This window comes from Prevotella marseillensis (assembly GCF_900625065.1).
GTDB classification, from domain to species: Bacteria; Bacteroidota; Bacteroidia; order Bacteroidales; family Bacteroidaceae; genus Prevotella; species Prevotella rara.
Window position 1 is genome coordinate 1,242,672 of the sequence record NZ_UYXY01000001.1, and the last position, 115,343, is coordinate 1,358,014.

Genomic DNA, 115,343 nt, shown 5'->3' on the forward strand with positions numbered 1-115,343 from the left:
GCTGCTGGGGGCACAACCACCTCAGATGGAAAGGGTATGAAAGAACTTTCTATTGCCATAAATACTGTTACAACCCAATAGTTCAAATTCTCAAGTACCCATCTAAATAATTCTGCTGAATCCATTTAATTAAAATATTTTTTTGCAAAGTTATTGCTTTTATACATAAAAAACAAGAAAGACACTGATTAAGAGCAAAATTCGTAGTAAATTCCCACCATGACCGGTAAATCAAAATTCCTGTAGTTCTTTATATATTCTCTGTACAGGTAGTCCCATGACATTAAAATAACTGCCTTTAATAGAGGTAACCCCTATATATCCTATCCATTCTTGGATACCATAAGCACCGGCTTTATCTAAAGGTTTATAATGCTCAACATAATAGTTGATTTCTGAATCAGACAATGACTTAAATGCAACATCAGTTACAACGGAAAAATGCTTTTGCTTAACCAAAGACGTAAGACATACACCTGTAACCACGTGATGAACTTTTCCGCTCAACTCATGCAAAATACGTTTTGCGTCATCTAGGTTTTTAGGTTTACCCAAGACCTCATCACCTAATATTACAACTGTATCTGCTGTAATAATCAAATTATTTGGTTCTATTATGTTTTTATATGCTTCTGCCTTTTTTGTTGAAATATATTCAGCAATTTCCATGACTGGCATATCTTCAGGATACGATTCGTCAATACCTGGTATTACATGTATGTTAAAATCAAGATCTAGCCCGGCTAAGAGTTCCTTTCGTCTTGGACTATTACTACTTAATATTATATGATAATCCTTTTTCATAACATTATTCATAAATTACCATCCAAAGGCTACAGCACTATCAAGCCATTTACCCTGAGCCCTAAGAACCTGTTCAATTACATCACGGGCACAGCCATACCCTCCTCTATGATTGCTAATATACTTACTTATAGACTTGATGTCTGGACAAGCGTCTGCCGGACAGCATGGACAACCACAACGTGACATAACCTCATAATCAGGTATATCATCACCCATATATAAAATATCTTCATCTTTTAAGTCATATTTAGCCAAAAAATCATTATACACCTTTATTTTAACAGAACATCCCATAAAGATATCGGTTACTCCCAAACGTTCATAACGTATTTGTACACTTTGTGTGGTTCCTCCTGTAAGTATTACTATACGCAGACCTTGTTTTACTGCCAACTGAATAGCATATCCGTCTTTTATGTTCACTGTGCGCATAGGTTCACCTGATAAATGAAGGGGTATTGTTTCTGCGCTTAAGACTCCGTCCACGTCAAATATTATTGCACGTATCTTTTTTAAATCATAATTAATCATTTATTATCTCCTTTCTTCTGTGCCACATGATGTATGCTTATGCTCATGCATTCATATATTTGTTTGAAAATAGGATTATCTCGTAACATTTCAGACTGCATTCTGATGATATTCTGATCATATCTAACAGCAGGCCCAGTCTGTGCCTCATCCGGTTTCATATGATGAACCTTGTTTGCAGTTTCTTCAATTAAAGGCAGCATTACATCAAACGGTATATCATGTTTACCCAAAAGTTCTGAAGATATTTCATAGCAATGATTTACAAAATTACAAGCAAAAACGGCTGCCAGATGTAAATGCTTACGAGCCTCGGACGACAGGATATACACACGCTCAGATATGCTATCTGCTAAATGATGGGATGTTTCAAAAGCTAAATCATCAACACCTTCAACAAAGAAAGGTATGTCCTTAAAATCCAATAACTTAGTCTTTGAGAATGTCTGCATTGGATAAAGAACTCCATAATGTTGTGCCATACCCTTAAACACATCCAAAGGAACACTACCTGATGTATGTAAGAATATCTTATCATCGCGCCCGTTACACAACGAAGGTATTATATCGGCAATAGCACTATCTTTTACTGAAATTATATAAACGTCAGCATCCTTTGTTACGTCTTCAATATTTATCACTGGAGCCCCGCCTAAAGCAGTTGCCAGTGTTGAAGCAGACTCAAATGTACGACTATATACCTGTAATATGTCATTGCCGGCACTATGCAGAGCATTTCCTAAATTCGTTGCAAGATTACCGGCACCAATAAAGACAATTTTCATCATTAAAATTTATTTATATGTACATTCTCCCATTTTAGAGCCTCTTCATCTTGCAAGGCACGGTCTTCATTTTTATGGCCAAATCCCACAACGCATAAAACATTGTAATTTTCAGGAATATCTAAAATACCTCGGATTACAGTATCGGCAGATGTTCCGTCAGACAAGCCACGTCCGCGCATCTGTGCCCAACAAGAGCCTAATCCGAGTTCTTCAGCCTGAAGCTGCATTGCCAAAGCTGCAATAGCTCCATCTTCAATCCAGCAATCATTCTGTAATGGCTCACCTAATACGACTATTGCCAAAGACGATTTCGCAAGAAATTTTGCACCCATATCTTTCGCATCAGATAATTTCTCGATTGCCATCTTATCATCTACGACAATAAAGTGCCATGAACGTCGCCCCTTTGAAGTTGGTGACATCAAAGCTGCGCGTAATATCAGCTTAACATCTTCTGAGTCTATTTCTTCGTTGGTAAAATTCCTGTAACTACGTCGTTTCTGAACTAATTCTTTAAAACTATTCATCTATGTAAATGCATTTGATTTATTAAAGGTCTGCAAAGTTAGACATTTATAATTCAAATCAAGACATAACTTATTGATTTTTAGAAAAGATTTATTATTTTTGCGGTATGAATGAAATAAAAATCGTCATTATTTCAAAAAGTGAGAACTTGCCGCCAATGCAATGCAAAAAATTGTTTCACAGCGACGAAATGTTTAAAATCATAGAAAAGACCCCTGGTCAAAAACCATATATGGTCATTGCATATGATAAAGAAAATATCGTTGCACACATGCTTGTAATGTTAAGGCGCAGGGGCTCATTGTTTCCGCCATATCTCTTTACACAGGGAAGAGCGTATGGCGAAGGCGAATATTCTCCTGATTGCAATAATAAAGAAGAGATATTTGGCGAAATGCTGAAAAGCATCACAAGAGAATTACGCAAAGCTCTTTGCCTTTATATTGAATTCAGTGACCTCAGTACAAAAATGTTTGGATACAGCAAATTCAGAAATAATGGCTTTTTCCCTGTTCACTGGATGGAAATACACAATTCGCTGCATAGCATGAAACCAGAAAAACGACTCACATATAAAATGAGGAAATTACTTATTAATGCAAACAGAGCCGGATTAAAGACGAATATATCAACAACGGACAAAGAGCTAAACGATTTTTTCAAAATATTGAAAAATTATATTTCAATAAAGATCAGAAGATATATACCTGACATAAAATTATTTCGTGAAATGCTGAATAACGGATGCTGCAATCTGTTTACCACTACGCATAAGGGCACAATGGTTGGCGGGTGTATTTGTGTTTATTCAGAAAGTAATTGTTATATGTGGTATCTTGCAGCTAAAAAGAATTTCTTTACGAAACGAACGAATGCAATAACCGCTTGGACTGCAATAAGACATGCATATGCCGAAGGGTACAATCATATTTATTTCATGGACGTAGGACTGCCGTTCAAAAGAAATAATTTTAGAGAATTCATATTAAGTTTCGGAGGTAAACCTGTCGGTACATACAGATGGTTCAGATGTTCAATAAAATGGATTAACAAGCTTCTTTCTTGGTCATACAGAGAATAATCATACCTGCTGAAAACAATAATCGTGAACAATCCTCGTTATATACGAGATGAAAATAAAACAATTATATATAACATTATTGATGCTTTTATGCGTTATAAGCATAAAGGCGCAGACGTTCACCCTGCAGGGAAAGGTTACTGACAGCAACATGAGTCCTGTGGAATTGGCAACTGTTTCTGTAATTGAGCAGGGAAAAATGACAATGACTAATCTGAAAGGAGAATTCTCGATACAACTGCGCTCAGCTGACAGTGTTGTTGTCAGATTCTCCATGGTTGGCTATAAGACAAAAACGCGAGTATTAAGACGCCCAAGAGGAAAACAGACTCTTCTGATTCAGCTATATGACGATAATCAACTCGCCGGAATAACTGTCACAGAAAAAAAGAGGCAGACCGGAAGCACCCAACAGCTTGAGACCAAGGATATAAAGAATACTCCAAGCGTTACAGGTAATGCCGTTGAAGAGCTTATTCAATCACAAGCCGGTGTATCCACACATAGTGAGCTTTCTTCACAATATAACGTTCGAGGTGGAAGCTTTGATGAGAATAGTGTATATATTAACAATGTAGAAATTTACCGGCCTTTCCTGGTAAGAAGTGGTCAACAGGAAGGTTTGTCAATAATCAATCCAGACATGGTTGAATCAATTGGCTTCTCAACAGGTGGTTTCGAGGCTAGATATGGTGATAAGATGTCGTCTGTTCTTGATATAAAATACAAGAAGCCCAAGAAGTTTGAAGCTAACGTTGCAGCCAATCTTCTTGGCGCCAGTGCATTTGTTGGCTTTAGCACAAAGAAGTTTTCATGGAGCAACGGCATCAGATACAAGACAAACAAATATCTTCTTGGTTCACTTGATACAAAAGGAGAATATCAGCCTAACTTCCTAGATTATCAGACGTATCTTACTTATGAACCGACAAAAAATTGGTCGATAGAGGTTATCGGTGACATCTCAGAAAACCATTATAACTTTTATCCGGAAGACCGCGAAACAAAATTTGGCACAATGGAGAATGTCAAATCGTTCAAGGTGTTCTTCGATGGTCAGGAAAAAGACGTATTCCGCACATATTTCGGTTCATTGAGTATATCAAGAAAGTTTGGCGAGAAAACAAAGTTATCACTTATCGCATCTGCTTTTCATACTAATGAGCAAGAAAGATATGATATACAAGGCCAGTATTGGCTAACACAGACAGAAACGAGCGAAAACCTTGGCGTTGGTACATATATGGAGCATGCACGCAACTACCTTAAAGCGACTGTCAAAAGCATAAAGTTTGCTCTTGAACATAAAACAAAGAAGCATGACATCCAAGCCGGACTGACTTACAGAATAGAAAATATAACTGAAGACAGCAAGGAATATGAAATGCGTGATTCAAGCGGTTATAGCATCCCTCACACGGGTGAAGATCTTTATATGATTTATTCTCTAAAAGCGAAAAATACGCTTGATGCAAACAGACTGGAGACTTACATACAAGACACATGGCGTTTCAGCAGCAAAGGTGAACATACATTCTTTACGCTTAATTACGGAATAAGATTTAGTCATTGGAACTTTAATAAAGAAAGCATCATTAGTCCGCGAATATCTCTAGGTATAGTTCCGGCATTCAATCATGACGTAACAATGAGATTTGCCACGGGTATCTATTATCAGGCACCATTCTACAAGGAGCTCCGAGACACAACAACTATAAACGGAATAACATACGCCACTCTGAACAATAAGATAAAGAGCCAGCGCTCTATTCATTTTATTGCAGGCTTTGACTATCGCTTCAAGATGAAGGATCGTCCGTATAAGTTTACAGCAGAAGCTTACTATAAGGCCTTGTCGAATCTTGTTCCTTACACAGTAGACAACGTAAAGATTGTGTACGATGCCAGCCAGCAATGCAGTGGACATGCCATGGGACTTGATTTAAAACTTTACGGAGAATTTGTACCTGGTACAGACTCATGGGTAAGCCTTTCGCTAATGAACACCAGAATAAATATTAACGGAAAGAGTATACCTCTGCCAACAGACCAAAGATATTCGTTAAATCTATTCTTTACCGATTACTTCCCTGGAACAGACAGATGGCGGATGTCACTTAAATTGGCATTTGCCGATGGTCTTCCTTTCGGTGCACCTCACAGACAACTTGACGAGCAGCCTTTCCGTGCCCCAGCGTATAAGCGTGCAGATATCGGTATGAGTTACAGGCTTTTGAACAATGAGAAATGTGACCGCAAGTCTATTTTCAAGAATATATGGCTCGGTATTGACTGTCTTAATCTTTTGGGTATAAATAACGTCAATTCATATTATTGGATTACAGACGTAACCAATCAACAGTATGCCGTACCTAATTACCTTACCGGACGGCAGATAAACATCAAAGCGTCATTTGAATTTTAAAAACAAGGATGCATAAGAGCAATAAATAAAAACAGATTTGGCAATTCTAGGCTAAGTACAAATTGCAATTCGGAATCAGATATGATTAGCATGTTACATGCCTGATTTCATAAAAATATTTGTTCTTATGCATCCTTTCTTATATTTTATATTTTCCGGCATAAACACAAAATGTCTTTTAGTTCTCTTTTATTTTGCTTTTAGTCAAAATTGCATTAATTTTGCAATTATGATTAACTTGCGTGTCTTGTGAAACAAAAGCGTGCATTTAAAGTGTATGCTCACAGCACATCAACAATATTTCAAACTCATGACCGAGAACAAGAAACTGATATTGTCGCTTGGAAGCAATTACGATCAGGAGCGAAACATCATAGAAGCAATATCGCTGCTAAACAAGATGTTCGCCAAAAACGATATTGTTTTCAGCAGACAGATGTGGACCAATCCTGTAGACATAAAATCGGATAAATTTCTTAATTGCATGCTGTTCACCCATACTTCATGCGGACTTGATGAAGTGGAACGCAGCATAAAAGAAATTGAATGTATCTGTGGCAGGAAAAATGATGAGAAAGACAAGAATATTGTAAAGATTGACATTGACATCCTGCTATATGGAGATAAAAGACTGCACGACAAAGACTGGACACGCGGATACGTGAAGGAATTGATGAAAGAATGTCCTTTCTGAAAGTTGCAGACGAAAAAACTTAAATGATTGAATATAAACTTTTTACATAATATATTATGAAAAAATATAGCGTAAATATTTTAACGATATTGTCAATGCTCCTATTCTGTGCCACGAACGGATTTTGTCAGACATTTGACGAGTATTTTACAGATAAGACCCTGAGAATAGATTATATATTTTCAGGCAACGCAAAGCAACAGACTATAAGTCTAGACAAACTAAACACTATGCCACGATGGTATGGCAAAAGGCAAAGGTTGGCCCAGGTTCCCGTTGAAGGCAATGGTCAAATAACAGTCAGACCACATAATTCGGACAAAATCATATACAGAAACTCCTTCTCTACCCTGTTTCAAGAATGGCTGTCATATGATGAGGCAAAAACTACAAGCAAATCATTTGAGAATGTTTTCCTTGTACCAATGCCCAAGGACACCATCGATATTACAGTTGATTTATATAATAACAGACGTGAAAAAAGTGCTACGTTTACACACACAGTTGCTCCTTCCGACATACTTATAAGGCACATTGGTGAGCATGATATAACTCCATATAAAGTTATCCAACAGGCCGCAGACACAACCAAATGTATCCATATTGCATTTGTTGCCGAAGGATACACAAAAGATGAGATGAATGTTTTTCTCAACGATGTAAATATTGCCACTGAAGCACTCTTTGCCCATGAGCCTTTTAAGTCTAAACGTAAGTGTTTTAATATAGTAGCAGTAGAATCAGAATCAAAGGAAAGCGGAACAAGCGAACCTTCAAAGGGCATATGGAAGAATACGGCACTGCACTCTCATTTCGACACATTCTACAGTAACAGATATCTTACGACCTTAAATATTAAAGAACTCCATGATTGGCTTGCAGGCATCCCTTACGAGCATATCATAATATTGACAAATACAAACGAATATGGTGGCGGCGGTATTCTCAACTCTTATGTTCTGTCAATGACACATCACAAACAATTCAAACCGGTCGTTGTACATGAGTTTGGCCATAGTTTCGGAGGTCTTGGCGACGAGTATGCTTACGAGCAAGAACAGATACCGATGTATCCTCATGACGTAGAGCCATGGGAACCCAATATCACCACACTGAAAGACTTTCACGGCAAATGGGAGAACCTGATAAAGCCAGGAACCCCTACCCCAACTCCAGAAAGTACAGATCCACAAATAATACATAACAGGGTCGGACTATTTGAAGGGGCCGGTTATAGTCTCAAAGGTGTTTACCGAGGCGTGCAGGACTGCAGAATGCGCACAAACGAAAATCCTGAATTTTGCATCGTCTGCCGTAATGCCCTAACCAACTTGATTGACTTTTATACAAAATGAGATATTTACTGATTCTGATATTCTCATTACTAACATTGCAAAGTCATTATGCTGTCGGACAAAGCAACAAATCAGACTCAAAAATATTGGAACGTGCCTTAGACTATTTTGCAGGTGAAAAATATCATGAGGCGTTGTTGCTACTGAAAAAGCTTGATGAAAAGTATAATCTAAATCCTAGGTTCAAGGCATATTTGGGCGTCTGCTACTTTCATGAATTCGATTATGAAAAAGCATGCAGTTATCTTGATGAAACGATAAATCAGCTCGATGTATATTCGCCTGCAGAGAGAAGTGTCTATTATAATGTTGCCGCTGAAAGCCATTTCATGCTTAACGAGTATGAAAAAGCAATTCCTTTATACGAAAAGAAACTGCTGGTTTGCTGCAATGAAGAAAAGGGCGACATATACTACAGGCTTGGCTTCTGCTATATGTTTAACAGCAAATGGGAATGTGCAGCTGAATATTTCAAGTCCGCCATGAGCTATTACACCACTTTCAATGCAGGGCAGAAAACTACAAGAATGGCTCAGCTCGATAAGATGATTAAAGGATGTGAGGAATATGCAGGCAAGCTATAATTACAATTTAAAGATATTGCCGGATATGTTTGTGCATATCCTGCAATATCTTTTTATATCTTCATTATTTGCAAATAACGTTCTTTACAAGAATATCATTGTTCATTTGAAATTTATAAAATTTTTATACAGAATGTTGCAAGATAATGGGCTATATCAAGAAATAACAGACGGTATGGCAACATATATAAAGTATAAAATGTACTTAATGAATAAAAATACACATCAAATCCAATAAATTATCATTATTATTGCTAAAAATAAATTTTAATCATATCTTTGTAGAAATTAATAAGCGGACTCCATGATGAACATAGCAAAAAGTAAAATACTGCAATTGACGGAAAAATATGCAACGTCCTCACATATAAATTTTATAGTCAGAAGAATATTCTTCTTCTTTATAATTATCGGAACTATGGCAATGCTATTCTCTTTCACATCTATGCCACATAAAAGACTTGCAGATGAAAGAGAAGATTCTGTAGCACAGGATGAAGACTCCGTAGTGTCGGTAATCGCATGGTTTAATAAAAATGACACCATGACATATTGGATAAATGAGAGCACATGGGATATAAGAAAAGGTGACACAATAAAGACAGCCGGAATAAATACTAAAATTATGATAACCGTAACAGACTCCACCAAGAAGGGATATGATATGGAATATTCCTTTCTTGACTTTAAAACTGATTCTGTTAAAGATTCATGGAAACAAAATCTCCTAAATGAGGCACTTAATAAATATAAAGAAGCAATAAAAGGCACAACCATAAAATTCAGGACAGACATATATGGCAAAATTATCAAATATGATAACCTTAATGAGATAAAAAAGCAGTCAAAGCAGCTTTTCATGGAAACTATTAAAGAGATGTCTATCATTGATAGTTTGGCTGTTGCAGGTATTGATCTTAAAACTTTATTAAAAGATGTTGACGCGGATAGACTTGTACAAGGATATATAGATGAACTTGAGTTGATGTTTAAACATCACGGGACGACATATAACATCGTCAGTATAACAAATCATTCAGATGCCACTGAAGATGATTATGAAACAGACTCCTATGTGTCTGTTTCGGAAAACAATGAAACTTATGACTACAGAATCGTGGTCGACGTTAACAATTACATTCCGAAAGATGACATAAAGGCTATAATCGAAGGGGTGGCCAGTGCTTATTTGGATGAAGATAAATTTAATGAGGTTAAAGAGGATATGGATGAAAATTTTGATAAGCAGGTATCAGATGATTTACTATATAATACTTATCTTTCAATAGACTATTTCTATGACGGCTGGCCCAAAGAAATAATTAAGCAAGAGAAAAGAGTCATAGGTAAGATAGGAAAGCTTTCTCAAAAATATATCACGTGGGACTACCGTAATGTCAGACATTAATTTTAATACAGAAAACTAAATTTAAATTTTCTTTTTGATACATGAGACGACGTTTTTACTGTCATTATGTCATTCTCGTTTTGTCATAAATTCCTGCAAAATTAGAAAAACAAGAACCTTAAAATATGCTGATTAGGTAAAATATATTTACGTTATTAAATAAATGGCACACTTTTATAATGCAATTCAGCCACTTTTATGATTCAATTCAGTAGTTTTAATGGTGTACATAGGCAAGTTTTCATATTAAAATAAGGTCATTTTTGCATAATATCAGGCTCATTTTATTGCACATAAATTCATAAAATCATATAATCCTCTGTAAATCAAACGCTTGCTTATGCACACATAGAAAGACGATTTTTACAGAACAAATGATTTATATTTTCAAATATCTCAATCTGAGAGCTTTATAGGAAATCAGATGGAAAGCAACTGCACGTTATTATTGTCATTATGATATTTAAGGAAAAAGTGTGTTGCAAATATCATAATAGATCAAAGAAACGGGATGAGCATATTATCAATCCAATACGGACTATAAGCAAAAAAATACATGTACAGAAAATATTTATTATCGAGTATTGATGTTCAAACAAATTACAAAATAATGATATAGATACGAAATAAATAATGTACTTTTGCCATCAGCAAAATTTAAATATATAGACAGCATGGAAAAAGGAATAAATAATGAGCATAGTTGCGTGGATTGCGGCACACAAAACTGCAAATATAAAAATCGTACATATCCAGAATTCTGTCTTACAACAAATTTGGATGAAAGCGACAGGTTATGGGCATTGGAAAAATATGAGGAATCCAACAATAAAGCCATAATGATTGCAAGTGCCGAAGTAGAATATGAAGGGTATTGCAAATGGACAAGAGTGCAAGAAATTATGGAATTTGCACATAAAATAAATGCAAAACGTATCGGCATAGCCAACTGTATCGGTTTAATTAATGAAGCACGTATCTTTGCAAAGATATTGCGCGCAAATGGATTTGAGCCATTTGCTGTTATTTGTAAAGTTGCCGGGCAGTCTAAAACGTCGGTCGGAATACCTTCTGAATGTGAAAATATCGGTGCAGCTATGTGCAATCCTATATTACAAGCCCGCTTGCTCAATCAAGCCAACACAGATCTAAATGTTGTTATCGGATTATGCGTTGGTCACGACAGCCTATTTTATAAATACTCCAACGCTTATGTAACAACACTTGTAACTAAAGACCGTGTCACAGGAAACAATCCTGCAGCAGCATTATATACTGCAAATTCATACTACAACAAAAAATTCTTTAAAAAAGCTATTGAATAGACCGATATGAATAGTTTTCTATTCATGTCGGTCTATAAAAATTAGTTAGTATTTTCATACATCTATCCTAATTCAGAAACAAGAATTAGGTATATAAAAAATGAAATACTACAAATTATATGTTTGCAGCAGATTTCATCTTATTGTATTGACATAATTCATATCATTTTACTAATTCAAGCACTATTTATTATAATTCCGACAAAAAGGACAAAAATACGTAATAAAACATGCAATTATTTAATATTACTGCACATAATGATAGCAACGTGTATTTATTATTCTTGCAAAATAACATTCTTTTCAAAAATTATATACATAAGTGTTATAGCATGCAATTAAAATTAATTGTATAATAGGATGTAAACTTCCTTTTTGTCAAAATAATGAAATAATTTGAATTAGTTAAAATAACAGAGAAAAAGAGGACACAAACTGGCGGAAAACCTTAAGTGTTAATTTACATTATATTATTTTTTTTGACTAAAAATAAAAAAAATGTCTACAAATTCTTTTGATTTAAAATATTTTTGTCTAACTTTACACACATAAACTTGGCATCTTTGAACTGCAAGATGAGACTAAACGCAATAAACATATGGATGAATTACCTGAATTTGCAATCAACAAATTGACTGGCAACAGAGCTGGTCGCAATATTCAAAAAGTAAGTATTGGTAAGATAGCAAGTGATTACTTGCTTGGAGGTCTATATACACTAAAGTGAATTAGATATAATTAAACCTGCCTTGACTGTCTTAATTATAATAACACAGAAAAGACTATAGGACTATTTTTCCCCAATTAATATTAGGAATAAACACATTATTGAATATTTATATTTCATTAAGCCTTGTTAATAGGATACTTAAGAGTGTGAAACTAGCCTCAAAATAGTACCTTTTATTAATGTCTATGACTCGATATGCGTATCACTTCAATAAGAAACGATACACATATTATAAAGATAAAATAGAGTCATATATACAACGAAATTGTTATACTCAACATTATTATCAGACAATATATAGCCATATTGGGTAAATAATTATCCATACATGGTTTAATTTATTACATAACCTAAAAATAATAAGTGGTATGAGAAAACTTACATTTTTAATTTTCACATTTATTATCTTAACGGGAATAAATGTAGGTAAGGCGCAAACGGCATTACCTTATAGCATTAATTTTGCAGACAGCCAGGAAGGATGGACTGCAGTAGATGAAAGTTCCATTCCTGGGAACACATGGACTTATATGCCAAAATGGGCCTATATCCAAGGAAAATATTATGGCAGCATTGTCCTTAAGATGGATTATTCATCAGCCAGTAACGATTATTATATCTCACCAGATTTTTCTCTAGAGGCAGGAAAAACATATGCTGCTGAATTCAATATATGTAGTCAATCTGACGGAAACGCAAACACTGTATCGTTTGAATATGGGACGTCAAACAGTGATATGACTGCATTTTCAAAACTTTCGGATGTAACATTAAATGACAATTCGGAGTATCCTGCAGCACAAAAAGTTGAAATAAAAGTCAATGAAAACGGTAAATATTATTTTGCTTTTCATTGTACCAGCCAACAATTTAACGGGACTGTTCTTTTATTTGAATTTAAATTATATGAAGAAGGAGGAAGCGTTATTGATCCCCCCGATGAACCTATCGTCAGCATCCCATATCATGTAGATTTGACAACCGACTATGCTGATTGGACTGCAGTTGACAATAATAGAGATTCACATACATGGACGCCTGTTAATAATTTCGGTCCGATGTTGGAAATGCCCCTGACAGGCCAGAATGATGATGATTACTTTTCTCCTAAAATAAGCTTAAAAGGCGGTGTCACTTATAAGATTACAACCAATGTAGCTGTACAAGGCTATCCCAAAGGATATGATGTTGTAACACTTACCCAAGGAACAGATAAGACCAATATGACTCCATTAAAACAGTTGAATTTAATTAATAGTGGAGAAAATATTGAAGAAAACTATTTCACTCCGGGTGCAGACGGAGATTATTATTTTTCATTCTACAACACATCAAACAGTGGTGGAAACACTCTTCAACTTTATTCATTTGCAATTGAAGAATACGCAGGAACCATCACGCCTGAAACAGAAATCTATACTACAGATTTTACAGGAACAGATCCTCTTAAAGAATGGACTATTATAGACTCAAATAATGACAACGTAAAATGGGCCATTATAGATGGATACACGGGTCCATCATATGACGGGAATTTATCAATGTCAGCTGCTGATGACTGGCTGATTTCTCCTGCGTTAGATATGGTGGCAGGCAAAGACTATTTAATAAGATATACAATCTCTCAAGCCGGCGCTTTTGAAGCCGACGAACTTACTATAAAATATGGAACTGCACCAACCGCTAAAGGTCTGGATAAAGAACTTGCAAAAGAAACTATAAATCTAAATAGCGGTTCTGTAGAAAAGATAATTCGTTTTACTTGTACAGAGTCGGCTTCTACATACATCGGTTTTAATTTAACGACGCCAGTGCCTAATGGTATCGTGACAATAAATAAGATCTCAGTTGTTCAAACATCAAAAGCACAACCAATGAGTGTGGAAAATCTTGATGTATCTTCAAACTTTACTCAAAAAAACGTAACTTTTAAATGGAAGAATCCGTCATATGATGTAACTAATGCTCCAATTCTTTCACCCGTAGATATTAACATATATGAGAATGGTGTAAGAGTTGGTTCTGTCGAAAATTGTGAAGCAGGGTCAACTGGAACATATACATATAACCCAAAGAATTTCGGCGGTATTGTCACATATAAGGTAACTGCTTCTCTCAACGGAATAGAGTCATTACCAGTCGAATTTGAAATCAATCTTGATGATGTACAAGGTGAGGCTGCTGTTGTACGTGAATTTATGACAGCTAATGATTATACAGAATGGATTGTAGAGAATAAAGACGGTGGGAACACCTGGCAGCAGATAACATACGAAGATGGCGGAATGTCTGTAAAACGAGGAAACAAAGACATTCATGACGATTGGGCAATAACACCTGGAGTCACATTGGAACCAAACAAAAGATATATAATAAAGTTTTATGTATCAACAAGTATGAATTATGCAGGAAGTTTAGATGTGTGGTTGGGTAATAGCCAAACATCTGCCGGTATGACGTCAAAATTAATTTCACTTGAAGACATTTGTTACAATGGCTATGTAGACACAACAACTCCACAATTCAGTGTTGAAACTGAAGGTGTATATTATATTGGCTTCCATGACAGCAAGACCGCAAATAGTATGATTATAAAGGGCGTTGGTATTTATTATATTGACACAGACGAAAAAGAGGTCCCCGTAATGGAAATACCATACACTGAAACCTTTGATCAAAGTGCAACAACTCCCAATGGATGGAAGATAAGCCGCAGCAGCACGCAGTATGGTTTTTACGTATCTAATATTAGTTTAGTTTCAAAAACGTTTGGAACTAGAGCATATTCTGGAGCTAATGCATTATATGCAGCAGGTGGAGCACCTGAAGCAAGAGAAGAAATTATTTATACTCCAAAATTTACATTAGAATCAGGAAAAACCTATAATATAAGTTTCATGTTAAACATGACACAAAACAATTCGAAGAATACACTTTCTTTATATAAAGCAACAGAGCAAGATGAGTCTAACATAATTGGTGAATCACTTCTGCAGACTGACGAAACTACAAACAAAAGTTGGATAAAGCAAAACATTGAAATATCTGTAGATAACACCTCAGACTATTGCTTTGCAATAAAAATAAATACAAATGAAGCAAACGGAGGTGAAATTATTATTGATAATTTCAATGTTGATGAACAGATACAGATTGCCACTGTAAAGCCTGCTGCAATATTAAATGCAAAAGCATCTGCAATAAATTCAAACAAGAGTGTACTTTTTGAATGGACACATCCTTTAGTTGATGAAGAAGGCGAGAAAATACAAAATGGTTCTATCATAAATACAAAAATATATGATGGTGATGAATTTATCGCTGAACATTCTGTGAAAGTTACTGATAATACGAAACCACTTGATGTAACCTACGTTTATACATATAGTGACAACAGCAAATTTTCAGGACAGAAAATATACAAATTAATACCTTGTATTGATAAAGAAATAGGTCAACCAACATCATGTGTTTTAAAAATTAGCAGTTTCACTGATGGTTATCTCAAAGAACATACATATGTTGCAGACTTCGCAGAAGATAATAATAGATGGAAAACAATTGACGGTGACGAAGATGGCAACACCTGGAGCCACGACGAATCAGCAATAACTACTAATGGTAAAGACGAATGGCTTATATCACCAGAGGTAAAACTTGATCCTACGAAATCATATTATGTATTATGCGAATTCGAAACCGATCTAAATCAAAGCGTAAACATTAAATTTACTCGTGGTAATGGCCAAACTATTAATGATCAAATAGAAATTATAGACGAGTTCAACGATATAATAATGAACGATTATACACAAATGGAAGTCGGTACGACATTCCATCCTGAATCAGAAAGTAATTTCTTTGGCATCCACATTGAAAACATGAATGGAACAAATGTCAGAATTAAAAATCTGAAAATAATGCGTCTATTTACTTCAGACGAGCCTGAGCCTCTTCCATATTCTGAAGATTTTGAAAATCGTACAGATATTAATGAGACGACGCTATTTACGAATAAATGGGGATGCAGAACTTCATCTTCTGAACTATTCCATATAACAACTATGCCCGATAACACAATTACAGCACATTCAGGAGAATATGCTGCCGTTGCAAACGAATATACAATTGGCGGAAGAAATGAACTTCTTTATACTCCATATTTTACGCTTGAACATGGCAAGACATATGAAATTTCGTTCTATCTATATATGCCAGGAAACGGTGAGAATAAGACAACAGCAAATGTCATATTGGCATATACACAAGAGGAAAGCGGCATAGAACTTCCTGTGCTTCAAAATATCAGCGAACCGGTTAAGGAGTGGACAAAATTTACTATTAAATATGTTCCTGAATATGATATGGACTATTGTTTCTATTTTGAGTTTAATGCCGAATCTGCAAATTCAGGAATTATTGCGTTCGATGATTTCAAAATTGAGGAAGTCGAAGGAACTGACATTAAAGAGAACATAGAAAAATGCGAGATGCATTATATATCTTCAACATCAACACTATACGTTCCCGATAATATTAAATCTGTATCAGTGTTTAACGTACAAGGACAAAATGTTCTCAATACACAGTGTTTAAATAATACAATTTCGTTGGCTGAGCTATGTAGAGGCATTTACATCGTCAAGGCCATGACAAATGATGGAAATACACTTTCAATGAAATTAGTAAAGAAATAAATTAAACCTACAGCACAGTCTCATTTTGTGAGACTGTGCCAAACTTAATACAATAATTATGAAGAAGAACATACTAAAAAAAATTATATTGCTAACAGCAATGTTCTGTGGCTGTGTTAATGCAACGATGTCACAAGAATACGGCCAGCCTATATCAATGGAAGGTGTAGATATGTATGGATTTATTACATTTTCACCTATAAATGAAATTGACGATATGATCCCTGGCCTATATAAATTCGGTATAGAGAATAATTATCGTCCAGATGATAATAGCGTATTATTCAATCGCTATATATCAGGAGGTGGAGTATATCACAATGGAAAAATTTATTGCAATATTTATAGTGATGAGACAAATCTTCCAAAACAAAAACCTGTATGGACGATACTTGATGGAAATACTTATGATGTGTTATATGAAAAAGAACTAGAGGACAACTGCCAATGCACAACGACATCATTGGCCTATGATGTAACAAATGATAAAATATATGGCATTGTAGTAGACTTTACAACTTCTCATTTAGTTGAAATAGACCCAGAAACTGGAGATATGCAAAGAATAGGTAAAGACTTTGACAGCAAACTACGTTTTAAAACTCTAGTTTCAACCAATAACGGAATGCTGTATAGTGTGGTTATTGACACTGAGGATTATAACCAATATTTATACAAGATAAGAAAATCTGATGGTATGGCTGTAAGAGTTAAAGCGATTACGGGCAAGAATCTTATTGGTCCTGAAGACTATTTAGTAAACAACGGAACAGAACAGGCAATGTTCATAAATAGGGCTACCGGTAAGGTGTATTGGATATTCGAAAGTAGTAGCATGATACTTGATGGAGAATACACCCCTATCGTCGAGCTGAATCTTACAAACGCAGAAGGAACCATTGTTGCATATCTTACAAGAACATACCAGGTCAGCGGTGCATGGTTAAAAGAACCTAATGATGGTGCACCGGGAATTGTTTCAGACTTTAACTTTATCACTCCTAACGAAGGTTCTGTGGCTGGTTTCTTCCAATTTCAGATTCCATCTAACAGCTACCTAGGAACCCCTCTTACAGATGATAAATTGAGAGTTAGAATAACAGAAGGAAGCCAAACTCTTATTGACAGTACAGCGGCTCCAGGTTCTTTGTTCAAAAGTAAGGAAATTATTTTGCCTAATGACAACCATACGGTATCAATAACTATATCTAATGAATATGGAGAAGGTCCAACTATCAAACGTACATTCTATGTAGGCTATGATTTGCCTAAGGCGCCACAGAATATAAGACTTACATATGAAGGTCTTACAACTACACTGACATGGGAGGCTCCAACAGAAGGTATTAACGGAAATGCCATCGACAAAGATAATATCACATATAAAGTTATAAGATATCCAAATGAAATAACTGTAGCTGAAAATCTTAAGGAGTGTAAGTTTACAGAGACTCACCCTGAAGACATGACACGTTACGTATATACAGTGACATCAATGTATAATGGCAAAGAAGGAGATTGGGGATTCTCGAACAACCTAATCATTGGCACTCCACTGACTCCTCCATATGGAGGAATGTTTACAGATCCTGCAGACATGCTCAATTACTATACCCTACTTGATTCAAATGGTGACGGTTATTGTTGGGGGTATGACTCAAATACAAGAAGTGCAGTATATATTTTTAATCAAAACAAAGATGCAGACGATTGGATGATAGCTCCTCCTATCAATTATAAGAAAGGTGTAAGCTACATGTTAAAGTTTAAGGCTTATTCATCATTACCACAATATCCAGAATCAATGGAAGTTACCTTTGGTAAAGGGCGTACACCAGAAGAACAGAACTTACAATTAATTAATATACCGGAAGTTCCAGGAGCAACAGAAGAAAATCCTGTAACAGAATATTCGATTCCGATAACCGTAGAAGAAGATGGTATATATTATTATGGCTTCCATGTAACATCACCTAAATTCCATGAATTTTTGTATTTGTTTGATATAAGACTAGATATTGCAACTGATGTCAAGACTGTTAAAAGTAATGATTGCATAACAATCAGCACAAGCAAAAACAACATAGTCATACAAAATCCTCATATGGACAAGATTTCTCTATATACAAGTGACGGCATGCTTATTGATACTTTCACAGAAACTGCTTACAACCGTTCTCTTAAATCTGGCATATATATAGTGAGAGATGGTTGTTCTACTCATAAGATTATAATTCAATAAAATAGGAAAAACATATGAGAATAAAAACAATATTGTTATTTGCAGTACTAACTGCAACATCACTCTCAATATGGGGACAATGCAAATTGTCTCCATATACCCAACAATTTGTAGAGACTGTTAGGAAAGAAAATATATCTGATGTTCAACGTCTAAGAAGTGCTTATTATTTTAAGCAAGATGATAATAAAGAAAAAATTATAATATCAGCCTTTATTCATCTTTATGACGGATATGATTCAGATATCCTTAGAAAATTTGGAGTTAATATCAGAACTATATTAGGAAATATTCTTACGGCCGACATTCCATTGGAAAAACTCGACAATATTGTAGCTTTAGACGGAGTGAAATATATTGAAATGGGTTCCCCTATAAGAAAAAATCTCGACAAAGCTCGCGAAGAAACCCGAGTTACCGACATTCAAAAAGGGATGTCACTTCCTGAGGAATATAGAGGTAAAGACGTCGTGATAGGTGTGGTTGATAATGGCTTTGAATTTGGGCATCCTAATTTTTATTCACGGGATAAATCAGTGTTGCGAATAAAGAGAGTATGGGATCAAAATATCCAAGGAACCCCTCCGGAAGATTTCGGTTATGGTTGTGAATACACAACAACAGAAGATATTCTAACAAAGGTAACTGACACTAGTAATTCGACACATGGAACACATGTATTGGGCATTGCAGCAGGAGCAGATAATACAGATGACAAAAATGTATATGGTGTAGCCACAGATGCCGAAATAGTATTGGTGTCTCTTAATGGCAACGAACTTATAAACAGTGATAACACTGCGGTTCTTGATGGCGTGAAATATATTTTTGATTATGCAAAATCTGTAAATAAACCTTGTGTCGTAAATCTAAGTCTTGGCAGCCACCTTGGACCGCGCGATGGTTCATCCACCTTTGATTTACTTACGTCTGAGATGCTCGGTCCAGGACGTATCCTTGTTGGAGCTGCCGGAAATGATGGAGGCTCAAAATGTCACGTTAAAAAAACATTTAACGGAGAAAAGACTGATACTCTTGCAACATTTCTCGATTTTAAATACACATATCCACAATCAGGAACAGTAGAAATATGGTGCGACAAAGATATGGCGATTAAGTTTATCCCATTTGTATACAGAGCCAACAATAATACCATAAAGAAAGTTTATGAGCCTGCAATATTTAATATAACACAATGCGACAACCGTTCATACAACTTCACAATTGACAATGATTCTATTTCCGGAAATTTATCCGTTACCGGTGAAATAAATCCTATAAATGGTAAAACACATCTCATGTTGAATTTCAATTATTTGAATACGCCAAATTATTATCATGGCTTATATATTATATCATCAAATAAAGGTGATATAAATATGTGGACGGAAAATATATATTCACAATTCAGCAACTATGGCCTTAAAGGATTTGTAGACGGTAATGATGACATGACTGTTGGAGAAATTGGCGGTACAGGAAAAAGAATTTTGTCTGCTGGAGCATATGTGACATGTGATTATTGGTTGCAATTCGGAGTTCCACACTACATTGACGAGAAAGTTAATAGATTAGCATCGTTCTCTAGCCATGGACCTACTGCAGACGGAAGAATTAAACCTGATATTACAGCTCCTGGTACATTCATTAAATCATCCCTGTCAAACTATTATACAGGCGACAAAACAACATATTGTACAATAAACTGGAACGGTAATAAATATGAATATGGTTATATGCAAGGAACATCAATGGCTTCACCTTTCATTACAGGAGTAGTGGCAACATGGTTGCAGGCTTATCCTTATCTTACACCAGAAGATGCATTAAAAATAATGCAAAAAACTTCACGTCACGATTCATATACAGGTGAAGAGATTCCTACGAACAATTGGGGATATGGCAAGATTGACGCATATGAAGGTATTAAAGAATGTATACAACAAGCAAGCGAGATCAAGCCTACTGTCATAAACAATCCTCATATGATTATTTTTAATGGTAAACAGATAAAAGTTGTTCCAGGCTTTTATGATACAAACATCTGTATGCAATTATATAATCTTCAAGGAATATGCGTAGCAAAACATACAATTAGCGACATTAATGCCGGGGAAGAAATCGTATTCGATACAGATTGTATTCATAATGGTGTATATATATTTAAAATCTCTGGTGAAAAGACAAAATCAATAATTAGAAAAATAATAATTCAATAAATTATGATTAAAAATATTATTTTTGCAACAATAATTGCTATTACAGCACCTGTTTGCGCACAAGAAACAACGACAATCCCTACAATAGGGGAAATGGAAGGCGATTTTTTAGTATTAAATTCGCAAGAATATAACGGAGAAAAAAGTTTGGCAACAATAAAACCTTTTAATATTGTACCAACAGACAATAGTTCTATCTCGGTAAGCGGGTTTTATATGAATGGATGTATTGATTTTAATGCTGAATATAACGAAAACACAGGTTCTATTAGTATTCCATCAGGTATTCCTGTATTTGATATGGAAACATATATGGTATATTTATATCCTTGGGATTCTGAAGCCGGAGAAGAAATCTTAAGGCCTATTGAATATAAATATATTGGCAATAATACTTGGGAATGTAATACAGACCTCATGCTAGTTGCTGTACAAGGCGAAGAAAAACAGACGGTTACATTCTCTAATGGGTCACGTATAGTACGTTGTAATGGCCAATCAAACAACACTTCATATGTTGGTTCCACAGGCAATCAAGATGAATATATCGAGTCTAGACCCTCTTATGTAGCAATAAATGGAAATACCATTGATATTTATAACATATTGCAAGCAGATCAATATGGTTATGGTGTACATTTGAGTGGAACAATCAACAAAGATGTTAACGAAGTAATGTTTAGATATACACTAACAGGACATGCCAATGATGGTACGTATAGAATGCTCACAGGATGTGAGTATGACGTTGAGACAAACATGCCCACAGGAATGTCTTATCCTGAGACAAGCAATGTGGGTATGATACATGCAACCATTGATATGGAAAAAGGTGAAATAGCCTTCAATCCGATGGCAATATGGGCTGCAGAATACGACACCAGTACAGGTAATATTTCAGTTAATGAAAATTTACTCTATGAATTTGTTAAAACTGTAAATGTAAATTATGACATTAATAATTCTGATGTCTCGGCAATAGAAACGCCTAATATTGCAGATACAAATAAAAAGGTAAAACAAATAAACTATTATGCGATAGATGGAAGCAAACTTAAAACACCTCAATGCGGCAGCCTTGTTATAAAAATGACAATATATAATGACGAGTCAAGAAAAGCTGAGAAAGTTATTTTTAAAGGATACGAATAACATCTACAATTATATAATATAGCAAAGAAGCGGAATTTCTTATATACAGAAGTTCCGTTTCTTTGCTATATTATTGACAAAAACTATCCATAGTAAATCTCAAATAAATAATACATACTTATTTTTTATCTTATATATTACTATGTTTACCCAAATAACACATATATCAAATCAAATATATAAATTTACACTTTGATACATCAAATACGTATAATGATTTCACATTAACAGTCATGGAAAATACAATTTTCACGTTTCTAGCGACAATCAAGTTAATTGTGTCAAATTATCAATCTTGTTAAGGTGTAAAAAATGATTATGGCAAAAGATGTTTTATTACAAAAGTTTAATTTTCTATTATTTTTTCACCACATGCTTGTTAATAAACAATTAATTATTTATCTTTGTATAGGATTTAAAATTATCCTATTCAAGTTTAGAACCTAAAATCTGCATGAAAAAATAGTGACCTAAGCCACTACTACATACTTGCAGAAGAAACCTTAAAAAAGAAAGACAACAATTATATGGTATACATATCTCTACCGGAGAATAGCACAAGGCAGTTATCTTTTTATCTTGCCATGGAAGAATACGCAGCCAGAAACATCAATGAATATGATTGTTTCTTTCAATGGCAAGTTGAGCCATCTGTGATATTTGGGCGCAATCAATTGATTGAGAATGAAGTAAACATTGAATATTGTCGCAAGAATGGCATAAAGATGTATAGACGCAAAAGTGGCGGAGGGTGTGTATATGCAGACATGAGCAACATCATGTTTTCATACATAACAAGTGAAGAAAGTGTAGGCTTCACTTTCAACCGATACATTAACACCGTAATACATTTACTTAGAAAATTAGGCGTCGAAGCCACAACAAGCGGGCGTAATGACATTCTGATTGATGGTAAGAAGGTATCCGGAAATGCATTCTATCATATACCTGGACGAAATATAGTACATGGCACCATGCTCTATGATACAGACATGCAAAACATGGTAGGAAGTATTACTCCATCAGACGAAAAACTGATGAGCAAAGGAATAAAGAGCATAAGACAGAGGATAAATCTTCTAAAAGACTATATCAGCCTTAATATTGATGAATTTAAAGAATATGTGAAGAAGAACTTATGTGATAAGGAAATCGTACTAACGGAAGAAGATGTCGAAAAAATCAAAGAAATTGAAAAAGAATATCTTTCAACCGAGTTCATCTACGGCAACAACCCCAAATATACTGTTATTAAACGTAAAAGAATTGAACATGCAGGAGATTTTGAGTTGAGGATGGATATAAAAAATGGCATAATAAGAGATATTGAAATATTGGGTGATTTCCTAATCACAGGTGATATAAACGAAAGCATTAAAAACCGGCTTAAAAATGTGAAATTGGATAAGGAGTGTATTGAAAAAGCGTTGCCGGAACAGCTTGATGATGTCATAATGAACTTAAATAAAGACGAATTTATTAATATCATAATAAACTAAAAACATTTAAAAACCTTAGAAAATATGGAAAACAAAAAGACCTGTCTGCATGACAAGCATGTTGAGGCCGGAGCGCTAATGCAACCCTTCGGCGGTTTTGATATGCCAATTCAGTACACATCAATCATCAATGAACACAATGCGGTAAGACAGCATTGTGGAGTGTTTGATGTGTCACATATGGGCGAAATAACCGTTACAGGTAATGATGCAGAGAAATATGTAAGTCATATATTTACAAATGACATTAAAGACGCCACAGTAGGCAAAGTTTACTATGGCATGATGCTGTATGAAGATGGCGGTGTTGTAGATGACCTTTTAGTATATAAAATGGGAGAAAACAACTTCTTCCTTGTAATAAATGCAGCCAATATAGATAAAGATGCTAAATGGATTAACGATAATGCAAAAGGCTATGACGTTGAGATAACAAACCGTTCAGACTATTACGGCCAGTTGGCAGTGCAAGGTCCTGAGGCAGAAGATGTCATGAGAGAGGTTTTAGGTCAAGAATGTAGTGACCTTACATTCTATACAGCTAAAACTGTAATGATAGATGGTGTAGAAACAATTATAAGCCGTACTGGATATACTGGCGAAGACGGATTTGAGATCTATAGTAGCCATGAATATATTAGAAAAGCATGGGATGAATTAATGAAGAGCGGACGCTGTAAACCATGTGGTCTTGGCTGCCGTGATACTTTACGTTTTGAAGCAGGACTTCCTCTATATGGTAACGAACTAAGCGACAAGATAACACCTGTTATGGCTGGTCTGAGCATGTTCTGTAAACTCGACAAACCAGAATTTATTGGAAAAGAAGCTATTGCGAAACAAAAGGCAGAAGGAATTAAGCTAAAGGTAGCAGGTATAGAACTGCATGACAAAGCGGTACCACGTCATGGATATACAGTAACATGCAATGGCAAGGAAATAGGAAAGGTTACAACAGGCTACCAATCAATATCCACTCAGAAAAGTGTATGCATGGCCTTAATTGATGCAGAATGTGCAAAACTTGGCAATCAAGTTGAAGTGCAAATTCGCAAGAAATCTTATCCAGGAACTATTGTGAAAAAAGCATTCTATCAAAAACATTATAAGAAATAAAAATATAGCTCATTATACAGCAATATTTTATAAGATTAAAACATAAATAACAACTAAAAATAAAGATAATATTATGGCAAAAGTTATTGAAGGACTCTATTACTCTGAGTCACACGAATTTGTAAGAGTTGAAGGTGAATATGGTTATATCGGTATCACAGACTACGCTCAAAATGCACTTGGAAACGTAGTTTATGTTGATATGCCTGAAGTTGACGACGAAATCGAAGCAGGCGAAGACTTCGGTGCTGTTGAAAGCGTAAAAGCTGCAAGCGACCTTATATCTCCTGTAAGCGGAACTGTCGTTGAGATTAACGAAAACCTTGAAGATACACCAGAACTTGTTAACAAGGATGCATATGAAAACTGGATCATAAAGGTTGAACTGACAAATAAAGAAGAACTCAACGAACTTATGGACGCAGAAGCTTATAAGAATTTCTGTGAGAAATAAAAATTACGTCAATATTTTGGGGTTAATTGAAGCGTGCATGTCTTGTTTCGTACAAAAGGGTGAATAAAAATCTAAAATATCTGATTTTGATAGCCATAAATATATGTACAACCTAAAGATTAAAACTTCAATTAACTCCAAATACTTCTTTATATTTATCGTAAACATATACAAACTCTTACACCTTAAATCCTAATGGCTTACAAATATTTTCCTCATACAGAAGAAGACATTGAACAAATGCTCAATGTCATCGGAGCTAAATCGCTGAAAGAACTTTATGCCGAAGTACCTGAAGAGATTATCTTTAAGGACCAGTATGAATTACCTGAAGCCAAAAGCGAAGTAGAAATACGTCAATTATTCAGCAAGATTGGCGAGAAGAACAAGAAATACACATGTTTTGCCGGAGCAGGAGTATACGACCACTATACCCCAGCAATAATACCACAATTAATACAACGTTCTGAATTCCTGACAAGTTACACGCCATACCAGGCTGAGATTTCACAAGGAACGTTACATTATATCTTTGAATATCAAAGTATGATGACAGAACTGACAGGTATGGATGTTTCAAATGCATCAATGTATGATGGTACGACTGCTACTGCAGAAGCTGTAATGATGGCATTCGGAGCTGCAAGAAAAGCAGATACAGTGCTTGTATCTGAAACGATAGATCCAAAGACTCTTGCAGTTATTAATACATATGCTCATTTCCACAATATCAAAATAGAAATGGTAAAGCAGGAAGAGGGAGTTACAGATATGAAATCAATGTCTTCTCTGCTTGAAAAAGGAAATGTCGCAGGAGTGGTTGTACAACAGCCCAATCGTTACGGAATAATTGAAGATTATGATGGCCTGGCAGATAAATGCCATGAACATAAGGCCTTAATGATTATGAATAGCGTAGCAGCTGACTTAGCACTACTAAAGACCCCAGGAGAACTTGGAGCTGATATCGCTGTAGGTGAGGCCCAGTCTTTAGGTGTTCCAATGTCATTCGGAGGTCCATATATCGGATATTTATGCTGTACAGAAAAGCTTATGCGCAAAATGCCAGGACGTATTGTCGGAGAAACACGTGACAGCAGAGGACAACGCACTTTTGTACTTACATTACAAGCAAGAGAACAGCATATACGCCGCCAAAAGGCAACATCAAACATTTGTTCAAATCAAAGTTTGATGGCATTATTTGTTACAATATATATGTCAGTGATGGGCAAAGAAGGCCTTAAAGAGGCTGCAACTCTATCATATTCCGGAGCACACTATCTTTGTGATCAACTTAAAAATACGGGACACTTTAAACTCGCATACGACAAGCCTTTCTTTAATGAATTCTGCGTCAAATATGACGGGAACGTAGACGAGCTGCAGAAAAAACTAATGGACAATGGTATTCTGGGCGGTATAAAAGTAGCAGATGACACAATAATGTTTGCAGTAACAGAGAACCGCACTAAAGAAGAAATAGACAAATTAGTTGATCTATGCAAATAAACATGTAACCGTTATTTTAACAATCTGAAAAAGCACAATCATGAATAACAAATTATATGGCAAATTAATATTCGAGTTATCTCACCCCGGAAGAAAGGGCTACTCGATGCCAGAAAATAAATTCGGCAATTATACTCTGCCCGCAGAAATGAAAAGAAGCAAAGATGCCATGCTTCCTGAATGTGATGAACTTACAGTTGTACGTCATTATACAAATCTTAGCGGAAACAACTTTGGTGTTAACAACGGCTTCTATCCCTTAGGAAGCTGTACTATGAAATATAACCCTTCAATAAATGAAGAAATGGCTGCAGCAGATGCATTTACAGCTTTGCATCCACTACAACCAGAAAATACATGCCAAGGTGCATTGGAGGTTTATTATAACCTCCAAAAATCACTTGCTGCAATAACAGGCCTTGAAGAGTTTACATTGAATCCTTTTGCAGGTGCACACGGAGAGTTGACCGGTCTTATGATTATTCGTGCATGGCATGAGAGCCGAGGCGACCACAAACGTGTAAAAGTAATTATACCTGACTCTGCTCACGGAACAAATCCTGCTTCTGCTGCAGTATGTGGACTTGAGATTGTTGAGGTAAAAAGTACAGTAGAAGGAATTGTTGACGTAAACGATCTTCGCGGACTGCTTGACGATACAGTCGCTGCAATGATGATGACAAATCCTAATACATTAGGATTGTTTGAAAAAGAAATTCCGGAAATAGCTAAGCTAGTTCATGAATGCGGTGGACTAATGTATTATGATGGTGCAAACCTTAATCCAATGCTCGGTGTATGCCGTCCTGGTGACATGGGTTTCGATGTAATGCACATAAATCTTCATAAAACATTCTCAACGCCTCATGGAGGTGGCGGTCCCGGCTGTGGTCCTGTAGGCGTAAGAAAAGGGCTGGAACATCTACTCCCCTGCCCTAAAGTAGTCAAAGAAGGTGACACCTACAAAGTTCAGACTCAAGGTGAAGGTGATATTCATGTAGGAGCATACCTAGGAAACTTTGGTGTTGCGGTAAAGGCTTATTCATATATTCTGTCATTAGGAAAAGATAATATAAAGATGGCAGGTCCATTAGCAACACTTAATGCTAACTATATTAAAGAACGTCTAAAAGATGTATACGACCTACCGATTGCCTCTATTTGCAAACATGAATTTGTGTTCAACGGACTCAAAGACAAATCGACAGGTGTGACCACTATGGATGTTGCCAAGCGTTTGTTGGACTATGGATTCCATGCTCCGACTATTTACTTCCCTCTGCTATTCCATGAAGCAATGATGATTGAACCGACTGAAACGGAAAGCAAGGAAACTATAGATGAATTTATCAACATTATGCGTATAATAGCCCAAGAGGCAAAAGATAATCCTGAACTTGTTAAAACTGCACCTCACAACACCCCAATAGGACGTGTAGATGATGTGTTGGCAGCCAAACAACCTGTGTTGAGATATAAAGGATAATCTCTTTACAGATTATTTTGGCAGTAAGTCTTGTCGATTTCTGAAATACACGAAGCCGGCAAGACTTACTTTTATCCCATAAAAATGTTTTAAAGAAGAATATCTTTATACAATATAATTAAAGAAAATACTAATAAATGAAAACAGACCTTATTATAATTGGTAGTGGCCCCGGTGGATATAACACTGCATGCCATGCTGCAAAAAATGGCCTCAATACAATAATTTTTGAAGACAGACAAGCAGGTGGAACATGTCTTAACAGAGGATGTATACCAACAAAAACACTATGCCATGAAGCAGACATGATAGAAGCAGTTGTAACAATGACAGGTTCACGACCTGAAGTTGATTTCAACAAAGCCATGACTCGCAAAGAACAGGCAACCGCCCAACTCCGTGAAGGAGTTGAGGGGCTTATGAAATCTCCTGGCATAACATTTATAAAAGAACGTGCTTCATTTAAAGATTCTAAGACTATTATTGCAGGCGGTGAAGAATATACAGCTGATAACATTATAATTGCAACCGGTTCGGAATCAAAATTACCTCCAATCGAAGGCATTGATGAAGAAGGAGTTGTTACGTCAACAGAACTTCTTAATTTGGAAAAGCTTCCAAAACATTTATGCATAATTGGAGCAGGAGTAATAGGGATGGAGTTCGCTTCAGTGTTTAAAACGTTTGGAAGCGATGTTACTGTCATTGAGTTTCTAAAAGAATGTCTCCCCGCCATTGACTCTGATATAGCAAAACGTATGCGCAAAGTTATGGAGCGTCGCGGAGTTAACTTTAATATGCAGTCTGCTGTAAAAAGCATACATAAAAATAACAATAAGTTAATAGTATGCTTTGACAAGAAAAACAAACCTCAAGAAGTTGAAGCCGATATTGTGCTTGTTGCGACAGGCCGCAAACCAAACATCGAAGGACTTGGGCTTGAAAATACAGATATCAACTATGATAACAAGGGAATCAAAGTTGATGACAATATGCAAACCAACATAGATGGAATTTATGCTATTGGTGATGTTAACGGACGTGCAATGCTTGCACATGCAGCCACTGCTCAAGGCATGAGGGCAGTAAATCATATTTGCGGAAAGAAAGATGCTATACACATGGAAATTATGCCCGCAGCAGTGTTCACTAATCCTGAAGTTGCAGGAGTTGGTTTAACTTCTGACCAATGTGACTCAATGGGTATTGAATATAATACCCGTAAAGGATTCTATCGTTCTAATGGTAAAGCTCTGGCTATGGATGAAAGCGAAGGCATGGTAAAGTTGATAACAGATAAAGATAATAAGATTATCGGATGCCATGCATATGGGGCTCATGCTGCTGATTTGATTCAGGAAGCAACGGCTATTATGAATTTCAACGGAACAACAGAAAACTTAGTGGATATAATTCATACTCATCCAACGCTTGAAGAAATTCTTCATGATGCAGCATTATAGCTTCTGACTATAAGCAGATTACTACCAAACGCCAAAGAGGATGTCTTTCTTTTTAAGACACCCTCTTTGTTATAATGTATTTATCTTATCATGATTTTACTTTATACATGCTAATTGCAATGTTTGCATGACACATAATTATCACTATTTCACAAATAGTTTATCTGCAGATGAAGCCTGAGACGGTACACCAACACGTCCACCAATATGGCAACTTCGCATCTCAACGTTCAACGTATTGTCAAAACTTACAGCATTATCCACCTCTTGAATTTCAACATTGCTAAAAATAACATCTGATATCGGTTTCCGAGACGTACCCTGTAATACTAATCCAGCCTTTCTTACTTTACGGCAAAAAAGACTGTCAACATAAATATTCTTTACATCTGTATAATGAATATTATTAAGTCCTTCGCCAGCATACATACTTGTAACATAGAACAAGTCTTCTACTTCATCAAACCTACAATTCTTCACATATAGATTTTTGATAAATCCACCACGATCAGGATTGGTCTTAATATATATTCCACGTTTACAATAACCACCATATGTGCAATTCTCGACAAAAATATTTTGAACTCCTGAAGACATTTCGCTGCCAAGCACTACAGCATGCAAACCTTTAAAACGGCAATTACGTATAATAATGTTTTCAGAAGGCATAGTTGATGCCCATCCGTCATTATCTCGTCCACTTTTTATTGCAATATTGTCATCACCATTATTAAACTCAATATTCTCTATCAAAATATTTCGTGAACACTCAGGATCGATACCATCATTATTCACAAGCTTTGCATCGTAACGAAGGGAACGGCATATGACATTCTCACTCTTAAGTAAATGAATACACCAAAAAGGCGAATTAGTTATAAACACATCAGATAAGGTTATATTTTTACAATTGTAGAATTGTATAAGCTGTGGTCTTAACCAAAAACCGTTACCAAAACGACGCAATTCAATGGGAATCTCTTCATGATTCATTTTACGGCTGAGAGCCTGCCCTTCCTTCTGCTTTGACTTCCATGTTGCAAACGTTGAAGAGGCATTGCCATCTATTTTTCCTTTGCCAATTATTGATATATCATGAAGATTATATCCATAAATAAAGGGACTGTAATTATATAAGAATGTACCTTCCCAACTTGTTTTAACGAGAGGAAGATAATATTTAGGATTAGAATCAAATTTTATAATAGCCCCATCCATAAGTTCAAGACACACATTGCTCACAAAATGTATGGGTCCTTTAAGCAGGAACGTTCCAGACGGCACTATAATATGAGCCCCACCCTGCTTCGCTGCACTTTGCATTGCTTTGTCAAAAGCCGGCTTATCATTTTTAACCCCATCTCCAATGGCCCCAAAATCTGTGATACTAATTATATTGTCTGAAATTTTTGCTCCTGTAATAATGGATAACAACGAATCACGTTTGTTAATCCGCTCTGATTCTATACTACGAAAAGTGTCAGCAGATATTTTTTGAAAGCCCCAAAGCACAAATAAGAATGCATACAAAATTATCCTCATAATAAAAGCATATAGTAAAAAATAGATTAGTTCAAAAAATACGACAACCGGATAGCTTCTTTTATAGGCTATCCGGTTGTTATCTATTTGATATAATTATTTTCAGACATTAGCATACCTTCTCCAAACGTTTCATAATAGAGAAGATAAACACTGCAGATATTAAACAGAGTACAACAAGAATACCCCACAAGATCCACAATGGCAGACCGCCCCATAGCATACCGATAATAGAAACTAAATAGTTACCAATGGCAGTTGCTGCAAACCATCCACCCATCATAAGTCCCTTATACTTTGGAGGAGCAACCTTTGATACAAAAGAGATACCCATCGGAGAAAGGAACAACTCGGCAAATGTAAGAACAAGATATGTGCCGATTAGGAGGTTTGGAGTTACACGATAATCACCCGTAGTTGATGCAAGTGCATCTGGAACAGGAAGTCCAAATGAACCAAGAACCATGATCATGAAACCAACAGCAGCGATAAACATACCTATACCTATTTTACGCGGTGCAGAAGGTTCCTTGCCCTTATTAGCCAAATAGCTGAATACAGCCATAGAAACAGGAGTAAGTGCAACAACGAAGAACGGATTAAACTGCTGGAACTTCTGAGGGAGGATACTGATAGACTCATCCATTGCATTGTAATTAAAGTACAACACAATAAGTGAAACTATAGTAACAATTGTAGAAATGATTTTACCTTTTGATTCTTTTGACTGGAATATAGCAAATACTCCGTAAACAGCGATTGCAATGAGTACCAGATTCCATACGTCAAAGCCAATACGTGTAAGTCCTGTGGCCGTTGCAGCCGTATAGTCACGCGCAAAGAAGGTAAGTGTAAGACCATTCTGATGGAATGCCATCCAGAAGAAAATTACAACAGCAAACACTAAGCAAAGAGCTACGACACGTGACTTTGTCTCTGCAGGAGTAAGTTCTTGAACATGAACTGAAGATTCGCCGTTATTTTCTGCTTCCTGCTTAACATTCACATCTGCATGCTTAAATGTCTTACGGCCTAAAACATAAATAAGCATAGAAATAATCAATGATACACATGCTACAGCAAATCCCATGTGATATGACTGTGAAAGCACGTTGATGTAGTCGTTTGCAAAATTTGTAAGAGAAGAAGCGTCAGTTGCAACATTCTGAGAAGATGCCAAAGATATAAACTTCGTCAAAGCCTCTCCTGAAAGAGTACCATCAAGATACTGGTGTGCAAGGGCAGGAATATCACCATTATAAACATAATTATGGGTTTTCATATACCAGTCTGTGATCTTCTCAGCCGCTGTAGGTGCAAAAAGTGCACCAATATTAATTGCCATATAGAATATTGAGAAGGCTGTATCACGTTTTGCAGAATATTTTGGATCATCATAAAGATTACCAACCATTACCTGCAAATTGCCTTTAAAAAGACCGGTACCTAGGGCTATCAGGAATAAAGATCCTACCATGGCAGCAATTCCTACAGCATTATTGCCAGTAGGTATCGCCAGACATATATAGCCGATAAACATAACTACGATTCCGGATGTCACCATCTTACCGAAACCAAATTTATCAGCCAATATACCGCCTACAACCGGGAGGAAATAGACCAATGCCAAGAATCCGGCAAAGATATTGGATGTAACTGTGGCTGTGAAACCAAACTTAGCCTGCAAGAATAATGTGAAAATTGCAAGCATTGTGTAATAACCGAAGCGTTCGCCCGTATTTGCAAGCGCTAACGCATAAAGCCCTTTAGGCTGTCCTTCAAACATATAATATCTACTTTTTAAATTATTAATATTTATTTCATTTCATAGTATTTTTACAAACATACAAGACAATAAACACAGAAAGTATTTTTATCTTATATTTTCATTATGCAAATATACACAATCCACACTATAAATGAAAATTATTGGTAAATATTTTTATATGAAAAACTATTTCTTTCATAAAGGAATAGGATCATTATGCAAGTTTAATACATATATTTTAACACAAAACGGATTTTATGTATTCCATAATCTAAATATTCATACCTTATAAGTATCTTTATGTTTTCTCTATAATAAAGAAAATGTCTATATAAATTCTACCAAAAATCAATTGATAGAGAAAAGGAAACCTAACTTGGCCATCAAAAAAGACAGCAAAGTTAGGCAACTAAACAAAAGTCTTGCAGTTATAAATAACAACAAGACTTTTATTATTTATTCATGAACATAAATATCCCAACCAAGATAATTTTCTACGGCCTCACTCAATATATCTACTACATCAGTGCGAACCATTGCCACATGATGTTCAAAGCCGTTCTTGCAAATAAACTTCATAAGTTTCTGCAAATTGTTCACTTTGGTGACAGCTATACATCCATCCATACCATATGGATCATTTGTAAGCTCTCCCTTTCCGAGATAACTCTTTATACAGCCGAGCGTATCATCCGTAGAGATGCGGAAGTATGTAAAATCTCCTTCAGTGCATTTTCCATACACAGCACCGAATGTATTAACCTTACCCAAGGTTCTACCAAGAACGCCAAGCGGTCCAAGCTTAAGGTCGTTATTAACAAAACTCTTCGGGAAGTTTCCACAGTGAGTACATACACATTTATTACGGTCTTCAGCAAAGTTGTTATTCCAATCTAGCAATGCAGCCGGTTTACCTGAAGCAAGACTCAAAGCATACATAGACACCGCTCCGGCGATATCAGTTTCACAAGCACAAGGAATAAGCTTTTCGCCAAGCATACTCATTGTAACGCATGCTGCGCATCCATAGTTCTGCTCAAGAGAATCCCAACACTGAATTGCAGCTGCATCAACCTCATTAGCCTGTATCCATTCTTCTACTGCCAATCCGAACTTAGCCTGTAATGCCAACTTTTCCTGATAAGCCTCTGGTACCTTTGCATAATGGCTTATCTCCTCCATTTTTGCCTTCAAAGCAGATGCTTCATTATCTATTTTTCTTGCATTGAAAAGAATCTCACTGAGGTCTACAGGCACAACAGTTATACCACTTGCCTGGAGAAGTTTCTCACTTGCACGACATGTGTTAAATCCGAGTGGACGTGTACCAATCTGGCCTATACGTGCATGAGTAAGTTTACGTACAACACGGCAGATGGCAGCAAACTTGTTGATATCCTTCATCAGCAAGTCGCTGTGTATAGAATAGGTGTGGAATGTTGTATCTGTAAACGGTATTCCATACTGATACAGGTTGTTACAAACAGATATCTTTCCACAGAAGGCGTCACGGCGGCTATCAAGATCAACTTTGTCGTTTTGGTCGTCGCAAGCCTGCACCAGAACAGGTACATGCAACTCTGCGCGACTGATAGCATTGATTATTCCTACTTCAAAGCCAAAGTTAGGCAGAGACACAATTATTCCGTCGATGTCATCACGGTTAGCACGGAACAGCGCAGCACATTTTTTGCCGTCTTCAACCGTCTCCATAGAACCACCGGTAGGAGTGTCCTGCTCATCCAATATAACATAGCCGTATCCGGCTTTATCTAACTCTTCCAACAACGTCTTACGTACATCAACAGCCAACTCTGAGTTGAAATACGCACGGGTACCGATAATCAGTCCAAACGTTTCCTTTCCTGTTTTAGCTTGTTTCTTCATAGTGTTTTCGTCTTTATTATTTATGATTTATTTTCTATTAACAGTATGTATGGCCTCTGTCCAACCAGCATAAAGGCGTTCACGCTCGTCACATGACATGGCCGGGAATATACGATTGTCAGATGTGCGCAATGCAGCCACCTCATCCATATCCTTCCAAACCTTGCGTGCCAGACCATTCATAATCATAGCTCCCATTGCTGATGCCTCTTCTATATCAGAGCGATTGATGCATGCATCAAGCATGTCTGCCTGAAATTGCATCAAAAGTTGATTCTTGGTAGGTCCTCCGTCCACACGCAGCTCCTTTAAAGTTATTCCGGCTTGTTTTGTCATCAGGTCAATCAAATCTTTTATTTGATAAGCTATTGCCTCCAATGCAGCCCTACAGATATGTCCTTTCTCTGTAGCCAAAGTCATTCCACATATCATAGCCTTTGCCTGAGAGTTCCACCACGGAGCACCGAGACCTGCAAATGCCGGTACCATGTAAACTCCTCCGTTATCCGGAACTTCGAGAGCAAACTTCTCTATTTCCGCAGGGCTTTCTATAAGATGCAGGTTGTCAGTCATCCATTTGATTGTCGCACCAGTACAATGAATATTTCCTTCAAAAGCATAGAAAATCTTGCCTTTTGCAGCAAAGCCAACTGAAGTTACGAGACCTTCGGGAGCTGTCACAGCGTTTTCACCGATATTCACCATAACAGACGAACCTGTTCCATATGTTGCTTTACCCATACCAGCCTCAAAACACATCTGACCAGCCAAAGCACCATGTGAATCGCCAAGCATACCGGCAATAACAATAGGCTCATCAAAAACTCCCTCTACGGTTGTTTCACCGAATACAGAATCGCAAGGCATAGGCTTTGCCATCATATTGCGTGGTATTGTCAGCAAGTTGAGGAGTTCATCATCCCAGTCTAATGTATGGATATTAAACAACATTGTACGCGACGCATTGGTATAGTCTGTCACATGCTCCTTGCCACCTGTCAGTTTCCACACAAGCCATGTGTCAATCGTACCCATCAGAAGTTCTCCATTATCTGCAGCCTGACGTGCTCCCTGAACATTATCCAATATCCATTTGACACCACTAGCTGCAAAATATGGGTCAATGAGCAGTCCGCTACGCTCACGAATCAGGTCTGTATATCCACGCTCTCTCAATTCATTGCATATAGCTGCTCCACGCTGACACTGCCAAACCACGGCATTGTATACCGGCTTACCAGTAAAACGGTTCCAAACCACAGCCGTCTCACGCTGGTTTGTAATTGCCAAAGAATAAGATGCTTCGGCATCATCTACAGTCTTAACCACCTCACGTATGGCTTCGACCATATTATTATATATCTCCTCTGCATCATGCTCAACCCATCCCGGCTGAGGATAATATTGCTTATGGGCAACATTCTTACGACAGACCAACTGGCAATGCTCGTTAAAGAGCACTGCCTTTGTGGCTGACGTACTTTGATCAACGGTTATAATATATCTCATTTCAAAACCTTCTATAAGTTACTAAAGGCTTTTACTTCAAAAAGTCTTTAGCTGTAGCAAAAATGCCTTCAGCATCTAACTTATAATAATGGAATATCTCCAATGGCTTGCCATGAATAGCGTTTTCGTCAGGAATACCGAGTATACGCATAGGAACAGGGCAATTCTGACTCACTGTTTCTGCAACAATTGCTCCCAAGCCACCATACATGCTATGCTCTTCTACTGTCATTATTCGTCCTGTCTCGCGTGCAGCCTTAACTATAGCCTCAGTATCAGCTGGTTTAAGAGTATGCATGTCGATGACACGAGTGCTTATACCCTCCTCTGCAAGGCGCTTTCCGGCCTGAAGAGCATGCCAAACTGTTTCACCAGTAGCAATAATTGTCAGGTCCTTACCATCCTGAAGCTGTATAGATTTTCCAATCTGATAATCAAAATTATTATCTTCATAAACATCAGGAACAGCATTACGGCCAACGCGAACATAAACAGGATGAGGATAATCTACAAGCTGCTCAACAAGTTTACGTGTCTGTCGTGCATCGCAAGGAAGTACAACTTGCATGCCGGGGAATGTGCGCAGCACAGCAATATCATGCAAACTATGATGAGTGGCGCCCAAAGCTCCATATGCAACGCCACCACTTACGCCCAGAATCTTAACCGGTTGGCCTGAATAAGCCACGTCAACCTTTACCTGCTCAAGACTGCGTGCTACATAAAAGCATGCAGGACCACATACGAACACTTTTTTTCCGCATGAAGCCAAACCGGCAGAAATGCCTACAGCATCCTGCTCTGCAATACCGCACTCAACAAACTGCTCAGGCAATTCTTTTGCAAAATCTGTCAGAGTAACCGAGCCACGGGCATCGGTCGTTACGGCTACAATATTCTTATCTTTTTTACCAAGTTCAACCAGTGCATCGGTAAAACTCTTACGGCAAGCAACACTTTTTATTTCCATTGTTAACAATTCTTTTTAAGTTCTTCAATACGGTTAGTAATCTCAGCGATAGCTTTCTCATACTCCTCTGCCGTAGGCACGCCATGATGCCATTTCAGCACATTTTCCATGTATGAAACGTGGAAGCCCTTTGTTGTATGAAGCACAACCATGTGAGGCTTTCCGTTGTTATATTCTATCGATTCAAGGCAGTTAACAATAGCCTCAATATCGTTGCCGTCAACATCATATACATCCCATCCGAAAGCCTTCCAGCGCTCGTTAAGAGACTCAAGTTTCATCACATTCTCAGTTGTGTCACTTATCTGCAAGCCGTTTCGGTCTATCATTGCAACAAGATTATCCAACTTATAATTGCTTCCGGCCATGGCTGCCTCATATATTGAGCCTTCGCCCTGCTCGCCGTCGCCCATAAGTACAAATGTACGATAAGGCTTCTTATCCATTTTTGCGGCAATGGCACAACCTACACCAATTGAAAGACCGTGACCTAATGCACCGCTGTTAAATTCTATACCCGGGACTTCAACCGTAGGATGACCTGCCAACACAGACAGATAATCACCATAAGTGTCGACAAGTTCTTTTGTTATGAAACCTTTTGCCTCGAGCACACAATAAAGTGCTTCCACACAGTGACCCTTGCTCATAATGAAACGGTCGCGCCCTTCCATTTTCGGATTCTCAGGGTTTACGTTCATGACACGCATATACAATGCTGTCAATACATTCAAAGACGAGAGATCGCCGCCGATATGACCGGCTTTGGCTTTATATACGACCTCTAACAAACGTTTTCTGATTTCCTCGCATTTCAATGTCAACTCAGGAATGCTCATTAATTTGTCCATATTTATATTGGTATTATTAAAATATATCTACTTGTAAATGGTTTTCATAATGTAATTACAAATTTAAACATTATTTTTTATAAGCTATTGCAATGTAACAAAAAACAAAGCAGAATAACATAAAACAAGGATGTTTCAACCACCCTAAATATTCGACTGACTTTTCGTCAAATTGTACTATTACGGAACTGTTAAATTTATTCTATTTTCATTTAAAGCGCTCAGAATAGCCATGCTCAAAGCAAATACGACTAAAACATCAAAATTTTAGGCAAAACACCACTTATTCGTAATCATCTGAAAATCAATGTATTATATAATTCTGTATTTTGCATCAATGACAATACCGTCGTCATTAACGGCCTTTTACAAGATAAAAGGTCATCTTTTACATAATAAAAGAATGTATTTTGCTACAAAACTCAGCACATTTTAAGTAAGAAACAACTGATTTTTCAAAGTAAAATCAGTGAAAAAGGACGTAAAACTTAATAAAAGCCGCTTTACATTACGGCTTTTACTAAGAAAACACGGAACATTTTTTCTAGAACAGGAAAAAATAATGACAAAACTTTTTACTACTTACGCTATTAACAATTGTCCTATTTACGAACAACCGCATATGACCATTCAACATCATACGCCCTGAATAGGACAGCCTAATTTGCAACAAGATATCACAAGATGATGTTGAACAAGTAACCGGAGATAATTATAAATAACGTTATTGTCCCAAAGAAAATGCCGATGAGACGCCATGTCATAACTTTTTTAAGAAGTGTTGCTTCCGGCAAAGACAAGCCCACAACTGCCATCATAAAAGCAAGAGCCGTGCCCACAGGAATGCCTTTTGCCACAAACACCTCAATAACAGGCACTATTCCTGCTGCATTGGCATACATGGGAACTGCAAGCAGAACAGAAAGAGGAACAGCAAACCAATTTGTCTCTGACATATACTGTTCAAAAAAGCCTTCTGGTACATAACCATGCATGAAAGCCCCAATGCCAATACCTATTACCACATAAAGCAACACACCCTTAACTATACCTAACGATTCTTTTACAATTATCGGCAAACGCTGCATGAATGGAGTATTGTCTCGTTCCCATGCATTAGAACCGGCGATGGAATTAAGTTGAATTTGCCTAACCCAATCGCTCAGATAACGCTCCAATCTCATTTTTCCCAGAATGTAACCGCCAATCATTCCAAGTAAAATGCCGCTTATTACATATATGGCAGTTATCCTTATGCCGAATGTTCCGATAAACATTGCTACAGCCACCTCATTTACCAATGGTGAGGTTATAAGATATGCAAAAGTAACTCCCAATGGTATTCCGCCCTTTACGAAGCCTATAAATAATGGTATTGACGAACAGGAACAGAATGGCGTTATTGCACCAAACAGCGAAGCGAAAAAATACTGCAAGCCATATAACTTACGCGAAACCAGATATTCGCGTAGACGCTCTATTGGAAAATATGCATTAATAATGCCCATGATTATACTAATCAGAAGCAACAGAAGCAATATTTTAATCGTATCATAAAAAAAGAAATTAACTGACGATCCCAACGCCGTACCTGCATTAAGACCAAACACATCATACACAAGCCAATCTGCAAAACTTTGTATCATAATATCACATCTTTTATGTTTGTAAAAATACGAACAGAAAATATAAAAAAATACTATTCACACACGCAGCGGGGCAGTTCCGCTTTTTTTATTTCTGTCAGATAAAATCTGGCAAAGGCATTTTTAATCTCGTCGCGCACTCTCCTAAATTCCGTCATAATAAAATTTACGTCACCCGACAATCTTGAAGGATCATCAAAACCGATATGCAACCTCTTGCCCACCCTGCCTTTAAATGCCGGACATGTTGCATCGGCATCGGAACATACTGTTATGACGTAATCCCAATACTCATCAAGATATTCCATCACATTCACAGGAATATGACTACTTATGTCAACTCCGGCCTCTTTCATTACGGCCACAGTTTTCGAGTTTACCTGTTCAGCCGGCTTTGTTCCGGCTGAACGTACATAAAGACTATCGTCAAACGACTGCAAGAAACCATGCGCAATTTGACTCCGGCAACTGTTTCCGGTACACAATATCAAAATTTTCATATCAAATTATACATCATCAAGCCATAATATATTCCGACAAATATAAACACGACTGCAACTATACGGCTGAACCATTTCTGAAAGACTTGCATTTTATTGTAGAATTTTCCTATTCCGGACACACTATAGGCTAATACCCATGCCGCCAGCATGACCGGCAAGCCTGTAGCCAGGGCATAGACAACGGGCAGGAAATAGCCCTCACCTTCCATAGCAGCCATAGGAATAAGCATACCAAAATAAAACAGTCCGCTTGTAGGACAAAATGCCATAGCAAATAATATCCCAAGAAGGAGGCTGCCCCATGCTCCTTTCAGCCTTTCAGTCCTTTCCGAGGCACTGAAGCCAAATTTCGGCAAATGAAGTTTGTCGCTAAAAAGCATAAACAAGCCGATTAGAACCAATGCTGGAGCAAGAAGCAGCTCGCCCCACTCGCTAACACCTTTTTGTATAAAAAACATGTCGGCTCCACGCCTAAGCAACACTATAAGTATTGCGCCAAGGACGGAATACGCAATCATACGGCCGGCTGTGTATAACAAACCATTCAAGAATATGCGATTACGGCTGTCAAGATTTTTACTGATAAAACCTATTGCAGTAATATTGGTTGCAAGAGGGCAAGGACTTACAGCTGTAAGCAGCCCAAGCAAAAATGCTGTAACAACAGGTATCTCGCTGCTATCAAGCAAGCTTTGCAAGTATTCCATACGTAAATACTATTTCAACAACTGATTAATCTTTTTCTTAAGCTCGGTTTTAAATTGTGCCGTATTATTTCTGGCATACTTAAAACCCATACGTGTCAGGTCGTTCCTTTTTTCTTTTCCGTTATTCCATCCGTTTACATATAACGAAGACCAGCTGACACGATATTTATCGGCTATCTTTTCGCCTTGAGGTGTAGAAATATCAACCTCTTTGAAACGCACCTTTCCGCTCTTGACAAACTTGGCAAAATCGTTATACACAACTTCTTTGGTGTATTTTTCAATAGCTCTACATGTCGGACATCGCTGTTTGCCGTGAAAATAAATAACCTCAACATACTTGCCGGTTTGTGCAAAAACCCATCCTGTAGACAAGAACATGCACAATAATGAAAGCAACACGAATTTCTTCATAATTTCAATATTTTCATTTTGTCAAAATTGTGCGTATCTCATCTTTAGTTATACGTCCTTTGGCTACAACTTTTCCATCAACAACCAAAGCAGGAAGACTCATGACGTTATATTCCATTATTTTCATCAAATCCTCCTCTTTCACTAAATCGGCTTTTAAGCCTAACTCATTAACAACCTGCTCTACCGCAGAATAAAGTGCTCTACAATTTGCACATCCAGTACCTAAAACTTTAATTTCCATTTTACAATATTTATTAGTTAAACGTTATTCGCAAAACAACGAACATAAGACATAAAAAGAGAAGGTTGTCAGTCGCAACACCCTCCTGCTTTACATATGCATTGCCCAAAGAATTCTGAGAATAAGGCTTTAGCCAAATTCCAATTCTCATTATTAATACAATATTTCACTTTAGGAGCCTCTACCTCACCCTGTATCAGACCGGCATCTTTAAGTTCCTTTAGATGCTGAGAAACAGTAGCCTTCGCAATAGGAAGCTCTTCATTAATGTCACCAAAATAGCAAGTTTTTTGCTTTGCCAAGAAATTCATTATGGCAATACGTGCCGGATGGCCCAATGCTTTTGCAAATCTGGCAAGCCTTTCCTGCTTTATTGTATAATCCCTTTTTTCATCCATATAATCAAATGTTGTTCGCAAATATACGAACATATTTTTAAATCAACAAATATTATTATATTTTTTTAACCAAATGGCTTTAAAAAAAGAATAATGACGGAAAGCAGAACAAAGTCTATATTCCCCGCCATTATTCTTTTCTGGCACATTCAGAATAAAACTATCTAAATATGCACGAAAGTTTATATTCCTTATCTGTTCTTATTTTTAATATACCAAGTATGCGTAAACAGCAGATACATCAGCATGGCCATACACAATATTGTTAATGCCACAATGTACATAGCACTAATGTCATTATAGAAAAAATAATATCCCAAAAATATTCCTAAAGAAATACCAAATTCCCATGACAAGAAAAACGTGCTTTGCGACGTTCCACGCTGACAATGAAGGCTTAATTTCAGAAAGAACAAAAGAAAACGTGCTCCAATTATGCCAATTCCACATCCCAACAATGTTGGCGAAATTAAATTAATCGCATTCCTGTCACCCGAAAAATACATCAGGCACGCTGCCATCATCAGCAATATTCCGGTGACAACCTCACTCTTTAATTCTGCATTTACGAACACAAAACGCTGCGACAACATAGCAAGAATAAATCCCGCCATCAGCATGGCATAAAAAGTGGACGTATGTTCTGCGGATAGAAACAACCCTACGACAACGGCAACCAATGAAAGATTTAGAAACAGCCATTTGCCTTGAGGGAGAAAGAATCTATCTAATGAAACCTTACATATCACATCTTCAGGTGCTCTGAACGGAAACTTCACCGATAATATCAAAAACGTTGACAATAAGCACAATACAGCAGAAATTAAAGTAATAGTGCTAACACTCAACATTGGCGTGAGTAATATCGATATTAATGGTCCGACAGATAATGCCAATCTGGAAAACCAAGCAGAAGAATGATTTGCTTCTGTACGTTGGAAAGACTCGCATGTATCAATTATTAATGTACTGGACAATACCATCTGAGCTAAGCCAAAGGCGGCTCCCTGAATAAACCGAAGTACAGGAATCAGTATGTATCCCTCTATCTGAAATACATGCCCACGCTGTATGTAGTAAAGTGCGCAAAAACATATGACCAATACCCAAATCGATCTGATACATACAAGATTTCTGCGATACTTCTGCACAAGATAGGAACAAAAAAAGCCAAGAGAAAAAACTCCCAGGCCAAATATTCCTAATGATACAGCTACTACACCAGGCGAAAATCCGGCATCCTTTATCATCCATATTGGCAATAAGGGTATTTGGATATAAACGGCAACTGTCAATAACAAATTGGCTACCGCCATTAGCCAAAAATCCTTATGCCAAAGCTTTACATGTACTGGAGTATTTTGTGTGTACATTAATAAGATTCGTTTTCATTCGGGAAGGAGCAATCTTTCACGTCAGTGATGTATTGTCCTATTGCATCAGTCATGATGCTATTAAGATCTGCATATCTACGTAAGAAACGAGGATTAAATCCTTTTGTTTTACCTAACATGTCATCAACAACAAGAATCTGACCGTCAGTGCCATTTCCTGCACCAATACCAATTGTAGGTATATGAATTTCCTTTGAAACTTCTGTAGCTAAAACAGATGGAACCTTTTCAAGGACCAAGGCAAAACACCCTGCCTCAGAAAGCAACTTGGCATCTGAAAGCAATTTATTAGCCTCTGCATCATCTTTAGCACGTACAGCATAAGTGCCAAACTTGTTGATGCTCTGTGGTGTCAGACCGAGATGGCCCATTACAGGAATTCCGGCATCAAGTATACCTTTTATCGTGTCTATAATTTCAGCACCACCTTCAAGCTTTAAAGCATCGCATCCGCTTTCCTTCATTATGCGGATAGCATTCTTTATGCCTTCCTTGCGGTCAACCTGATAACTGCCGAACGGCATGTCGCATACAACTAAAGCACGACTAACTCCGCGTACAACAGATTTTGCATGATAAATCATCTGATCTATTGTTATAGGCAACGTAGTTCCGTTACCAGCCATAACATTTGAAGCTGAGTCACCAATCAATATTCCATCAATACCGGCTCCGTCTACAATGCTTGCTGTCGTAAAATCATAAGATGTCAGCATAGATATTTTTTCTCCACGCTGCTTCATCTCAATAAAACGATGGGTTGTTACCTTACGGGTGTCATTAACCAAATATCCTGTCATATTTATCTTTTATTTGATATGTTTTGAGTATTTACAATTAAACCCCTATCTTAAAATTGGCTGCAAAATTAATGCTTTTAAATTAAGTTACACAATATTTTGCATAAATTTTGATAATTAAGCCCTTTGAAATCAGATATGACATAATCGGAATATGGAGAAATCGACTCTTTTGTATTTGTTGTAGCCAATCCGACAACCATCATTTGTGCGGCCCTTCCCGATTTCAATCCGTTAAAACTATCTTCAAAAACAACACATTCATCATGTGACAGACCAAAGTGTTTTGCACCTTTTAAATAACAATCAGGATCTGGCTTGCTTCTCTCAAAATCCTCAGAAGTAAGTATAATATCAAATAATGATTTAAATTCTGGTCTTGACTCATACACTGAATTCATTTTCATTATATTAGAACTGGTAACTACCGCTGTCTTTATATTATTCTCCTTAAGATCCTTGATAAAATCAATAAATCCGTCTACATACTCGAACTTCATTGTATGCTCAAATTCATCGAGTCGCTTTACTATTTCAGACTGTTCTTTCTCCATTCCAGCAAAATACTTATCAAATATTTGCACAAGAGTTTGTCCTTTGATGGTATATTCCAATCCTGGTTTATCCGGATGATATAAACGGCACTGACTGCCCCAGAAAACAGTATACTGGTCCTCTGTATTAAAGACAACACCATCTAAATCAAAAAGTGCTGCACGAATCTGTTTACTTGCCATAACTAATATAATTTTACGGCTGCAAAATTAATCAATTTATAAAATAAAACAGAAATTATTTGTGGTTTTCCTTGGTTTGATTTAATTTTGCAATTAAATAGTGATAAAATGAGAAGATTAATAATTTCCTTATGCTTTGTTTTTTCCGTATTATCAATGATTTGTTCATGCGGAGGCACATCTAGTTCCAATAAGAGTGGAACGGACAGCATCATGTTTGACAGTATCAAAATGGATTCTACAGTATTTCTTACAGAAGATACGGCAGGTCCACGATGCCATATCAGTTTATGTCTCACTTATGCAAAAGGGAAAAACGCTGAATATATAAACGATTCTATTATAAGATCTGGAGTATTGTGTCCTGACTACTTTTCTATAACACCACAGAAAATATCTGTACCTGAAGCTGCAGATTCTTTTATGACAAGGTATCTGAATGATTATAAGGTTGATTATGGTAGTTTATATAAAGCAGACAAAACTCATGGCAGTTCATACAATTGTGAATATATTGTCAAAACATATGTCAGCCAAGAGGCTGAAGATTACTATACCTATATAGCAAACATTTATAGTTATGGTGGCGGTGCTCATGGGAGTTCTGTTATAATAACAAAGAACATAAATAAAAAAAGCGGTAAAATTGTTTCATTAAAAGACCTTTTTGTACCTGGTTATGAAATTGAGCTGAATGATTTGATTGTAAAAAATCTATGTAAGACATATAATGTGAAAAATTTGAATGAACTTAACGAAAAAAGCATCTTTATGGGTATAGATGTTTACCCTTCAGATAATTTTATAATTAATGATGATGGAATAACTTTCATTTATTCGCCTGACGAAATTGCATATCATGCAGCAGGAGAAATTAGAGTTGATATTAGTAATTCTGAATTGGAAAATCTTTTTAAGAAGAAATAATGCCTAATGGAGACAATATTAAAATATTTCAGCAAACTTACAGATGCTCAAAAGCAGCAGTTTGAAGCATTGTATGATTTATATCACGACTGGAACAATAAAATAAATGTTATATCAAGAAAAGACATTGATTCTTTATATGAACATCATGTTTTACATTCCCTGGCAATAGCTAATGCAATAAAATTCAGACCTGGAACAAAAGTATTAGATTTTGGTACCGGTGGTGGATTTCCTGGTATTCCTCTTGCAATAATGTTTCCTGAAACTCAATTCAAATTAATAGACGGTACAGGAAAAAAAATATTGGTTGTAAATGAAGTCTCGAAAGCTATCGGGCTGAAGAACTGCGAAGCAGAACAAATAAGAGGTGAAAACGAGCAGGGTAAATATGATTTTGTCGTTAGCAGGGCTGTTATGCAATTGCCTGATTTAATACGCATAATAAAGAAAAATATAAGTAATAATCACCGCAATTCTATGCCCAATGGCATATTCTGCCTCAAAGGAGGAGACGTCTCTAATGAAATAAGTAAGTTTAAGCATATTGCAGAAGTTACAGATATAAGCAAAATGTTTAATGAAGAATGGTTTAAGAATAAATATCTTATTTACGTTCCACTTTAAGTTATATTAAACGCAATGCTGAACATACAAAGAATCGTATGTAACATGTTTCAAGAAAACTGTTACATTGTAAGCGATGACACCAAAGAATGTGTTATCATTGATTGTGGTGCTTTTTATGAAGAAGAGAAAAAGGAAATTACAAATTATATAAGAGACAACCAACTCATTCCAAAACATCTGCTTTGTACACATGCACATATTGATCATAATTTTGGGAATTATGCTATATATAAAGAATTTGGGCTTAAACCGGAAGTATGCATTAATGATAAAATATTGATGCATAAATTAAAAGAACAAGCCTATACTTTTATCGGATTAACTTACAACGAAGAAATCCCTGAAGTTGAAAAATATTTAAAAGAAGCAGATACAATTTCATTTGGTACGCATTGTTTCAGCATACTGCAAACCCCAGGCCATACGCCCGGTTCCGTATTGTTTTATTGTAAAGATGAATCTATAGCATTTTCTGGAGATACCTTATTTAGAATGAGTATAGGCAGGACAGACTTTGAATTTGGTAGTTATAATGAAATAATAAATAGTTTAAAGAAAATTGCCTCGTCTCTCCCTGCAGAAACAATAATACTTCCTGGGCATGGCGACAAGACAACACTCAAAGACGAGATAACATATAACCCATATTTTAAATAAATATTTAAACGACGTAATGACAATTAAACCGGAAAAGATTATATTAGGCATAGACCCCGGAACAAATATAATGGGATATGGGTTGCTCAAAGTTAATGGCAACAAAGCGTCTATGATGGCTATGGGCGTCATAGATATGAGAAAAATTCATGACCCATATCTAAGACTAGGACGCATCTTCGACCGAGTGAGTAGTCTTATAAAGGAATTTCTACCTGACGAAATGGCGATTGAAGCACCTTTTTTCGGTAAGAACATACAATCGATGCTCAAACTTGGCAGAGCACAAGGGGTTGCTATTGCAGCAGCGATACACTACGATATTCCAATACACGAATATGCCCCATTAAAAATTAAAATGGCAATAACAGGACAGGGGCTTGCCTCAAAAGAACAAGTTGCCGGTATGCTCAAACGTTTATTAAATATAAAAGAAGAAAAATTGACCCCATTTATGGATGCAACAGATGCATTGGCTGCTGCATATTGTCATTTCCTGCAGTCTAACGCCCCAACTACAAGCCACACATATAGAAGTTGGAAAGATTTTATAAACAAGAATAAAGAAAAAATACATGCCTAAAAGAAGAGATTTACTTTTCTCATAAGCAAATATAATAAAAGAAATAGTAAACACACGTTTTAATTCAGTAAACCACATTTGTCCTTTTTAGAAAGAAGATTAAACTACTTATCAATGTCGATAAATTAAGATTCTAACAATTCTATAACAATATCAGTGGTAAGCTTTTTCTAATTTGCATCTCAAAATCAATAATCTATTTCAGTCGAAATTTCAACATGCAGATTATCATAGTAGCAATAATACTCATCTCCGGCATCGTATATATTGGTATAAAAATATATCGAACATTTACACACAATAATGGTCCATGTACAGGATGTCCTCTTAGTGATGCATGTTCAAAAGGAAAAAAGAAAGACAATTGTAAATCTCCGAAAAATCAAATAACATAAAATATTAGACTATAATTTTAAGTTTTTAAATTCAAGAAAAACATTATATATAATTTCGATGGTATATGGAATAATTGAAATTATGCAATAAATTATATCCTAACAAAACGACACCGCACACGTTTTTAATTATAAAATAGATAGTATCTTAATGATAACAAAATTGAGACTTGCCACAAATTAAATGACAAGTCTCAATCCTTTATTCATCAATAATATAATTGTCAGATATTATTTTTCAGTATCAGGAGTCTTCGAGGCGACCTTTTTTGTTGATGTTCTCTTTGCTGCTGGTTTTGCAGATTTTGCCTTTTCCATCTTCACCTTTAATTTTTCTTCAGCAGCCTGCATCTTTTCAACTTTGGCTTTTAGGCGTACAATTTCTTTATCCTTCATTTCGATTTCATCACCTTGATTCTTTATGGTTGTAAGTAAAGAATTAAGTTCTTCATTGTCAATCTCCTCTGGATAAAGTGTATTCACACGATTCATGAAATCACCTAATATATTCATATAATTTGTAAAGGCATCAAAAGGAGAACTATATATACCTCTATCTAAACCAACATTTGATGGTTTGGTTGTCATAAATCGGAAATTATTGCTTGCCTGTAAGTAATCCCAATCCTGGTTAATGCGCGGATCATTTGCAATCCTGACACGATCTGCAACACTATATAATTTGTTAAATGCTTCTCTTTGCATCGGATTTCCGAGCCAGCAACTTACGTCACGTTCCTCGTCTACCCAAGATAAAGTGTCGGGAACATCCAAATCACCAACACTATTCATCTTTAAACAAATTTCTGTCGGTGTAGAGAAATTGATGCCTCTAGCTTTTGCACATGCCGGCAATGCTTTTATAAACTCAAGTATATTTGAAGATAATGGTTGAGCAATTCCTATAGCAGAAAGCTCCATAAAAATATTAATTATTTGTTCATTTTCCGGAAGAGATGCAATTCGGTCCATATAATTGTCAGCAAACAAAGGATACCCATCCCATTCACTGTTATTAAAACGTAAACTTACATCATCACTAAGTTCAATATCTCTTAATAACAGTTTAAGATTTGGAGCCATCGGACAATTATAAACATAATGTGGAGACTTCCATCCCAAAACATGTTTTGCACCTTCAGTAAGCATTCCCTTGAATCCCATCGCTGCCGCTTGTGCACCAATAGAATCTGTATAAATCAGAGAAGAGTTACGCAACACTGTAGGTTTCTTACCAAAATATTCCTGCATTTTTGCAGCTTGTTTCTTAACATCATCTGCAAATGTCTCTTCGTTGACAAGAGAAGACAAACCATGCGAATATGGTTCTGCGAGAAATTCTACACACCCAGTGTCATTTAATTCTTGCAATTTTGTTATTACCTGAGGAGCATGCATCTCCAACTGCTCTAAACCTACGCCAGAAATAGAAAATGCAAGTTTAAAATATTTACCATTATCACGAATCATTTCTTGAAATGCATTTAATGCAGGCATATATGAGCGCTCCGCGATATCACTTATACTACGCTCATTTTCAAAATCATCATCATAATAATGGTCAGTTCCTATATCAAAGAAACGATAACGTTTTAAATGAATAATTTGATGTATTTCAAAATATAGGCATATTGTTTTCATAGCAAAAGTCTTTTTTATTTGTATTTGTCTTAAATATTATTTGTTGTATATGATTATCTGTACCCTAAAGTACGTTCATAAAGTTCACGTATCCATAAACCAACTTTCTCCCACGTAATTTCGTCAACTTCACGCTTACCCTCACTTTGCAGATATTTAAACAGGCTTTCATTGTGGCAGATTGAATAAATTGAATCTGCAAGTGCATGGATATCCCAATAATCAACTTTAATACAATTGGTCAGTATTTCAGCACATCCACTTTGCTTTGATATAATGGTTGGAGTACCGCATTGCATAGCCTCCAGCGGAGATATTCCAAACGGTTCACTAACAGACGGCATTACATATACATCAGAATCCTTAAGGCATTCATAAACTTGCTTGCCACGCATAAAACCGGGAAAATGGAAACGGTCAGCAATACCACGTTCAGCTGCAAGATATATCATTGCATCCAACATGTCACCACTTCCAGCCATGCAAAAACGCACATTTCTTGTACGATGTAATACCATATTTGCAGCTTCAACAAAATACTCAGGTCCTTTTTGCATTGTTATTCGTCCCAAGAAAGTAACAACTTTTTCCTTATTCGTATGATCTGGACGCGGGATATCTTGTAATTCCTGACGCAATGGATATACAGCATTATGTACAGTAAAGCATTTACGTGGGTCTTGATGATACTGATTAATCACAGTTTGACGTGTGAGTTCACTAACACACATTATACAATCAGCATTATCCATACCATCTTTCTCTATAGAATAAACAGTAGGATTCACCTTGCCACGGCTACGGTCAAAATCCGTTGCATGAACATGTATACACAAAGGCTTTCCACTAATCTTTTTTGCATGTATTCCAGCCGGATATGTAAGCCAATCATGTGCATGTATAATATCAAACTCCTGTTGACGTGCAACGACGCCAGCAACAATTGAATAATTGTTTATTTCACTATGAAGATTGTCTTGATATTTACCGGAAAATTCAATACAACCAAGGTCATTTACCAACATGTAATTGAAATCAGCATATATGTGATCTCGCATTTTGTAGTACAAATCCGGATCCATTATATTACCGACACGTTCTTTCACATAATCATAATTTACATCACGATAAACTACAGGAACGGCATTCATTGCAATAACATTCAAGAAACTGCGATCTTCATCACCCCATGGTTTAGGAAGACAAAATGTTATTTCAACGTCTCCCTGAGCAGCCAAACCTTTAGTTATACCATAACTTGCAGTTCCAAGACCTCCCAAAATATGAGGAGGATATTCCCAACCAAACATTAAAACTTTCATTATAGTCCCTCCTCGATTATTTTACATATGAATATTTTTCCAAAAGATTTAAAGTACGAAGAATTTCAGCGACATTCATAGCATAAGATATCGCTCCTCTAGCCTTGAATGGCGGATTACCATCGAATAGTTCCGGAATAGTTCCTAGACAATTAATAATCATCTCATCCTCGTATCCAACCATCTGCCTTTCAATAAAACTTAATCTTGTACGTTTATATAGTTTTAGACAAGCCTCCATATAGAATCCGCCAAGCCAAGGCCATGCTGTACCCTGATAATAAGAGTAATCACGATTTGCTCCTGAACATACAGGACTATAACCTCCGCTCTTAGGTGAAAGCGAACGTAATCCTTTAGGAGTTAACAATTCACGTGTACAAATATCCAAAACACTTTTTTTCTGTTCTGGTGATAAAGGAGAATAATCAAAAGCGACCGGGAATATCATGTTCGGGCGCACACTCCAATCCATCATATTGCCATCCACATAATCAAACAGATATCCATAATCATTCAAGAATGTCCTTACGAATGATTGTTTACATGATTCTGCCAAGTCTTCCCATTGGTTAGCTTTTGTCTCATTGTTATTCTGCTTTGCTAATTTAGCTCCAAACTTAAGTGCATTAAACCATAGAGCATTAAATTCCACTATATAACCAGATCTTGGTACAACCGGCTTACCATTAACAATAGAATTCATCCATGTTATCGGCTTATCATGACCATTTGCATAAAGAAGACCATTAGTGTCGAGACGCAAATTTGGATGTTTGCCATCTATGATATAACATATAATATCACTTATCAACTTACCATACATGCTTATGCATTTTTCGTCACCGGCAGACTTTGCATATTGCTGTATAGCCCAAATTGCCCATAACATAACATCCGGCTGATCTATCTCCGTAATTTTAACTGTAAGTGGCTTGTTTTGCATAAACTCTCTCAACCCCTTTTCTGCCGTTTTCATAACAAGTTCAAAATAATCTTGCTCGTCTATTGAAAGGGTTAGTCCAGGAAGAGATATAAATGTATCACGAGCTCGGCATTTAAACCACGGATATCCAGCAAGAAGATACCTCTCTGTCTTGTTGGCACTATTATGAAACTGATGGGCCGCATTCACTAAACAATGGAAAAAATTGTCACGCGGAGAACGGTCATCTACTTCTTTGTCAAAAAGGTGCTTCATTGTACTTGTTTTAATTTCAGAAGTTGAAGCTGCAAATACAATACTTTCACCTTTCTTTATGTTCATCTCAAAATATCCGGGGACATATAGGTCTTCAACATAAGAATAGCCGCGTTCTTGCTCTTTCGGATATTCGATGCCACGATACCAATCAGGGACAAAAACAAATTCATTTGCCTTGCTAAACTGCATATAGAGATCAGGATAACCTGCATACATACAAGTTTTAATACCATTGTCAACCATCTGAAAGTCGCGGCTGGCTGTATTGTTCTCATGCGTGCATTGGTTAACACTTCTAAATGCCATGAAAGGCTTGAATCTTAAGGTTGTTTCACTATGTGCATCCAACAATGTATAACGTATCAATATACGATGCTCGTAATGCTGAAAAACAACTTCTTTTTTCAAGAGAACTCCTCCAACACGATAAATTGTTGTAGGCACTTTTTCACAATAAAATTCACGAATGTATTTATGCCCTTTTGGACTAAAGTTATTACCTTGATACTTATGCAGTCCTAAATTGAACTCAGCACCATGCTGAACCACAGTAACGTCTAACGATGAAAGCAAAACATGATTATCATCATCTAATTCCGGAACAGGAACAACAAGTAAACCATGATACTTACGAGTGTTACAATCCACAATTGTAGAACATGAATAAGCCCCTGAACGGTTTGTACGCAACAACTCTCTTGAAAGAGATTCTTCAAGATTAGTCATAAGAGCTTTTTCGAATCGAAGATAACTCATAGTTGTATATATATAAGATTTAAAGTTTGCATTTCTTAAATCATTTTGAGACCAATTGATCCTATCATCTCAAAAGACAGTTCAAAAGTACTAAAATTATTTTTAAAACAAGAACAAATTCTATTTTTTTTAATTGAATAAGCCTACTTATAAACAATTTATCATTAAGGATTCTATTTTATAGGCGTATTCTAATAAAATCCATCTGTGATTAACAGATTTCACGTCAACTTTACTTTCAAAATTGAGCAAAGTTTTTAAATATAAAAGTAATTTTATGTACCATTTAAATATATATACTACGGAGATATAAACCGCATCTTATATACATAAAACTACACTATTAAAAAAAACTTCTTTACAGAAGATTGTCTTCACTAGGGCAGCATTATATATTTGACAATATTTTCCTTACAAATATTTTAAAAACTTATTAAATTGCAGGCCTCAAGAGCTTATAATACCACAAATATTTAAAATATCTTTTATTTCTACCAATTTTAGATAGAAATAAAAGACATTTAACCTAATACTATATTAGAACGTACTCGACTTAATGTTTCGGGAGTCATCTGCAAATAGCTTGCAATATAAACCAATGGGGCACGAAGTGTTACTTGCGTAGCCAGTTTACACATTTTGCGATATCTGTCTTGCGCAGTTTCAAACCTAAGTAAATCTGCATGTATCTGTGAGAGGATTAATGACTCCTCCAATATTTTCCTGTACAATATTTGTATATTCACATTATGCAGAGCAACTTCCTCCAAACGCGCTTTTGGTAAAGCATATATCAATACAGGCTCTAAAGCCTCCACTTGCAGACTCGTAGGTTCTTCTTTAAAAAGGCTTTCTATACACATAACGATATTGCCCTCAACAGCCATATGCTCTGTAACTTCTTTACCTTTTTTAAAATAGAATTGCCTGACAAGCCCCTTCTCTATATAGTAAATGTGCTTACAGATCTCGCCCTCACTTAGAATCATCTGCCCCTTTGCAAATTTCATCGGTACAAGGATATTCTCTAATATGTCTAGCTCATCATGAGTCATCGTACTATATTTACGCGCAAGCTCACGTGCAATGTCCCGTGTTGTTTTCAATACTTCCTTCATTGTGTCCTCCTTCTTCTTGATTAAGATTAATCCAATTTCAATACTGCAAGAAAAGCCTTCTGAGGTACTTCGACATTACCGATTTGCTTCATTCTCTTCTTTCCTTTCTTCTGCTTTTCAAGAAGTTTACGCTTACGGCTGACATCTCCTCCATAACACTTTGCTGTTACGTCTTTTCTGACACATTTAATTGTTTCTCTTGCTATTATTTTTGCTCCGATAGCAGCCTGAATTGCAATATCAAATTGCTGACGCGGAATCAGCTCCTTCAACTTTTCACACATACGTCGCCCAAAGGTTGCAGCATTATCCTGATGAGTTAAAGTAGACAAGGCGTCTACAGGCTCACCATTCAACAATATGTCAAGTTTGGCAAGTTTTGAAGGACGGAAGCAGTCAACATGATAATCAAAAGACGCATAACCCTTTGATACACTTTTTAATTTATCATAAAAGTCTATGACGATTTCGCCCAAAGGAATCATAAAATGAAGTTCAACTCTATTGCCACTAACATATTCTTGATTTATGAGCTCACCTCGCTTGTCAAGACACAATTTCATTATCGGGCCAATGAAATTAGAACTTGTTATTATTGAGGCTCTGATATATGGTTCCTCTATATGGTCTATCAATGTGCTGTCAGGTAGTCCTGACGGATTATGTACTTCTTTAACATTGCCGTGCTTATCATAAACCATATATGAAACGTTCGGCACTGTTGTTATCACGTCCATATCAAACTCACGGTCAAGACGCTCCTGAACTATCTCCATATGAAGAAGTCCCAAGAAGCCGCATCTGAAGCCGAAGCCTAACGCTACAGAGGATTCCGGTGAGAAAGTCAAAGACGCATCATTAAGCTGCAACTTCTCTAATGATGCTCTCAAATTTTCATAATCCGACGGGTCTATGGGATAAACGCCAGCAAACACCATTGGTTTCACTTCCTGGAATCCAGAAATAGCTTTCTCACATGGACGTGCCACATGCGTAATAGTATCACCGACCTTAACCTCCTTACTGTCTTTTATACCGCTGATAATGTATCCGACATCTCCAGTTGACAGCCTTTGTCGCGGAATCATATCCATTTTTAATACGCCAACTTCGTCAGCAGTATACTCCATTCCGGTATTGTAAAACTTAACTTTATCACCTTTTGCTATACTGCCATTTTCAATCTTGAAATAAGCAATAATTCCCCTGAAAGAATTGAATACAGAATCAAAAATAAGAGCCTGTAGAGGGGCATCAGGATTACCTGACGGATGAGGAATTCGTTCTACAACTGCATTAAGAATTTCCGGAATACCTTCACCGGTTTTTCCTGAGGCACGAATTATTTCCGTTCTGTCACAACCCAACAAGTCTACAATTTCATCTTCAACTTCGTCGGGCATAGCAGAAGGCATATCTATTTTGTTTATAACAGGAATAATTTCCAAATCATGCTCTAACGCCATGTAAAGGTTACTGATTGTTTGAGCCTGAACACCCTGAGTTGCATCAACAACCAGCAAGGCTCCTTCACATGCAGCTATACTACGTGAAACTTCATAAGAGAAATCGACATGCCCCGGAGTGTCAATAAGATTAAGTATGTATTTTTCTCCGTTCAGCTCATACTCCATTTGTATTGCATGGCTTTTGATTGTTATTCCACGTTCACGCTCCAGATCCATATCATCAAGCATCTGACCTTCTGTTATCTGAATGGTTTTTGTATACTCAAGAAGTCGGTCAGCTATAGTTGATTTTCCGTGGTCAATATGTGCGATTATACAGAAGTTTCTTATTTCGTTCATCAGTAATTTATTTTTGGAACGCAAATATACAAAAAAATGCATTTCGTTCCTAATAAATTAGCCGTTTTTATGAATAAAATAAAAAAAACAATATACATTGGTTCTTATCAAAAGATATTAATTACTTTTGCAAACAAAATAAAGAGGATTTATGAAAAAGTATTTGTTTATTCCATTTGTTGCCGTCTTTCTGGCCTCATGCCATGAAAGCCTCGAGGAAAGGGCCGAGCGTGAAGCCAAAGAGTTTACCAAAAAGAATTGTCCCATGAAAGTATCTGAATATGTCACAAACGATAGTATGACATACGAAAAAGACTCCCGCACGATACACTATTATTACTCAATAAAGGGCAAGGCTGATACAACTGCATTAGACAAGAAGCAGGCGAAAGCAGAACTTATAAAAGGAATAAAAGATGCAACAGGAATACGTAACTACAAAGAAAACGGTTTCAACTTTGCATACACATACTATTCAACGAAGAACAAAGGCCAAATACTATTGGATGTAAAAATCACTCCAAAAGAATACAATACTAAATAGAATCAAACCTGATATATAATTTTGCCGTTAACCCAAGTTCTAAGTACATTTGGATTAACGGCAAAAATTTGACTATTTTTTACTTATAAAGTTCATCAATAGCCCTACAAAGCTGATCAGGACAACTTGTCGCCTTGTAGCCACAACGTATTCCGTCTAACCGCGCTTTAACATCGTTGACATTCATCCCTCTTACCAAGGAACATATTCCCTGTAAGTTTCCGTTGCAGCCGCCTTCAAAGCTAACGTCTACTATGCAGTCATTATCATCAACCTTTAGATTAATCATCTGGCTGCAAGTGCCTGAAGTCTTATAAGATATACTTTTCATTATTACAAAAAGTCAAGGAATGATTATTCCGGTTTCATGTTTGTATAAACGTTCTGAACATCGTCATCATCCTCAAGCAGCTCAACCATCTTATCGATAGTTTCACGCTCTTCCGGTGTAACGTCTTTCAGATCGTTAGGTATGCGTGTAAACTCAGCACCAGTAACTTCAAAGCCATTCTCTTCAAGGTGTTTCTGAATTTCACCGAAACATTTCGGATCGCCATAGATGGTTATTTCACCAGATTCCTCATCTGTGTCGTATTCGTCATCAACACCATAATCGATAAGATCAAGTATCAGCTCATCCATTTCAACACCATCCTTTTTCTTGAATGTGAACACACATTTATGATCAAAAAGGAAAGACAGACTTCCCATTGTGCCGAGGTTACCGCTGAATTTATTAAATATAGCTCTTACGTTTCCTACCGTACGTGTTGTGTTATCTGTGGCAGCATCAACAAATATGGCTATTCCGTGAGGACCATATCCCTCATATGTAACCTCCTTATAATCACTCTGATCCTTACCCATAGCGTTTTTGATTGCACGCTTAACATTCTCAAGCGGCATATTCTCACGCTTAGCGTTAAGAATGATAGAACGAAGATGAGGATTGTTGTCCGGATCCGGTCCACCTGCTTTCACAGCTATAGCTATCTGCTTACCAATTTTTGTAAATGTTCTGGCCATGTGGCCCCATCTCTTTAATTTCGTAGCTTTACGATACTCAAACGCTCTTCCCATTATATCTATATTTTAATATTCAACAAAAGTTTTATCTAAGTTCGGCTTTAAGCTCTTTCTTCAAGTTAGCTATAATCTTTGTCATTATAGCATCTATCTGCTTGTCGTTCAATGTCTTGCTTTCATCTTGCAGGATAAAGTTGACGGCATAGCTCTTTTTGCCTTCCGGAAGATTCTTACCTTCATAAACATCGAAAAGGTCAACTTCCTTAAGGAATTTCTTTTCAGACTGATATGCAATACGCTCAATTGCTTCAAACTTTACATCCTTATCGAGCAACAAAGCCAGGTCACGGCTCACAGCAGGATATTTGCTTATCTCGCGGAAGCTTATTGTCGATTTTCTTACAGCCTTTGTAACAGCAGTCCAATTGATATCTGCATAATAAACCTCGTTCTCTATGCCCATAGCCTTTTGCAGCTTCTTGCATATAATGCCTAACTCTGCCAGAAGTTTGCCTCCACGATTCATGACAGAAAGTCCCTTATGGTAAATATTATTAGAACTCTCCTTGAAAACAACGCTTCCCAATGGCAAACCAATACGGCGGAATATATTCAACACATGAGCTTTAAGTTCAAAGAACGAAGAATCTTCATCTGCATGAATCCAGCTTCCTGACACTCGCTTACCTGTTATCCATAGTCCAAGATGTGTTTCTTCCTTATAAGCCTGCATTGGATTGTCATTGTTCTTCTTTTCGGGAGAATAATGATAAACATTGCCGAACTCAAAGAATTTAAGATCAGGATTCTTTCTGTTTGCATTGTATGCTATGCTCTCCAAACCGCCGAAAAGCAATGTTCCTCTTAAAACATTCAGGTCAGAACTCAGCGGATTCATAATCTTAACAAGATTTTCCTGACTATAGCAATTAAGGTCTGTATAATATGCTGCCTTTGTCAGAGAATTGTTAAGAATCTCGTTAAAGCCATCACCTACAAGCTGTTCGCCTATAAGGTTTTCAAGCTTATGCTTGTTGTCTTCATCGCCCTTAATAACCAATGAGCTTTTAAGCTGTGTAGAGATTTCCACATTATTATAACCATATATTCGGAGAATGTCCTCTACAACGTCACATGGACGCTGAACATCAACACGATATGGCGGCACGCATAGTTCAAGACCTTCAGAAGTTTCGCTTTCTATCCTCATTTCAAGGCTTGTAACAATGCTTTTAACCGTTTCTGCAGGTATTTCCTTTCCCACAAGGCTATTGACATAGTCATATTTCAATGACACCTTGAAGTCCTGTATTGGCTCCGGATAAACGTCCTTTATCTCCATTGAAACCTTACCACCGGCAAGTTCCTTACACATTATGGCGGCCTGTTTCAAAGCATAAATTACTCCATTGGGATCAATACCACGTTCAAATCTGAACGACGCATCAGTGCTAAGTCCATGACGGCGCGCGCTCTTTCTAATCCATGTCGGATGGAAATATGCACTTTCAAGAACTACATTTGTAGTTGAATCATATGTACCACTACCCTTTCCACCAAACACGCCGGCTATACACATGGCATCTTCCTCATTGCATATCGCGAGGTCATGATTGCTCAGTTTGTGCTCCTCGCCATCCAGCGTAACAAATGGCGTGCCTTCCGGCATTGTCTTAACGACAATATGATGTCCTTTAACCATGTCCGCATCAAAGCAGTGTAGCGGCTGTCCATAGGCCATCATGATGTAGTTTGTAATGTCAACTATATTATTTATCGGTCTCAGACCAATTGTGCGTAATTTATTCTGAAGCCACTCAGGACTTTCCTTTACGTCACATCCTGTAATACTTACACATGCATAACGCTTGCAGGCCTCGTTGTTTTCAATGGTTACTTCTACAGGCAAATCTTCATTGTCAACACAGAATGCTTCACAATCAGGACGATGAAGTGATGTTTTGTATCCATTTTGCACGAGCCAAGCGTACAAATCACGCGCTACGCCCCAGTGAGAAAGGGCATCTGCCCTGTTGGCTGTTATATCTACTTCTATCAACCAGTCGCTTTCCAGATTATAATATTCTGCAGCAGGCATACCGACCTTGGTATCTTCAGGCAAAACTATTATGCCGTTATGATCTGTGCCAACGCCTATTTCGTCTTCAGCACAAATCATTCCAAAGCTTTCTACTCCGCGTAATTTTGACTTTTTAATGACAAATTCCTTGTCACCATCATACAACACGCATCCTAAGTCTGCAACAATAACTTTCTGACCGGCGGCAACATTTGGTGCGCCACAAACAATTTGCGACGGAGTCTCACGACCCAAGTCAACGGTCGTAACATGCAGATGATCAGAATTTGGATGCATTTCACATGTAAGCACCTTGCCTACATACAGGCCTTTCAGGCCGCCTTTGATGCTTTGAACCTCCTCAAGAGCATCAACTTCAAGACCTTCTGACGTAAGTGCGTCACACACTTCTTGTGGAGTCAGGTCGAAATCGACATACTCTTTGAGCCACTTATAAGATATATTCATTGAAATTAGTTTTATACTTTCCTTTAATCGGACGCAAAAGTACTAATTTTAAATCATTTATACAAACGTTTCAAATAAAAACTGACTTATGTATTACCTGATATTCCATGCAAATAAAAACATAACAATAGACCGGCAAACATTCCACATGCCAAGTAAACGTATATTAACCTAATGTCAGTTAAATTATCTCATTTGTGTTAAATTCAAGCCTTATATTTCATATTATTTCCAATATTGGCTATAGTTTTCTGCAAAACAGACGCAAAAACAGCACCGATATAACAGCCTGAATATCAAGCACTTATAATATCGCTTAAAGAACACATAAAAAACGCACCTATAATATACCGCCTTTTACCGACTAATTAAGCATGTTTCATAACACAAATCAATGTGTTTTGACTTATAAGACAATATGTTTTTGTGTAGAAATAATCATAAATCAATGATAACATCCCTAGTAAAAACAGAAAAACCGAACAGAAACTGTCCTATCGGCATTACTTATAGAACAAAGACAAAGCTAGAGCACACGCAACAAAAGTGTTAACGCAAATCCGCCGAAAGTTAATTTTTGCATACAGCAATGTTAACCAGCCTTAAACCCGCTAAAAACGACATTGTTTGATTAAGACACAAAATGCAAATTATATAACACTACCATTTGCCTAAATACAGACTATTATATACAATAAAAATACTTATTAAGCAATCTGTAATGTTGCAAATTTGCAAATTAAACATTAATTTTGCAATTATGAATACTAGTTTTGACAGCAGCAATAGTCCCTTAGTAAGTTTTATTATTACATGCAGAAACCTGCCTGTAAAACAAATAACTGAATGCTTAGACAGCATCACAGGCCTATCGCTTAGAACACAAGAGAAAGAAATAATCGTTATCGACGACGGTTCTGATGTTTCGATAATTGACTGTTTAGAAAAATATCGCGATGAAATAATATATGTCAGACAGAAAAAGAACGGCGTCAGTTCAGCAAGAAACCTTGGCTTAAGAATGGCCTCTGGTAACTTTATACAATTTATAAATGGTGAAGACAAACTAATCCCTGATGCATACGAACATTGTTTGGATATAGTCAGATATAACGTACCCGATATTGTACTGTTCAACTCTTCCGGTAAAAAGAAGGAAACATCATCTTTTTATATACCGGAGCCTATGGATGGTGCCCACTATATGCGTCACAACAATCTTCATGCCACGGCATGGGGTTATATATTTAACCGAAAAATATTGTTGGACTTACGTTTCAACCCAAGCTTATTGAATACGGATGAAGAATTCACCCCACAATTGTTTCTACGTGCTGAAAAAGTTTACAGCACAGACATTGTCGCCTATTCATACAAGAAACGACCATCTGATTCGATAAAAGATAAAGATCCCCGACTTATACTAAAACGCCTGAATGACATAGAACACATTATATTTCATTTGAAAGAACTATCAGAACAATTGCCAATCGCAGACAGCCAGGCATTACAAAGACGTGTTTCACAACTTACGATTGATTACATCTTCAGCATTATAAGGCTTACACGTTCTTCTAAACAGCTTAGCTCACGCTTGAAACGCCTTGAAGATTGCGGCCTGTTCCCATTGCCGGATAAAAGATATAGTCGCAGTTACACTATATTAAGAAAACTGACAAAAAGCAGAATGCTGCGGAAATGCTTGTCTTTGGTTCTAAAATAAAGACTGGTCTCCATATATTTTTAATCATAAAACCCATTGAACGGAAGCCTGTAACCAATTGTAAAATATATAGAATAGTTCTTTTCAAACAAAAGACATTCAATAACAGAACGTAATAAAGCCGAAAAAGAATATTAAATATTTCTCTTTCGGCTTTATTGCTAAGATACTAAGGCATAAACATTGCCCAATTATCCAAAATTATCATACATTATAGATTCTGGTTCAACTCCAAGACTGTCGAGCATCTTTACTACTGCATTACTCATTGGACCAGGACCACACATATAATATTCAATATCCTCAGGAGAGTCGACAAACTTAAGATAAGTATCATACATTACCTGATGTACAAATCCTGGCGTATATTTTACACCGGCCTTATCTGCCTCCGGATCCGGTCTATCCAATGCCAAATGGAAATGGAAATTATCAAACTCCTTCTCCAATTCCAAGAAATCATTAAGATAGAACACTTCTGCAAGCGACCTTGCTCCGTAAAAATAATGAAGTTCACGATCTCTAACATTCAACGTTTTCGTCATATGCATTATCTGTGAACGCAAAGGAGCCATACCAGCTCCACCGCCAACCCAAATCATTTCTTTCTTGCTGTTGAAAATAGGATGGAAATCTCCATAAGGTCCGCTCATTATTACCTTATCACCAGGTTTACGGCTAAAAATATAAGATGACGCTATTCCTGTAGGAACATCCTGAAAGCCGACCTGAGGTCTTGGTTTGAATGGAGGCGTGGCAATACGGACTGTAAGCATGATTCTGTCGCCTTCTGCAGGATAGTTTGCCATTGAATATGCCCTAATCGTTGGTTCAGGATTATTTGCCTTTAGCGAGAATATATTAAACTTCTCCCACATAGGAAGAAATTTTTCCCCTATGCTGTCTTTGTCAATATCCTTGTCATAATCAATACAATCATATGCAGGTATTTTAATTTGAGCATATGATCCTGGAACGAAGTCCATATGCTCGCCTTCAGGAAGGGCAACAATAAATTCTTTAATAAAAGAACTTACGTTTTTGTTGCTGATTACAGTACATTCCCACTCCTTTACGCCCAAAACACTTTCTGGAACTCTAATCTTTAAATTACCCTTCACCTTGCATTGACATCCAAGTCGCCAATGATCTTTTATTTGCTTACGTGTAAAGTGTGGTTTTTCTGAATCAAGAATTTCCCCACCTCCTTCAAGCACCTGAAGCCTGCATTGTCCGCAGCTTGACTTTCCACCACAGGCAGACGGAAGGTATATACCATTTTCAGTCAGTGTAGACATCAGCGACGCTCCTTGAGGCACCGATATAGTTGTCTTGTCATTTATATTGATACTGACATTGCCGCTTGGCGACAAATAGCGCTTTGCTATCAGCAAAATAGTAACGAGCAAAAGAATTATTATAAGAAATACTGCTATACTCGTAAAAATAAACTGTACCATATTAAATTTATATTTTAAATCCAGAAAAACACATCATTGCCATCGCCATGAGACCTACCGTTATAAATGTAATGCCTAGCCCTTGCAAGGGACGTGGCACATCACAATATTGCATTTTTTCTCTTATAGCTCCCATAGAAACAATTGCTAAGGTCCAGCCAATTCCGCTACCTGCCGCATATACCACAGCATCAACAACAGAACCGATATACTGAGAATTAGACGGATCAAGATTTATTCGCTGCTGCATAAATAAGGACGCTCCCATAATAGCACAGTTAACAGCTATCAAAGGTAAAAATATTCCTAAAGAAGAATATAAAGACGGTGAGAATCTTTCTACAACCATCTCCACAAGTTGCGTTATTCCGGCTATAACGGCAATAAATAGAATAAAGCTCAAATATGACAAATCAACGCCTTCCGCAAGACAGTCTGGTCCTAATACATAGACCTGCAACAAATAGTCAACAGGTACAGTGATAATAAGAACAAAAGTAACTGCCACACCAAGCCCTAATGAGGTCTTAACATTTTTTGAAACAGCTAGAAACGAACACATTCCAAGAAAGAATGCGAAAATCATATTGTCAACAAATATTGACCTGAAAAATAAACTTATAATGTGATCCATAACAAATATCTTATTCAAAACATTTAATCTTTTTCGGAAAAGAATGCCCTATGTATCCAAATAACACACCCCAGAAGTATCAATGCCATAGCCGGCATTGTCATCATACCGTTATTAATATAACCGTCATCATAGAAACTGTCAGGAATAATCTGTATTCCCAGCAAAGAACCTCTACCAAGAAACTCTCTCACAGCACCGACTATTACCAATATCATCGCATATCCAAGACCGTTTGACAAACCGTCTATAAAGCTTGGAATGGGTTTATTTATCATGGCAAAAGCCTCCAGACGTCCCATTAATATACAGTTTGTAATAATAAGACCGACATATACAGACAACTGCACACTTACGTCATATGCCACAGCCTTTAGAATCTGACTTACTATAGTTACTAATGCCGCAACAACTACAAGCTGGACTATAATTCTGATTCGGTTGGGTATGGTATGTCTTATAAGAGATATTATTACATTTGAGAAAGCCGTAATGATTGTTACAGCTAGTCCCATAACTATCGCAGGTTTCAATTGAGAAGTAACAGCCAAGGCTGAACAAATACCAAGGACCTGAACAAGTATAGGATTATCTACACTCAACGGCGTGGTGAAAATCTTTTTATTTTCTTTTGAAATTAACTTTCCCATAACACATTATTTTTTATTTGTCATTAAGAAAACTCATATATTTGCCTAAACAATCCTTTAGCATTAAGTCAACACCATTAGATGTCAATGTCGCTCCAGTTATGCCATCACATTGCGTGTGTTTGTCTTTAACGTCATTCTTTTTTACCACAGAAAGAGCTATACCGGAAACACCATCTTTTGTAAGTTTTTTACCGATAAACTGTTTTTGCCATTCTATATTATCTTTAATTTCTGCACCCAAGCCTGCCGTTTCGCTTTCATGTGTGAAATATGCTCCGAAAACGGTGTTCTTGTCATAATCAATTGCTATATATCCGCTTATCGGTCCCCAAAGGCCCATTCCATATACGGGTATAACATATTTTGTTTCATTATTAATCTTGCAGACATACAAAGCAAGACGTCCAGCTTTGAAGTCTGCACTATTTAATTTAAATCCGGCCTGCTCTCCTCCTTTTGTTCCTTTTGTCAAAATCTGATTATCGGAGTTTATAACATCATCACTTTCTACAATACTTTTGTATTGCTCAGCTACCTCATTATCACTAAGCCCACGAATATTAAGTGCTGCCAATATCTGCTTTTTCTTATCTAATGCGACGTTTACGTCTTGTGCAGGCTTCAGATAACTTGAAATAAATGCAAGCAAAAAAGCAACAACAACAACAATTATCGCAGAATAAACGATGGTATAAATATTTGAATTAGTATTCAATATCTTTTTATCTTTTGCCATAATGCTATTAATTTAGATTTTTTGTGAAGTACGCTTAGCTCTCTTTGAAATATTGTGCTGAACAACACAATGATCAATAAGAGGCGCAAACATATTCATTAATAAAATGGAGAGCATCATTCCCTCCGGATATCCTGGATTCATAATCCTTATTGCTATTGCAACAACGCCAATAAGAAATCCATAGATATACTTTCCGGTTTCAGTCCTTGCAGATGTAACAGGGTCAGTAGCCATAAACACAGCACCAAAGCAGAAGCCTCCAAGGAACAAATGTTCATACCATGTAATAGATGTCATACCTAATTCTTTAAAGACAAAGGCCATAAATGCCCCGCCAAAGAAGACACTTAACATTGTCTTCCAACTTGCGATGCCCGTAAACAATAGTATTAATGCTCCTATGCCTATAGCAATTACGCTTGTTTCACCAATAGAACCAGGTATTAAACCAACAATAAGCTCACGAAGGTCATATCCAATACTCATATTCTGTGCTGTCAGAGCCAAAGGTGTTGCCTGCGTAAATGTATCAGGCAAGACATTACCCAAACCAAATATTGTGTCATTTGCTACCCACACGCTGTCACCACTCATTTCTGTTGGATAAGAGAAAAATAAAAATGCACGTGCTCCCAACGCCACATTAAAGATATTCATACCTGTACCGCCAAAAATCTCCTTCACAAAGATTACAGAAAACGCTACAGCTATAGCCAATATCCACAGCGGGCAATTAATTGGTATAATTAAAGGTATTAATATTCCACTAACAAGATAACCTTCTTGAATTTCTTCCCCTTTCATCTGAGCCCAAATAAACTCGATGCCCAAGCCAACAATATAACTAACAAGAATTTTAGGCAAAACGGCGAGAAATCCATATATGAAGAGATCAAAAAAAGTTGCATCAGCTAACCGGCCAGCAGCCAAATAATTCTGATAACCGACATTATACATACCAAATAATAAAGCGGGCAGCAATGCTATCACGACAATGCTCATAATACGCTTTGAATCAATAGCGTCATGTATATTTGTCCCCGTCTTTGATGTGGAATTTGGAACATATAAAAATGTTTCTATACCTTCAAAAACACTACGAAAACAATGGAGCTTTCCATCATCCTCAAATAAAGGCTTTATTTTATCTAAATAATTTCTCAACATATTAAGTAATATTTAAGCATTCTCTTTACGCAACATATCCAACCCTCTTCTCACTATATCTTGAAGTTCCAGTTTTGAAGAATCAACAAATTCAGGCAAAGCAAAATCTTCAGGGGAGACTTCGTATATACCCAATGCTTCCATTTTGTCAATATCTCCAACAATTATTGCTTTTATAAGATATTCACCTAAAATATCCATGGGCAATACGCTGTCATACTCTCCACTCATTATCATATTTCTTCTGCCACCTTTTACTCTCGCATCTAATGCATATTCTTTATTCTTCGTCAACCAGCTAAAATAGCTTCTATTAACAGAATAGTCCTTGAAACGCGGCATAATCCATCCAAACAGTTCATTTGTATCATCACCTTCAGGAATCACAGTCAGTTCTGAAGCATGAGCATCTACAAAATCATTTAAAGAACACTTACGTCCTGTAAGTACATTTCCATTAATAATTCTGACATTTCTTTCGTGTGAAATTTTATCTTTCAATAAAGTTTCTATCTTCTGCCCAACCAAGACATCAGCATAACAAGGCTCATGCACTTCACTGCCAACAATAGCTATTGTGTGATGTAAGTCCACTTTACCTTTATTAAATAATCTTCCAATATAAATGACAGTAGTAGGATCTACGGTCCAAACAACATCTCCCTTATTCACAGGATTAATATGATTTATCTGAACGCCTACATTACCTGCCGGGCACGGACCATCAAATATGTTTACCTCAACATCCTTTACACGGCGCAAACTTTCAGAACACTGATTACGTCCAATGCCTAAATATGTCTTAGATATCCTTGATAAAGCAGTCAAACCCGTTTGAAAATCTATTTCATTACCTATCAGTTCATACTCAAAATCACAAGCAAGGGGTTTATCGCGTAATGCGCTAATAAATATTCCTTTTGGCAAAACATCTGGATTTGTAGATATCGCATAAGGTAATTGATTTATATAACCGAAAAGCCCAGCACGCAGCAATGAGTCGATTATTTCTTTCGAAGAGACATCATTAACATTTCTTACTCCAAAATCAACGTATTCCTGATTTTCGTCCAAACTAATAACAACCTGTAAAACCTTTCTTCTTTCACCTCGTACAATTGAAGAAACATTTCCACTGACAGGAGAAGAAAAACCCACTGATGGGAATTGCTTATTGACAAATAAGATTTCACCTGCTTTTACATGTTCACCTTCTTTTACAACAACTTTAGGCTGTATTCCGGGAAAAGAATCCGGGCAAAGCGCAACTTCTTTGCCAATATTGATTTTCATTTTTACTTTCTCGGCCTTGCCTTTAAGGTGAATGTCTAATCCTTTACGTAATTTAATAACTTTTGTCATAGTGTCAGTTAAAAGAACTGGATATTTTAATTTATTATGGCGCAAATCTACATAAAATCAACGTAAAAAACGAACAAAATTTAAGAAAAGTGTATTATTTACATGCGCAATAACTAATCTAAATAAATCAAAAATTAAAGTTTGTGCTATCCAAACAAATTAATCATACTCATAATACATCCAATGTAAATGTTGTTTATACCATTTTCCATATTTTATTCGTTTATTACAATGAATTCATGTATTTTTGTAGGAAATTTCGAAATGGCTATACCACTTTTGCCTTTAAACATTCATTAAATCATAACGAATATTGAAAACATTAAAGCATATTGTTAATGGGATATTATGGACTGCAATAATTGGATATTGGTCTATAATCATATTTATTCATATACCGTTTATACAAAATTGGTTCGGTACACGCATAAGTAATGCCCTATCAACAAAACTCAACACACATGTAAGCATTGGAAATGTTGACTTAGGTTTTCTAAATAGAATAATTATCGATGACGTTGAAATATATGATCAGACATCAAAAAAGATGATTTCTGCATCACGCCTTGCAGCAAAAATAGACTATTATCAACTAATTAAAAACGGATGTATATACATATCTTCTGCACAGATATTTGGATTTGACGGGAACTTTTACAAAAAGACTAACACTTCAAAACCAAATTACCAATTCGTATTAGACTCACTTTCATCTAAAGATAAAAATAAAAAATCAAATTTAAAGCTAAGTATTAATTCATTAATAATCCGACATGGCGCCATTCGTTATGATATCTATGACGCACCTTATACATCATCACATTTCAATCTCAAACACATCAAATTAAATGACATCAGCGCTCATATTATTATTCCATATTACACACAGGACAGCACCTACATTTCTGTAAAAAAATTATCCTTTAAAGAGTCTTCAGGCTTAGACTTGAGAAGGTTATCGTTTGATTTCTCTTTCAATAAGAAGTGCGCTAAGCTTCATAATTTCAACTTATCTTTACCAAACTCCAAAATTGAATCTGAATCAGTATCTTTAGTTTACAAAACAATTAACGGCAAAATAGACAATAAGACCATCGCTTATTCAGGAACAATAAATATCAATAGAATTAATTTTTCTGACCTAAAATGCTTTCTGCCTAGGATTAAACATAACATCACACCATTATCATTAAAAACCACATTTACAGGAACTTACAATAGTATCAACATAGAAAGCTTTAATCTGCATTCTATAGATAAAGGATTAGTTTTTATTGGTAATGGCAAGCTAAAAAAAGATAAAAACGGTTTCATTTGGAATGCTAATATCAGAAAGATAGAAAGTTCTGCTGAATGGATTGCACATACTATCAAAGAAATAAATCCAAGTATAAAAATACCTGATTTTATAAATAGTATAGGTAAAATCTACTATACCGGCAACACTAATGGACATGATAAATATATATCGATTAATGGTAATTTAAAAACTGACATAGGAAATATTTTGGTCAAATTAAGCAAAAATGTTAACGACATTTATGCCAATATTGATACAGATAATATTAATTTGGGCAAATTGTTTCCCAATAAGCATCTTGGGCAAATCTCATCAAAAATAATAGTTAAATACAATAACATATCAAAAACAAATAAAAACATATATATTGATGGCATTTTTCCAAGATTTGAATATAATAATTACCAATACAAGAATATACTTGTAAAAGGATTATATGACAAAAATATATTTGATGGCCTTTTCAAACTGGATGACCCCAATGGACAAATAAACATTGAAGGCAGACTATCAACAGATATATCAAAAGAAACATCCATAATTGCATCTGTCAGAAATTTGAATTTGTCAAAACTTAATATTACAAATAAATGGAAAGATACAAAATTCAATTTTGATATAAACTCAAACATAACTTATAATCATCAAAATATAAATCCGTTTAATGGTAATTTAGCCATAAAAGATTTCACAATGGTTTCCTCATCGGATTTATATACAATCAAAACAATAAGCTTAAATGCTTGTAAAGATTCCATGTCCCTGCAAAGCGATTTTGGAAATATTTCTATAAATGGCCAATATAATATTAGCACATTAGCTAAAAGTATAAACAATTTGCTCCATGAAAAATTACCGACAATGTTTACGGAGCAGCCTAATGTATGCAATAAATTTCAAATTAAAGCAAATATATCTAATTCTGAATGGGTTAATAGATTTTTCAACGTTCCTTTAGAGTTAAAAGCGCCGATGAACTTAACCGCTACAATCAATGACGAAAATAAGACATTTTCAATGTATTGTAAGGCGGATAAAATTATATACAAAAATAATCCTTATGAAAATATCTTCATTAATGCCCATACCCCTAACGATACATTATTATTAGAAGGTAAAATTGATAAAATCATGAACAATGGTCAAAAGTTGTCTCTTGATTTAAATTTAAGTACCATTAACGACAAATTATTAACAGAGATTAAATGGAACAACAATCAAAGTAAGCCTTTTTTAGGGTCGCTAAATGCAGAAACGAGATTTATTAAGAATGATGCAGGTAAGCCAGACATCAACGTTGACATCAAGCCTTCAGATATACTTATCAATGATACCACATGGCATGTACAACCTGCAAGCATAAAATACAATAATGGCAATTTAATGATAGATCATTTTTCTATTGAGCATAATAAACAACATATCAAAATATATGGTATGGCAACAAAGGATTTGTCAGATTCAATCGTTGTCGACATGCAAGATGTTGATGTCAATTATGTATTGAATTTGGTAAATTTTCATTCTGTCGACTTTAAAGGCTATTCAACAGGCAAAGCTTTTATCAAATCTGTTTTTTACGATCCTGAGTTATATGCAAATCTAAATATCAGTCAATTCAAATTTCAAGATGGCCGTATGGGAGATTTAGCTGCCCACGTATCATGGAATAAATCAGAAAAACAAATTGATATCAACGCTATAGCTAAAGATAAAGATAATGTAGAAACCAGAATTGAAGGTTATGTTTCTCCTGACAGGAATTATATTGATTTAAACATTGGTGCAAGGAATACAAACATTGAATTTCTTGAAGGCTTTTGTGGATCATTTATGAATAATATTATAGCTAATGCAAACGGAAACGTTAGACTACACGGTCCATTAAACAACATTAATCTAACAGGAAATCTCGTAACAAATGGCAGCATAAGAATAATCCCCTTAAATACAACTTATACGTTAATAAACGACACGATACGATTCCGTCCAGACAATATTATCTTTGCTGCAGACACAATAAGAGACAGAAATGGAAATATTGGTATCGTCAGCGGGGCACTCTACCATAAACATTTAACAAACCTAACATACGATTTAAACATAAGGACTCACAACTTGCTGTGTTATGACACACAAAGTTATTCTAATAATACATTTTACGGTACTGCATACGGCACCGGACTATGTACGATAAAAGGAGGTAACGGAAGAATAGACATAGATATAAATATTACTCCGGAAAAAGGCTCCTTTATAGAATATAATGCCGCAAGTCCTGAAACAATATCAGACCAGCAATTTATTACATGGCATGACAAAACGGCAATCAGCCAAACAGTTAGTAAAGACTCTATAGCCAAAGAGTCTGTCAAGGAAGCAGCAGAGATTGACAAACCTTCTGATTTATATATTAACTTCCTCGTTAATATGAATCCAGATGCGACATTACGCGTATTAATGGACCAGTCAAACTATGACTATATTGCTTTAAACGGAACTGGCAGCATTCGTGCCACATACTTTAACAAAGGCTCATTTAACATGTTTGGTACATACCAAATTGAAAATGGTATATATAAACTTACGATACAAAATATAATTAAGAAAATCTTCCAATTCCAGAATGGTGGCACCATTGTATTCGGAGGCGACCCTTACAATGCATCACTTGACCTTAAGGCCTTATACACCGTAAATAGTGTGCCTCTTTCTGACTTGCAAATCGGCAATAGCTTCTCGAGCAACAACATCAGGGTAGATTGTATCATGAATATTAGCGGTACGCCACAAACACCTCACATCGACTTTGACCTTGACCTGCCAACCGTAAGCAATGAGGCAGAACAGATGGTTCGCACTGTAATTAACAGTGAAGAAGAAATGAATCAGCAAGTTGTATATTTGTTAAGCATTGGACGATTTTATATGCAAGACAACAACAATTCATCAAACCAAGAAAATCAACAGAATCAAACAAGCCTTGCAATGCAGAGTTTGCTAAGCGGAACAATAAGCCAGCAAATAAACTCTCTTCTAGGAAATCTGGTTAAAAACAACAATTGGACATTTGGAGCCAACATTAGCACCGGTGATGAAGGTTTCAACAATGCAGAATATGAAGGCTTATTATCCGGAAGACTATTAAACAACCGTCTGATAATTAACGGACAGTTTGGATATCGCGATAACGCAAATGCTACGACATCGTTTATCGGTGACTTCGATGTGAATTATTTGCTACTTCCAAATGGAAATATATCGCTCAAAGTCTACAATCAAACAAATGATCGATATTTTACTAAATCATCATTAAATACACAGGGAATTGGACTAATCATGAAAAAAGACTTCAACTCACTAATGGAATTATTTGGATTTAAAAGAAAAAACAGAAAAAGTATTTTACAAGACAAATAATTATCCATTAAATGGTATCGGACATAAAGCAATTCCCCCCTATTATGTATTTTAAATAAACAGTCCATCTCTTTCCTATATTGAGACGGGCTGTTTATTTATCTAAAACAATTACAATTCTACTGGAACATATTCTAAATTGAAGACATCTGCAACGGCCTTATTAGTTACCTTACCTTCAACAATATTCAATCCCTTGCATAAAGCAGCATCATCCTTGCATGCTTTCTTCCACCCTTTATCAGCTAAAGCCAAGGCATACTTCAGTGTTGCATTAGTCAAGGCATATGTTGATGTGTTTGGCACCGCTCCAGGAATATTAGCTACAGCATAATGTACAATTCCATCAACGACATACACAGGATCGCTATGCGTTGTTGGATGTGATGTTTCAAAACATCCTCCCTGATCAATAGCGACGTCAACCAAAACAGTTCCAGGCTCCATTATCTTTAACATGTCTTTTGTAATCAAATGAGGGGCTTTATCACCGGGAATAAGCACAGCACCAATAACGATGTCAGCATCCTTAATCTCATTAACGACATTATGATGCGAAGAATATATAGCATTAACATTTGCAGGCATCGTAATTGACAATTCTCGCAGCAAGCTTAAAGAAATGTCTGTTATAACCACATCTGCACCCATTCCTGCTGCAACACGCGCTGCAGCCTGACCAACAATTCCACCACCAAGGACTACTACTTTAGCCGGACGCACACCAGGCACTCCGCAAATGAGTTTACCCTTACCGCCTTTGGTCTTCTGTAGATAATATGCGCCGTTAATTGTCGCCATTCGACCGGCAACTTCACTCATTGGTGTCAACAACGGAAGTGAATTATCATCTAATTGTACGGTCTCGTATGCAAGGCATACGCTTTCACTTTCAATCATTGCCTCTGTTAATTTCTTATCACATGCAAAATGGAAATAAGTGAAAACCAGTTGCCCTTTTCGTATAAGTTTATATTCCGATTCTATTGGCTCTTTAACTTTAACTATCATATCAGCAGTCTGATAAACATCTTCAATAGTCGGCAATATGGTTGCTCCTACATTTTCATACATTTCATCTGAAAATCCACTATTTACACCCGCAGTATGTTGAACATATACAGAATGGCCATGTTTTACTAACTCTGATACACCAGCCGGAGTCATACCGACCCTACTCTCGTTGTTCTTAATTTCTTTTGGAATTCCGACTTTCATAATAAATAGGTTTTAAAGTTAAAAAATTAATTCAATGGCAAATATAAGAAAAAGAATGATATACACTTAGAAAAAACAAAATATTTATACATGATTTTTACATAAAATAAATTATAATTTCTTTTATTTTAATTTGCAAAATAAAATTACATTACATTTTTGCAACTTTATTTAAGCGTAGAAAGAACACTTTAATGTTATTATTTATTATTTTTTAACCACAGAACGGTACAACGTATTGATATTTTTTGTAATTTTGCAGCGTTTTCAGAAACAATCAAGCTATTGGCTTGAAAATCAGGTACTTACAAAATATAAGGCAAATAGATGAGACAATTAAAGATTCAGAAAAGTATTACCAACCGTTCAAGTGAAGCCTTGGATAAATATCTTGTAGAAATAGGTAGAGCTCCTTTAATTTCAATTGACGAGGAAATAGAGTTAGCTCAGAAAATAAAAAAAGGCGGACCTGAAGGCGAACGGGCTAAAAACAAACTTGTAACAGCAAACCTGAGATTCGTTGTATCTGTGGCTAAACAGTATCAACATCAGGGACTCACATTAACCGACCTTATAGATGAAGGTAATATTGGTCTGATTAAAGCAGCTCAAAAGTTTGACGAGACTCGCGGATTTAAATTTATCTCTTATGCAGTATGGTGGATTCGTCAAAGCATTTTGCAGGCTATTGCTGAACAAAGCCGTATTGTCCGCCTGCCATTAAATCAAGTTGGCTCTCTAAATAAGATCAATCATGAAATAAACAAGTTCGAACAGGAAAACCAGCGTCATCCATCTGTTTCAGAACTATCAGAAGTAACAAAACTTGATGAAGACAAAATTGGCCAATCTTTAGCAGCTGACGGTCATCATGTTAGTATTGATGCTCCATTTCAGGATGGTGAAGACAACTGCATGCTTGACGTAATGCCTAGCGGAGATGACAGCCGAACAGACAGACACGTTGATCATGAATCAATGGCACTAGAGCTTAATACAGTATTAAGCAAAGTTCTGAAAGAGCGTGAAATAACCATCATACGCGAATGCTTTGGTATCGGATGCCATGAGAAAGGTCTTGAAGAAATCGGTGACCAATTAGGTTTAACACGAGAGCGCGTACGTCAGATTAGAGAAAAAAGTATCGCGAAATTGCGTGAAAGTGGAAATGCAAAAATATTAATAAAATATTTAGGATAAGCATATTTTTCACACTAATAATATTTTAATGCCAAAATAGGAGATTAATATATTTACTCACTATTTTGGCATTATTATTTACAACTACCCACCCTATCATTTTTACATAACTATAGTCAAAACAAAAGTCAATGGTTTCCATTATAAAACTCAGTGTATTTCAAGATAAAACTCACTGAATTCTGCCCCATAAACCTATGGTTTTTAATCTAAGTCACAATATAGTCAAATGTCAGCACTTTAGACGAGTAAATTACAGTACGACATCATGCCGGAATAAGAAAATTAATAACTTCTTGTTCAACAGTAATTTTATATGACCCGACCGGTGTTTTCATTAACCGACCGTCAATACTCACCATTGCCTTAACCGCTTCATTAACGATAATTTCTCTAGTTCTATAAGGATGTACGCTATGATGATTGAGAAATTTACCTGTAAATAACAAATAAAATCCTTCAAAAAGCTGTGTCATCTCCGGATGGTAAACAACAGAAACATCAAGGAGACCATTATATGGAACAGCATTGGGAGTTTGACCATAACCAGACGCATTCCCAATACACACTGTCATAATTTTCCTTTTAATAATATCCGAATTAATTTTTAACGACATTTTATAATCCAAACGTTGAAAAATCATCAAAATTAATGAAAACAGAAAAGACAGTGTTCTGGAGCCAAAAAGTCTGTGTGTGCGCTGCCTCAAGTTCATTATTGCCGAAATGAGTCCAATATTAACGCAATTCAAGAAGTATCTATGACAAATATCTCCTTCTGAGTTTGTATAATGAATACAGCCCAAATCAATTTTCCTAACCCGACGCTGTTTTATCCATCCGATTATCTGATTAACGTCGTTTTCTTTCAATTGCCAGTAATGAGCAAAATCATTCATCAGTCCATTAGGTATCAAACCCAAACATATCTTTTCACGTATAGAAGAATCTACAGACATAAGACAATTTACTGCGTCATTTAACGCAGAATCACCGCCAACAATTACAATGGTTTTATATCCATTGTTTATAAACATATTAATAAGTCTTGTAACACTGCTTTGATCCTCACTTTGGACAAAATCAAACTTTATATCATTATCCTTCAAGCAGTTCTCAATTTTTGCCCATCTCTTTTTAGATGCCGTTATACCATGTTTCGGACAATATAATATTCCCCAACGATTATCTTCACCTGACATATTATAATCTTATTTTATAGTAAATAATTAGACTATTAATTATAAATAGCTTTTTACATATTTAATTTTTTGTTCCATCGGAAGTGAAAAATCGATCCAATGTATTTTAAATCCTCTTCTTTCCATGCCTCTGAACCATGTCATTTGACGCTTTGCAAACTGATGTATCGCAATCTCCAATGAACGGAACATATCATCATAAGTTATTTCATTTATCAAATATTTGGTGACATATTTGTACTCAAGTCCATAATAAATCAAGTCTTCAGGCAAAATACCTCTGTCGAGCAACATCTTAACCTCATCTACCATGCCATTATTAAGGCGCTGCAATAGCCGCTCTGTTATTCGCTTGCGCCGTAAATCTCTATCTATTTCAATTCCAAAAATCAACGAGTCAATTGGAGGAATATTACGTTCTTCAAGATTGTGGCAATTTTTATAATATGTTTCAATTTCAATTGCCCGTATCGCCCGCTTCTTATTATCAATATCGGTAGAATTATGCATATTAGACTTATTGTCTCTTTTTAGCTGTATAAGTAATTTTGTCAACTCATCCAAATCCTTCTTCTCTAATTCCAAACGGAGTTCCTTATTCTCCGGCACAGGCAACAACTTATATCCATTCAACACAGCCTCAATATACAATCCTGTTCCACCACATAATATCGGTGTGACTCCTCGCCCTATAATATCATTGTATGCATTATAGAAATCCTTCTGATATTCAAATAAATTATATTTTGTACCAGGTTCAGCAATATCAATTAAATGATACTTTATAAGCTTATCACCAATTTTATAATCGTCAAGATCCTTACCCGTACCTATATCCATATTACGGTAAACTTGTCTACTGTCTGCACTAATTATTTCAGCATTAATTTCTGCAGCTAAAGCAGCCGCAAACGATGTCTTTCCTGATGCAGTCGGACCTAAAATGGTTATCATATTTTTATGCAATATAAAGTTTAATGATACTGTAGTCTGTACAAAATTAATAAAAAAAAACCATCCGACAATGTCGAATGGTTTTTTTTATCAAATTATAATCAAGTATCAATTATCCGTTGTGCTTCTTCATAATCTTGATGAGATCTACAACCTTGTGTGAGTAACCGATCTCATTATCATACCAAGAAACAACTTTTACAAATTTATCTGTAAGATAAACACCTGCATCAGCATCGAAGATTGATGTCAAAGGACAACCCAAGAAGTCAGAAGAAACAACCTTATCTTCTGTATATCCTAAGATACCTTTCAGTTCACCTTCAGAAGCCTCTTTCATTGCTTTGCAGATATCCTCTTTTGTTGCTGAGTTCTTCAGATTAACAGTCAAGTCAACAACTGAAACATCCAAAGTAGGAACACGCATAGAGATACCAGTAAGTTTTCCGTTAAGCTCAGGGATAACCTTACCTACAGCCTTAGCAGCACCAGTAGAAGAAGGTATGATGTTTCCTGCAGCAGCACGGCCACCACGCCAATCCTTCAAAGAAGGACCGTCAACTGTACGCTGTGTAGCTGTTGTAGAGTGAACAGTTGTCATAAGACCGTTCTCAATACCGAACTTGTCATTCAGTACCTTTGCTATAGGAGCGAGACAGTTTGTTGTACAAGATGCATTTGAAACAATCTGCTGGCCAGCATATTTATCTGTATTAACACCACAAACGAACATATCAGCCTGACGTCCGTCCTCACCCTTCTTTGAAGGAGCAGAAAGAACAACATATTTAGCACCAGCCTGAAGGTGTTTCTCTGCACGGTCCATTGTCAGATAGAAACCAGTTGACTCAACAACATATTCTGCACCGATTTCATCCCACTTAAGATCAGCAGCGTCTTTTTCAGCTGTAACACGGATGTGGTTTCCGTTTACTATCAATTCATTTTTTGCAGTGTCAACTTCAATTGTACCGTCAAACTGGCCGTGCATTGTATCATACTTCAGCATATATGCCATGTAATCAACAGGCAGAAGGTCATTGATACCTACTACAACTACATCGTTCTTGTTTGCCTCTTCAAGAGTTGAACGGAATACGAAACGACCAATACGGCCAAATCCGTTAATACCAATTTTAATCATCTTTTTTTATTTTAAAGGGTTAAAATAATTTCCTTAAATAATTATACCTAATGTTTGTTAAAAGCGCTGTCTAATCAACGTTAATTACTCCCAAGTGTCCGCATTAAATACGGCCTTTCTTTTTTCGCCCGCAAAGTTACATTATTTTTTTATAATAAAGTTATTTCATATTATTAAATTATATAAAATATTGGGTACGATTGGCCGAAAGTACAAAATCGACTAATTATTAGTGTCATTTTGACATGTCGAGTTTCTAAATTAAGGCTACTGTCAGACCTGCCATCACAATACTAACCATCGACATCAGCTTAATTAATATATTTAAAGAGGGACCTGAAGTATCCTTAAAAGGATCACCAACCGTATCACCTACAACTGCCGCCTTATGACAAGAAGAACCTTTACCGCCAAAGTTACCTTCTTCAATCATTTTCTTAGCATTATCCCATGCCCCTCCAGCATTTGACATAAAAATAGCAAGAGTAAATCCAGTGGACATTCCACCTATTAAAAGTCCCAGAACGCCGGAAACACCTAGAACTATACCTACTAACACAGGAATAGCTATAGCCAATAAAGAAGGCAATATCATTTCACGCAAAGCTGACTTTGTAGAAATTTGTATGCATCGGCCATAATCCGGAGTTGCTATACCTTCCAAGATACCCTTTATCTCTCTGAATTGTCTTCTAACCTCTTCTACCATTGAACCTGCTGCACGTCCAACAGCTCCCATCGTGATACCACTGAATATAAATGCAGACATAGCACCAATAAAGATTCCTATTAAAACCTTTGGGTTCATGAGGTTAACCTGGAAGAAACTAATCATATCTAACAGCTGAGCATTTTTAGGTTCAAAAACATTTCCTAAATTATCAATAAAGACAACACCTTCGTTAGCCGCTCTTACCATATTTATTTTTATTTCCTCAATATATGACGCCAATAAAGCGAGAGCTGTCAATGCTGCACTTCCTATAGCAAATCCCTTTCCTGTTGCGGCTGTAGTATTTCCTAAAGCATCAAGTGAATCGGTCCTTTTTCTTACATCTTCTCCCAATCCACACATCTCGGCATTACCACCTGCATTATCTGCTATAGGGCCATAAGCATCCGTCGCTAATGTTATACCTAAAGTTGAAAGCATGCCGACAGCAGCAACACCTATACCATATAGTCCTTTAGAAATACTTTCTGAATTCATAGACATGTCAAAGCCGTTCGCACACAAATAACTTAACATTACAGCAACAGAAATTGTAATTACAGGAATCATGGTAGAAATCATTCCTGTGCTTATACCTTTAATAATTACTGTTGCTGATCCCGTTTCAGAAGACTTAGCCACATCCTTTGTCGGACCATAACTTTGACTTGTATAAAACTCGGTTGCTGCTCCTATTATAACACCTGCGAGAAGTCCACTAATTACAGAAAACGAAAGTCCGATCCAATTTTCAACTTTTAACAAATACAAGATTAAAAATGATGCTACTGCAATAAGAACAGCTGAAACGTTTGTACCTAAATTTAACGAATGCAGCAAATCCATCATTGTAGCATTGTCCTTTGTCTTAACCACAAAAATGCCGATTAAAGATAAAAATATTCCAACACCCGCTATTAGCATTGGAGCTATAACTGCTTTAAGCTGCATTTCATAATTAAGCCCAAAAGCCATGGCACCCAATGCAGCAGCACTTAAGATACTGCCACAATAACTCTCATATAGATCAGCCCCCATTCCTGCAACGTCACCGACATTATCGCCAACATTATCTGCAATGGTTGCCGGATTTCTCGGATCATCCTCCGGTATGTTTTCTTCAACTTTACCGACAAGGTCTGCACCAACATCTGCAGCTTTAGTATAAATACCTCCACCTACACGGGCAAACAAGGCTTGAGTAGACGCACCCATGCCAAATGTAAGCATTGTTGTCGTAATTGTAACAAGAGCATTGGCTTCACCATCATAAAATGCATTTAATATGACAAACCACAATGCTATATCCATAAGGCCTAAGCCAACAACAACCAACCCCATTACAGCTCCACTCCGAAATGCAATTTTTAATCCTTTATTAAGGCTATGCCTAGCTGCATTTGCAGTACGCGCCGATGCATATGTAGCTGTCTTCATGCCAAAGAAGCCACATAATCCAGAAAACAAACCGCCTGTAATAAATGCAAACGGTACCCATGGATTTTGCACGTGTAGCACATAAGACATAAATGCAAATATCAGGCTGATAACAACAAATATAATTATTACAACTTTATACTGCTGTCTTAAATATGCCATTGCACCAGTTCTTACATACCCTGCAACTTCTCTCATTCTTTCTGTGCCCTCATCTTCTCTCATCATTGACTTATAAAAGTAAAAAGCCATTATTAACGCACAAACAGATGCGAAAGGCACAATCCAAAATACTGACGGTATATTCATGGTATTACATTTTTTAAAATCTGAATGATAACTGTGTATCAATCATACTATAATTATGTTTTTCTAAAGAACGGTCATTAACCAATATGTATTCTGCTGAAATCTTCAAATTCTTTACGAATTCATAATCTGCACCAATTTCATAATATGTCTTGCTATTATTCCATTCTGCACTTGGCCGATACATATCATAACGAGCTTTTACATGAAACTTATTTTTTATTATTGGCGCTATAGCTAATGCATAAAATCCATCAGCCTTATTACCTTTTTCATAATCAACTTCAGTTTCACTTAAATTTGTTTTATCATTATAAACAGTTTTAAAGCCATATCCTGTAGAGTGTATGTATTCAGAACGGAAAGTCCAGTCATTTGTAACATACTCACCACTAATGGCATAGCGACGTTTAGATAAACTTTTTATTCCATTATTGTCTTTACGTGCATATGAACCAGTCCACCCGAATGTTCCTAAACGCATACCAGATATTGGCATAACCCACAATCCCCCAATAATATCCTTCTGGTTATCTACATCCTTCGTATTTATACCCTGGCCATTAAACACACCTATCTGATAATGCAACAGTGCCCTCCCTTCTTTTATTTTTAGTAAATCACCTTGTAATTGTATTCCAATATCACGACCATTCGATGAATGTTCACCTGTTCTATCATTAAATCCCGAAAGATTAGTCACATTTTGAGCATAGCTCATAAATCCCTGGTCAATGGGATTCATTGGATTCTCAAAAGTAAACGGACGTTTAAACTGTCCTACTTTTATCTTGATAAAATCATATTTTTGCCATTCAATAAAAACATCAACGATTCGCGGACTTTCACCAAGAGTTGTTGTATTTCCATTAACTTGTCCCTGGAGTTTATATGCAAAGTCATTTAATATACGTCCGTCCAAAGACAATCTAACCATTCGCAAACTAAAAGTATTGCTTTCTGAATTATATTTACCAGAATATTGGTATTGCCCAATTGCATAACCGCTTAACTTAGGCATACTAAACACTTCTTTCTTTTGCGCACACACATTGCAAATAATCGCACAAAATACAAAAAATGATATTATTCTTTTCAATTTTCTATAAATTTAAACCTGTAAAAGCTAATAATTCACACACAATATATAAAATAAAGGTATAACCTTATCATCAAAATTTAATTTACGCGTCTGTTTAATAACACGACGTTTTCAACATGAGGCGTATGCGGGAACATATCTACAGGCTGTACTGCAACGACCTCATATAAATCATCCAAAAGAGATAAATCACGTGCCTGTGTTGCAGGGTTACAACTTACATACACTATTCTCTTTGGAGCTGTTTTAATTATAGTTTGAACCACATCAGGATGCATTCCTGCTCTAGGAGGATCTGTAATTATTATATCAGGAGTACCATTTTCAGATATAAACGATTCCGTTAATATATCTTTCATATCACCTGCAAAGAATAAGGTATTAGATATGTTATTTATTTCAGAATTAATTTTAGCATCCTCAATAGCCTCCGGAACATATTCAATACCTATAACACGTTTAGCATATCTAGAAACGAAATTAGCAATCGTTCCAGTTCCTGTATATAAGTCATAAACAAGTTCGTTACCTGTAAGATTTGCGAAATCACGTACTACAGAATAAAGATGATAGGCCTGCTTCGTGTTTGTCTGATAAAAACTTTTAGCTCCAACTTTAAATGTCAAGCCGTCCATAGTTTCATATATATAATCATTACCTTTAAACACTTCAATATTTAAATCATTAAAGGTATCGTTACCTTTTTGATTATTAACATATAGTAACGACGTTATCTCAGGGAAACCGTCTGCAATATGCTGAAGTAAGTTTTTGGCAATAACCTCATCTTCATCCTTTTCATAATGAAATTGTATTAAAACCATCCACTCCCCCGTATCTGAGTTTCTGACCATAATATCACGCAACAACCCGCATTGTTTCCTGATATCATAGAATACGATATCATGTTCATAGGCATAGTCTCTGATTGCATTTCTGATTTTATTTTGCAGATCATCCATTAGCCAACATTTTTCTATCGGCAAAATTTTATCAAACGCACCTGTTATATGGAATCCAACAGCATTCATCTGTGTAAAATCCGAACCTGAAGCTATTTCATCTTGAGTTAGCCATCGTCTATTCGAACAGCCGAATTCCAATTTATTACGATAGCCTTGGGTTTTAACAGAGCCTAATATCTGATTGAATTCCGGTAGATTAACTTTACCAATACGAGTCAACTGATCATAGACCTGCTTTTGTTTCATTCTAAGCTGCTCATCATATGGTATGTTCTGCCATTTACATCCTCCACAAATTCCAAAATGCTGACAGAATGGCTTAACCCTCCTTTCGCTATATTTTATAAATCTTATTATCTCTGCTTCACAATAGCTATGTTTCTTTCTCCGCACCTGCAAATCAACAACGTCACCAGGAACAGCAAATGGGACAAACACGACAAGTTCATTTACTCTTGCCAAAGCTTTCCCCTCTGCTGCATAATCAGTTATTGTTATATTTTCTAAAACCGGTAGTGATTTTTTCTTTCTGCTCATTTTAATATTAATTAATGTAATGCAACACCTCACATACATATTAATAAAGCGGCCCGAACCAGCCCATATTTATACGCATGCATATAATTATTATGCAAAGTTAACTGATATTTTTAAAATACAACAACGTATAATCTAAAAATTAAGAAAATAACAATTTACCTTTTAATAAAGAAGTCAATAAGACATACACAAATGTGTGTATGATTAAAACTTTACATGAATAGCACTAAATGTCATAACAATTTAGGCGAGTACAATCCTGCTAAGCGCCATCATCAGAACACTACTTAATTATAACAAATATAATCAAAATACACCCGAACGGAATATATCCTAACGCCCAAAATACTTTATGTCAGAATAAAAAAGCAAATACCCTTAAATGATAATCTGAAATCATCTAAAGATATTTGCCTTTATACTAAAAATAGCTAAACTTGCTTATCTATAAATTATCCGCAATAGAAAGAAGACTCAACTAACTTCTGCATCAGTTTGCTATCCTTTTCTGCAGACTCACGCAAGTTAGAATCATCCTGTTTGTTTAAAGCTCTAATGATACCATCTATCATTCTTGCAGAGAAGACACCTTTGTCCTCATATAATCCACGCTGCTTCTCAAGCCATTTTGCAGAAGCCACACATGAATCAGGAAGCTGCTCAAACTTTGACAGACCTTTTTTAGCTTCATCAATTCCGACATACTTATCTGTAGCAATCTGTAAGGCCTCTTCTTTTTCCATCTCCAAGCCATATCTACATGCTACGCACAAACCTGCCATAAGCTGATATATATCTGCAGAAGCGTCAGGTGAGCGCATCTCAACAGTCTGTTTGAGAGTTGTATCATTATTAGCTTCTGCTTCAAGAGTGTTAACCTGAACAGACATGTCACGGCCAGAAGTCCATCCTAGAGGAACGCGCACAAGTACAGATCTGTTGCAATCACCCCAACAAACATTTGTTGGCGCTTCCTGATGAGGAACCAATCTGAAGTATGACACAGATGTCTTATTGCCAAATGCAGTAATAGATGGAGCCAAAATCATCATACCGGCAATAGCTCTTCTAGCCTCTTCTGAAAGCTTGTGGTCTTTAATCATGCAGTTCTTTCCGTCTTTCATCATACGCATATGTATGTGTAAACCTGAGCCGGCCTTTCCTACAGTTATTTTAGGAGCGAAAGTAACATCAAGCCCATTCATTTGTGCAAGATTTCTGATTACCCATTTTGCCAACACCAACTGATCAGCTGCTGTTTCTACAGGGTTGGGCAAGAACTCTATTTCATTCTGCTCATAAACTTTTCCATCCTGAGTAAAGTTTCCAACCTCAGAATGTCCATACTTGATTTGTCCGCCAGTCTGAGCAATGTATGCCATACACTGCTTACGGAACTCATTAAACTTTGCAAAAGGACCTGATTCGTGATATCCTCTCTGATCTACAGCAGGGAACATTCCATTATCATCAGCTATAACATAATATTCCAATTCGCCCATCGCCTCAAAAGTCATGCCTGTAGACTCTTCAAACGCTGCTGCTGCTCTATGCAATGTACGTTCAGGAGAACATTCAAATGGTTCGCCATTCTTGTCAAAGAATGAGCATAACATGCACAAAGTAGGAATCTCTGAGAACGGGCTTACAAATGCAGTGCGGAAACGTGGTATTACATACAAATCACTACTTTCTGCCTCTATAAATGAGGGGAACAAGCTAGAACCGTCAACTCGCTCGCCGTCTGTTAATATAGTTTCAAGATAAGCATAATCATTAATCATAAAGTTTAAAGTCTTTATGCGTCCGTCTTCAGCCGGATACATAAAATCTATCATACGTATACCCTTTTCACGTATAAATGCAATTATGTCTGCTTTAGTAAAGCATTTTGAAGGTTTACGCAGGAACTCAACTAGTGGGTTCGCATTCATTTCAATTGTCTTATCCATACAATAAAGTGTTTAATATAAGTAATTTAGATTTAAAATATAATCACATTAAATTTATAAAGGGCATTACACCTATTTTGTTTCCGCTATCCTTATATAATAAGGTATATTCAGAATTACAATTATAAAGTGCAGGATTGAACGGAAGCCCCATACAACAGGGCGTACCCATATCATCTCCATACCCATTTACATTCTTTTACAAAGGTAGAAATTTTAATTAGTAAAACAAATTTTCCAATTCTATTTTAGCATACATTCAAATATAATCACATTGCTAAGGCATAATTGACATTTATCAACCGGTCGCCTAAGTTTCACATTGAAACATTTATTTGCATCATGCTTACTTTTTGAATTTACAAACAGTAAAAAAACAGTAACAGACCTTAATATAACAAATTACATCCACAAAACACGCAAAAATTCAGCCACAAATAACACACTGGAAATCAACACATTACAAAAAGCGCAAGAATCAAACAGTACAAATCCATATTAAATACATTGCCAAACATATGCTTTTACATATAAATTTATATTGATTTAGAGTCCGAAAGTCAATGAATTATATGTTAAAAAGCGGTTAATTATCAAACACAAGCCACAATTTTCACACAAAAACGTTAATAAACCGCCGACATAGCAATGACATTAAGTAAAGTAAAGTCTATTTAATCCCATTATTCTTACATACAACCACTAACATGTTGGGCTATATTTTAGCAAAAACATTACAAATTGTTAGCCAACCATACAATACACGCAAATTACATTATTTAACATTTAAATAATTAAACTTGTAAAATGGCCTGTTTACAAAAAAACGAGTATGCAAACAATAATTTCCAAATGACATAATAAACGCATATTTACAAAACAAATTATATTGATTGTACCTAAAAACAGAGAAAAAAATTTGTTAGTTAATAAAATTTAAGTATATTTGCACATAACAAAAATCTTGGATAAAAAATATACATGAAAACCATAAATTAATATGACAGAAAAAAGAGTTTACACCTTCGGTAACGGAAAAGCTGAAGGAAAAGCAGATATGCGTAATCTGCTAGGCGGAAAAGGTGCCAACTTGGCCGAAATGAACCTTATCGGAGTGCCAGTTCCTCCTGGTTTCACTATTACAACAGATGTTTGTAACGAATATTTTGAAAAAGGCAAAGAAAGTGTTGTTGCACTTTTAAGCGACGACGTAAAAGCATCTGTACATCATATAGAAACTTTGATGAACAGCAAATTTGGCGACGTAGAGAATCCTCTGCTCGTCAGCGTACGTTCCGGAGCACGTGCTTCAATGCCTGGTATGATGGATACAATCTTGAACCTCGGTCTAAACGACAAGGTTGTTGAAGGTTTGGCAAAGAAAACCGGAAATGAACGATTCGCATACGACAGTTACAGACGTTTTGTACAAATGTACGGTGATGTGGTTTTAGGAATGAAACCAGTAAACAAAGAAGACATCGATCCGTTTGAAGCTATAATTCAGAAGGTAAAGGCTGTACGAAATATAACTCTTGACAATGAAATGACTGTTGACGAACTCAAGCAACTTGTCAAATTATTCAAAGAGGCTATAAAGAAACAAACAGGCAAGGAATTCCCTGACGACCCAATGGAACAGCTTTGGGGTGCTATATGTGCCGTATTCGACAGCTGGATGAATGAACGTGCCATCCTTTATCGTAAGATGGAAGGAATACCTGCTGAATGGGGTACTGCTGTAACTGTTATGGCCATGGTATTCGGAAACATGGGACAGACGTCAGCAACAGGCGTATGCTTTAGCCGTGACGCAGCCACCGGAGAAAACTGTTTCAATGGTGAATACCTTGTTAATGCACAGGGTGAAGACGTTGTTGCCGGAATACGCACACCTCAACAGATAACAAAGGCACGCTCTATTGAATGGGCTAAGCAGCAAGGCATTTCTGAAGAAGAGCGAATATCTAAATACCCGTCAATGGAAGAAGCTATGCCTGAAATATATGCACAGCTCAATGCGCTTCAGGAAAAGCTTGAACACCACTATCATGACATGCAGGACATGGAGTTTACCGTTCAAGAAGGAAAACTTTGGTTCCTGCAGACACGTAACGGAAAACGTACAGGTACAGCAATGGTTAAAATTGCGATGGACCTGCTGCGTGAAGGAGAAATAGATGAAAAGACAGCCTTAAAACGTTGCGAGCCTAATAAGCTAGACGAGCTGCTCCACCCTATTTTTGACAAGAACGCATTAAAGACCGCAAAGGTACTCACAAGAGGTCTTCCAGCTTCACCAGGTGCAGCTTGCGGACAAATTGTTTTCTTTGCCGACGATGCGGCAAAATGGCATGATGACGGCAAACGCGTAATAATGGTCCGTATAGAAACCAGTCCTGAAGATTTGGCCGGTATGGCAGCAGCAGAAGGTATTGTAACAGCAAGAGGCGGTATGACTTCTCACGCTGCAGTTGTTGCAAGAGGCATGGGTAAATGCTGTGTGTCTGGTGCAGGAGCTTTGAATATTGACTATAAAGCACGTACTGTTGAAATAGACGGCGTAATGCTTAAAGAAGGCGATTATCTCTCTATAAACGGATCTACAGGTGAAATCTATCTTGGTGAGGTAAAAACCAAGCCGGCAGAGGTTACAGGTGATTTTGCTTCACTTATGGATTTGTGCAACAAATACACAAAACTCGTCGTACGAACAAATGCAGACACTCCGCACGATGCAGCTGTAGCCCGTAATTTTGGTGCAGTCGGAATCGGACTCTGCCGCACAGAACACATGTTCTTTGAAAATGAGAAGATAAAGGCAATGCGCGAAATGATTCTGTCGGATACAGTTGAAGGTCGCGAAAAAGCACTTGCAAAACTTTTACCATATCAGAAACAAGATTTCTATGGTATATTGAAAGCAATGGACGGATATCCTGTCAACATCCGCTTACTTGATCCTCCTTTGCACGAGTTCGTTCCCCACGATCTTGAAGGTCAGCAAATCATGGCCAAAGAAATGGGAATAACCGTTCAGGAGATTCAGCAGAGAGTAAACTGCCTAAGTGAGCACAATCCTATGCTTGGTCACCGCGGATGCCGCCTTGGCAACACATATCCCGAGATTACGGCAATGCAGACAAGAGCCATATTGGGTGCTGCAGTTCAGTTAAAGAAAGAAGGATTTGATCCTAAACCAGAAATCATGGTGCCTCTCATCGGTATCGTCAATGAGTTTGATATGCAGGAGAAGGTCATTCGTGAAACGGCAAAAGAGATTTTCGAAGAGGAAGGTATAGAAATAGCATTCCGTGTTGGAACTATGATTGAGATACCGCGAGCAGCTTTAACAGCTGATCACATTGCTGCGAAAGCAGAATACTTTAGCTTTGGAACTAACGACTTGACACAGATGACATTTGGATACAGTCGCGACGATATCGCCAGCTTCCTGCCTGTATATCTTGACAAGAAGATACTTAACGTTGACCCATTCCAGGTTCTCGACCAGAATGGTGTTGGACAGCTTGTTAAGATGGCAGTAGAAAAAGGCCGCGCAACTCGTCCTGAACTTGTATGTGGAATTTGTGGAGAACATGGAGGTGAACCTTCATCAGTTAAGTTCTGCCATAAAGTTGGCCTAAATTACGTCAGCTGCTCTCCATTCCGCGTGCCTATCGCACGTCTTGCGGCCGCGCAAGCTGCTGTTGAGGAATAAAGACTAAAAACAGTTAACAATAAAGATAGGCGGCAAGTATATTACTTGCCGCCTATCTTTATATTACATTCGTATTCAAAATAATATGAGCATGGGCATTATTCACATGAATAAGGGACTTATCATGTCATTCTGCTCTTCATTACCACAATTTCACCCACATAAGGATAAATACGTATATCATTTAAAATATAAATTACATAAATATCCCCAAGTAGCCTTCTGTCTATTATTGCAAAATATGGTTATCAATAAAACTTTGGAACTGATTTTTATAACTTTCTGAAACAGGAATAATCGTACTGCCAATAATGATGCGCCCACGATCAATCATCTCCACTTTTGTCATATTGACAATAAAAGACCGATGAACTCTCATAAAAGGCGGATGCGGAAGAAAATCCTCCAACTTCTTCATGTTCATAAGAGACAATACTGGTTTCTTGTTATCAACAAGATACACCTTAATATAGTCTTTTAGGCCTTCGATATAAAGGATATCATCAAATCTAACCTTTACTAGTTTATACTCACTTTTAATATACAAAAACTTATCTTGAGACATTGTCTCCTGACGGTTCATTGTCTTAAACCATTCAACAGCTTTGTTGACAGCCATAACAAACTGCTCATAACTTATCGGTTTTAAAAGATAGTCTATAGCATTAACCTTGTAGCCATCAATAGCATAACGGTCAAAAGCCGTTGTAAAAATAATACGAGTTTCCTTCGGTATAATATTAGCAAACTCAAGCCCACTAAGTTCAGGCATCTGAATGTCTAGAAACAACAAATCAACAGGATTATTTCTTAACACTTTCATTGCAGAAACAGCACTATCATAAGTTCCTGTAAGTTTTAATTCAGGAGTCTTCTCTGCATAACTGGCAAGCAATCTCGCTGCTAATGGTTCATCATCTATTATCGCACAATTTAATATCATAAATAATAATTTTAGAGTAATATACTTTATTTAAATCATCTACACCTTTTATCCATTCATATTTATCTTTATATGCAAGGTCCAAACGTTTCGCAACTTGCTTAAGACCTATGCCATGCCCACTTTTATCTGAATTATTTTTAGGGAAATTGCTGTTTTTTATTTCAAACTCAATTTTTTCACCATCAGAAAACAGATTAATTGAAATAAAGCTAGTCATAGTAGGACTAATACCATGTTTAAAAGCATTCTCAACTAATGAGATTAATATTACCGGCGCAATGAATATATCATTAGAAGGCGGTATGGATATATTTAATTTTATATTAACGTTTTCACCTGTTCTAATACGCATTAAATCAACATAATGTGTAATAAAATCAGCCTCTTCTTTCAAGGTTATGGCATTTTTCTGTGTACCATAAAGCATCTGACGCAATAAAGCGCTCAAAGAAAGAACGGCCTTCTGGGCCTTTGACTGATCAAAAGAGATAAGTGCATATATATTATTTAATGTATTAAGCAGAAAATGTGGATTAATTTGGTTACGCAAATTTTTTAATTCGGCCTCTGTTTTTTGTATTTCCATTTCGCGTCTTGCGGCTTCGGCTTTTTGCCATTTCATCGCAAGACACAATAAGGTTCCCACTGCTGCAGAAAAAGCAAATGAACAACCATTGCGAATGGTCAATGATAAGAATACAGACATTTTTGTAAAGCGTTCATGTTGTGGTGGCGTCCAACCAGCCTCCATCTCACGTATATGTATATAATCCATCATAAATTGCATACATATCGCCAATATTGTAATAACAAAAACGTTAATTACAATATAAACATTTTTTCGACGACTTGAAATTATGCAACGTGGAGCAAGCCAAAAATAATTAAGATAAAATATGACGCACATAAACGCAGGGAAACACAAGCGGATAAGATACATCACGGCATCATACTGTATGCGCTGTGGAACAAAGATAACCGAAGGCAAGGCAACGATAATCCAACAAAACAGATGAAAAATAATTAAGAATGCGTTCTTTTTGCTCATAGTTTCCAATCAATTCTAATTTCTTAATCAATTCATATTAGCCTACTCATACCTAATAGCTTCTATCGGATCAAGTTGAGCAGCCTTCTTGGCCGGATACCATCCAAAGAAAACTCCAGTTGCCGTACAGACAAAAAAGCTAAGGAATACACTCCAAGGCTGTATAAGCACTGGCCATTTGGCAAATATATTTACTCCAAAAGTAGCACCGATACCAATGAGTACCCCAATTAATCCACCAGTAACACTTAAAAGAATTGACTCTATGAGGAACTGGCTCAGGATGTCTACCCCTCTTGCTCCGACACTCATACGCAAACCGATTTCACGAGTACGTTCAGTAACACTGACATACATGATGTTCATTATTCCAATACCTCCTACGACAAGAGATATGCCTGCAATACATGCCAACAAGATTGTCATTAGGTCTGTCGTTGAGTTCATCATGGTAGCCAACTCTTCTTGAGAACGTATATTAAAATCATCCTCATCGCCTTCAAAATCATCTGTGGCATCCTTTAGTTTATGCTGAGAACGTAAAATCGATGTAATTTCTTCTGTAGCTTTATCTGTCAAGTCCTCAGTAAGAGCAGAACATGAAATACTCTGTACGTAGGTTATAGCAAGTATACGTTTCATAACAGCCGAATAAGGCGCAAGCACCAAATCGTCCTGATCCATACCCATAGAATTGTATCCTTTACTTTTCAGGACACCTACAATACGAAAAGGAATCGTGTTAAAACGTATAACCTTCCCTACGGGATCAGATCCATCAGGAAAAAGATTATCAACAACAGTTTTTCCAACAACACAAACTTTTGCACTAGACTTTATATCTTCATCTGAAAACATCTCTCCGTCTTCAACGTCCAATTTTCGTATTGTCAAATAATCCTGGTTCACTCCATATATCGTTGATGGTGTATTGTTATTACCATTGATAAACTGGCCAGAACTATTTACCACAGGACTTATTGCACTAATATATTTGCATTGATCTTTTAGTGCTTCATAATCTGTCAATTTAAGCGTTTCCATTGAAGAAGCTTCTTGTCGCACACCTCCACGCATATCCTGCCCAGGCATAATCATTATCATATTTGACCCCATTTCGGATATTTGTTTTTGTATACTTTGCTTGCTGCCCTGTCCTATTGCCAACATGGTAATAACCGATGCCACACCAATTATTATACCAAGCATCGTAAGAAAAGAGCGCAGCTTGTTTGCAGCTATCGCACGTAATGCTATCTTAAATAAATTGGTTATACTCATTTGTTCTTTAATCTCTTTTTAAACCTCAGCTTTTAAATTTCCCAAAGGTACGATAAATCTACATTATATGAAAGTCCGAGCTCATATAAATACGAATTAATCTCCCCATATAAATAAATCAATCATCTCGAGAAGGCGGCAGCTCTGCAAGAGCTTTAGCAGCAGAAAGAATGTTATTATTAACTTCATCACTTCTTACAATACCATCACGAAGGACTATATTCCGACTCGAATAATTCGCAATATCAGGATTATGCGTTACAAAAATAATAGTTCTTCCTGCTGCATGCAATTTCTGGAATAGGACCAATATCTCGAAAGACGTGCGCGTGTCAAGATTTCCAGTAGCCTCATCTGCAAGTAAAACAGCAGGATTATTGACCAATGCACGCGCAATGGCGACACGTTGCATCTGACCTCCAGACATCTGATTTGACTTATGATAAAGACGATTGCCCAATCCTACAGCCTTCAGAGCTTCTATTGAACGCTCACGACGTTCTTTTGCACTAATACCAGGATTGTACATTAAAGGAAGCTCAACATTCTCTATACTGGTTGTCTTTGGCAAAAGATTATAATTTTGAAATACAAAGCCTATCTTGCGATTCCTCAATACAGCCCTTTCCGGTTTTTTCATTTTACGTACAGATATGCCGTCAAGATAATACTCACCACGACTAGGAGTATCGAGACATCCTAATTGATTAAGAAGAGTTGATTTACCAGAACCAGACTTACCCATTATGGTAACGAATTCTCCTTCATATATTTTAAAAGATACACCTCGCAGGGCATGTACAGTCTCATCACCAACATGAAAATCACGAAACACATTCTGAAGTTCAATGACTACCTTACGATTATCTGAATTAATATCTGACATTTCCTTATTAATTATTTTTTCTTGTTTTGACCAGGCCCTTTAGGAGCAAACGGACTAGACTCCTGCACTGAAGCTTCAGATGGCGGAACAGCATTGCCCCCATTGCCCATACCGACTTTTATCTCTGTTATTATTTTTGCACCTTTTTTGATACCACCAAGCAACTCTGTATTAATTCCATCACTGATTCCAACAGTTACAGGATGAGCCTCAAAAACATTATTACTAAATGTCCAAACTTTTTTACTGCCTTTACAATCTTTTATTATAGCATCTCCTATCAGTTCCTTTGTAGGAGTAAACCTTAATGCCTTATTCGGGACACTCAACACATTAGATTTCTCAAGTGTATAAATTGTAACATTGGCAGTAAGACCTGGTTTTAACTTTAAATCCTTATTAGGAGCACTAATTACCACCTCATAAGTAACGACATTATTAGTTGTCGTGGCCTCCTGCCTAACCTGAGTAACGGTACCTGAAAAAGTGTCATCCGGATAAGCATCAACTGTAAAAGAAACGCGTTCTCCTTCTTTAACATCACCAATATCAGCTTCATCAACATCTGCAATCACTCTCATGTCCGTAAGATCTCTTGCAATAGTGAACAATGTAGGAGTTTCAAAGCTAGCCGCAACAGTCTGCCCTTCTTCAACCTCTTTTGACAATACGACTCCATCTATTGGTGATGTGATAGTAGCATATCCAAGATTAGTCTGAGCTTTCTGAACGCTCTCTTTTTGCTGTCTTACTGCATCTTGTGCCTGACGGTATGACAATAATGCATTCTCATAATCATCAGCGCTAATTAGACCTTTTTTATATAGCGCATTATAGCGTTTATAATTAGCCTGCTGGTAACGCAAGTTACTAGTTGCATCGCTCAAATTAGCCTTTGCAATATTTAACTCGCTGATAAGATTTGTCTTATCCAGTTCAGCTATAACCTGTCCTTTTTTGACAACAGTATTATAATCGACATAGATTTTATCAACTATACCAGATACCTGTGTACCAACGTCAACAGAGGTCACAGGCTCTATCGTACCTGTCGCTGTAACACTATTAGAAATATTGCTCACACCAACTACAGCAGTGTCATATGAAATCTCATGCTTTCCTTTGCCGCAGAAAAACAAGCTGCAACAAACAACGATAATGACAACAACTGCCAAACTAATGATAATCTTTTTCTTCATTTTACCGGGTTATATTAAATTCATTTCTTCACCTTTATAGAAATTAAGTAGTTGCAAATAAAGAATGGTCATATATTTGCTCTCTAAACGACTCTGCTGAGCATTAAGTAATACTGTTTTTGCATTAGTAAGCTCAACAATATTTTTAAGACCTAAACGAAATTGTTCACTTAAAAGCCCATAACTTTCTTCTGCACTACTAACACTAACTTGTGCCGACCTAAAACGCCGTTGATTTGTCATCGCATTTATCCAAAATCCTTGAATTGTTAAAGCAAGATTACTTTGAGCATCTGCAACTTCAAGTTCTGATTGCTGAAGCCCCATCTTTGCCTTATTAATTGCTGTTTTAGTTGAACGATTGTCAAATATTGGTATACTTAAGGTGACGCCTAGCGAACCATTAAAATTGCTTTTCATTTGATTTGTCCAATTTTGCCCGATACCTGTTAGCGTGTTTGTCCCCACTCCTCCAGAAAGACTTATTGTGGGACTATAACCAGCTTTAGCAATCTCAATATCCAAATTACTGGCCTCAACACCTAATTTTGCATTTTGCATTTCCGGGCGAAGCGAAAGAGCATTATCTAAGACTTCTTTTGCAGAAGGTATAACTCCAAGAGCCTGTTCATCTGTTGAACTAGGCAAAGCTATGTCAAAAACATAATCATAGTTTAACCTAAGAAGGTTTTTCATCTGAAGCTTATAATCTTCTAATTCACCTTTAATATTTACAAGATTATACTCATCTGTAGCGACCTGCGCATCAAGTTGAGCCAAATCAGCTTTTGACAACGAGCCGACATCGTACATTTCCTTTCCCCTTGCCGCATTCTGTTTACTTATCTCAAGTATTTGAGCGTTTACATCAACAGCTTCGCTGACATATAAAATCTGAACATAAAGCTGGACGATCTGCTCCTGAATACTATTAACATTTTCTTCTAAGCTTAAATTGGCCTGCTGGCTTGTTATCTTCTGCAATTTTATATTGTTATGATTTTTATTTCCATTCCATACAGTCCAAGTTGCATTTAATCCATAATCGCCAGCATAGCTACCTTTATCCGTTTGAGATTTATCACCACTTAAAAAAGGTTGATAACCGGCCTGATGAGTAGTTGAAAACGACAATGACGGAAAAAGACTTGCGCTTGCCTCTTTAACATCTTCTTTTGTAGATGCAACAGAAAGGATACCGGTTTGTATCTTTATGTTGTTCTTAATCGCATAATCAATGCATTCCTTTAAAGTCCACTGTTTTACCTCGCCAGCGAACGCTATCGCAGGTGTCAAAAACAATGCACCGATCATAAAAAATTTTGTTATCTTCATATCCTTGCATTAAATAATCTGTATGCAAAAATAAGAAGAAAAAAAATACATAAAAAACAAAATGGATATATGTAACTACTTAGTAGAGACAATTATCCATTTTGTCGATTTTCGCCAAAAGTCTTAACAAAAGTTATTTAATTATGATAAAGAACTTAACCTGGCTATATACTTCCCAAGAATATCAAACTCGATATTGACCTTACTTCCTAATTTAATATCACAAAAATTTGTATGTTCAAATGTATAAGGAATTATCGCGACCTGAAATGTGTCCGCGGTCGGGTTACATACAGTAAGAGAAACACCATTTACCGTTACACTACCTTTATCTACTGTAAAATATCCACGACGAGCCATCTCTTTGTCAAACGGATATTTAAACGTAAAATAAGTACTGCCGTTGGCGTCTTCAATATTAATACATTCAGCCGTCATATCAACATGACCTTGCACAATATGCCCGTCAAGACGTCCATTCATTATCATTGAACGTTCAACATTAACTTTATCACCAACAGATAACAAGCCAAGATTTGAACGCTCCAATGTCTCCTTCATGGCTGTAACAGTATACTCATCATTATCAAGGTTCACAACAGTAAGACACACACCATTATGTGAAACACTTTGGTCTATTTTCAATTCATTTGCAAAAGAACATCTGAATGTATAATTTACATTATCTTTATCTTTTTCAATTGCAGACACTATAGCCATATCTTCTATAATTCCAGAAAACATAATAATGATAACTTTTAAATTAAACAATATGGGCAGGATACGATCCTGCCCTTTATACTGAAAAAGACCGTACCAGTGATGTGATGAAACTCCGAGCAATATAAGGATTTGAGAGCTCTCCGCCTTTGTAATCCACCGGCTTTACAGCTATATCATAAGATATTGTGGCCCGCCATTAGCAAAAGAAGTCTTCTCGGTTTTCAGTTTTAATTTGATGAGTATCCCGATCGAACTAATACGGTCTGTATTTACATCTTTTGATGATGCAAAATTACATATTTATTCTCAATGCTGCAAATATTTCAATACGATTTTTATGAATTAGCATATAATACTTTTTCATTAGCAAAAAACTTTTAGTATTCCACAATACATAGCATTAACATTTATTTTAGACTGAATAGAATACGTCCTTAGTCACAAGCATTTCATTATAAATCATTTATCTTGCTTGAACTACTCCATTACATGCATTAATCACCACCTTATGTACAGCCAAATAAAATGACCCGACAAAATAAAATTCAATATCACGAAACATTAAAAAATAAAATATTATTATATTCTATTCTAATTCAAAAATAAAATGTAATTTTGCGCCCGAATAAAAAACCACAGAAATGAAAAAGGCAACATCAAAAAAAATTCTAATTGTAACAGCTATTTGCGCTGTAATAGCATGTCTTCTTTGCTATTATTATTTATTTTCTTCAATGTCTACAAAAGAAAACAACACATATGTATATATAGATGATGACGATAATATTGACTCTGTATATGCAAAGCTTGAACCTATAGCAACAAGCAACTCTATGTCAGGCTTCAAAATATTGGTAAAATACAGTTCATATACAGAAAATATCAGAACAGGACGATATGAGATTGAAAAAGGGAATGGCGCATTTACAGTGTTCAGAAAACTAAAAAATGGCCTTCAATCATCAGTAAACCTTACAATACCAAGTGTAAGAACTGTTGATAAGCTTGCTGAAATCATCTCAAAGAAAATGATGATGGATAGTTTGTCAATACATAAAGCACTGACAGATTCTGCAACATGTGCAAAATACGGATATACAACACAAACAATATTGTGCATGTTTATCCCCAATACATATGAATTATATTGGAACATTTCCGTAGACAAATTTCTAGAAAAAATGAATAAAGAAAACAAAAAGTTCTGGAATTTTGAGCGGACTCAGAAGGCTAAAGCCATGAACCTGACAAAAGAAGAGGTAATAACAATGGCAAGTATTGTTGACGAAGAAACTGCAAACGACCAAGAAAAGCCTATGATTGCAGGAATGTATTACAATAGATTAAAAGCCGGAATGCCATTACAAGCAGACCCGACTATAAAATTTGCATTGCAGGACTTCAACATAAGGCGCATTTACAATAACATGTTGACCGTTAAAAGCCCATATAACACATATAAAAATATAGGTCTGCCTCCCGGCCCAATAAGGATTCCAACTGTTGCGGGCATCGATGCAGTGTTAAATCACGTTCATCACAATTATTTATATATGTGTGCAAAAGAAGATTTTAGCGGTACACATAACTTTGCTGAAACATATGACGAACATTTAAAGAATGCAGCAAAATACTCTGAAGCATTAAATAAAAGAGGAATTCAATAATCACAATATATGTCAAGTGCAGGACTATGATTTTAGAGGATCTAATAATAATAAGATCACTAAATCATAGTCCTGCATTGTTTAATGCATATAAATTAAGACAAAGATTAAATTAAACGGTAAACCTAGTAAATATTAGTTGCAATTTCTTAATTTGTCTTTGATTACTAATAACATAAGCCACACAAAACGATAAAAACGACTACAATTTGTTTTGTTTTGTCTTAGGTTTACATTATCTTTGCACAATAATTCAGATTATTATGGTAATGAACGAAGAGATTAAGAATGAAGAGAAGAAAAGTCTTAGCTTTGTTGAGCAACTAGTAGAAAGCGACTTGGCAGAAGGTAAAAACGGAGGAAGAATACAAACACGTTTTCCGCCTGAGCCAAACGGATACTTACACATAGGACATGCTAAGGCTATTTGCATGGATTTCGGTGTCGCTGAGAAATACAACGGCATCTGCAATCTACGCTTCGATGACACAAACCCAAGCAAAGAAGATACCGAATATGTTGATTCTATTCTTAATGATATAAAGTGGCTGGGATTTCATTGGGAAAACGTTTATTATGCTTCTGACTACTTCCAACAGCTTTGGGATTTTGCCGTATGGATGATCAAAGAAGGAAAAGCATATATAGACGAACAGTCAAGTGAAATGATTGCCGAGCAGAAAGGGACACCAACACAGCCCGGCACGCCATCGCCCTATAGAGACAGACCTATTGAAGAAAACCTTGAGCTCTTCAATAAGATGAACACTCCTGACGTGGAAGAAGGCTCTATGGTTCTACGAGCTAAACTTGATATGGCAAATCCGAATATGCATTTCCGTGACCCTATTATGTATCGTATAATACATACACCACATCATCGTACAGGGACAAAATGGCATGCATACCCGATGTATGACTTTGCACATGGACAAAGTGATTTCTTCGAAGGAGTAACCCATTCAATATGCACACTCGAATTTGTCCCCCACCGTCCACTCTATGATAAGTTCATTGACGAACTGAAAGCATATAAAGGTGAAACAGAAAACATCAATGACAATCGTCCCAGACAGATTGAATTCAATCGTCTAAATCTTACATATACTGTAATGAGCAAACGTAAATTACATGCGCTTGTTGATGAGCATAAAGTAAACGGATGGGACGATCCTCGTATGCCGACTATTTGCGGTATGCGCAGAAGAGGGTATTCACCAGAAAGCATTAGAAACTTCATAAAGAGTATCGGATATACAAAGTTTGATGCTCTTAATGATATGGCACTTCTCGAAGCTGCTGTCCGTGACGACCTTAACAAAAGAGCTATAAGGGTTTCGGCAGTTGTCAATCCCGTGAAACTTGTTATCACGAACTATCCGGAGGGTCAAACCGAAGAAATGGAGGCAATCAACAATCCTGAAAACGAAGCTGATGGAAGCCACATGATTACTTTCAGCAGGAATCTATGGATTGAACGTGAAGACTTTATGGAAGATGCTCCTAAAAAGTTCTTCAGAATGACTCCAGGAAAAGAGGTACGCCTTAAAAATGCATATATAGTTAAATGTACAGGATGTACAAAAGACGAGAACGGTAACATTACAGAGATACAAGCCGAATATGACCCTATCAGCAAAAGCGGCATGGAGGGAGCAAACCGCAAAGTAAAAGGAACGCTACATTGGGTAAGTGCAGACTATTGCCAAAAAGCAGAAGTAAGAATATACGACCGTCTGTTTAACGTGGAGAATCCTTCTGCTGACGAAAGGGATTTCAGAGAGCTTCTTAATCCTGACTCACTCACAATTATCCCTGAGTGTTATGTTGAAAAATTCGCAGCAGAAAAGAAGCCGGGAGAATATCTGCAGTTCCAACGCATTGGATACTTCATGGCCGATTTAAGTTCTACCCCCGACCATCTTGTTTTCAACAAAACAGTCGGCCTAAAGGACACATGGTCTAAAATTAATAAAAATTGAATAGATGTCATATAATAACTCTGAAGATTATTTTGAGTCAAACGAATTCAAAGCTACTCTGAAAAAATTTGAAGAAGCTGAAAGGCGTGGACAGGAAATAATATTAGATTCCGAAGAATTTGTTGATATTGCTGAATATTACTATAATCATGGCAAAGTTAATGCTGCAATAGAGATAATCAACAGAGCTATAGACCTATATCCAGGAGCTGCCGCTCCGCTTTTATTTAAAGCGAGAATGGCACTTCTGGATTACAATGACATTAATAAAGCCAATTTATACGCAGACTTAATTAACGACAAGAATGATTTAGAATATTTCTACCTCAAGGCAGAAATAATGATTAATGAGGGTAAAATAGAAGAAGCCGACAACTACCTTGAAAATAAATACGAAGAAATTGATGATGACGAAAAAGACTATTTTGCCATTGACACAACAGCTTTATACATAGACTATAACATTATAGGAAAAGCTAATAAGTGGATAAAGAAATCAGAAGCAGTTGATACAGTCGAATATAAAGAGCAATATGCAAGGATTATGATGGAAAATGGCGATTATAAGAAAAGCCAAGAGCTATTTAATGAATTAATAGACAATAATCCCTACTCCACTCAATATTGGAACTCGCTTGCATCTTCACAATTTTTATGCAATAATATTGAGGAAGCCATACAAAGTTGTGAATTTGCCCTTGCAATTAACCCTGAAAATGCAACGGCGCTCCTAAACAAAGCAAACGGTCTGTATAATCTCGGGAATTATAAAGAAGCCTTGAAATATTATACAAGATATTGCGAACAATGCCCTAATGACGAAAATGGCGAGACTCTGATAGGATTCTGTAATATGTTGCTTGAGGATTATCTTAATGCCATTAAACATTTTCAAATTGCAGAAAGATTATCTGCACAGAATTCTCCAATGCTAACAGACATTTATAAAGACTGGGCATTTGCATTATGCCGTCTTGGAAGAATTGACGAAAGTATGACAGTCCTTGACAAAGCGCAAAATATAGGATGCGACCAAAATGAATTGTTGGTTTACAGAGGCAGCCTGCTTATCGGGAGCGGACGTTTTTATGAGTCTAAAAAATATTTTCTTAAAGCAATCAAAGACTCTGGCTACTCTCCAAATATTGTAATGAAGACCGCAATCGTTATTTACGAAAGCGGAAATATTAACGTAGCATACAAGATGTTTCAAATGCTATACAAGAAATATCCTAATTGGACTAAGGGATACGCATATTATGCAGCCATTTGTTACTCTCTAAATAAAGAAGACGAATTTCTGAAAAATCTTAAAAAGGCAGTAATATTTTCACCTGAAGAAAGTAAAATTGTATTAGGAAAATTATTTCCAGAAGATATGGAAACAAATTATTATTACCAATATATGCTCAACAAACTTGGTAAATCATGATAATGCTGCATCAACTAAAGGTTTATTAAATACTAATTATCTGAAGACTAGGGAGAAAAGTATCCCGCTAAAATTTCTATATTTAATCAATCAAATTTCATTTTTATATTTTCATATTAATTAAACAAAGGAGGATAATAACCTCATTTATCATGAAGCAGACAGAGGCGTTTTCCTTGACTTGACATCAAAGCATAAACATATAAATTGCGAAACATAAAAGACGAATTAATTTCCCTTATAAAAATTGAAACATTAAGCATCATTCTCATTATACTTTAGTACGAATTCACCACAAAGGACGAATCATCAATAGAAGAAAGCACAAAATAGTTTCAAATTGAAAACCTATTATTTACGTATAAGAACTCAGTAACTTTTGAACAAAAAGTGGCTGAGTTATCATGCATAAACCATAGGATTATCTCATTGAAACAAATGCATACATAAAATTTAAGTTGAATAATTTAATCTGCGACAATGAAAAATGCTCTTAAAGAAGAAAGATATTATTTTTTTATAAAAAATTTCATTATATTTGTTTTTAACATATAAATGATGTATTTTTACGTCACAATATGAATATAATGTATTATGTGGAAATATTACGCATTATTGTCCGCCCTATTTGCCTCATTAACAGCTATATTTGCCAAAATAGGCATTAAAGATGTAAATTCAGACTTAGCTACAGCCATAAGAACATCAATAATAGTATTATTGACATGGGGCATTGTTCTATTTTGTGGAGTTGAAGATAAGATTAAGGATATCAGTTTACACTCATGGCTATTTCTTATTCTATCAGGTATAGCCACAGGATGTTCTTGGTTGTTTTATTTTAAAGCTTTACAAAATGGTGATGTCTCACGCGTTGCCCCAATAGACAAACTTAGTGTTCCACTAACTATATTTATGTCATTTATAATATTAAAAGAACCTATCAGCTTTAGAACCATTGCGGGCGGAATATTAATCACAGGCGGAAGCATACTCTTATTGTTAAAATGAAGATACTTATAATTGAAGACGAAAGAGAACTTTCAGACAACATTGTTACATTCTTAAGTTCTGAAAATTATTTGTGTGAACAGGCATTCACCTTTGCAGATGCAAGAATGAAAGTGCATTTATATGAATATGAATGCATTGTTCTTGACATAATGCTGCCAGATGGAAACGGCCTTGAACTATTAAAAGAAATCAGAGACAGACATAGCCAAGTAGGAGTAATCATTGTGTCAGCAAAAGACTCTATTAATGATAAAATAACAGGCCTGGAAGTAGGTGCTGATGACTATCTGGCAAAACCGTTTAGTCTGCCGGAACTTAAAATGCGAATATACGCGATCATCAGACGAAAAAAATTTTATACCAGCAATATTCTGTGCAGCAACGGCATAAAAATTGATCTGCTAAAAAAGACCGTAACAATAAACTCTGAAACAATAACCCTCACAAGAACAGAATACGAACTGCTGTTATTTTTAATAAGCAATAAGAATAAGGTTATATCAAAACTTTCTATGGCCGAACATTTAACCGGAGAAATGGCCGACATGCTAGACAATCATAATTTTGTATATACGCATATCAAAAATCTGAAGGCAAAACTTACAAGACAAGGATGTTCAGAGTGTATTAAAAATATTTACGGTACAGGATACAAATGGATAGAAGAATGAGAAGAAGTAATCTTATAGACAAAGCCATGCTACAGTTCACCATTTGCGTAACTATTCTCATGCTATTGGCAACGCCATTATTTTATTGGCTCACAAAACACTATTATGCAGAAGACCTCATACTGGTTATTGATACAATAAAACACGGAAAAGACATTCCCCCACTCGATGTTGAACGAGACATCATGCATGGAATCATGATACAATTCGGACTGATAATATGCATCATCGGAATATCTGTAATATTAATAATGAAAAATATTTCTGTAAAGCTTTGGACACCTTTTTATTATACACTAAGCCAAATAAGCAGATTTAAACTTGAGGACAAAAAGGTGCCACAGTTTCCGGAAAACAAGGTAAATGAATTTACTAAATTAAATGAGGCTGTAACAATCCTTATGAGAAACAGCCTGATAAGTTATAATATACAAAAAGAATTTACAGAAAATGCATCACATGAGATGCAAACACCTTTAGCTATATTCCAAAGCAAACTCGATAATTTGTTACAAGACGAGCATCTCACTAAAAAGCAAGCAGATACGATACAAGACCTTTATAATCTTACAGTACGCCTGACACGCCTCAACAAGAATCTATTATTGCTTGCAAGAATAGACAACAATCAATATAATGAAATGTCTGAAGTTGATATAATAAATATCTTAAATCGTATGTTGCCCTTGTTACATTCTATATCTGATGGGATAACTATTATAAGAGATTTTAAACTTCCGTCTATGATAATTAAATGTAATAGCACTCTTTTAGAAAGCATGATCAACAATTTAATTGTAAATGCTTTAAGACACAACCAAATTAATGGTGAAATAATAATAACAGTTGAGCAAGACAGAATGATTATCTCAAATACATCAAATGGAATGGCACTTGATGAGAACTTATTGTTTAACCGCTTTTATAGACCGATACGCGATAATAAGGGCAGCGGTCTTGGGTTATCCATCGTAAAAGCGATATGCAAATTTCACAACTGGAAAATTGAATACAAACACATTAACAACAAGAATCATTTTATCATAGCATTTAAATAATATATAAAGATATCCTTACCATAATTGGCCATCATCATAAATATTCACTTTACGAATTAATCATAACCACCTATAAATCGATACATTACAACGACAAGACATCTCATCCAAATAACATATCCATAACGATAATAATGCCAAGCAGTATTATTGCATAATAAGTATGATTAATAAATTAATCTATACAGAAAGGCCAACACAAATACATTCGCCCGTAAATATTATTTATAATAAAATTGTCTTATAAAACCTTTCTGTTCTTATAGTTTAGCATTATCATTTATACCAATAACACCACATAAAATGCTATATTTAACACTATTGTCCTAAAATCTACAAAATGTCTTCAAAATTTCCACTTATTTTTGTGCAAAAAACAGATGAAAAGAACTATTATCATATCTACAATTTCAGCAATAATAATCGTTTTTTGTATTATTCCAGGGTATTTATATCCTATTTTTGAAATATTGGATGCTATAGACAAACAATTAACAATTGCTTTAAATTTTAATGGAGGCTCAATTGTAGATGCTATTCTATATGCCATGTCATCAAGAATAACATGTTCAATCTGTGTTTTAATAGCAATCACTTTATATTTTCTAAGAAAAAAAACAAAACTAAGAAGATATCTTGTTATTGTTCTGGGATTAACACTCGTCATAACATTATGTGATCAGATATCAGCTTCTGTTATAAAGCCATATGTATGCCGTTTAAGACCATCACACACCATTGGCGTATGCGAATTTTTACATTACGTATATGGTTACAAAGGAGGTCAATATGGATTTGTATCCATCCATGCAGCCAATACATTAGGAGCCGCCGCATTTTTATCTTACATAATTAAAAACAAAAGAATTACAATTTATCTGTTTACATGGGCTTTTATCGTTTGCTATTCTAGAATATATTTAGGGGTGCATTATTTGGGCGATGTAATATGTGGTGGTATTCTAGGCGCTGCGATAGGATATACAACAGCTTTCGCTATAAACAGCATTATCATTAGATACATCACATGGAAACATCTTCGTTCATATAAAGCCCAATTAAGATAAAAACGCTGAAATAAACATTATATCCTCAAATCCGCAACCGCCCTCATAAGATGACACAGAGGTCAAAAAGGTAGCGACACTGTGGCAAAAGAGGGTGCAACGCAGCAAAAATCGCCACAAAGACGCATTAAATCCCCTTACCCCACCATGCGACTTGAGGCAATACGCAAAATCACGACCATAAGTTGTCGGTGTCATCCAAAGTCATTCTGGAACACATCAGCATAAGCGTTGTTGCATGAATAGATATTCAGCACATACTGCCTTGATGTCCTGACCCATTTGGCTGGCACAGAGATGAACTTGAAGACAAACGCCTTGATGCGGCTTGTTGCTTTGAGTCCGAACCTCTTCACGTCAAGCCTCGCCATGATGAATTTATAGAAGTTGCGTATGAGTGCCGTAAGCAGAAGAAACACCGTGTTTTCTCCCATGAAGGATTTTGGAAGCCTGTTCCAGCCGAATCCGTTATTCATGTCATCGAAGATGCGTTCCTTCCCTCCACGGAGGTTATAGAATTCGACAATCTCTTTCTCGGAAGACTCGTAGTCATTTGTAAGGATGCAGCGGTAGGTGTATTCTCCTTCCCACAGGTCGAGTTCGCCGTCTATCCGCTTCTGTCTTTGAATCACAAGACGGTATGCCTTCCCTTTCCATTTCTCGATGAGAATGGAGGCCAGCTCAAACTCAATGCCGCCCAATTCCACTTTCTTCCAACCTCTGAGGGCAAAGATGTCATTGTAGAGCGAACTGCATCGGTTGGCACGGATATAGAAGGTCTTGCAGTGTTTAGCAATCTCTTCCACTATCTCTTCAGAACACGAGCCGCAATCAGCTCTGAAACGGTTGATAATAAGCTTGTTCTGTTCAAACCTTTCAAAGAACCTCTTCAGCGTGTCCTTCTGGTGGAAACGGACATTTGTGTTGCCGTCGCTGTTCTCAATGCCGACAATCAAGTCGCCAATAACCGCCACGCCAGGGTGATAACCAAGGAACTTCTTGTATGTAGGCTTCGCATCATACTTCTCAGCCTCTATGAACTGGTGGTCGAAGTCAACGTCATACCCCTCGCCCTCTTTCAGTTGCCCTGTGGACAATAGGCAATTGAGGAGCAGTGTATTCAGCTTGTCTGCCGTGTTGAAGTCGTAGGTCTTGCCAGTGTCGGATGTGTAGGAAATGTTATCCTGGGTCAGTTCCTTTATGGCTCTGAGAATCGTGTCGGCACTGCATGTGCGAAGTGTCGGATGAAGCGAGAGGTGGTACATCAGATGAGTGGTGACATCCTCTATGCATGAGCCGCCACAGAAATAAACGCTCATAAGCGAACGGATGATTTCGCTGTATTGATAACCATACAGCCTGCATCTCATACCGAGGGTTGAGTCGATTACAGATGAGAGATTGGAGTCAAATTGCTCCATTATTGAAAAAATTCCTCCAAAAGGAGAGAGTTTCTCAGATTTTATTGCTACCTTTGCCATGTCTGTCGGGTTTGATACATATTTTGATTTGCAACACTAAGATAGGTGAAAAATCTGACATAGCAAAATCCTGAGCAACTTTTTGTTGCTCAGGTACTTATAAAATAAGTTAAACTAAAATGCTGCGGAATTTAGGTATATATTATTTTAGCACTGCCGACAAAGGTATTTTATATTGCATAGAAAAAATTAGGAATAAATATCGCTTTAAATAAGTTTTATTTTTAATTTTGCAATTCAATATTATGCTAGGGCTTGCAATTATGCTTCACACGATAATATGTGAGGCATATTTTAATATATTGCTCCATTATTGTCCACTAAAAATCGCAAATAGTTCTTTGAAATAATTGAATTACAGTTTATTAGAAGAGATTTTCTTGCGCAACGATTTGAAATCATAACTTTGCAGCCTTTTATGTTAGGCTGTATATGAATAAAGACAAATACGTTTTCGCCCAAATGGTTGAGTTTTTAGACAACTACAAGTTTCTCCGTATCGTAAAGAAGTATGATGGCAACAAGTATGTTAAGCATTTTACTTGCTGGAATCAACTTCTTACTTTGATGTTCGGACAATTGTGCAATCGTGAAAGTCTTCGTGATCTGATTGTTGCACTGAATGCACATCAAGAGAAATGCTACCATCTTGGAGTTGGGAAACATGTCACCCGAAGCAACCTTGCAAAAGCAAATGAGAACCGGGACTACCGTATCTTTGAGGACTTCGCATTCCACATGATAAGCGAAGCCAGAAAGAAAAGAGTAAATGACATATTCAAACTAAACGGAAATGTATATGCCTTCGATTCTACCACAATTGACTTGTGTCTGAAATTGTTCCCTTGGGCTAACTTTCGTACATATAAGGGAGGTATCAAAATCCACACTTTATATGATGTCGAAACTCAAGTTCCTGCCTTTATCCATATAACCGAAGCAAAGATAAACGATGTCAGGGCTATGGACGTAATAACTTATGAATCTGGCTCATTCTATGTTTTCGACCGTGCATATAACGATTATCATCGTCTCTACAAGATACATATGATGGATTCGTTCTTTGTTGTACGGGCTAAGACAAACATAAAGGCAAGAGTACTCAAATGGAAACGACGTTTACCCAAGAATATATTGTCAGACTGTGAGATTGAACTTACCGGTTTCTATACCCAAAAATCATATCCTGAAACGATTCGTTTGGTGAGGTTTTGGGATGAAGAAGACGAACGGGAGTTCGTTTATCTGACAAATGCAAAACATATTCCAGCCTTACAGGTTGCGGAACTTTACAAGAATCGTTGGCAAGTGGAACTGTTCTTTAAATGGCTCAAGCAGCACCTGAAAATAAAGAAATTTTGGGGTACTTCCGAGAACGCTGTAAAGATACAAGTCTACTCAGCAATCATTGCCTACTGTCTTGTGGCTATCATGCAACATGATATGAAACTTAACAGATCGACATACGAGGTTCTACAAATTCTTGGCATTTCTCTTACGGACAAGACTCCATTAAGAAATCTATTCAGCAAAACTAAATTCAATGATGTCAAAGAACAAAGCGGTCTTGATGGACCAAATTTATTTAGTAATTATAATTTTTAATTCGTCCTCTAATTTTTAGTGGACACTAGTGATATTGCTCATAAAATCAGAAATATGAATAAACAGGAAAAAAAATTATTATTAATTCTAATGGTGATATGCGTGATATCACTTATCTCATTCATCGGTTTGTCATTATTTAATACTCGTGGCGAACCGCGTGAGGCTATAGTATCATTGTCTATGCTAAAATACGGCAACTGGATATTACCAATAAACAACGGAATAGACATTGCATATAAACCGCCATTGCTACACTGGTTTATAGCGTTATTATCATATATTTACGGAGAAGTTACTACGTTCACCGCACGTATGCCTTCAGCCCTATCATTAATAGCAATGATTGCTGCAGGATATGTATTCTTTGCCAAGCGCAAAGATGCAACAACTGCTTTCATCGCCGGCATAATTACACTCACCTGCTTTGAAGTACATAGAGCAGGAACATCATGCCGTGTTGACATGCTGCTGAGTTCGCTTATAGTTATCGCCCTATATCAGTTGCACAAATGGGGCGAAAAAGGAATGAAAGGTTTTCCGCTATGGGGTGTATTAGCAATGAGTGGTGCCTTCCTGACCAAAGGGCCTATTGGCATATTATTACCATGCCTTGTGGAGTTTGTATATCTACTTATACGTGGAACAAAGCCCGCAAAACTTATTTTTACTTTCATATTGATTGGTCTATCTGCATGTATACTTCCATCTTTATGGTACATTGCTGCATATAGGCAAGGCGGAGACAAATTTTTAGAATTAGTTTATGAAGAAAATGTCCTACGCTTTCTTGGCAAGATGTCATATTCTTCACACGAGAAACCTGCATATTATAATTTAATAACAGTAATTGCCGGATATGTCCCCTACACTCTTCTTGTAATTATATCGCTTTTTGCTATTAAATATAAGTCGTTTGATTTTGGAATAAACCAATGGTGGAAAAAACTTCGCAATCGAATTACAACAATGGATTCAGCACATTTATTTTCACTATTGAGCATAGTTATTATTTTCGTATTCTATTGCATTCCAAAAAGCAAACGTAGCGTTTACCTTTTACCGATATATCCGTTCATTGCCTTTTTCTTAGCAGAATATATAATATACCTATCCCATAAACATAAAATTGTCTTAAAGGTTTTTGGAAATATCATGGCAGGAATATCAATTCTGCTAGTGATTTGTTTTTTTGCTGTAAGAATCAACATTATACCTGAAAGCATTTTTTCAGGCAAACATGCAGTAGAAAACATAAATATGATGAGAGACTTGGCCACTACAGAATTGAATTTTATGTCTATAATAATATTGGCAATCCCTATCATAGCTTCTATTATATTTTGGCGTATTAAGAATCAGAGCCCTTACAAATTAGTGTTATCCACATTAGGAATTGTTTGGGGAATCTTCATTTCTCTAGACGGATTCTATCAACCTGTAATACTTAGTTCTAAGTCAGACTACAATGTTGCCATGCAAATAAAAAAGATTGTACCAAGTGGCAGAATATATTCATATAGAACAGACATTGTTGTTGGAGACCGTATGCACCCGTTCACAATAAACTTTTATCTTGGCGACCGTGTTGTGCCGTTTGACTGTTTCAACCCTTCATATGGCTACCTTATTGCAGGAAATGATGACATTGAAACTTTCAAAAAAACATACCCCAATTATAGAGTAGAAGAAATTCGTGATTTTAAACATCGCAGCTGTGATGATAAAAAATGGTTGCACTTTTATAAATTCTACAACAACGGAACAAATAAACAGAATTACAAATCAATATAACAATAAAAATAAACCTGAACAATGAACCTTTTAATAGTTGTACCATGCTATAATGAAGAGGAAATGCTGCCGGAAACCACTAAACAATTAACTGCAGTAATAGATAAAATGGTGCATGACAGAAGCATCAGCACCGGCAGAATCTTGTATATTGATGATGGAAGCAAAGACAACACATGGAAACTGATAGAAAAATATGCCTCAGAAAGCAACAAAGTATGCGGTTTAAAACTATCTCGAAATTCAGGACACCAATTCGCCCTTACTGCAGGACTTGAATGGGCTTCTGAAAATGCGGATGCAGCAATATCAATTGATGCAGACCTGCAAGATGACGTCAATGCAATATATGACATGGTCAAATGTTTTAATGATGGTAAAGACATCGTTTACGGAGTAAGACGTGAACGCAAGACAGACACGTTTTTCAAACGCAATACAGCACTTTTATTTTACAAGCTCATGAATAAGTTAGGCGGTAGGATAATCTATAACCATGCAGACTTCAGACTGATGAGCCGTAGGGCCCTTAAATCATTAATGGATTATCCCGAGCGTAATCTGTTTTTACGTGGAATGGTCGCTTCATTAGGATATCCGTCAGATACAGTTTATTATGACAGAAAAGAAAGAATGGCTGGTGTATCTAAATATCCATTAAAGAAAATGATCAGCTTTGCCCTAGACGGAATAACATCCTTCTCAATAAAACCTTTACACTATATTACTTACCTTGGTGTTGTATTCATATTGATTTCTATAGCCGTAATTATATATGCACTGATATCATATTTCGACAGAGATGCAATTCAAGGTTGGACATCTCTTCTTATATCTGTATGGTTCATTGGCGGATGTATACTTATCGCATGCGGGGTCATTGGTGAATATGTTGGAAAAATCTACATTGAGACAAAAAGAAGACCATTATATTTTATAGAAAAGACCGCAGGCATTTCGAATAAATAAAAGCATAGCTATCATATAAAGACTCCCCAGATTTAAATGTTTAAATCTGGGGAGTCTTTATATGATAAGTAACAAGATTTATTATTTTGTAACATGGAACCAATCAGCCTCTAACCATCCTCTATTAGCCTTACCAGCAGGTTCTGCTGCTACAAAACCAATTTTAGCTCCAATCCATTTGCCTTCACGCATCTTGAAACTTTCGCCTACTTTCTTATATTTTTTTCCGTCTAAGCTATATGCAAAATTACAGATGCCCTCATTAACCATCATACGGAGATAAATATCTTCGTGAATGGCTGGTTGATAATCAATCTTATCAACTTCAGTAGGCTTAAGCTTGGCAATGATATTAACTTTTTCCGGCTTTCCTTTATCAGCTTTTAAGCAAGTTATCTGCTGAAGTTCAAATTCATCCCCAACTCTTTTTACAACAATAGCAGAATAATCGAGTCCCATCATAATCAGACCTCCAAACTGGTTCTGATCTTTAGCAGTTACACGTACTTTAGCTGTTGCTGTAAATTTATCAGCAGGAGTTTTCTGAAGCAGCAAATTCGGCACTTCCCATAAGTTCACGAAGTTCTCGCTTAACTTATGATTATAGACTCTAAAAGTACCAAATGAAGTAGGCATACCAAAGAACTGATTATAATTTGCATGCCACTGCCATTGTTTACCCAAGAGAGGCTGATTAAACTCATCGCTTTCAACAGGATTTTGAATAGGCCAAGCTTTAGATGTTTTTGGCTTACGGTAAGTTTTAACAGGATCACCGCAATAATCACCATCTTTATCTATTCCCATAACAGGCCAATTATCTCTCCATTCAACCGGCTGCAAATGCACTACACGTCCATAACAGCCCTTATCTTGAAAATGCAAAAACCAATCTTCACCAAATGCAGTATGAACCCACGCTCCTTGATGAGGGCCATTGACATCACTCTTTCCTTGGGCTAATACTTTTTTGCACTCATAAGGACCAAATGGACTCTTAGATCTCATAGCAAGCTGGAATCCTGTAGGAACTCCACCTGCTGGGCACATAATCCAATACCACCCATCCCTCTTATAAAACTTTGGACCTTCACAAGTTCGGTTCTCCGTTCCATTACCATCAAAAACAATAACAGGATCACCGATAGCCTTTGTTCCATCAGCAGATAATTCACGCACTACTATTACAGATGCGAAACGTGATCTACTATTTGCATAAGCACTTACAAGATAGCATCGTCCGTCCTCATCCCATAGTGGTGTACTGTCAATATTGCCAGGTCCCGGAATAACGCAAACAGGCTTCTCCCACTCTCCGGCAGGATTCTTTGTCTTTACCATGAACACGCCATAATCAGGATCACCCCAGTAAATATAAAATTCTCCATTATGATACCTGATACTAGGAGCCCATACGCCATTACCGTGAGAAGGCATATTGTAAACGCTTGCCGGCTCAATATCCTTCAAAGCATGTCCTATTATTTCCCAATTAACCAAATCCTTTGAATGAAGTATTGGCAAACCTGGAGTACAGTTGAAAGAACTTGCAGTAAGATAATAATCTTCACCTACGGCGCATACATCAGGATCGCTATAATCCGCATTGATAACAGGGTTTGTATAAGTGCCGTCGCCATTATCAGGACACCAAACCTCAGAACGGTATTGTCCATATGAAGCTAATGGAACAAAAAGCAATGACAAAAAGAATGTTTTTTTCATGTGTTCAAGTAAATTAATTTTATATTAATAATTAAACGATATCCTATATGACTTTCACAAAACTTTTTCCTATTGAATCAAAACGCAATAAATAATTTACATCGTGCACAATATGCATAAATTCTACAGATGTGTCATTAGTTTTTCTTACTGAATTTGCCACATGCCCCATTGTACGACGCAAATTAATCTCAATACAAGGATTCAACAAAAAGCCGTTGGCACCACCAGAAACAATCATCATGTCAACACCAAACGGACCTTGATATGAACCTGAAAGATATGATGAAAAAACTTTTATAATATTTTCTCTGATACGTGTCAGCATTTCCTCCGACACATATTTTGAGAGTAATTCCATTTTATATGATTCCGATGCTATGACATTACCCATATATGACACACCATCTGTATTAAACAAAGATAAGCCACAATAACTAATATGCCCATCACCATGAGAATAAAACTCCATGGCAAAATCTTTCACCTTATTATAATACGGCTCAACACAAAGTCCTCCTTGGCGATTTATAATGTTTTTAATCCATCCTAATTTAGAAGGGCAGACTTCCTTTTCTGAAAGATATTTAACGCCACGTCCACTACTACTCCACGGCGCTTTAACAACGACTTGTCCATATTTTTCAACCAAGTTAAAAATATCTTCAGGATGAGTAACATAAAAACTTTCACCACACGTCATATCCTCTATACCTGCTCTAATCAATTTCAATAAAGCGGATGTATGACTGCGATTTGAAAAATATTTTACATCAGTCAGAATGCGATCATCAACAACATCACACAAATCTTTTCCGTTAATTATTATCCCTGACTTAGAAAGCATTGTACGTAGGCTTAAGTCCCATCCCCATGGGTCTATAGAAGAAAAATCCGCGGCTTTCAAATCATCAATAGTAACAAAAACGACATCAGCATGACACCTGTGGGTCTTAGCTAAAGCTTTAAGTGCATAAGGAACATCATCAACAAGAACGCAATCACCATCATTTGCCCATAGTGCAGGAATATATCCCAAGTTCATTTTGAACTCTTGAATTGCGTGCGGCAGGGTTATGCTTTCTGTCCCATATGCTAAAGCAATGTCATGCTCTGGATTAAAAATATGTAACTTCACAAAAAACAATTATTGATTTTGGTGCAAAAATAATAAAAAAAAATGAGTTTTTGCAATGTATGGTTTGCAATTATAGAATAAAATATTATCTTTGCAAAAGAAAACAAATTAAAAAAGAATGGAAGCTTTCTTTCGTACCCATACTTATTTGGTAGAACACACAAACGCCCCCGTTCGCCGCATGCTGATGGACGAGATAAACTGGGACGAGAGGATGATTGGCATAAAAGGTACAAGAGGTGTTGGCAAAACTACTTTTCTTTTACAATATGCAAAAGAAAACTTCGCACCTAATGACCGTAAATGTCTTTATGTCAACATGAACAACTTCTATTTTCAAGGAAGAGGCATTGCAGACTTTGCCGGTGAGTTTTACAAAAATGGTGGAAACGTACTGCTAATTGACCAAATCTTCAAAGAACCAAATTGGAGTAAAGAGCTACGTCTCTGCTACGAAAAGTATCCACAACTAAAAATTATATTTACAGGTAGCAGCGTTATGCACCTAAAAGAAGAAAATCCTGAGCTTAATGGTATTGTAAAAAGCTACAACCTTAGGGGCTTTTCTTTAAGAGAATATATAAATCTTGTTGCAGGAACAAACTTTAGGCCGTATACATTAGATGAAGTATTACGCGACCATGAACATATAACTCGCCACATCTTACCTGAAGTTTCACCTGGGAAATATTTAAAGGAGTATCTTCATCATGGATTCTATCCATTTTTTCTTGAGCACAGAAATTTCTCCGAGAATTTGCTCAAGACAATGAATATGATGAC

The 115,343-nt window shown here is 36.4% G+C and carries 89 protein-coding genes (2 of these 89 cut by a window edge); 37 read left to right on the forward strand and 52 right to left on the reverse strand.

The annotated features are described in order from the left end of the window. From EJL04_RS05250 to EJL04_RS05270, 5 genes are all read right to left on the reverse strand, one after another. A protein-coding gene (locus tag EJL04_RS05250; protein WP_021853489.1) for a DedA family protein crosses the window boundary here: on the reverse strand, positions 1-125 show its 5' end (the start). 514 nt of this gene lie to the left of the window's left edge; 125 of the gene's 639 nt are visible here — the first part of the coding sequence; the start codon lies at positions 123-125; its stop codon lies off the left edge, out of view. A 106-nt stretch (positions 126-231) separates the two neighbouring features. Continuing rightward, the gene (locus tag EJL04_RS05255; RefSeq protein WP_125104293.1) at positions 232-804 is read right to left on the reverse strand and encodes a Maf-like protein; all 573 of its coding nucleotides are present in this window, start codon (positions 802-804) and stop codon (positions 232-234) included. Between the two features lie 15 nt (positions 805-819). Continuing rightward, positions 820-1,338 (reverse strand): KdsC family phosphatase, encoded by a 519-nt coding sequence (locus tag EJL04_RS05260; protein WP_125104294.1) that lies wholly within the window; start codon positions 1,336-1,338, stop codon positions 820-822. Continuing rightward, positions 1,335-2,123, reverse strand: a complete 789-nt coding sequence (locus EJL04_RS05265) for a Rossmann-like and DUF2520 domain-containing protein (protein WP_125105301.1) — start codon at positions 2,121-2,123, stop codon at positions 1,335-1,337. The genes EJL04_RS05260 and EJL04_RS05265 overlap by 4 nt, the downstream gene beginning before the upstream one ends. A gap of 2 nt (positions 2,124-2,125) precedes the next feature. Further along, the gene (locus tag EJL04_RS05270; RefSeq protein WP_125104295.1) at positions 2,126-2,653 is read right to left on the reverse strand and encodes a nitroreductase family protein; all 528 of its coding nucleotides are present in this window, start codon (positions 2,651-2,653) and stop codon (positions 2,126-2,128) included. Positions 2,654-2,760: 107 nt separating this feature from the next. Here EJL04_RS05270 and EJL04_RS05275 point away from each other — a divergent pair, with 107 nt between their 5' ends. The 17 genes from EJL04_RS05275 (at position 2,761) to lpdA (ending at position 30,096) form a co-directional block, all read left to right on the forward strand. Further along, positions 2,761-3,735, forward strand: coding sequence for a GNAT family N-acetyltransferase (locus tag EJL04_RS05275; RefSeq protein WP_053398582.1), 975 nt, complete (start codon positions 2,761-2,763; stop codon positions 3,733-3,735). A 49-nt stretch (positions 3,736-3,784) separates the two neighbouring features. Then, positions 3,785-6,160 (forward strand): TonB-dependent receptor, encoded by a 2,376-nt coding sequence (locus EJL04_RS05280; RefSeq protein WP_125104296.1) that lies wholly within the window; start codon positions 3,785-3,787, stop codon positions 6,158-6,160. Positions 6,161-6,437: 277 nt separating this feature from the next. Continuing rightward, complete coding sequence (locus EJL04_RS05285) at positions 6,438-6,854, forward strand: 2-amino-4-hydroxy-6-hydroxymethyldihydropteridine diphosphokinase (RefSeq protein ID WP_082335228.1); 417 nt, start codon at positions 6,438-6,440, stop codon at positions 6,852-6,854. Positions 6,855-6,910: 56 nt separating this feature from the next. Continuing rightward, entirely contained in the window at positions 6,911-8,209 is a 1,299-nt protein-coding gene (locus EJL04_RS05290; protein ID WP_125104297.1) for a M64 family metallopeptidase, read from the forward strand. Then, complete coding sequence (locus EJL04_RS05295) at positions 8,206-8,793, forward strand: tetratricopeptide repeat protein (RefSeq protein WP_125104298.1); 588 nt, start codon at positions 8,206-8,208, stop codon at positions 8,791-8,793. Before EJL04_RS05290 ends, EJL04_RS05295 begins: the two co-directional genes overlap by 4 nt. Before the next feature lie 304 nt (positions 8,794-9,097). After that, on the forward strand, positions 9,098-10,201 hold the full coding sequence (locus tag EJL04_RS05300; protein WP_125104299.1) for a hypothetical protein: 1,104 nt from the start codon (positions 9,098-9,100) through the stop codon (positions 10,199-10,201). 674 nt (positions 10,202-10,875) lie between these two features. Further along, positions 10,876-11,526 carry a DUF1847 domain-containing protein gene (locus EJL04_RS05305; RefSeq protein ID WP_021853502.1) on the forward strand — a complete coding sequence of 217 codons (651 nt, stop codon included), beginning with the start codon at positions 10,876-10,878 and terminating at the stop codon, positions 11,524-11,526. Between the two features lie 1,098 nt (positions 11,527-12,624). Continuing rightward, positions 12,625-16,953 carry a T9SS-dependent choice-of-anchor J family protein gene (locus EJL04_RS05310; protein ID WP_125104300.1) on the forward strand — a complete coding sequence of 1,443 codons (4,329 nt, stop codon included), beginning with the start codon at positions 12,625-12,627 and terminating at the stop codon, positions 16,951-16,953. A 58-nt stretch (positions 16,954-17,011) separates the two neighbouring features. Continuing rightward, positions 17,012-19,195, forward strand: coding sequence for a hypothetical protein (locus tag EJL04_RS05315; protein WP_125104301.1), 2,184 nt, complete (start codon positions 17,012-17,014; stop codon positions 19,193-19,195). 14 nt (positions 19,196-19,209) lie between these two features. Further along, on the forward strand, positions 19,210-21,414 hold the full coding sequence (locus EJL04_RS05320; protein ID WP_125104302.1) for a S8 family serine peptidase: 2,205 nt from the start codon (positions 19,210-19,212) through the stop codon (positions 21,412-21,414). 3 nt (positions 21,415-21,417) lie between these two features. Next, the gene (locus EJL04_RS05325; protein ID WP_125104303.1) at positions 21,418-22,566 is read left to right on the forward strand and encodes a hypothetical protein; all 1,149 of its coding nucleotides are present in this window, start codon (positions 21,418-21,420) and stop codon (positions 22,564-22,566) included. 527 nt (positions 22,567-23,093) lie between these two features. Beyond that, positions 23,094-24,065, forward strand: coding sequence for a lipoate--protein ligase (locus EJL04_RS05330; protein ID WP_125104304.1), 972 nt, complete (start codon positions 23,094-23,096; stop codon positions 24,063-24,065). 24 nt (positions 24,066-24,089) lie between these two features. After that, positions 24,090-25,181, forward strand: a complete 1,092-nt coding sequence (gene gcvT, locus EJL04_RS05335) for a glycine cleavage system aminomethyltransferase GcvT (protein WP_125104305.1) — start codon at positions 24,090-24,092, stop codon at positions 25,179-25,181. Between the two features lie 73 nt (positions 25,182-25,254). Next, the gene (gene gcvH / locus EJL04_RS05340) at positions 25,255-25,635 is read left to right on the forward strand and encodes a glycine cleavage system protein GcvH (protein ID WP_021855443.1); all 381 of its coding nucleotides are present in this window, start codon (positions 25,255-25,257) and stop codon (positions 25,633-25,635) included. A gap of 195 nt (positions 25,636-25,830) precedes the next feature. Next, positions 25,831-27,147: an aminomethyl-transferring glycine dehydrogenase subunit GcvPA gene (gene gcvPA, locus EJL04_RS05345; protein WP_021855444.1), complete on the forward strand. Its 1,317-nt coding sequence runs from the start codon at positions 25,831-25,833 to the stop codon at positions 27,145-27,147. A 40-nt stretch (positions 27,148-27,187) separates the two neighbouring features. Next, complete coding sequence (gene gcvPB, locus EJL04_RS05350) at positions 27,188-28,633, forward strand: aminomethyl-transferring glycine dehydrogenase subunit GcvPB (RefSeq protein WP_125104306.1); 1,446 nt, start codon at positions 27,188-27,190, stop codon at positions 28,631-28,633. A gap of 137 nt (positions 28,634-28,770) precedes the next feature. After that, positions 28,771-30,096 carry a dihydrolipoyl dehydrogenase gene (gene lpdA / locus EJL04_RS05355; protein ID WP_125104307.1) on the forward strand — a complete coding sequence of 442 codons (1,326 nt, stop codon included), beginning with the start codon at positions 28,771-28,773 and terminating at the stop codon, positions 30,094-30,096. A 144-nt stretch (positions 30,097-30,240) separates the two neighbouring features. Here the strand turns inward: lpdA and EJL04_RS05360 are convergent, their stop codons facing one another. From EJL04_RS05360 to EJL04_RS05430, 15 genes are all read right to left on the reverse strand, one after another. After that, positions 30,241-31,638, reverse strand: coding sequence for a glycoside hydrolase family 28 protein (locus tag EJL04_RS05360; RefSeq protein WP_125104308.1), 1,398 nt, complete (start codon positions 31,636-31,638; stop codon positions 30,241-30,243). Positions 31,639-31,747: 109 nt separating this feature from the next. Beyond that, on the reverse strand, positions 31,748-33,424 hold the full coding sequence (locus EJL04_RS05365; RefSeq protein WP_125104309.1) for a peptide MFS transporter: 1,677 nt from the start codon (positions 33,422-33,424) through the stop codon (positions 31,748-31,750). Between the two features lie 438 nt (positions 33,425-33,862). Further along, positions 33,863-35,293, reverse strand: coding sequence for an L-fucose/L-arabinose isomerase family protein (locus EJL04_RS05370; protein WP_125104310.1), 1,431 nt, complete (start codon positions 35,291-35,293; stop codon positions 33,863-33,865). A 27-nt stretch (positions 35,294-35,320) separates the two neighbouring features. Further along, positions 35,321-36,802 carry a glycerol kinase GlpK gene (gene glpK, locus EJL04_RS05375; protein WP_125104311.1) on the reverse strand — a complete coding sequence of 494 codons (1,482 nt, stop codon included), beginning with the start codon at positions 36,800-36,802 and terminating at the stop codon, positions 35,321-35,323. Positions 36,803-36,833: 31 nt separating this feature from the next. Continuing rightward, positions 36,834-37,772, reverse strand: coding sequence for a transketolase family protein (locus tag EJL04_RS05380; RefSeq protein WP_125104312.1), 939 nt, complete (start codon positions 37,770-37,772; stop codon positions 36,834-36,836). Between the two features lie 2 nt (positions 37,773-37,774). Beyond that, positions 37,775-38,611 carry a thiamine pyrophosphate-dependent enzyme gene (locus EJL04_RS05385; protein WP_125105302.1) on the reverse strand — a complete coding sequence of 279 codons (837 nt, stop codon included), beginning with the start codon at positions 38,609-38,611 and terminating at the stop codon, positions 37,775-37,777. Between the two features lie 689 nt (positions 38,612-39,300). Beyond that, complete coding sequence (locus EJL04_RS05390; RefSeq protein ID WP_125104313.1) at positions 39,301-40,269, reverse strand: permease; 969 nt, start codon at positions 40,267-40,269, stop codon at positions 39,301-39,303. A gap of 53 nt (positions 40,270-40,322) precedes the next feature. Beyond that, on the reverse strand, positions 40,323-40,769 hold the full coding sequence (locus tag EJL04_RS05395; RefSeq protein WP_125104314.1) for an arsenate reductase ArsC: 447 nt from the start codon (positions 40,767-40,769) through the stop codon (positions 40,323-40,325). After that, positions 40,766-41,479, reverse strand: a complete 714-nt coding sequence (locus tag EJL04_RS05400; protein ID WP_021855456.1) for an aromatic aminobenezylarsenical efflux permease ArsG family transporter — start codon at positions 41,477-41,479, stop codon at positions 40,766-40,768. The genes EJL04_RS05395 and EJL04_RS05400 overlap by 4 nt, the downstream gene beginning before the upstream one ends. A 9-nt stretch (positions 41,480-41,488) precedes the next feature. Then, positions 41,489-41,893, reverse strand: a complete 405-nt coding sequence (locus EJL04_RS05405; RefSeq protein WP_021855457.1) for a nitrophenyl compound nitroreductase subunit ArsF family protein — start codon at positions 41,891-41,893, stop codon at positions 41,489-41,491. 13 nt (positions 41,894-41,906) lie between these two features. Further along, positions 41,907-42,137, reverse strand: a complete 231-nt coding sequence (locus tag EJL04_RS05410; RefSeq protein WP_021855458.1) for a thioredoxin family protein — start codon at positions 42,135-42,137, stop codon at positions 41,907-41,909. 68 nt (positions 42,138-42,205) lie between these two features. Next, entirely contained in the window at positions 42,206-42,535 is a 330-nt protein-coding gene (locus EJL04_RS05415) for an ArsR/SmtB family transcription factor (RefSeq protein ID WP_053398564.1), read from the reverse strand. 191 nt (positions 42,536-42,726) lie between these two features. Next, complete coding sequence (locus EJL04_RS05420; protein WP_125104315.1) at positions 42,727-43,908, reverse strand: MFS transporter; 1,182 nt, start codon at positions 43,906-43,908, stop codon at positions 42,727-42,729. After that, positions 43,908-44,729 carry a 3-methyl-2-oxobutanoate hydroxymethyltransferase gene (gene panB, locus EJL04_RS05425; RefSeq protein ID WP_053398563.1) on the reverse strand — a complete coding sequence of 274 codons (822 nt, stop codon included), beginning with the start codon at positions 44,727-44,729 and terminating at the stop codon, positions 43,908-43,910. Before panB ends, EJL04_RS05420 begins: the two co-directional genes overlap by 1 nt. 77 nt (positions 44,730-44,806) lie before the next feature. Continuing rightward, positions 44,807-45,466 carry an HAD family hydrolase gene (locus EJL04_RS05430; protein ID WP_021855462.1) on the reverse strand — a complete coding sequence of 220 codons (660 nt, stop codon included), beginning with the start codon at positions 45,464-45,466 and terminating at the stop codon, positions 44,807-44,809. A gap of 108 nt (positions 45,467-45,574) precedes the next feature. Between EJL04_RS05430 and EJL04_RS05435 the strand changes: the two genes are divergently transcribed. The 4 genes from EJL04_RS05435 to ruvC are packed head-to-tail and all read left to right on the forward strand — an operon-like array spanning position 45,575 to position 48,263. After that, positions 45,575-46,393 carry an RsiV family protein gene (locus tag EJL04_RS05435; protein WP_125104316.1) on the forward strand — a complete coding sequence of 273 codons (819 nt, stop codon included), beginning with the start codon at positions 45,575-45,577 and terminating at the stop codon, positions 46,391-46,393. Between the two features lie 6 nt (positions 46,394-46,399). Then, positions 46,400-47,020, forward strand: a complete 621-nt coding sequence (gene rsmG, locus EJL04_RS05440; protein ID WP_053398560.1) for a 16S rRNA (guanine(527)-N(7))-methyltransferase RsmG — start codon at positions 46,400-46,402, stop codon at positions 47,018-47,020. Positions 47,021-47,035: 15 nt separating this feature from the next. Then, the gene (locus EJL04_RS05445; protein ID WP_021855465.1) at positions 47,036-47,680 is read left to right on the forward strand and encodes an MBL fold metallo-hydrolase; all 645 of its coding nucleotides are present in this window, start codon (positions 47,036-47,038) and stop codon (positions 47,678-47,680) included. Positions 47,681-47,696: 16 nt separating this feature from the next. Next, positions 47,697-48,263, forward strand: a complete 567-nt coding sequence (ruvC, locus tag EJL04_RS05450; RefSeq protein ID WP_125104317.1) for a crossover junction endodeoxyribonuclease RuvC — start codon at positions 47,697-47,699, stop codon at positions 48,261-48,263. A gap of 626 nt (positions 48,264-48,889) precedes the next feature. On the opposite strand, the gene EJL04_RS05460 is transcribed toward ruvC, so the two are convergent. The 5 genes from EJL04_RS05460 to lepA all read right to left on the reverse strand — a co-directional run bounded on the left by EJL04_RS05460 (position 48,890) and on the right by lepA (position 56,507). Next, positions 48,890-50,299 (reverse strand): glycoside hydrolase family 57 protein, encoded by a 1,410-nt coding sequence (locus EJL04_RS05460; protein WP_125104319.1) that lies wholly within the window; start codon positions 50,297-50,299, stop codon positions 48,890-48,892. Between the two features lie 53 nt (positions 50,300-50,352). Continuing rightward, positions 50,353-51,621, reverse strand: coding sequence for a glycosyltransferase family 4 protein (locus EJL04_RS05465; RefSeq protein ID WP_125104320.1), 1,269 nt, complete (start codon positions 51,619-51,621; stop codon positions 50,353-50,355). Between the two features lie 16 nt (positions 51,622-51,637). Continuing rightward, positions 51,638-53,581: a glycogen debranching enzyme N-terminal domain-containing protein gene (locus EJL04_RS05470; RefSeq protein ID WP_125104321.1), complete on the reverse strand. Its 1,944-nt coding sequence runs from the start codon at positions 53,579-53,581 to the stop codon at positions 51,638-51,640. Positions 53,582-54,102: 521 nt separating this feature from the next. Further along, positions 54,103-54,699 carry a Crp/Fnr family transcriptional regulator gene (locus EJL04_RS05475; protein WP_021855470.1) on the reverse strand — a complete coding sequence of 199 codons (597 nt, stop codon included), beginning with the start codon at positions 54,697-54,699 and terminating at the stop codon, positions 54,103-54,105. A 26-nt stretch (positions 54,700-54,725) separates the two neighbouring features. Further along, positions 54,726-56,507 carry a translation elongation factor 4 gene (lepA, locus tag EJL04_RS05480; RefSeq protein ID WP_053398556.1) on the reverse strand — a complete coding sequence of 594 codons (1,782 nt, stop codon included), beginning with the start codon at positions 56,505-56,507 and terminating at the stop codon, positions 54,726-54,728. A gap of 151 nt (positions 56,508-56,658) precedes the next feature. On the opposite strand from lepA, the gene EJL04_RS05485 reads away from it, so the two are divergent. Then, positions 56,659-57,051, forward strand: a complete 393-nt coding sequence (locus EJL04_RS05485) for a hypothetical protein (RefSeq protein WP_021855473.1) — start codon at positions 56,659-56,661, stop codon at positions 57,049-57,051. A gap of 79 nt (positions 57,052-57,130) precedes the next feature. Here EJL04_RS05485 and EJL04_RS05490 read toward each other — a convergent pair whose 3' ends face one another. Genes EJL04_RS05490 through pheT form a run of 3 tightly spaced genes read right to left on the reverse strand, consistent with a single transcriptional unit; the run spans position 57,131 to position 60,625 of the window. Continuing rightward, positions 57,131-57,382 (reverse strand): TIGR03905 family TSCPD domain-containing protein, encoded by a 252-nt coding sequence (locus EJL04_RS05490; protein ID WP_021855474.1) that lies wholly within the window; start codon positions 57,380-57,382, stop codon positions 57,131-57,133. A 23-nt stretch (positions 57,383-57,405) separates the two neighbouring features. After that, complete coding sequence (locus EJL04_RS05495; protein WP_021855475.1) at positions 57,406-58,131, reverse strand: YebC/PmpR family DNA-binding transcriptional regulator; 726 nt, start codon at positions 58,129-58,131, stop codon at positions 57,406-57,408. A gap of 31 nt (positions 58,132-58,162) precedes the next feature. After that, a complete protein-coding gene (gene pheT, locus EJL04_RS05500) occupies positions 58,163-60,625 on the reverse strand; it encodes a phenylalanine--tRNA ligase subunit beta (RefSeq protein ID WP_125104322.1) in 2,463 nt (820 codons plus the stop codon). Between the two features lie 760 nt (positions 60,626-61,385). Between pheT and EJL04_RS05505 the strand changes: the two genes are divergently transcribed. Continuing rightward, on the forward strand, positions 61,386-62,348 hold the full coding sequence (locus tag EJL04_RS05505; protein ID WP_125104323.1) for a glycosyltransferase family 2 protein: 963 nt from the start codon (positions 61,386-61,388) through the stop codon (positions 62,346-62,348). 191 nt (positions 62,349-62,539) lie between these two features. Here EJL04_RS05505 and nqrF read toward each other — a convergent pair whose 3' ends face one another. The 6 genes from nqrF to EJL04_RS05535 are packed head-to-tail and all read right to left on the reverse strand — an operon-like array spanning position 62,540 to position 68,363. After that, complete coding sequence (gene nqrF / locus EJL04_RS05510) at positions 62,540-63,808, reverse strand: NADH:ubiquinone reductase (Na(+)-transporting) subunit F (protein ID WP_021855478.1); 1,269 nt, start codon at positions 63,806-63,808, stop codon at positions 62,540-62,542. 7 nt (positions 63,809-63,815) lie between these two features. Continuing rightward, positions 63,816-64,442, reverse strand: a complete 627-nt coding sequence (gene nqrE / locus EJL04_RS05515; RefSeq protein WP_021855479.1) for an NADH:ubiquinone reductase (Na(+)-transporting) subunit E — start codon at positions 64,440-64,442, stop codon at positions 63,816-63,818. Positions 64,443-64,465: 23 nt separating this feature from the next. Next, on the reverse strand, positions 64,466-65,092 hold the full coding sequence (locus EJL04_RS05520; RefSeq protein WP_125104324.1) for an NADH:ubiquinone reductase (Na(+)-transporting) subunit D: 627 nt from the start codon (positions 65,090-65,092) through the stop codon (positions 64,466-64,468). Between the two features lie 13 nt (positions 65,093-65,105). Further along, positions 65,106-65,831 carry an NADH:ubiquinone reductase (Na(+)-transporting) subunit C gene (nqrC, locus tag EJL04_RS05525; protein ID WP_021855481.1) on the reverse strand — a complete coding sequence of 242 codons (726 nt, stop codon included), beginning with the start codon at positions 65,829-65,831 and terminating at the stop codon, positions 65,106-65,108. A 12-nt stretch (positions 65,832-65,843) separates the two neighbouring features. Next, entirely contained in the window at positions 65,844-67,001 is a 1,158-nt protein-coding gene (locus EJL04_RS05530) for an NADH:ubiquinone reductase (Na(+)-transporting) subunit B (protein ID WP_125104325.1), read from the reverse strand. A gap of 12 nt (positions 67,002-67,013) precedes the next feature. Beyond that, positions 67,014-68,363, reverse strand: a complete 1,350-nt coding sequence (locus EJL04_RS05535) for a Na(+)-translocating NADH-quinone reductase subunit A (protein WP_125104326.1) — start codon at positions 68,361-68,363, stop codon at positions 67,014-67,016. A 313-nt stretch (positions 68,364-68,676) separates the two neighbouring features. Between EJL04_RS05535 and EJL04_RS05540 the strand changes: the two genes are divergently transcribed. Further along, positions 68,677-73,083, forward strand: coding sequence for a translocation/assembly module TamB domain-containing protein (locus EJL04_RS05540; protein WP_125104327.1), 4,407 nt, complete (start codon positions 68,677-68,679; stop codon positions 73,081-73,083). Between the two features lie 111 nt (positions 73,084-73,194). Here EJL04_RS05540 and ald read toward each other — a convergent pair whose 3' ends face one another. Further along, complete coding sequence (gene ald / locus EJL04_RS05545) at positions 73,195-74,301, reverse strand: alanine dehydrogenase (RefSeq protein ID WP_021855485.1); 1,107 nt, start codon at positions 74,299-74,301, stop codon at positions 73,195-73,197. Between the two features lie 327 nt (positions 74,302-74,628). Here ald and EJL04_RS05550 point away from each other — a divergent pair, with 327 nt between their 5' ends. Then, positions 74,629-75,501 (forward strand): sigma-70 family RNA polymerase sigma factor, encoded by an 873-nt coding sequence (locus EJL04_RS05550; RefSeq protein ID WP_021855486.1) that lies wholly within the window; start codon positions 74,629-74,631, stop codon positions 75,499-75,501. A 266-nt stretch (positions 75,502-75,767) separates the two neighbouring features. On the opposite strand, the gene EJL04_RS05555 is transcribed toward EJL04_RS05550, so the two are convergent. From EJL04_RS05555 to EJL04_RS05585, 7 genes are all read right to left on the reverse strand, one after another. Next, a complete protein-coding gene (locus EJL04_RS05555) occupies positions 75,768-76,703 on the reverse strand; it encodes a diacylglycerol/lipid kinase family protein (protein WP_053398547.1) in 936 nt (311 codons plus the stop codon). Positions 76,704-76,742: 39 nt separating this feature from the next. Further along, positions 76,743-77,657, reverse strand: a complete 915-nt coding sequence (gene miaA / locus EJL04_RS05560) for a tRNA (adenosine(37)-N6)-dimethylallyltransferase MiaA (RefSeq protein WP_082335230.1) — start codon at positions 77,655-77,657, stop codon at positions 76,743-76,745. 112 nt (positions 77,658-77,769) lie between these two features. Then, positions 77,770-78,801, reverse strand: coding sequence for a type I glyceraldehyde-3-phosphate dehydrogenase (gene gap / locus EJL04_RS05565; protein ID WP_021855489.1), 1,032 nt, complete (start codon positions 78,799-78,801; stop codon positions 77,770-77,772). A gap of 256 nt (positions 78,802-79,057) precedes the next feature. After that, positions 79,058-81,259 carry a sodium-translocating pyrophosphatase gene (locus EJL04_RS05570; protein ID WP_125104328.1) on the reverse strand — a complete coding sequence of 734 codons (2,202 nt, stop codon included), beginning with the start codon at positions 81,257-81,259 and terminating at the stop codon, positions 79,058-79,060. A gap of 13 nt (positions 81,260-81,272) precedes the next feature. Further along, positions 81,273-82,358 (reverse strand): porin, encoded by a 1,086-nt coding sequence (locus EJL04_RS05575; protein WP_420899296.1) that lies wholly within the window; start codon positions 82,356-82,358, stop codon positions 81,273-81,275. 80 nt (positions 82,359-82,438) lie between these two features. Further along, positions 82,439-83,863: a 23S rRNA (uracil(1939)-C(5))-methyltransferase RlmD gene (gene rlmD / locus EJL04_RS05580; RefSeq protein ID WP_125104329.1), complete on the reverse strand. Its 1,425-nt coding sequence runs from the start codon at positions 83,861-83,863 to the stop codon at positions 82,439-82,441. 455 nt (positions 83,864-84,318) lie between these two features. Continuing rightward, positions 84,319-85,818: a glutamine synthetase family protein gene (locus EJL04_RS05585; protein ID WP_021855493.1), complete on the reverse strand. Its 1,500-nt coding sequence runs from the start codon at positions 85,816-85,818 to the stop codon at positions 84,319-84,321. Between the two features lie 1,000 nt (positions 85,819-86,818). Between EJL04_RS05585 and ppdK the strand changes: the two genes are divergently transcribed. Next, positions 86,819-89,539, forward strand: a complete 2,721-nt coding sequence (gene ppdK / locus EJL04_RS05590) for a pyruvate, phosphate dikinase (RefSeq protein WP_053398543.1) — start codon at positions 86,819-86,821, stop codon at positions 89,537-89,539. 229 nt (positions 89,540-89,768) lie between these two features. Here the strand turns inward: ppdK and EJL04_RS05595 are convergent, their stop codons facing one another. From EJL04_RS05595 to EJL04_RS05625, 7 genes are all read right to left on the reverse strand, one after another. Beyond that, on the reverse strand, positions 89,769-90,482 hold the full coding sequence (locus EJL04_RS05595; protein WP_021854207.1) for a LytR/AlgR family response regulator transcription factor: 714 nt from the start codon (positions 90,480-90,482) through the stop codon (positions 89,769-89,771). Continuing rightward, positions 90,454-91,533, reverse strand: coding sequence for a sensor histidine kinase (locus EJL04_RS05600; RefSeq protein ID WP_125104330.1), 1,080 nt, complete (start codon positions 91,531-91,533; stop codon positions 90,454-90,456). The genes EJL04_RS05595 and EJL04_RS05600 overlap by 29 nt, the downstream gene beginning before the upstream one ends. A gap of 42 nt (positions 91,534-91,575) precedes the next feature. Continuing rightward, entirely contained in the window at positions 91,576-92,814 is a 1,239-nt protein-coding gene (locus EJL04_RS05605) for an ABC transporter permease (protein ID WP_125104331.1), read from the reverse strand. A gap of 118 nt (positions 92,815-92,932) precedes the next feature. Next, on the reverse strand, positions 92,933-93,700 hold the full coding sequence (locus EJL04_RS05610) for an ABC transporter ATP-binding protein (protein WP_021854204.1): 768 nt from the start codon (positions 93,698-93,700) through the stop codon (positions 92,933-92,935). Between the two features lie 11 nt (positions 93,701-93,711). Beyond that, the gene (locus EJL04_RS05615) at positions 93,712-94,899 is read right to left on the reverse strand and encodes an efflux RND transporter periplasmic adaptor subunit (RefSeq protein WP_125104332.1); all 1,188 of its coding nucleotides are present in this window, start codon (positions 94,897-94,899) and stop codon (positions 93,712-93,714) included. A 9-nt stretch (positions 94,900-94,908) separates the two neighbouring features. Then, a complete protein-coding gene (locus EJL04_RS05620) occupies positions 94,909-96,234 on the reverse strand; it encodes a TolC family protein (RefSeq protein ID WP_241209943.1) in 1,326 nt (441 codons plus the stop codon). Positions 96,235-96,375: 141 nt separating this feature from the next. After that, complete coding sequence (locus EJL04_RS05625; protein ID WP_053398588.1) at positions 96,376-96,978, reverse strand: riboflavin synthase; 603 nt, start codon at positions 96,976-96,978, stop codon at positions 96,376-96,378. A gap of 620 nt (positions 96,979-97,598) precedes the next feature. Between EJL04_RS05625 and mltG the strand changes: the two genes are divergently transcribed. From mltG to EJL04_RS05660, 7 genes are all read left to right on the forward strand, one after another. Continuing rightward, positions 97,599-98,624, forward strand: a complete 1,026-nt coding sequence (gene mltG / locus EJL04_RS05630; protein WP_021854200.1) for an endolytic transglycosylase MltG — start codon at positions 97,599-97,601, stop codon at positions 98,622-98,624. A gap of 263 nt (positions 98,625-98,887) precedes the next feature. Further along, positions 98,888-100,606, forward strand: a complete 1,719-nt coding sequence (locus tag EJL04_RS05635) for a glutamine--tRNA ligase/YqeY domain fusion protein (RefSeq protein ID WP_125104333.1) — start codon at positions 98,888-98,890, stop codon at positions 100,604-100,606. Between the two features lie 4 nt (positions 100,607-100,610). After that, on the forward strand, positions 100,611-102,038 hold the full coding sequence (locus EJL04_RS05640) for a tetratricopeptide repeat protein (RefSeq protein WP_125104334.1): 1,428 nt from the start codon (positions 100,611-100,613) through the stop codon (positions 102,036-102,038). Between the two features lie 594 nt (positions 102,039-102,632). Beyond that, positions 102,633-103,049 (forward strand): EamA family transporter, encoded by a 417-nt coding sequence (locus EJL04_RS05645; protein ID WP_021854197.1) that lies wholly within the window; start codon positions 102,633-102,635, stop codon positions 103,047-103,049. Then, on the forward strand, positions 103,046-103,723 hold the full coding sequence (locus EJL04_RS05650) for a response regulator transcription factor (RefSeq protein ID WP_125104335.1): 678 nt from the start codon (positions 103,046-103,048) through the stop codon (positions 103,721-103,723). Before EJL04_RS05645 ends, EJL04_RS05650 begins: the two co-directional genes overlap by 4 nt. Further along, on the forward strand, positions 103,720-104,781 hold the full coding sequence (locus EJL04_RS05655) for a sensor histidine kinase (protein ID WP_125104336.1): 1,062 nt from the start codon (positions 103,720-103,722) through the stop codon (positions 104,779-104,781). Before EJL04_RS05650 ends, EJL04_RS05655 begins: the two co-directional genes overlap by 4 nt. Positions 104,782-105,161: 380 nt before the next feature. After that, the gene (locus EJL04_RS05660) at positions 105,162-105,848 is read left to right on the forward strand and encodes a phosphatase PAP2 family protein (RefSeq protein WP_125104337.1); all 687 of its coding nucleotides are present in this window, start codon (positions 105,162-105,164) and stop codon (positions 105,846-105,848) included. A gap of 194 nt (positions 105,849-106,042) precedes the next feature. On the opposite strand, the gene EJL04_RS05665 is transcribed toward EJL04_RS05660, so the two are convergent. Continuing rightward, positions 106,043-107,329 (reverse strand): IS1380-like element ISBf11 family transposase, encoded by a 1,287-nt coding sequence (locus EJL04_RS05665; protein WP_125103926.1) that lies wholly within the window; start codon positions 107,327-107,329, stop codon positions 106,043-106,045. Positions 107,330-107,761: 432 nt separating this feature from the next. Between EJL04_RS05665 and EJL04_RS05670 the strand changes: the two genes are divergently transcribed. Genes EJL04_RS05670 through EJL04_RS05680 form a run of 3 tightly spaced genes read left to right on the forward strand, consistent with a single transcriptional unit; the run spans position 107,762 to position 111,697 of the window. Then, positions 107,762-108,934: an IS4 family transposase gene (locus EJL04_RS05670; RefSeq protein WP_125104007.1), complete on the forward strand. Its 1,173-nt coding sequence runs from the start codon at positions 107,762-107,764 to the stop codon at positions 108,932-108,934. Between the two features lie 54 nt (positions 108,935-108,988). Then, complete coding sequence (locus EJL04_RS05675) at positions 108,989-110,728, forward strand: ArnT family glycosyltransferase (protein WP_125104338.1); 1,740 nt, start codon at positions 108,989-108,991, stop codon at positions 110,726-110,728. 21 nt (positions 110,729-110,749) lie between these two features. Beyond that, the gene (locus tag EJL04_RS05680) at positions 110,750-111,697 is read left to right on the forward strand and encodes a glycosyltransferase family 2 protein (protein WP_021854557.1); all 948 of its coding nucleotides are present in this window, start codon (positions 110,750-110,752) and stop codon (positions 111,695-111,697) included. A gap of 81 nt (positions 111,698-111,778) precedes the next feature. Here EJL04_RS05680 and EJL04_RS05685 read toward each other — a convergent pair whose 3' ends face one another. Both EJL04_RS05685 and EJL04_RS05690 read right to left on the reverse strand, forming a co-directional pair. Then, positions 111,779-113,422 (reverse strand): glycoside hydrolase family 43 protein, encoded by a 1,644-nt coding sequence (locus tag EJL04_RS05685; protein ID WP_125104339.1) that lies wholly within the window; start codon positions 113,420-113,422, stop codon positions 111,779-111,781. 43 nt (positions 113,423-113,465) lie between these two features. Beyond that, positions 113,466-114,560: an ATP-grasp domain-containing protein gene (locus tag EJL04_RS05690; protein ID WP_125104340.1), complete on the reverse strand. Its 1,095-nt coding sequence runs from the start codon at positions 114,558-114,560 to the stop codon at positions 113,466-113,468. 118 nt (positions 114,561-114,678) lie between these two features. Between EJL04_RS05690 and EJL04_RS05695 the strand changes: the two genes are divergently transcribed. After that, positions 114,679-115,343: the 5' portion of an ATP-binding protein gene (locus EJL04_RS05695; protein WP_021854560.1), read on the forward strand. It continues 523 nt past the right edge of the window; the window shows 665 of its 1,188 coding nt (coding positions 1-665); the start codon lies at positions 114,679-114,681; its stop codon lies off the right edge, out of view.

Coding starts and splice junctions, on each gene's coding strand:
- EJL04_RS05625 (WP_053398588.1), bottom strand. CDS start 96,978: ATGTTTTCTGGAATTATAGAAGATATGGCTATAGTGTCTGCAATTGAA.
- lepA (WP_053398556.1), bottom strand. CDS start 56,507: ATGAACGAAATAAGAAACTTCTGTATAATCGCACATATTGACCACGGA.
- EJL04_RS05370 (WP_125104310.1), bottom strand. CDS start 35,293: ATGAAGAAACAAGCTAAAACAGGAAAGGAAACGTTTGGACTGATTATC.
- EJL04_RS05570 (WP_125104328.1), bottom strand. CDS start 81,259: ATGAATATACCGTCAGTATTTTGGATTGTGCCTTTCGCATCTGTTTGT.
- EJL04_RS05310 (WP_125104300.1), top strand. CDS start 12,625: ATGAGAAAACTTACATTTTTAATTTTCACATTTATTATCTTAACGGGA.
- EJL04_RS05530 (WP_125104325.1), bottom strand. CDS start 67,001: ATGTTGAGAAATTATTTAGATAAAATAAAGCCTTTATTTGAGGATGAT.
- EJL04_RS05300 (WP_125104299.1), top strand. CDS start 9,098: ATGATGAACATAGCAAAAAGTAAAATACTGCAATTGACGGAAAAATAT.
- pheT (WP_125104322.1), bottom strand. CDS start 60,625: ATGAATATATCTTATAAGTGGCTCAAAGAGTATGTCGATTTCGACCTG.
- EJL04_RS05410 (WP_021855458.1), bottom strand. CDS start 42,137: ATGGAAATTAAAGTTTTAGGTACTGGATGTGCAAATTGTAGAGCACTT.
- EJL04_RS05505 (WP_125104323.1), top strand. CDS start 61,386: ATGAATACTAGTTTTGACAGCAGCAATAGTCCCTTAGTAAGTTTTATT.
- EJL04_RS05615 (WP_125104332.1), bottom strand. CDS start 94,899: ATGAAGAAAAAGATTATCATTAGTTTGGCAGTTGTTGTCATTATCGTT.
- EJL04_RS05550 (WP_021855486.1), top strand. CDS start 74,629: ATGAGACAATTAAAGATTCAGAAAAGTATTACCAACCGTTCAAGTGAA.
- EJL04_RS05460 (WP_125104319.1), bottom strand. CDS start 50,299: ATGAAAACAATATGCCTATATTTTGAAATACATCAAATTATTCATTTA.
- EJL04_RS05415 (WP_053398564.1), bottom strand. CDS start 42,535: ATGGATGAAAAAAGGGATTATACAATAAAGCAGGAAAGGCTTGCCAGA.
- gcvH (WP_021855443.1), top strand. CDS start 25,255: ATGGCAAAAGTTATTGAAGGACTCTATTACTCTGAGTCACACGAATTT.
- EJL04_RS05290 (WP_125104297.1), top strand. CDS start 6,911: ATGAAAAAATATAGCGTAAATATTTTAACGATATTGTCAATGCTCCTA.
- EJL04_RS05685 (WP_125104339.1), bottom strand. CDS start 113,422: ATGAAAAAAACATTCTTTTTGTCATTGCTTTTTGTTCCATTAGCTTCA.
- EJL04_RS05660 (WP_125104337.1), top strand. CDS start 105,162: ATGAAAAGAACTATTATCATATCTACAATTTCAGCAATAATAATCGTT.
- mltG (WP_021854200.1), top strand. CDS start 97,599: ATGAAAAAGGCAACATCAAAAAAAATTCTAATTGTAACAGCTATTTGC.
- EJL04_RS05445 (WP_021855465.1), top strand. CDS start 47,036: ATGCTGAACATACAAAGAATCGTATGTAACATGTTTCAAGAAAACTGT.
- glpK (WP_125104311.1), bottom strand. CDS start 36,802: ATGAGATATATTATAACCGTTGATCAAAGTACGTCAGCCACAAAGGCA.
- EJL04_RS05655 (WP_125104336.1), top strand. CDS start 103,720: ATGAGAAGAAGTAATCTTATAGACAAAGCCATGCTACAGTTCACCATT.
- EJL04_RS05380 (WP_125104312.1), bottom strand. CDS start 37,772: ATGGAAATAAAAAGTGTTGCTTGCCGTAAGAGTTTTACCGATGCACTG.
- EJL04_RS05520 (WP_125104324.1), bottom strand. CDS start 65,092: ATGGGAAAGTTAATTTCAAAAGAAAATAAAAAGATTTTCACCACGCCG.
- EJL04_RS05665 (WP_125103926.1), bottom strand. CDS start 107,329: ATGGCAAAGGTAGCAATAAAATCTGAGAAACTCTCTCCTTTTGGAGGA.
- EJL04_RS05620 (WP_241209943.1), bottom strand. CDS start 96,234: ATGAAGATAACAAAATTTTTTATGATCGGTGCATTGTTTTTGACACCT.
- EJL04_RS05470 (WP_125104321.1), bottom strand. CDS start 53,581: ATGAGTTATCTTCGATTCGAAAAAGCTCTTATGACTAATCTTGAAGAA.
- EJL04_RS05420 (WP_125104315.1), bottom strand. CDS start 43,908: ATGTACACACAAAATACTCCAGTACATGTAAAGCTTTGGCATAAGGAT.
- ruvC (WP_125104317.1), top strand. CDS start 47,697: ATGACAATTAAACCGGAAAAGATTATATTAGGCATAGACCCCGGAACA.
- EJL04_RS05535 (WP_125104326.1), bottom strand. CDS start 68,363: ATGACAAAAGTTATTAAATTACGTAAAGGATTAGACATTCACCTTAAA.
- EJL04_RS05600 (WP_125104330.1), bottom strand. CDS start 91,533: ATGAGCAAAAAGAACGCATTCTTAATTATTTTTCATCTGTTTTGTTGG.
- EJL04_RS05635 (WP_125104333.1), top strand. CDS start 98,888: ATGGTAATGAACGAAGAGATTAAGAATGAAGAGAAGAAAAGTCTTAGC.
- gcvT (WP_125104305.1), top strand. CDS start 24,090: ATGGAAAACAAAAAGACCTGTCTGCATGACAAGCATGTTGAGGCCGGA.
- EJL04_RS05365 (WP_125104309.1), bottom strand. CDS start 33,424: ATGTTTGAAGGACAGCCTAAAGGGCTTTATGCGTTAGCGCTTGCAAAT.
- EJL04_RS05275 (WP_053398582.1), top strand. CDS start 2,761: ATGAATGAAATAAAAATCGTCATTATTTCAAAAAGTGAGAACTTGCCG.
- EJL04_RS05265 (WP_125105301.1), bottom strand. CDS start 2,123: ATGAAAATTGTCTTTATTGGTGCCGGTAATCTTGCAACGAATTTAGGA.
- EJL04_RS05305 (WP_021853502.1), top strand. CDS start 10,876: ATGGAAAAAGGAATAAATAATGAGCATAGTTGCGTGGATTGCGGCACA.
- ald (WP_021855485.1), bottom strand. CDS start 74,301: ATGAAAGTCGGAATTCCAAAAGAAATTAAGAACAACGAGAGTAGGGTC.
- EJL04_RS05295 (WP_125104298.1), top strand. CDS start 8,206: ATGAGATATTTACTGATTCTGATATTCTCATTACTAACATTGCAAAGT.
- EJL04_RS05320 (WP_125104302.1), top strand. CDS start 19,210: ATGAGAATAAAAACAATATTGTTATTTGCAGTACTAACTGCAACATCA.
- EJL04_RS05255 (WP_125104293.1), bottom strand. CDS start 804: ATGAAAAAGGATTATCATATAATATTAAGTAGTAATAGTCCAAGACGA.
- lpdA (WP_125104307.1), top strand. CDS start 28,771: ATGAAAACAGACCTTATTATAATTGGTAGTGGCCCCGGTGGATATAAC.
- ppdK (WP_053398543.1), top strand. CDS start 86,819: ATGACAGAAAAAAGAGTTTACACCTTCGGTAACGGAAAAGCTGAAGGA.
- EJL04_RS05395 (WP_125104314.1), bottom strand. CDS start 40,769: ATGAAAATTTTGATATTGTGTACCGGAAACAGTTGCCGGAGTCAAATT.
- EJL04_RS05360 (WP_125104308.1), bottom strand. CDS start 31,638: ATGAGGATAATTTTGTATGCATTCTTATTTGTGCTTTGGGGCTTTCAA.
- EJL04_RS05610 (WP_021854204.1), bottom strand. CDS start 93,700: ATGTCAGATATTAATTCAGATAATCGTAAGGTAGTCATTGAACTTCAG.
- EJL04_RS05640 (WP_125104334.1), top strand. CDS start 100,611: ATGTCATATAATAACTCTGAAGATTATTTTGAGTCAAACGAATTCAAA.
- EJL04_RS05475 (WP_021855470.1), bottom strand. CDS start 54,699: ATGAAGGAAGTATTGAAAACAACACGGGACATTGCACGTGAGCTTGCG.
- EJL04_RS05430 (WP_021855462.1), bottom strand. CDS start 45,466: ATGGCAAGTAAACAGATTCGTGCAGCACTTTTTGATTTAGATGGTGTT.
- EJL04_RS05680 (WP_021854557.1), top strand. CDS start 110,750: ATGAACCTTTTAATAGTTGTACCATGCTATAATGAAGAGGAAATGCTG.
- EJL04_RS05400 (WP_021855456.1), bottom strand. CDS start 41,479: ATGGAATACTTGCAAAGCTTGCTTGATAGCAGCGAGATACCTGTTGTT.
- rsmG (WP_053398560.1), top strand. CDS start 46,400: ATGGAGACAATATTAAAATATTTCAGCAAACTTACAGATGCTCAAAAG.
- panB (WP_053398563.1), bottom strand. CDS start 44,729: ATGACAGGATATTTGGTTAATGACACCCGTAAGGTAACAACCCATCGT.
- EJL04_RS05485 (WP_021855473.1), top strand. CDS start 56,659: ATGAAAAAGTATTTGTTTATTCCATTTGTTGCCGTCTTTCTGGCCTCA.
- EJL04_RS05490 (WP_021855474.1), bottom strand. CDS start 57,382: ATGAAAAGTATATCTTATAAGACTTCAGGCACTTGCAGCCAGATGATT.
- gcvPA (WP_021855444.1), top strand. CDS start 25,831: ATGGCTTACAAATATTTTCCTCATACAGAAGAAGACATTGAACAAATG.
- EJL04_RS05585 (WP_021855493.1), bottom strand. CDS start 85,818: ATGGATAAGACAATTGAAATGAATGCGAACCCACTAGTTGAGTTCCTG.
- EJL04_RS05650 (WP_125104335.1), top strand. CDS start 103,046: ATGAAGATACTTATAATTGAAGACGAAAGAGAACTTTCAGACAACATT.
- EJL04_RS05325 (WP_125104303.1), top strand. CDS start 21,418: ATGATTAAAAATATTATTTTTGCAACAATAATTGCTATTACAGCACCT.
- EJL04_RS05280 (WP_125104296.1), top strand. CDS start 3,785: ATGAAAATAAAACAATTATATATAACATTATTGATGCTTTTATGCGTT.
- EJL04_RS05390 (WP_125104313.1), bottom strand. CDS start 40,269: ATGATACAAAGTTTTGCAGATTGGCTTGTGTATGATGTGTTTGGTCTT.
- nqrC (WP_021855481.1), bottom strand. CDS start 65,831: ATGGCAAAAGATAAAAAGATATTGAATACTAATTCAAATATTTATACC.
- EJL04_RS05670 (WP_125104007.1), top strand. CDS start 107,762: ATGAATAAAGACAAATACGTTTTCGCCCAAATGGTTGAGTTTTTAGAC.
- gcvPB (WP_125104306.1), top strand. CDS start 27,188: ATGAATAACAAATTATATGGCAAATTAATATTCGAGTTATCTCACCCC.
- EJL04_RS05435 (WP_125104316.1), top strand. CDS start 45,575: ATGAGAAGATTAATAATTTCCTTATGCTTTGTTTTTTCCGTATTATCA.
- rlmD (WP_125104329.1), bottom strand. CDS start 83,863: ATGAGCAGAAAGAAAAAATCACTACCGGTTTTAGAAAATATAACAATA.
- EJL04_RS05385 (WP_125105302.1), bottom strand. CDS start 38,611: ATGAGCATTCCTGAGTTGACATTGAAATGCGAGGAAATCAGAAAACGT.
- EJL04_RS05285 (WP_082335228.1), top strand. CDS start 6,438: ATGCTCACAGCACATCAACAATATTTCAAACTCATGACCGAGAACAAG.
- EJL04_RS05405 (WP_021855457.1), bottom strand. CDS start 41,893: ATGAAGAAATTCGTGTTGCTTTCATTATTGTGCATGTTCTTGTCTACA.
- EJL04_RS05495 (WP_021855475.1), bottom strand. CDS start 58,131: ATGGGAAGAGCGTTTGAGTATCGTAAAGCTACGAAATTAAAGAGATGG.
- EJL04_RS05270 (WP_125104295.1), bottom strand. CDS start 2,653: ATGAATAGTTTTAAAGAATTAGTTCAGAAACGACGTAGTTACAGGAAT.
- EJL04_RS05315 (WP_125104301.1), top strand. CDS start 17,012: ATGAAGAAGAACATACTAAAAAAAATTATATTGCTAACAGCAATGTTC.
- EJL04_RS05465 (WP_125104320.1), bottom strand. CDS start 51,621: ATGAAAGTTTTAATGTTTGGTTGGGAATATCCTCCTCATATTTTGGGA.
- EJL04_RS05330 (WP_125104304.1), top strand. CDS start 23,094: ATGGTATACATATCTCTACCGGAGAATAGCACAAGGCAGTTATCTTTT.
- nqrE (WP_021855479.1), bottom strand. CDS start 64,442: ATGGATCACATTATAAGTTTATTTTTCAGGTCAATATTTGTTGACAAT.
- EJL04_RS05675 (WP_125104338.1), top strand. CDS start 108,989: ATGAATAAACAGGAAAAAAAATTATTATTAATTCTAATGGTGATATGC.
- gap (WP_021855489.1), bottom strand. CDS start 78,801: ATGATTAAAATTGGTATTAACGGATTTGGCCGTATTGGTCGTTTCGTA.
- EJL04_RS05645 (WP_021854197.1), top strand. CDS start 102,633: ATGTGGAAATATTACGCATTATTGTCCGCCCTATTTGCCTCATTAACA.
- nqrF (WP_021855478.1), bottom strand. CDS start 63,808: ATGGTACAGTTTATTTTTACGAGTATAGCAGTATTTCTTATAATAATT.
- miaA (WP_082335230.1), bottom strand. CDS start 77,657: ATGATAACCATTTTAGGTCCGACTGCATCAGGAAAGACATCGTTTGCG.
- EJL04_RS05260 (WP_125104294.1), bottom strand. CDS start 1,338: ATGATTAATTATGATTTAAAAAAGATACGTGCAATAATATTTGACGTG.
- EJL04_RS05555 (WP_053398547.1), bottom strand. CDS start 76,703: ATGTCAGGTGAAGATAATCGTTGGGGAATATTATATTGTCCGAAACAT.
- EJL04_RS05605 (WP_125104331.1), bottom strand. CDS start 92,814: ATGAGTATAACCAATTTATTTAAGATAGCATTACGTGCGATAGCTGCA.
- EJL04_RS05595 (WP_021854207.1), bottom strand. CDS start 90,482: ATGATATTAAATTGTGCGATAATAGATGATGAACCATTAGCAGCGAGA.